This is a genomic window from Pseudoclavibacter chungangensis (assembly GCF_013410545.1).
GTDB lineage: Bacteria > Actinomycetota > Actinomycetes > Actinomycetales > Microbacteriaceae > Pseudoclavibacter > Pseudoclavibacter chungangensis.
Window position 1 is genome coordinate 915,460 of sequence record NZ_JACCFV010000001.1, and the last position, 114,188, is coordinate 1,029,647.

The 114,188-nt window shown below is 71.2% G+C and carries 106 protein-coding genes, 1 tRNA gene and 1 pseudogene (1 of these 108 running past the window's edge); 62 read left to right on the forward strand and 46 right to left on the reverse strand.

What is annotated here, in order from left to right; all coding sequences use genetic code 11:
- The 3 genes from HNR16_RS04065 to HNR16_RS04075 form a co-directional block, all read right to left on the reverse strand.
- A protein-coding gene (locus tag HNR16_RS04065) for a MetQ/NlpA family ABC transporter substrate-binding protein (RefSeq protein WP_158041597.1) crosses the window boundary here: on the reverse strand, positions 1-455 show its 5' portion. It extends 343 nt beyond the left edge of the window; only the first 455 of its 798 coding nucleotides appear in the window; the start codon lies at positions 453-455; its stop codon lies off the left edge, out of view.
- Between the two features lie 67 nt (positions 456-522).
- The gene (locus HNR16_RS04070) at positions 523-1,194 is read right to left on the reverse strand and encodes a methionine ABC transporter permease (RefSeq protein ID WP_225737949.1); all 672 of its coding nucleotides are present in this window, start codon (positions 1,192-1,194) and stop codon (positions 523-525) included.
- Positions 1,191-1,853, reverse strand: coding sequence for a methionine ABC transporter ATP-binding protein (locus HNR16_RS04075; RefSeq protein ID WP_225737948.1), 663 nt, complete (start codon positions 1,851-1,853; stop codon positions 1,191-1,193). Before HNR16_RS04075 ends, HNR16_RS04070 begins: the two co-directional genes overlap by 4 nt.
- A gap of 307 nt (positions 1,854-2,160) precedes the next feature.
- On the opposite strand from HNR16_RS04075, the gene HNR16_RS04080 reads away from it, so the two are divergent.
- A complete protein-coding gene (locus HNR16_RS04080) occupies positions 2,161-2,646 on the forward strand; it encodes an OsmC family protein (protein WP_158041595.1) in 486 nt (161 codons plus the stop codon).
- Between the two features lie 106 nt (positions 2,647-2,752).
- Here HNR16_RS04080 and HNR16_RS04085 read toward each other — a convergent pair whose 3' ends face one another.
- Complete coding sequence (locus tag HNR16_RS04085) at positions 2,753-4,171, reverse strand: MFS transporter (RefSeq protein WP_158041594.1); 1,419 nt, start codon at positions 4,169-4,171, stop codon at positions 2,753-2,755.
- A gap of 134 nt (positions 4,172-4,305) precedes the next feature.
- The gene (locus HNR16_RS04090; RefSeq protein ID WP_225737947.1) at positions 4,306-6,666 is read right to left on the reverse strand and encodes an FAD-dependent oxidoreductase; all 2,361 of its coding nucleotides are present in this window, start codon (positions 6,664-6,666) and stop codon (positions 4,306-4,308) included.
- A gap of 187 nt (positions 6,667-6,853) precedes the next feature.
- Between HNR16_RS04090 and HNR16_RS04095 the strand changes: the two genes are divergently transcribed.
- The 3 genes from HNR16_RS04095 (at position 6,854) to HNR16_RS04105 (ending at position 9,825) form a co-directional block, all read left to right on the forward strand.
- Positions 6,854-7,870 (forward strand): LacI family DNA-binding transcriptional regulator, encoded by a 1,017-nt coding sequence (locus HNR16_RS04095; protein ID WP_158041593.1) that lies wholly within the window; start codon positions 6,854-6,856, stop codon positions 7,868-7,870.
- A 177-nt stretch (positions 7,871-8,047) separates the two neighbouring features.
- The gene (locus HNR16_RS04100) at positions 8,048-8,944 is read left to right on the forward strand and encodes a DUF808 domain-containing protein (RefSeq protein ID WP_158041592.1); all 897 of its coding nucleotides are present in this window, start codon (positions 8,048-8,050) and stop codon (positions 8,942-8,944) included.
- Positions 8,945-9,090: 146 nt separating this feature from the next.
- Positions 9,091-9,825, forward strand: a complete 735-nt coding sequence (locus tag HNR16_RS04105) for a hypothetical protein (RefSeq protein WP_158041591.1) — start codon at positions 9,091-9,093, stop codon at positions 9,823-9,825.
- 7 nt (positions 9,826-9,832) lie between these two features.
- On the opposite strand, the gene HNR16_RS04110 is transcribed toward HNR16_RS04105, so the two are convergent.
- Entirely contained in the window at positions 9,833-11,008 is a 1,176-nt protein-coding gene (locus HNR16_RS04110; protein ID WP_158041590.1) for a glycoside hydrolase family 3 N-terminal domain-containing protein, read from the reverse strand.
- 63 nt (positions 11,009-11,071) lie between these two features.
- Between HNR16_RS04110 and HNR16_RS04115 the strand changes: the two genes are divergently transcribed.
- A complete protein-coding gene (locus tag HNR16_RS04115; protein WP_158041589.1) occupies positions 11,072-11,722 on the forward strand; it encodes an NUDIX hydrolase in 651 nt (216 codons plus the stop codon).
- 10 nt (positions 11,723-11,732) lie between these two features.
- On the opposite strand, the gene HNR16_RS04120 is transcribed toward HNR16_RS04115, so the two are convergent.
- The gene (locus HNR16_RS04120; RefSeq protein WP_158041588.1) at positions 11,733-12,638 is read right to left on the reverse strand and encodes a YitT family protein; all 906 of its coding nucleotides are present in this window, start codon (positions 12,636-12,638) and stop codon (positions 11,733-11,735) included.
- Positions 12,639-12,827: 189 nt separating this feature from the next.
- Here HNR16_RS04120 and HNR16_RS04125 point away from each other — a divergent pair, with 189 nt between their 5' ends.
- Positions 12,828-14,036, forward strand: coding sequence for an ATP-grasp domain-containing protein (locus tag HNR16_RS04125; RefSeq protein ID WP_158041587.1), 1,209 nt, complete (start codon positions 12,828-12,830; stop codon positions 14,034-14,036).
- A gap of 63 nt (positions 14,037-14,099) precedes the next feature.
- Positions 14,100-14,633, forward strand: a complete 534-nt coding sequence (locus HNR16_RS04130) for a GNAT family N-acetyltransferase (protein ID WP_158041586.1) — start codon at positions 14,100-14,102, stop codon at positions 14,631-14,633.
- A 131-nt stretch (positions 14,634-14,764) separates the two neighbouring features.
- Here the strand turns inward: HNR16_RS04130 and HNR16_RS04135 are convergent, their stop codons facing one another.
- From HNR16_RS04135 to HNR16_RS04160, 6 genes are all read right to left on the reverse strand, one after another.
- Positions 14,765-15,259, reverse strand: a complete 495-nt coding sequence (locus HNR16_RS04135; protein ID WP_158041585.1) for a hypothetical protein — start codon at positions 15,257-15,259, stop codon at positions 14,765-14,767.
- Between the two features lie 267 nt (positions 15,260-15,526).
- Positions 15,527-16,792, reverse strand: coding sequence for an alpha/beta fold hydrolase (locus HNR16_RS04140; RefSeq protein WP_158041584.1), 1,266 nt, complete (start codon positions 16,790-16,792; stop codon positions 15,527-15,529).
- A gap of 186 nt (positions 16,793-16,978) precedes the next feature.
- The gene (locus HNR16_RS04145; protein ID WP_158041583.1) at positions 16,979-17,290 is read right to left on the reverse strand and encodes a hypothetical protein; all 312 of its coding nucleotides are present in this window, start codon (positions 17,288-17,290) and stop codon (positions 16,979-16,981) included.
- Positions 17,290-18,117 carry an aldo/keto reductase gene (locus HNR16_RS04150; RefSeq protein ID WP_158041582.1) on the reverse strand — a complete coding sequence of 276 codons (828 nt, stop codon included), beginning with the start codon at positions 18,115-18,117 and terminating at the stop codon, positions 17,290-17,292. The genes HNR16_RS04145 and HNR16_RS04150 overlap by 1 nt, the downstream gene beginning before the upstream one ends.
- Positions 18,114-18,377 (reverse strand): hypothetical protein, encoded by a 264-nt coding sequence (locus HNR16_RS04155; RefSeq protein WP_158041581.1) that lies wholly within the window; start codon positions 18,375-18,377, stop codon positions 18,114-18,116. The genes HNR16_RS04150 and HNR16_RS04155 overlap by 4 nt, the downstream gene beginning before the upstream one ends.
- Positions 18,378-18,870: 493 nt before the next feature.
- Complete coding sequence (locus HNR16_RS04160; protein WP_192498255.1) at positions 18,871-19,848, reverse strand: substrate-binding domain-containing protein; 978 nt, start codon at positions 19,846-19,848, stop codon at positions 18,871-18,873.
- Between HNR16_RS04160 and HNR16_RS17785 the strand changes: the two genes are divergently transcribed.
- The 5 genes from HNR16_RS17785 (at position 19,829) to HNR16_RS04180 (ending at position 24,482) form a co-directional block, all read left to right on the forward strand.
- Positions 19,829-20,002 (forward strand): hypothetical protein, encoded by a 174-nt coding sequence (locus tag HNR16_RS17785; RefSeq protein WP_192498254.1) that lies wholly within the window; start codon positions 19,829-19,831, stop codon positions 20,000-20,002. The two genes, HNR16_RS04160 and HNR16_RS17785, sit on opposite strands and share 20 nt — an antisense overlap.
- A gap of 112 nt (positions 20,003-20,114) precedes the next feature.
- Positions 20,115-21,482 carry an MFS transporter gene (locus HNR16_RS04165; protein WP_158041579.1) on the forward strand — a complete coding sequence of 456 codons (1,368 nt, stop codon included), beginning with the start codon at positions 20,115-20,117 and terminating at the stop codon, positions 21,480-21,482.
- Positions 21,479-22,603 (forward strand): Gfo/Idh/MocA family protein, encoded by a 1,125-nt coding sequence (locus HNR16_RS04170; RefSeq protein WP_158041578.1) that lies wholly within the window; start codon positions 21,479-21,481, stop codon positions 22,601-22,603. Before HNR16_RS04165 ends, HNR16_RS04170 begins: the two co-directional genes overlap by 4 nt.
- Positions 22,600-23,451 (forward strand): sugar phosphate isomerase/epimerase family protein, encoded by an 852-nt coding sequence (locus HNR16_RS04175; RefSeq protein ID WP_158041577.1) that lies wholly within the window; start codon positions 22,600-22,602, stop codon positions 23,449-23,451. Before HNR16_RS04170 ends, HNR16_RS04175 begins: the two co-directional genes overlap by 4 nt.
- Entirely contained in the window at positions 23,448-24,482 is a 1,035-nt protein-coding gene (locus HNR16_RS04180; protein WP_158041576.1) for a DUF993 family protein, read from the forward strand. The genes HNR16_RS04175 and HNR16_RS04180 overlap by 4 nt, the downstream gene beginning before the upstream one ends.
- Here the strand turns inward: HNR16_RS04180 and HNR16_RS04185 are convergent.
- Positions 24,469-25,821 (reverse strand): ISL3 family transposase, encoded by a 1,353-nt coding sequence (locus HNR16_RS04185; RefSeq protein ID WP_179558092.1) that lies wholly within the window; start codon positions 25,819-25,821, stop codon positions 24,469-24,471. The two genes, HNR16_RS04180 and HNR16_RS04185, sit on opposite strands and share 14 nt — an antisense overlap.
- A gap of 135 nt (positions 25,822-25,956) precedes the next feature.
- Here HNR16_RS04185 and HNR16_RS04190 point away from each other — a divergent pair, with 135 nt between their 5' ends.
- Positions 25,957-26,103 (forward strand): DUF993 family protein, encoded by a 147-nt coding sequence (locus tag HNR16_RS04190; protein ID WP_179558093.1) that lies wholly within the window; start codon positions 25,957-25,959, stop codon positions 26,101-26,103.
- Here HNR16_RS04190 and HNR16_RS04195 read toward each other — a convergent pair.
- Entirely contained in the window at positions 26,073-26,633 is a 561-nt protein-coding gene (locus HNR16_RS04195) for a GNAT family N-acetyltransferase (protein WP_158042019.1), read from the reverse strand. The two genes, HNR16_RS04190 and HNR16_RS04195, sit on opposite strands and share 31 nt — an antisense overlap.
- A gap of 90 nt (positions 26,634-26,723) precedes the next feature.
- Here HNR16_RS04195 and HNR16_RS04200 point away from each other — a divergent pair, with 90 nt between their 5' ends.
- Together HNR16_RS04200 and HNR16_RS04205 are read left to right on the forward strand one after the other, a co-directional pair.
- A complete protein-coding gene (locus tag HNR16_RS04200) occupies positions 26,724-27,650 on the forward strand; it encodes an SDR family NAD(P)-dependent oxidoreductase (RefSeq protein WP_158042020.1) in 927 nt (308 codons plus the stop codon).
- 135 nt (positions 27,651-27,785) lie between these two features.
- Positions 27,786-28,688: a siderophore-interacting protein gene (locus HNR16_RS04205; RefSeq protein ID WP_158042021.1), complete on the forward strand. Its 903-nt coding sequence runs from the start codon at positions 27,786-27,788 to the stop codon at positions 28,686-28,688.
- 38 nt (positions 28,689-28,726) lie between these two features.
- Here the strand turns inward: HNR16_RS04205 and HNR16_RS04210 are convergent, their stop codons facing one another.
- Entirely contained in the window at positions 28,727-29,635 is a 909-nt protein-coding gene (locus tag HNR16_RS04210) for a patatin-like phospholipase family protein (protein ID WP_225737989.1), read from the reverse strand.
- Positions 29,636-29,644: 9 nt separating this feature from the next.
- The gene (locus tag HNR16_RS04215) at positions 29,645-30,022 is read right to left on the reverse strand and encodes an MGMT family protein (protein ID WP_158042022.1); all 378 of its coding nucleotides are present in this window, start codon (positions 30,020-30,022) and stop codon (positions 29,645-29,647) included.
- A gap of 155 nt (positions 30,023-30,177) precedes the next feature.
- Here HNR16_RS04215 and HNR16_RS04220 point away from each other — a divergent pair, with 155 nt between their 5' ends.
- A complete protein-coding gene (locus tag HNR16_RS04220; protein WP_158042023.1) occupies positions 30,178-31,659 on the forward strand; it encodes an MDR family MFS transporter in 1,482 nt (493 codons plus the stop codon).
- A 48-nt stretch (positions 31,660-31,707) separates the two neighbouring features.
- On the opposite strand, the gene HNR16_RS04225 is transcribed toward HNR16_RS04220, so the two are convergent.
- Together HNR16_RS04225 and HNR16_RS04230 are read right to left on the reverse strand one after the other, a co-directional pair.
- Positions 31,708-32,103 (reverse strand): ankyrin repeat domain-containing protein, encoded by a 396-nt coding sequence (locus HNR16_RS04225; protein ID WP_158042024.1) that lies wholly within the window; start codon positions 32,101-32,103, stop codon positions 31,708-31,710.
- The gene (locus HNR16_RS04230) at positions 32,084-32,524 is read right to left on the reverse strand and encodes an MmcQ/YjbR family DNA-binding protein (protein ID WP_158042025.1); all 441 of its coding nucleotides are present in this window, start codon (positions 32,522-32,524) and stop codon (positions 32,084-32,086) included. The genes HNR16_RS04225 and HNR16_RS04230 overlap by 20 nt, the downstream gene beginning before the upstream one ends.
- A 96-nt stretch (positions 32,525-32,620) precedes the next feature.
- Between HNR16_RS04230 and HNR16_RS04235 the strand changes: the two genes are divergently transcribed.
- The 5 genes from HNR16_RS04235 (at position 32,621) to HNR16_RS04255 (ending at position 38,732) form a co-directional block, all read left to right on the forward strand.
- A complete protein-coding gene (locus HNR16_RS04235; protein WP_158042026.1) occupies positions 32,621-34,105 on the forward strand; it encodes an MFS transporter in 1,485 nt (494 codons plus the stop codon).
- Positions 34,106-34,140: 35 nt separating this feature from the next.
- The gene (gene malQ / locus HNR16_RS04240) at positions 34,141-36,267 is read left to right on the forward strand and encodes a 4-alpha-glucanotransferase (protein WP_225737990.1); all 2,127 of its coding nucleotides are present in this window, start codon (positions 34,141-34,143) and stop codon (positions 36,265-36,267) included.
- A 180-nt stretch (positions 36,268-36,447) separates the two neighbouring features.
- Positions 36,448-37,113: a hypothetical protein gene (locus HNR16_RS04245; protein ID WP_158042027.1), complete on the forward strand. Its 666-nt coding sequence runs from the start codon at positions 36,448-36,450 to the stop codon at positions 37,111-37,113.
- On the forward strand, positions 37,098-37,658 hold the full coding sequence (locus HNR16_RS04250) for a hypothetical protein (RefSeq protein ID WP_158042028.1): 561 nt from the start codon (positions 37,098-37,100) through the stop codon (positions 37,656-37,658). Before HNR16_RS04245 ends, HNR16_RS04250 begins: the two co-directional genes overlap by 16 nt.
- A gap of 99 nt (positions 37,659-37,757) precedes the next feature.
- Entirely contained in the window at positions 37,758-38,732 is a 975-nt protein-coding gene (locus HNR16_RS04255; RefSeq protein ID WP_158042029.1) for a cation diffusion facilitator family transporter, read from the forward strand.
- Here HNR16_RS04255 and HNR16_RS04260 read toward each other — a convergent pair.
- Together HNR16_RS04260 and HNR16_RS04265 are read right to left on the reverse strand one after the other, a co-directional pair.
- Complete coding sequence (locus tag HNR16_RS04260; RefSeq protein ID WP_225737991.1) at positions 38,722-39,534, reverse strand: CPBP family intramembrane glutamic endopeptidase; 813 nt, start codon at positions 39,532-39,534, stop codon at positions 38,722-38,724. The genes HNR16_RS04255 and HNR16_RS04260 overlap by 11 nt on opposite strands.
- Entirely contained in the window at positions 39,531-39,959 is a 429-nt protein-coding gene (locus HNR16_RS04265; RefSeq protein ID WP_158042030.1) for a thiol-disulfide oxidoreductase DCC family protein, read from the reverse strand. The genes HNR16_RS04260 and HNR16_RS04265 overlap by 4 nt, the downstream gene beginning before the upstream one ends.
- A gap of 177 nt (positions 39,960-40,136) precedes the next feature.
- Between HNR16_RS04265 and HNR16_RS04270 the strand changes: the two genes are divergently transcribed.
- The 3 genes from HNR16_RS04270 (at position 40,137) to HNR16_RS04280 (ending at position 44,842) form a co-directional block, all read left to right on the forward strand.
- Positions 40,137-41,987 carry an ABC transporter family substrate-binding protein gene (locus HNR16_RS04270; protein WP_225737992.1) on the forward strand — a complete coding sequence of 617 codons (1,851 nt, stop codon included), beginning with the start codon at positions 40,137-40,139 and terminating at the stop codon, positions 41,985-41,987.
- 142 nt (positions 41,988-42,129) lie between these two features.
- On the forward strand, positions 42,130-43,662 hold the full coding sequence (locus tag HNR16_RS04275; protein WP_158042032.1) for an ABC transporter permease: 1,533 nt from the start codon (positions 42,130-42,132) through the stop codon (positions 43,660-43,662).
- Positions 43,663-43,672: 10 nt separating this feature from the next.
- Positions 43,673-44,842 carry an ABC transporter permease gene (locus HNR16_RS04280; protein ID WP_158042033.1) on the forward strand — a complete coding sequence of 390 codons (1,170 nt, stop codon included), beginning with the start codon at positions 43,673-43,675 and terminating at the stop codon, positions 44,840-44,842.
- Positions 44,843-44,850: 8 nt separating this feature from the next.
- On the opposite strand, the gene HNR16_RS04285 is transcribed toward HNR16_RS04280, so the two are convergent.
- Entirely contained in the window at positions 44,851-45,453 is a 603-nt protein-coding gene (locus tag HNR16_RS04285) for a PH domain-containing protein (RefSeq protein WP_158042034.1), read from the reverse strand.
- 68 nt (positions 45,454-45,521) lie between these two features.
- Here HNR16_RS04285 and HNR16_RS04290 point away from each other — a divergent pair, with 68 nt between their 5' ends.
- The 6 genes from HNR16_RS04290 (at position 45,522) to HNR16_RS04315 (ending at position 52,798) form a co-directional block, all read left to right on the forward strand.
- Positions 45,522-47,327, forward strand: a complete 1,806-nt coding sequence (locus tag HNR16_RS04290; RefSeq protein ID WP_158042035.1) for an ABC transporter ATP-binding protein — start codon at positions 45,522-45,524, stop codon at positions 47,325-47,327.
- Positions 47,328-47,426: 99 nt separating this feature from the next.
- Positions 47,427-49,343, forward strand: coding sequence for a translational GTPase TypA (gene typA, locus HNR16_RS04295; RefSeq protein ID WP_158042036.1), 1,917 nt, complete (start codon positions 47,427-47,429; stop codon positions 49,341-49,343).
- Positions 49,343-49,885 (forward strand): hypothetical protein, encoded by a 543-nt coding sequence (locus HNR16_RS04300; protein WP_158042037.1) that lies wholly within the window; start codon positions 49,343-49,345, stop codon positions 49,883-49,885. Before typA ends, HNR16_RS04300 begins: the two co-directional genes overlap by 1 nt.
- Positions 49,882-50,208 (forward strand): ferredoxin, encoded by a 327-nt coding sequence (gene fdxA / locus HNR16_RS04305; protein ID WP_158042038.1) that lies wholly within the window; start codon positions 49,882-49,884, stop codon positions 50,206-50,208. Before HNR16_RS04300 ends, fdxA begins: the two co-directional genes overlap by 4 nt.
- Positions 50,205-51,308, forward strand: coding sequence for a succinyldiaminopimelate transaminase (gene dapC / locus HNR16_RS04310; protein ID WP_158042039.1), 1,104 nt, complete (start codon positions 50,205-50,207; stop codon positions 51,306-51,308). Before fdxA ends, dapC begins: the two co-directional genes overlap by 4 nt.
- A gap of 167 nt (positions 51,309-51,475) precedes the next feature.
- Positions 51,476-52,798: a citrate synthase gene (locus HNR16_RS04315; protein ID WP_158042040.1), complete on the forward strand. Its 1,323-nt coding sequence runs from the start codon at positions 51,476-51,478 to the stop codon at positions 52,796-52,798.
- 110 nt (positions 52,799-52,908) lie between these two features.
- Here the strand turns inward: HNR16_RS04315 and HNR16_RS04320 are convergent, their stop codons facing one another.
- Entirely contained in the window at positions 52,909-53,529 is a 621-nt protein-coding gene (locus HNR16_RS04320) for an NAD(P)H-dependent oxidoreductase (RefSeq protein WP_158042041.1), read from the reverse strand.
- A 64-nt stretch (positions 53,530-53,593) separates the two neighbouring features.
- On the opposite strand from HNR16_RS04320, the gene HNR16_RS04325 reads away from it, so the two are divergent.
- On the forward strand, positions 53,594-54,163 hold the full coding sequence (locus HNR16_RS04325; protein ID WP_158042042.1) for a TetR/AcrR family transcriptional regulator: 570 nt from the start codon (positions 53,594-53,596) through the stop codon (positions 54,161-54,163).
- Between the two features lie 75 nt (positions 54,164-54,238).
- On the opposite strand, the gene dapD is transcribed toward HNR16_RS04325, so the two are convergent.
- Positions 54,239-55,225, reverse strand: coding sequence for a 2,3,4,5-tetrahydropyridine-2,6-dicarboxylate N-succinyltransferase (gene dapD, locus HNR16_RS04330; protein WP_158042043.1), 987 nt, complete (start codon positions 55,223-55,225; stop codon positions 54,239-54,241).
- 66 nt (positions 55,226-55,291) lie between these two features.
- On the opposite strand from dapD, the gene dapE reads away from it, so the two are divergent.
- On the forward strand, positions 55,292-56,449 hold the full coding sequence (gene dapE, locus HNR16_RS04335; RefSeq protein ID WP_158042044.1) for a succinyl-diaminopimelate desuccinylase: 1,158 nt from the start codon (positions 55,292-55,294) through the stop codon (positions 56,447-56,449).
- The gene (locus tag HNR16_RS04340) at positions 56,446-57,726 is read left to right on the forward strand and encodes a mannosyltransferase family protein (RefSeq protein WP_158042045.1); all 1,281 of its coding nucleotides are present in this window, start codon (positions 56,446-56,448) and stop codon (positions 57,724-57,726) included. Before dapE ends, HNR16_RS04340 begins: the two co-directional genes overlap by 4 nt.
- Positions 57,727-57,794: 68 nt before the next feature.
- Here the strand turns inward: HNR16_RS04340 and HNR16_RS04345 are convergent, their stop codons facing one another.
- A complete protein-coding gene (locus tag HNR16_RS04345; protein WP_158042232.1) occupies positions 57,795-58,391 on the reverse strand; it encodes a superoxide dismutase in 597 nt (198 codons plus the stop codon).
- A 226-nt stretch (positions 58,392-58,617) separates the two neighbouring features.
- Between HNR16_RS04345 and HNR16_RS04350 the strand changes: the two genes are divergently transcribed.
- On the forward strand, positions 58,618-58,788 hold the full coding sequence (locus HNR16_RS04350; RefSeq protein ID WP_158041344.1) for a DUF3117 domain-containing protein: 171 nt from the start codon (positions 58,618-58,620) through the stop codon (positions 58,786-58,788).
- Between the two features lie 101 nt (positions 58,789-58,889).
- Here the strand turns inward: HNR16_RS04350 and HNR16_RS04355 are convergent, their stop codons facing one another.
- Positions 58,890-59,519 (reverse strand): O-methyltransferase, encoded by a 630-nt coding sequence (locus HNR16_RS04355; protein WP_158041343.1) that lies wholly within the window; start codon positions 59,517-59,519, stop codon positions 58,890-58,892.
- Between the two features lie 59 nt (positions 59,520-59,578).
- On the opposite strand from HNR16_RS04355, the gene HNR16_RS18975 reads away from it, so the two are divergent.
- The 3 genes from HNR16_RS18975 to HNR16_RS04370 are packed head-to-tail and all read left to right on the forward strand — an operon-like array spanning position 59,579 to position 61,454.
- Positions 59,579-60,076, forward strand: coding sequence for a twin-arginine translocase TatA/TatE family subunit (locus tag HNR16_RS18975; protein WP_158041342.1), 498 nt, complete (start codon positions 59,579-59,581; stop codon positions 60,074-60,076).
- Positions 60,073-60,879, forward strand: a complete 807-nt coding sequence (locus tag HNR16_RS04365; RefSeq protein WP_158041341.1) for a thymidylate synthase — start codon at positions 60,073-60,075, stop codon at positions 60,877-60,879. The genes HNR16_RS18975 and HNR16_RS04365 overlap by 4 nt, the downstream gene beginning before the upstream one ends.
- Positions 60,879-61,454: a dihydrofolate reductase gene (locus HNR16_RS04370; RefSeq protein ID WP_158041340.1), complete on the forward strand. Its 576-nt coding sequence runs from the start codon at positions 60,879-60,881 to the stop codon at positions 61,452-61,454. The genes HNR16_RS04365 and HNR16_RS04370 overlap by 1 nt, the downstream gene beginning before the upstream one ends.
- A 20-nt stretch (positions 61,455-61,474) precedes the next feature.
- On the opposite strand, the gene HNR16_RS04375 is transcribed toward HNR16_RS04370, so the two are convergent.
- From HNR16_RS04375 to HNR16_RS04385, 3 genes are read right to left on the reverse strand one after another with little or no spacing between them, the layout of a single operon-like run.
- Positions 61,475-62,656 carry an Mrp/NBP35 family ATP-binding protein gene (locus HNR16_RS04375; RefSeq protein ID WP_225737919.1) on the reverse strand — a complete coding sequence of 394 codons (1,182 nt, stop codon included), beginning with the start codon at positions 62,654-62,656 and terminating at the stop codon, positions 61,475-61,477.
- The gene (locus HNR16_RS04380) at positions 62,649-63,284 is read right to left on the reverse strand and encodes a DUF1003 domain-containing protein (protein ID WP_377700738.1); all 636 of its coding nucleotides are present in this window, start codon (positions 63,282-63,284) and stop codon (positions 62,649-62,651) included. Before HNR16_RS04380 ends, HNR16_RS04375 begins: the two co-directional genes overlap by 8 nt.
- 34 nt (positions 63,285-63,318) lie before the next feature.
- Complete coding sequence (locus HNR16_RS04385; RefSeq protein ID WP_158041339.1) at positions 63,319-64,659, reverse strand: magnesium transporter MgtE N-terminal domain-containing protein; 1,341 nt, start codon at positions 64,657-64,659, stop codon at positions 63,319-63,321.
- Positions 64,660-64,751: 92 nt separating this feature from the next.
- On the opposite strand from HNR16_RS04385, the gene HNR16_RS04390 reads away from it, so the two are divergent.
- Entirely contained in the window at positions 64,752-65,429 is a 678-nt protein-coding gene (locus HNR16_RS04390) for a YflT domain-containing protein (protein WP_158041338.1), read from the forward strand.
- A gap of 15 nt (positions 65,430-65,444) precedes the next feature.
- Here the strand turns inward: HNR16_RS04390 and HNR16_RS04395 are convergent, their stop codons facing one another.
- Both HNR16_RS04395 and HNR16_RS18980 read right to left on the reverse strand, forming a co-directional pair.
- Positions 65,445-66,011 (reverse strand): LysR substrate-binding domain-containing protein, encoded by a 567-nt coding sequence (locus tag HNR16_RS04395; RefSeq protein ID WP_218868377.1) that lies wholly within the window; start codon positions 66,009-66,011, stop codon positions 65,445-65,447.
- A 107-nt stretch (positions 66,012-66,118) separates the two neighbouring features.
- Positions 66,119-66,331: pseudogene (locus HNR16_RS18980) on the reverse strand (helix-turn-helix domain-containing protein); the annotation flags it as partial.
- A gap of 298 nt (positions 66,332-66,629) precedes the next feature.
- On the opposite strand from HNR16_RS18980, the gene HNR16_RS18115 reads away from it, so the two are divergent.
- Positions 66,630-67,322 carry an EamA family transporter gene (locus HNR16_RS18115; RefSeq protein WP_225737917.1) on the forward strand — a complete coding sequence of 231 codons (693 nt, stop codon included), beginning with the start codon at positions 66,630-66,632 and terminating at the stop codon, positions 67,320-67,322.
- Positions 67,323-67,387: 65 nt separating this feature from the next.
- Here HNR16_RS18115 and HNR16_RS04405 read toward each other — a convergent pair whose 3' ends face one another.
- The 3 genes from HNR16_RS04405 to HNR16_RS04415 all read right to left on the reverse strand — a co-directional run bounded on the left by HNR16_RS04405 (position 67,388) and on the right by HNR16_RS04415 (position 70,668).
- A complete protein-coding gene (locus HNR16_RS04405) occupies positions 67,388-68,035 on the reverse strand; it encodes a TMEM175 family protein (protein WP_158041336.1) in 648 nt (215 codons plus the stop codon).
- Entirely contained in the window at positions 68,032-69,540 is a 1,509-nt protein-coding gene (locus tag HNR16_RS04410; RefSeq protein ID WP_158041334.1) for an aminopeptidase P family protein, read from the reverse strand. The genes HNR16_RS04405 and HNR16_RS04410 overlap by 4 nt, the downstream gene beginning before the upstream one ends.
- Positions 69,541-69,606: 66 nt before the next feature.
- Positions 69,607-70,668, reverse strand: a complete 1,062-nt coding sequence (locus HNR16_RS04415; RefSeq protein WP_158041332.1) for an endonuclease/exonuclease/phosphatase family protein — start codon at positions 70,666-70,668, stop codon at positions 69,607-69,609.
- A 132-nt stretch (positions 70,669-70,800) separates the two neighbouring features.
- Between HNR16_RS04415 and HNR16_RS04420 the strand changes: the two genes are divergently transcribed.
- Complete coding sequence (locus HNR16_RS04420) at positions 70,801-71,685, forward strand: PHP domain-containing protein (RefSeq protein WP_158041330.1); 885 nt, start codon at positions 70,801-70,803, stop codon at positions 71,683-71,685.
- Positions 71,686-71,838: 153 nt separating this feature from the next.
- On the opposite strand, the gene HNR16_RS04425 is transcribed toward HNR16_RS04420, so the two are convergent.
- Positions 71,839-73,359, reverse strand: a complete 1,521-nt coding sequence (locus HNR16_RS04425) for a DEAD/DEAH box helicase (protein WP_158041328.1) — start codon at positions 73,357-73,359, stop codon at positions 71,839-71,841.
- A gap of 171 nt (positions 73,360-73,530) precedes the next feature.
- Here HNR16_RS04425 and HNR16_RS04430 point away from each other — a divergent pair, with 171 nt between their 5' ends.
- The gene (locus tag HNR16_RS04430; protein ID WP_179558094.1) at positions 73,531-74,178 is read left to right on the forward strand and encodes a ferritin-like fold-containing protein; all 648 of its coding nucleotides are present in this window, start codon (positions 73,531-73,533) and stop codon (positions 74,176-74,178) included.
- 145 nt (positions 74,179-74,323) lie between these two features.
- Here the strand turns inward: HNR16_RS04430 and HNR16_RS04435 are convergent, their stop codons facing one another.
- A complete protein-coding gene (locus HNR16_RS04435) occupies positions 74,324-74,650 on the reverse strand; it encodes a hypothetical protein (protein ID WP_158041324.1) in 327 nt (108 codons plus the stop codon).
- A 5-nt stretch (positions 74,651-74,655) separates the two neighbouring features.
- Positions 74,656-74,880, reverse strand: a complete 225-nt coding sequence (locus HNR16_RS04440; protein ID WP_158041322.1) for a DUF3107 domain-containing protein — start codon at positions 74,878-74,880, stop codon at positions 74,656-74,658.
- 146 nt (positions 74,881-75,026) lie between these two features.
- Here HNR16_RS04440 and HNR16_RS04445 point away from each other — a divergent pair, with 146 nt between their 5' ends.
- Positions 75,027-78,362 (forward strand): ATP-dependent DNA helicase, encoded by a 3,336-nt coding sequence (locus HNR16_RS04445; protein ID WP_179558095.1) that lies wholly within the window; start codon positions 75,027-75,029, stop codon positions 78,360-78,362.
- Complete coding sequence (locus HNR16_RS04450; protein ID WP_158041318.1) at positions 78,359-81,688, forward strand: ATP-dependent DNA helicase; 3,330 nt, start codon at positions 78,359-78,361, stop codon at positions 81,686-81,688. Before HNR16_RS04445 ends, HNR16_RS04450 begins: the two co-directional genes overlap by 4 nt.
- Before the next feature lie 121 nt (positions 81,689-81,809).
- On the opposite strand, the gene HNR16_RS04455 is transcribed toward HNR16_RS04450, so the two are convergent.
- Complete coding sequence (locus HNR16_RS04455; protein WP_179558096.1) at positions 81,810-83,183, reverse strand: phosphotransferase; 1,374 nt, start codon at positions 83,181-83,183, stop codon at positions 81,810-81,812.
- A gap of 133 nt (positions 83,184-83,316) precedes the next feature.
- Between HNR16_RS04455 and nudC the strand changes: the two genes are divergently transcribed.
- Positions 83,317-84,300 carry an NAD(+) diphosphatase gene (gene nudC / locus HNR16_RS04460; protein WP_158041316.1) on the forward strand — a complete coding sequence of 328 codons (984 nt, stop codon included), beginning with the start codon at positions 83,317-83,319 and terminating at the stop codon, positions 84,298-84,300.
- Positions 84,278-86,038: an ATP-dependent helicase gene (locus tag HNR16_RS04465; RefSeq protein ID WP_158041315.1), complete on the forward strand. Its 1,761-nt coding sequence runs from the start codon at positions 84,278-84,280 to the stop codon at positions 86,036-86,038. The genes nudC and HNR16_RS04465 overlap by 23 nt, the downstream gene beginning before the upstream one ends.
- Positions 86,039-86,862: 824 nt before the next feature.
- On the opposite strand, the gene HNR16_RS04470 is transcribed toward HNR16_RS04465, so the two are convergent.
- Complete coding sequence (locus HNR16_RS04470; protein WP_158041313.1) at positions 86,863-88,290, reverse strand: zinc-dependent metalloprotease; 1,428 nt, start codon at positions 88,288-88,290, stop codon at positions 86,863-86,865.
- 147 nt (positions 88,291-88,437) lie between these two features.
- Here HNR16_RS04470 and HNR16_RS18740 point away from each other — a divergent pair, with 147 nt between their 5' ends.
- The 3 genes from HNR16_RS18740 (at position 88,438) to HNR16_RS04485 (ending at position 92,940) form a co-directional block, all read left to right on the forward strand.
- A complete protein-coding gene (locus tag HNR16_RS18740; protein WP_179558097.1) occupies positions 88,438-89,718 on the forward strand; it encodes a YlbL family protein in 1,281 nt (426 codons plus the stop codon).
- Positions 89,719-89,872: 154 nt separating this feature from the next.
- Positions 89,873-92,815, forward strand: a complete 2,943-nt coding sequence (locus HNR16_RS04480; protein WP_377700734.1) for a UPF0182 family membrane protein — start codon at positions 89,873-89,875, stop codon at positions 92,813-92,815.
- A 51-nt stretch (positions 92,816-92,866) separates the two neighbouring features.
- Positions 92,867-92,940 (forward strand) — tRNA-Met (locus HNR16_RS04485).
- A gap of 607 nt (positions 92,941-93,547) precedes the next feature.
- Here HNR16_RS04485 and HNR16_RS04490 read toward each other — a convergent pair.
- Both HNR16_RS04490 and HNR16_RS04495 read right to left on the reverse strand, forming a co-directional pair.
- Positions 93,548-94,300, reverse strand: coding sequence for a hypothetical protein (locus HNR16_RS04490; RefSeq protein WP_158041308.1), 753 nt, complete (start codon positions 94,298-94,300; stop codon positions 93,548-93,550).
- Positions 94,278-94,823 carry an Lrp/AsnC family transcriptional regulator gene (locus tag HNR16_RS04495; protein ID WP_158041306.1) on the reverse strand — a complete coding sequence of 182 codons (546 nt, stop codon included), beginning with the start codon at positions 94,821-94,823 and terminating at the stop codon, positions 94,278-94,280. Before HNR16_RS04495 ends, HNR16_RS04490 begins: the two co-directional genes overlap by 23 nt.
- Before the next feature lie 171 nt (positions 94,824-94,994).
- Between HNR16_RS04495 and hisC the strand changes: the two genes are divergently transcribed.
- The 6 genes from hisC to HNR16_RS04525 all read left to right on the forward strand — a co-directional run bounded on the left by hisC (position 94,995) and on the right by HNR16_RS04525 (position 100,756).
- Positions 94,995-96,062 (forward strand): histidinol-phosphate transaminase, encoded by a 1,068-nt coding sequence (gene hisC / locus HNR16_RS04500; RefSeq protein WP_158041304.1) that lies wholly within the window; start codon positions 94,995-94,997, stop codon positions 96,060-96,062.
- A gap of 71 nt (positions 96,063-96,133) precedes the next feature.
- On the forward strand, positions 96,134-97,123 hold the full coding sequence (locus HNR16_RS04505; RefSeq protein WP_158041302.1) for an ABC transporter substrate-binding protein: 990 nt from the start codon (positions 96,134-96,136) through the stop codon (positions 97,121-97,123).
- 34 nt (positions 97,124-97,157) lie between these two features.
- A complete protein-coding gene (locus tag HNR16_RS04510) occupies positions 97,158-98,090 on the forward strand; it encodes an ABC transporter permease (protein WP_158041300.1) in 933 nt (310 codons plus the stop codon).
- 14 nt (positions 98,091-98,104) lie between these two features.
- Positions 98,105-98,896: an ABC transporter ATP-binding protein gene (locus tag HNR16_RS04515; protein WP_158041299.1), complete on the forward strand. Its 792-nt coding sequence runs from the start codon at positions 98,105-98,107 to the stop codon at positions 98,894-98,896.
- 58 nt (positions 98,897-98,954) lie between these two features.
- On the forward strand, positions 98,955-99,380 hold the full coding sequence (locus tag HNR16_RS04520) for a hypothetical protein (protein ID WP_158041297.1): 426 nt from the start codon (positions 98,955-98,957) through the stop codon (positions 99,378-99,380).
- An 86-nt stretch (positions 99,381-99,466) separates the two neighbouring features.
- Positions 99,467-100,756 (forward strand): ATP-binding protein, encoded by a 1,290-nt coding sequence (locus HNR16_RS04525; protein ID WP_158041295.1) that lies wholly within the window; start codon positions 99,467-99,469, stop codon positions 100,754-100,756.
- Between the two features lie 166 nt (positions 100,757-100,922).
- Here the strand turns inward: HNR16_RS04525 and HNR16_RS04530 are convergent, their stop codons facing one another.
- Positions 100,923-101,306 (reverse strand): hypothetical protein, encoded by a 384-nt coding sequence (locus tag HNR16_RS04530; RefSeq protein WP_179558098.1) that lies wholly within the window; start codon positions 101,304-101,306, stop codon positions 100,923-100,925.
- A gap of 226 nt (positions 101,307-101,532) precedes the next feature.
- On the opposite strand from HNR16_RS04530, the gene HNR16_RS04535 reads away from it, so the two are divergent.
- On the forward strand, positions 101,533-103,611 hold the full coding sequence (locus tag HNR16_RS04535; RefSeq protein ID WP_158041293.1) for a S1C family serine protease: 2,079 nt from the start codon (positions 101,533-101,535) through the stop codon (positions 103,609-103,611).
- Between the two features lie 101 nt (positions 103,612-103,712).
- On the opposite strand, the gene HNR16_RS04540 is transcribed toward HNR16_RS04535, so the two are convergent.
- Positions 103,713-104,696 carry a hypothetical protein gene (locus tag HNR16_RS04540; RefSeq protein WP_158041291.1) on the reverse strand — a complete coding sequence of 328 codons (984 nt, stop codon included), beginning with the start codon at positions 104,694-104,696 and terminating at the stop codon, positions 103,713-103,715.
- A gap of 145 nt (positions 104,697-104,841) precedes the next feature.
- Here HNR16_RS04540 and HNR16_RS18745 point away from each other — a divergent pair, with 145 nt between their 5' ends.
- From HNR16_RS18745 to HNR16_RS04555, 3 genes are read left to right on the forward strand one after another with little or no spacing between them, the layout of a single operon-like run.
- Positions 104,842-106,869 (forward strand): ATP-binding cassette domain-containing protein, encoded by a 2,028-nt coding sequence (locus HNR16_RS18745; protein ID WP_218868379.1) that lies wholly within the window; start codon positions 104,842-104,844, stop codon positions 106,867-106,869.
- Entirely contained in the window at positions 106,845-108,419 is a 1,575-nt protein-coding gene (locus HNR16_RS04550) for a hypothetical protein (RefSeq protein WP_158041290.1), read from the forward strand. Before HNR16_RS18745 ends, HNR16_RS04550 begins: the two co-directional genes overlap by 25 nt.
- A 42-nt stretch (positions 108,420-108,461) precedes the next feature.
- Positions 108,462-108,761 (forward strand): DUF3039 domain-containing protein, encoded by a 300-nt coding sequence (locus tag HNR16_RS04555; protein WP_225737916.1) that lies wholly within the window; start codon positions 108,462-108,464, stop codon positions 108,759-108,761.
- A 22-nt stretch (positions 108,762-108,783) separates the two neighbouring features.
- Here HNR16_RS04555 and HNR16_RS04560 read toward each other — a convergent pair whose 3' ends face one another.
- Positions 108,784-110,103, reverse strand: a complete 1,320-nt coding sequence (locus HNR16_RS04560; protein WP_158041349.1) for a nicotinate phosphoribosyltransferase — start codon at positions 110,101-110,103, stop codon at positions 108,784-108,786.
- Between the two features lie 94 nt (positions 110,104-110,197).
- Here HNR16_RS04560 and murI point away from each other — a divergent pair, with 94 nt between their 5' ends.
- Genes murI through HNR16_RS04580 form a run of 4 tightly spaced genes read left to right on the forward strand, consistent with a single transcriptional unit; the run spans position 110,198 to position 113,259 of the window.
- On the forward strand, positions 110,198-111,055 hold the full coding sequence (gene murI, locus HNR16_RS04565; RefSeq protein ID WP_225737915.1) for a glutamate racemase: 858 nt from the start codon (positions 110,198-110,200) through the stop codon (positions 111,053-111,055).
- Complete coding sequence (gene rph / locus HNR16_RS04570) at positions 111,052-111,783, forward strand: ribonuclease PH (protein ID WP_158041288.1); 732 nt, start codon at positions 111,052-111,054, stop codon at positions 111,781-111,783. The genes murI and rph overlap by 4 nt, the downstream gene beginning before the upstream one ends.
- Positions 111,780-112,409 (forward strand): non-canonical purine NTP pyrophosphatase, encoded by a 630-nt coding sequence (locus tag HNR16_RS04575; protein ID WP_225737914.1) that lies wholly within the window; start codon positions 111,780-111,782, stop codon positions 112,407-112,409. The genes rph and HNR16_RS04575 overlap by 4 nt, the downstream gene beginning before the upstream one ends.
- A gap of 4 nt (positions 112,410-112,413) precedes the next feature.
- Entirely contained in the window at positions 112,414-113,259 is an 846-nt protein-coding gene (locus HNR16_RS04580) for a N5-glutamine methyltransferase family protein (RefSeq protein ID WP_158041286.1), read from the forward strand.
- A 21-nt stretch (positions 113,260-113,280) separates the two neighbouring features.
- On the opposite strand, the gene HNR16_RS04585 is transcribed toward HNR16_RS04580, so the two are convergent.
- Together HNR16_RS04585 and HNR16_RS04590 are read right to left on the reverse strand one after the other, a co-directional pair.
- Positions 113,281-113,754, reverse strand: a complete 474-nt coding sequence (locus HNR16_RS04585; RefSeq protein WP_158041284.1) for an OsmC family protein — start codon at positions 113,752-113,754, stop codon at positions 113,281-113,283.
- A 76-nt stretch (positions 113,755-113,830) separates the two neighbouring features.
- On the reverse strand, positions 113,831-114,043 hold the full coding sequence (locus tag HNR16_RS04590) for a helix-hairpin-helix domain-containing protein (RefSeq protein ID WP_158041282.1): 213 nt from the start codon (positions 114,041-114,043) through the stop codon (positions 113,831-113,833).
- Positions 114,044-114,188 lie beyond the last annotated feature (145 nt).

Genomic DNA, 114,188 nt, shown 5'->3' on the forward strand with positions numbered 1-114,188 from the left:
CCCGCCTCCTTCAGCATCTCGAGCGCGCGGCCCGTGTTCGGGCGGTCCTGCGGGAGGGTGACGGTGCCGTTCTGCGGCAGCTGATCGATCGACGTGAGGGTCTTCGAGTAGAACGACACCATCGTGAGGTACACGGGCTGCACCCCCACGAGCGAGGCGCCGTTCGCGGTGTTGAACTCCTCCATGAACGGCACGTGCTGGATGAAGTTCGCGTCGATCTCGCCGGCCTCGAGCATCACGTTCGGCTGCACGTAGTCGGCCACCTCGACGAGCTCGATCGTGTAGCCGTCGCCGATGGCCTCACCCGCGGCACGCACGATGTCGGTCATCGGGGTCGTCGCGGCGGCGACCTTGATCACGGTCGAATCGCCCGCACCGGCATCGGCGGAGCATCCGGCGAGGACGAGTGCGGCGGCCGCGACGGCGGCGATACGGGCGAGGACGCGGGGTTTCATGACGGTTCCTTCGTGGTGTCGATCGATGTGTGGCGTCGGAGTCGGCACGTGGCCGAGGCGTGGGTGGTCAACGTTTGTCGAGGGCGCGCGAGACGCGCCGGCCGCCGAACTGCAGCACGAGGACGATCGCGATGATGAGCGCGATCGTGATGTACATGAGCGCGAAGTCGTACTCCTGGTAGCCGTAGCGCATCGCGAAGTCGCCGACACCACCGCCGCCGACGACGCCGAGCACCGTCGAGTAGGAGATGAAGGTGATCGTGGCGCTCGTGAGCGCGTAGACGAGGCCGGACCGTGCCTCGACGAACAGGAACCTGAACACGAGCTGCGGTGTCGTCGCTCCCATCGAGGCGGCCGCCTGCGTGATGCCGCTCGGCACCTCCAGCAGGATCTGTTCGACGAGTCGCGCGTAGATCGCGACCGCGACGAAACACAGCGGGAACGAGGCGGCGACCGTCCCGAACGTCGTCCCGAACACGAGCCTCGTGACCGGGATGAGGAAGACGATGAACAGCAGGAACGGGAACGACCGGACGACCGTCACGTACCCGTCGGCGAGCACCCAAAGGCCGCGACGCTGAGCCGGCCCGCCGGGGCGGGACAGGTAGATGAGCGTGCCGAGCGGCAGTCCGAGCAGCACCGCGGCGAGGATCGCCGCGCCCACCATGAAGCCGGTCTCCCCGAGCGCCTTGACGATCTTGTCGCCGTCCCGGGTGAAGATCTCGATGATCTCGTTCACGAATCGAGCACCGCCCGTGCGTGCTCGAGGTAGCTCGTACTCTCGGCGCGATCGCTCGCACGAACCGTGAGGATCTCCTGCAGGCGTCCCCGCTCGAACACGGCCGCTCGTGCGCAGACCGTCTTCACGACATCGAGCTCGTGCGTGACGATGACGACGGTCGTCCCGAACTCGTCCCGCGCGTTCTGCAGCAACCGCAGGATGTCGGCGGTCGTGTTCGTGTCGAGCGCGCTCGTGGGCTCGTCGCAGAGGAGGACGTTGGGGCGTGTGGCGAGCGCGCGCGCGATCGCGATGCGCTGCTTCTCACCGCCCGAGAGCTGCGCGGGATAGTGCCCCGAGCGGTCGGCGAGCGACACGAACTCGAGCAGCGAGGTGACGAACTCGGGGTCCCGTCGGTGCTGGATGCGCAGCGGCAGTTCGATGTTCTGGCGCACAGTGCGGTTGCCGAGCAGATTGAAGCCCTGGAAGACCGTGCCGATGCGGTGACGCATGCGGTTCATGGCGCGGCGGTCGAGCGAGGCGAGGTCGACACCGTCGATGTGCACGGTGCCCTCGCTCGGGTGCTCGAGGCCGCCGAGCAGGCGCAGCAGCGTCGACTTGCCCGCACCGCTCTCGCCGAGGATGCCGAACATCTCGCGTTCGTCGATCGTGAGGGTCACGTCGTCGAGGGCCGTGACGACACCGCGATCCGCGTCATAGCGCTTCGAGACGTCCCGGAGCTCGACGACGGGTCGGGCCGGCGTCCGCGAGGCGTCGGTGACGGGCTGTGAGGCGGTGTCGTCGCGGTTCGGCTTGGCGAGGTCCTGCGGCCGGTCGCCTGGAGCGTCGTCGACGTGCGCGCGCGAGGTGCTGATGGTGATCGTCTCCGATGGTGGCCCGTGGGCCGAATGAACGCGCTCGATCTTGTTGAACGCGGTCTAAGTATAGAGTGAACGACGGACGCATGACGGCCGGGGGAGGGGACCCATGACCGACTCGACGGAAGCGCTGTACACCGCGACGGCCGTGAACCGAACCGGCGCGACGGGTGAGAGCGCCGTCGTCGACGGTCTGCGGGTCGCGGTGCGTTCGCCGCTCGCTCCACCGGACCCGGGTGGCACCGCATCCGTGCGCGTGGCCGCACGAGACGATCGAGCGTCGGAGGACGCGACCAATCCGGAGGAGCTGCTCGCACTCGCGTGGGCGACGTGCCTGGGCGCGAGCGCCCGGGTCGTCGCTGGCGACGACCGGGAGGTCGGCGTCCGCGTCGTCGTCGAACTGCATCGGGCGTCGCCCGGGCCCGGCTACGAATTCCGGCCGCGCGCGTTCATCGCCTTCGCCGACACGAGTGATGACGAGGCCGCCGCGCTCGCGGTCGCCGCGCACGAGCGCTGCCCCGTCTCGAAGCTCCTGTCCGGCCGGAGCGAGGCGATCGTCGTGGCCGAGCCGTACGGCGTGCACGAACGGGACTGAGCGCGCGTCGACCCGGGATGCTCGCCACCCCTCGTCGACCTCACGCGGCCCGAACGGGGTGTCCCCGACCTGATCAGGTCGGGGACACCCCGTTCGGGCGTTCGCGTCAGACGGCCGGTGCGGGCGCCTGGTCGGCCACGGCGTCGTCCGGCAGGTCCACCGCGTCGCGCTGCGGATCCCACTTGATGACGAACAGCGCAACGAGTGCGATCGCGGGGAACACGGCCACGAGGAACATGGTCGTCGACACCCCGAACGTCGCGAGCGCGATCGGGAAGGCCATGAGGCCGCAGATCGAGCCGACCCGGACGAGCGTCTCGGCCCAGCCCGAGCCGATGCCACGGATCTCGGTCGGGTAGGAGATCGGGGCGAGGGTCTTGCTGAGCGGACCGGGGCCGAAGTGGTGGCCGAACATCATGATCGCGACGAGCACGATGGGCAGCAGCGAGATCGACTTGTCGTTGTGCACGCCGAAGATGCCGAGCAGGACGAGTGCGACGAGCACGATCCCGTAACCGATCTTGCCGAGGCGGATGATGCCGAGCCGCGTCGTGAGCGCCGACTGGATCATGCCCGCGGCGAGTGCGCAGAGTTGGGCACACACGGTCGCGACGATCGTCGAGACGAGGTCCGCGCCGAACACGTAGCCCGCGATGAGCGGGATGTAGAACCCGACGGCGTAGTACTGCAGCGACTGCGTGAACGCCGTGATCGACACGAGCCACGTGCGCGGACGGAACCGGCGCGCGAACAGGGTCTTCACACCGGGGGCGTCCGTCGTGACGACGGGCTCCTCGGGCGCGTCGTCCGGCTCGATGCGGACCTTGACGTCGTACGCCTTCTCGAGCACGGCGACCGCCTTGTCGAGACGCTGATGACGGGCCGCCCACATGGGGCTCTCCTCCGAGTAGAAGAGCCGCAGGACGAGCGCGACGAGGGCGGCGACGGCACCGAAGCCGACGGTGAAGCGCCACAGGTGCTCGGTGAGGTGCTGGAGCGCGAACGGTAGGGCGATCGCGACACCCGTGATCGTGGCGAGCGACGAGACGGGCTGCCAGAGGTTGATCCACTTCGCCTTGGTCTCGGAACTCAGGAGCTCGGCCATGAAGCTGAACGCGACGGGGAAGTCGAGCCCTACCGCGACGCCGAGGATGAATCGGAAGGCGAGCAGGACCGCGAAGTTCTGCGCGAACGCGATGCCGAGCGGCGCGATCACGAGCAGCACGCCGCAGATGACGAACAGGCGATAGCGGCCCGTCCGGTCGGCGATGACGCCGCCGAGGAGTGAGCTCAGCAGGGCGCCGACCGCCATGGCGGAGGTGGCGAATCCCACTTGGGTCGGGGTGAGTTGCAACTCGGCGGTCATCGAGCTGAGCCCGATGCTGATGCTCGAGAAGTCGTAGGCGTCGGCGAACACCGACGTCATGGCGATCGCGAACAGGATCCCGATGCGTTTCGTCGTTCGGGGGTTCGCGTCGATGTACCGGATGATGTCGTTCTTGTTCCGGATGATCACTTCATCCATGTCATTCAGCCTCTCTGATGAATGCGTGCCGTGCACGTGACGGCGGTGGTGCGGAGGGGGATCGGGGGTGAGGAATCGGGGTGCGGAGGGGGCGGGGCGGTCGTCGGCACCGACGACCGCCCCGATCGGTGGGATCAGTGGGTGGACGTCCCCGCGGCGAGCTGCTCGGGGAACGCCGGTTCGGTGCACGGTGTTCCTTCGTAGCAGCGGATCTCGCTCACGGCGGCCGATGGGTCGCCGTTCGTCGCGAGCACCGTGAGGCGCAGTGCGCTCGTGCGGATCGCCTCCGGGAACGTGTGGACGACACGCGTCGTCGCGTTCCCGGACACCTCGGCCACCGGGCGCCAGACATCGTCCTCGCGGGCCTCGAGGACGTACTCGTTCGCGGTCTGGGGGTCGCGGTACCCGGGCGGGTAGGCGTGGTACTCGCGCAGCAGGTTGCCGGCGAACGTGATCTGCACCTGGCGGATCGACCGCTCCTCCGGCCACGACAGTTCGATCCACGGGGATCCCGTCGCGCCGGGTTCCGAGCGCCACACATTGGGCGATCGATGCGGCCGCGTGACGCCGCTCGTGATGTTCTCCGGGCCGTAGCACGCCTGGGCGGGCTCGACGCGGAAGCTCAGCGTCGTGCCGCCGCCGAAGCGGCGGTAGCGGCCCGGCATGGCCTCGTAGGCCGCGAGGTTGCCCGGCTGCACGGTGCCCGCGATCTGCCACGTGATGCCCGGCGTCGCGTCGAGCGAGACGCGCACGTATCCGCCGGCGGGCAGTCGCGAGCGGTCGATGCCGTCGAGGTCCCAGCTCACCCACGTGGGCTCGCTCGACGTGACCTCGAGTTCGGTCGTCGCGATCGGCTCGCCCGCCTCGGCGCGGTAGTCCCAGATGTCGTCGACGGCGTGGAGCGTCGCGCGCACGCGGCGCGGGGCGTCGTCGGCCGCGAGCAGCAGCTCGATGCGGCGCAGATCGCGGTCCGGTCCGAGGGCGATCCACTGCGCCGTGCGGTGCTCGAGCACGCCGCGGTTCGGGAACACGGGGTGGTCGGTCCACTGTCCGAGACCGCCGAGGCGGGCGTGGGACTCGGGGGAGGCCTCGTGCAGCAGTTCCGTCGAGCTCGCGCGGACGGTCGCGGCGGGCGCGAGATCGAGCGGGTCATCGGCCGGGGTGTTCGGCAGGAAGCAACCGTCGCGCAGCAGTGCCTGCTGGACGCGCTCGATCGGGACGTCCGCCGCGGCAGTGCCGGCCTCGACCGCGACGGCCGCGGCGGTGCCTGCCGCCTGGCCGAGGACCGCGCCCGTGCTCATGACGCGGATCGAGCCCATCGCTGCGTGCGTCGCGCTCACGTTCCGGCCCGCGAGCATGAGGTTCGGGACGTCGCGTGCGAGGAGGATGCGGAGGGGAAGACCGAACGGGCCGACGTTCGTCGAGGCGCCGTACTCGGAGGTCGGGTCGAGCTCGCGCGCGTTGAGCGGTTCGCTCGTGTCGGCGAGGAGGCCACCGAGCGTGTGGAGGTCGACGTACCAGCCGCCGAACGCGATCTCGTCGGGGAACACCTCGCGGTCGATGAGCTCGTTCTCGGTGAGCAGGTGTCGTCCTTCGACGCGGCGGCTCTCGCGCTTGCCGGGAACCTGGCCGATCCAGTCGAGTGCGAGGGTCGAGGCCTCCTCGCGCCAGCGCTCGTCGCGGTTCTTGAGGTAGTCCCAGATGCCGAGCACGTGGCGCGTGAGCTCGTGACGGATGCGCTCGTTGTCGTGGATCGTGTCGAACGGCGGGCCGATCTCGATCCACCAGTAGCCGCTGCGGAGGGTCTTCGGCACGCGGCCGCCCTCGTAGAAGAAGCGGTCGTCGTCGTAGTGCACGGCCCAGTCGGGGGCGTGGAATTCGACGGGACGTCCCGTGTCGACGGTCTTGAAGTGGAGGGACGAGCCCATGACGCCGTCGGTGGGCTCGTCGGGCGCGTGCGGCTCACCGAACTCCGCGCGGCTCTCGGTCCCGCTCCGCCACGCGTTGCCCGCGAGGTCGGCGACCGATCCGTCGCCCGTCGCGTCGATGAACGTCGCGGCACGGAGTGTCAGGAGCGTCTCGGCGTTCGCGACGCGAGCGGTGACGGAGGCAATGCTGCCGTCGGGACGCGTCTCGAGCCCCTCGACCGAGGTGTTGAGACGGAGGTCGAGGCCCGCCGTGCGCACGGCCATGTCGTAGAGCGTGAGGTCCCACACGCTGTTCGTCCACCCGTTCTCGGTGATGACCTCGTGGTTGGTCCGGCGCTCCTCGATGAGGGCCTCGGCGATGATGCCCGACTCCCTGGCGTAGGCGTGGAAGGCGGCGGCGCCGTGGGGGGTGACCCGGATCTCCGAGGACGAGTTGCCGCCGAGGACGGGGCGGTCCTGCACGAGGCAGGTCCGAGCGCCGTGTCTGGCGGCGGCGACGGCGGCGGAGAAGCCGGCGAGGCCACCTCCGACGACGACGACGTCGAACTCGAGTTCTTGATGCAGCACGAATCAGCTCCGATCTGAGGGGTGGTGCGCGCGATTCGGGAGCTCGGCATCGAGAGGGGGGACTCGACGGTGAGACCGGTTTAAAGCGCTTTAAGTTCGTTGTCGAGTACGCTAAAGCACGATCTCGGGTCTGTCAACGCACGGTTGTCGATCCGTTCCGTCGGATCCGGGAACGAAGGGGAGGGGCATGGCGCAGGAGGGAGCCGACCGGGGGCGCAGGCCAACGCTCGTCGACGTCGCACGACTCGCCGGCGTCTCGACCGCCCTCGCATCGCTCGCACTCCGCGGTGTCGCCGGGCCCAGCGAGCAGAGCCGCGAGCGAGTGCTCCGGGCGGCCGAGGAACTCCGCTACCGCAGCAACGCGGCGGCGAGCCTGCTCGCGCGGCGCCGCTCCGAGCTCGTCGGCGTCACGTGCTATCTCGACCGCGGGTTCGACGCCGACGTCGTCGAGCGGCTCTACGTCGAGGCCGCCGAGCGCGGACTCGACGTCCTCCTGAGCGCGGTCACACCCTCCCGCACGGCCCGACAGGCGATCCGCACCCTCGCCGACAACCGGTGCGAGGCCATCGTGTGCGTCGGCTCCGGTGTCGTCCCCGACGACCTCGCCGACCTCAGCGAGCGCGTACCGATCGTCATCGTCGGTGCCGCGACGACCGCACCGCACGTCGACGTCGTCCGGACGCCCGGTGACGCCGGCACCGCGCTCGCGGTCCGCCACCTCGTCGGGCTCGGGCACACCGACATCGCGCACATCGCGGGCGGGACCGGCATGAGCGCCGACGAACGACGCAGCGGGTACGAGACGGCGATGCGCGAGGCCGGCCTCGCCGATCGCATCCGCGTCGTGGAGGGCGGTCCCGGTGAGGCCGACGGCGTGCGGGCGGCCGAACGGCTGCTGGACGGCGCCCCGCCCACGGCCGTCATCGCGTACAACGACGCCGCGGCGGTGGGCGTCCTCGCCGCCGCCCGCGCCGCGGGGCTGCGCGTCCCGACCGATCTCTCCGTCGTCGGCTACGACGGGAGCCGGATCGCGGCGCTCAGCTACGTCGACCTCACGACGGTCGCCCAGGACATCCCCGGCCTCGCAGCCGAGGCCGTCCGGCTCGCGGATGCGCCACACGCCGACCCGGCGGAGGTGCCGCACGATGTCGTGCTCGCGCCGATCCTCATCGAGCGATCGTCGACGGGCCCCGCACCACGCTGAACGATCGCGCAGGTTCATCCCTCGGGCGGTGCCGCACCGTCGCCCGCGTCTCGTATCATCGCGTGGTCGGTGAAACTCGTCGTCGACGATGCACCCTGGGCGAGGGCCGGTCGGATCCGGCGGCGTCGCCTGCCGCGGCACGCGATGTGCCGCGTCCGATCTCCCGAAGGAGCCCCCGTGTCCGTTGGCCTGCTCGCCGTCGTGGACGACATCCTCACCGCCGCCCTCAAGGCGTCGGCGAAGTCGGCGGGTGTCGTGATCGACGACGCCGCGGTGACGCCCCAGTACGTCCAGGGCATCACGCCGGCCCGCGAACTGCCGGTCGTGTGGCGCATCGCACGCGGCAGCTTCTTCAACAAGTTCGTCATCATCATCCCCATCGCGCTGCTGCTCACGCAGTTCGCCCCCTGGGTGCTGCCGTGGCTCCTGATCGTCGGCGGCGGCTTCCTGTGCTTCGAGGGTGCGGAGAAGGTCACCGAGTGGTTCGGTGCCACGCACGGCCACGACGACGAGGGGCCGCGCGACGAGAAGAAGCTCGTCTCGGGCGCGATCCGCACCGACCTCATCCTCTCGACAGAGATCATGCTCATCTCGCTCTCGAACCTCGACCCGGAACTCTCGTTCTGGATGCGCGTCGGCGCGCTCGTCGTCATCGGCATCATGATGACCGTGCTCGTGTACGGCGCCGTCGCACTGCTCGTGAAGCTCGACGACATCGGACTCCACATGGCGACGAGCTCGCGCCGCAGCCGCCGTCACCTGGGCGTGCGGATCGTGCGTTCGATGCCCGCCGTGTTCCGCGTCATCAGCATCGTGGGCACCGTCGCCATGCTCTGGGTCGGTGGCCACCTCGTGATCGCGAACGTCGGAGAGGTCGGCTGGCACCTGCCGATCGACGCACTGCACGCCGTCGAGCACGCGCTCGAGCCGCTCGGCCCAGTCATCACCTGGATCGGCGACACGATCGTCTCGGCGATCGTCGGGCTCGTCGTCGGACTCGCGATCGTCGGCGTCGTCCTGCTCGTCCGTCGCATCATCGCGCGCGCGAAGGGGACGGCACCGGCCGAACACTGAGCGGCCCGTCCCGCCGGATCGTCGCTGCCCACGGAACTCGGGGCGGGGAGTGGTGCCCGATGCGGCCGGACTGTGCCCCTGCCACACTGGCGGCCGGCGGTCGGATCGATCGCGACCGGACCACGACCCGTCGATGGAGTTCATCGATGTCCCTTTCGTCCTCCAGTTTCGCCCGCGCCACCGGACTCCTCGTCGTCGCGCTCCTCGGCCTCGCCGGGTGCGCAGCGGGCGATGGGGCCGGTACGGACGCGCCGGACGCGCCGGCCGCGTCGACTCCGGTCGGCGGTGACGTCGAGCTGACGTCGGGGCAGATCGCGGATTTCCTCACCCAGATGGTCAGCGAAGGACCGTCGTCCGACGAGATGACCGTCGTCGAATCGTTCGACGGCCTCGAGGAGTTCGGCGTCGCGACGGGCGAGCCGCCGAGCGATCCGACGTGCGCCGATCTGTTCCGCGTCGTCCCCGTTCTCACGGCGGCGTCCCCGCAGTACGCCCTCGCCCACAGTCGCGCCCCGGAGGGGGAAATGATCGGCCGGGTCCTGTTCATCGGTTCTGACGCCTCGGAGGCGGACGCACAGGCGGTCGTCGACGGAATCCGTGACACGCTCTCGAACTGCTCCCCGCAGCGTCACCCGCTCTCGCTCCCCGGCCGGTACGTCGAGTTCGCCGACAAGACGCCCGACGGGATCGACGACTCGGCCGTGTGCTGGACGACCGCGTCGGCAGCCGATTGGGGAGGGACGCCGGACTATCAGTTGGCGGTCGTGGACGGGAACCAGGTGGCGTTCAGTACGCAGTTCACCTTCGCCGACGCTGAGGAGTTCACGCTCGGCGTCGACGGTGCACGGGCCTCCCTCGAACGTCTCCGCGGGGGTGCGTAGGCGTCCGTCAGGCGTCCGCCGCGAGCGCGAGGCGCTGTGCCATCACGATCGTCGCCGCGGCGTCGATCGTCTCGGGGGCGATGCGCCCGTCCGACACGGCGGCCTCGAGCCCGTCGATGAGTTCGCCGGGATCGACGGGCTGCTGCCCGTCGGCGACGTAGAGGAGCATCGTCATGCCCGCGTCGAGCGTGCGGATCGCGTTGTCGAGTCGGTTCGCGTAGGCGGGATCCCCGGAGTTCTCGAGCATGACCATGTCGTCCGAGATCATGATGCCGTCGAAGCCGAGATCGTCACGCAGGATCTCGTGCCATCGCGTCGACATCGTCGCCGGGACGTCGTCGACGGACGAGTAGACGAGATGGCCGAACATGACCATCGGCGCGCCCGCGTCGACGCCGGCCGCGAACGGCAGCGCGTCGGTCGTGCGCCACGTGTCGAGGGACATGTCGGTGTGCGGCACGCTCGAGTGCGAGTCGCCCGGCGCGGCGCCGTGGCCCGGGAAGTGCTTGAGCGTCGAGAGCACGGACGCCGCCGATTCGGCCTCGACGGCCGCCGTGACGTGTGCAGAGGACTCGTCGGGTGTCGTCCCGAGCGAACGGGAGAAGATGAACGACGCGGGGTCCGCGGTCACGTCCGCCACGATCCCGAAGTTCGTGTTCAGTCCGCAACGCACCACGAGGTCCGCGCGCGCGGCGAACGCGTTGCCGACTACCGTCCCGTCGAGTCCGTGCAACTGTTCGCCCGCCGGCCACGAGTCCCCGGGCAGGCGGTTCACGTCGCCCCCCTCCTGGTCGACGGCGAGGAGGAGGGGGAGCGACGGATCCTGCACGGCGCCCGCGAGGGCCGCGACCGCGTCGGGTGAGTCTCCGATGTTGTCGCCCATGAAGATGAGGCCACCGGGTCGGACCTCGTCGACGAACGCGCCGAGCGCCTGCGGGTCCGTCCCGGGCAGGTGGAACACGAGGAGGGAGGCGATGCGATCGCGCACACTCATCGCGGCGACCGCCTCACGGGCCACCTCGAGTGCATCCGGCGTGGGACGCGCTTCGGGTGACGCGATGCCACCGCTTGGTGGCGTCTGCGCGGTACACGCGGGGAGTGCGAGCAGGAACGCGCCGACGAGCACCGACGCGACGAGTCGTCGCCGGCGCCGACCGTGGGGATCTCGGGATGCCGCGAACACCGGACCGAGTGTAGCCGTCGTCCCGTCATCGTCCGGAAACTGCACTGATGGATAATCGCGTCCATGGGCGAGCAATCCGCGGTGTCGGTCGACGTGATCACGCTGCGCATCGGCGAACCCGACCCCGGGCGGATCCACGTCGGCGTCGCACCGCGCCGATGGGAGCCGTTCTTCGGACGGCTCGCACTCCCCGGAGTGCTCCTCCACGCAGGCGAGCGGCTCCAGGACGCGGCGCGGCGCGCGGTCGTGGGGAAGCTCGGTATCTCGGCGAGCGCCGTCGTGGGGACCGGCCAGCTGGCGGTGTTCGACGAACCGACCCGGGACCCGCGCGGCCCGACCATGTCGATCGCGATGTGGGCCGTCGTCGACACGGCCGACGCGGTCGCCACCGGCTTCGACGACGTGCTCTGGCGACCGTGCGGCGAGGCGGGCGACCTCGCCTTCGACCACGGCCGGATCCTCACGGACGGACTCGCGGTCGCCGGTGAACGCCTGCTGTGGCACGACGAACCGTTCACGCGGGCGCTCCTCGGCGCGGAGTTCCCGGCCAGCCGCGCCGTGGCCGCGGCGGAGGCGCTCACGGGCCGACGACCGGAACCGGGTGTGCTGAATCGGACGCTCCGCGCATTGCCGGGGTTGGAGCGGACGGACGACACGATGCGCGTCGGGACGAGGGGGCGCCCCGCCGTCCTGTGGCGCTGGCGCGAGGCCTGAGGTCGGACGCTCAGTGGGCTGAGGCCCGGTCCTCGTAGATCCCGCCGTGCAGCGACGTCACGTCGTTGAAGATGACGGTCGCGTCGGGATCGGTCTTCAGCACGAGCTCGGTGACCTCGGCCTCCTCGAGGCGCGCGACCGTGAACCACAGCTCCATCATCTCGTTCGAGAACCCCTCGCCCTCGGTGAAGACCGTGCGCTTGTCGGCGGAGATGCGGCGCTTGATGGTGGGGGCGATCGCGCTCGCGACCTCGAGCGGCAGGTTCGTCATGACGCGCGCGGTCTTCATCTCGGCGTTGCCGTCCACGACGCGCTTGATCATCGGTGAGACGGCGAGGAAGAAGAGCGCGGCTGACGCCATCGCCGACTCGGCGCCGATGACGGAGGCCGCGACCGTGAAGATGACGACGTTGATGCCGAGGATGATCTGGTCGACGCTGAACGCCGAGCGGTTCGAGATGAGCGAGGCGAGCGCCTCCGTGCCGTCGAGCGCACCACCGCTGCGCAGAGCGATACCGATTCCCACGCCGAGCAGCGCACCGCCGAAGAAGAGCGCGAGGAGGAAGTTCTCGGTCAGCGGGTGCATGTGGTGCAGGAGGATCGTCGCGACCGAGAGCGTCGCGATGCCGATCGCGGTGCGGATCGCGCTGCGGTGACCGACCTTCCACCACACGAGCAGGACGAACGGCAGGTTCAGGACGCCGATGAACACACCGATCGGGAGGTCGACGAACGAGCCGAGAATGATCGCGATGCCGGTGACGCCGCCGTCGAGGAATCCGTTCGGGATGAGGAACGCTTCGAGGCCGAACGCGACGAGCAGGCCACCGACGACGACGTTCGCGATCCGGAATCCCTCCGCGAAGAACGGGTGGGCCGCGTGGACGGTCAGGGCCTTCCGGACGGATCGCTGCATGGCCGCTCCTCTCGACGGGGACGCATGCGGTGCCCCGACACGCGAATCCTATTGGCCGGGCGTCCGCGGCACGATCGGTCGGGCTCCCCGGCACGCCCCTCCGGGTTCCGTGCGATGGCGGGCGACTACGATCGTCGAGTATCGGCGCGGGGCGGTCCGCGCGGAACGTCCGACACGGAAGGCGGCCACATGAGGGTCCTCGTCACGAGCTCGCGCAACCCGTTCGCGCTCGACATCGTCCGCAAGCTCGCGACGACCGGCAGCACGGTCGTCGCGTCCGACACGTTCGACGGTGCGGTCGGGAGCCACTCGAAGTACCTGCTCGCGCACGAGGTCACGGCGTCACCGACGTTCGACACCGATGCGTTCACCGCCGATGTCGTGCGCATCGTCGAGCACTACGAGCTCGACACGATCATCCCGACGTTCGAGGAGGCGTTCTACCTCTCGGCGCGCCGTGCCGATCTGCCGTCGCACGTGCGCCTCTACACGGGGGAGTTCACGCAGCTCGCGCACCTGCACGACAAGAACAGCTTCCAGCGCATCGCGAAGGCCGCCGACGTCCCGGTGCCCGAGACGATCATCGCGACCGACGACGCGTCGCTCCGGGCCGCGACCGAGCGGTACCCGCACTGGTTCGCGCGGGCCGCGTTCTCGCGCGGCGGCGTCGCGCTCCTGACGAACACGGGGCCGATCGCGGCGCAGAGCGACATCGCGGACGTGCACCCGACGAGGGAGCAGCCATGGCTCGTGCAGCCGTTCGTCTCGGGGCCCATGGTGTGCACCTACTCGACCGTCATCGACGGCCGCGTCACCTCGCACGCGACCTATCGCGCGATCGAGCAGTGGGAGAACAGCACGGCGGTGGGGTTCGAGTCGATCGACTCGACGGTCACGTTCGAGTACGTGCAGCGAATCGTCGGGCAGCTCGGGAACTACAGCGGACAACTCTCGTTCGACTTCGTCGACCACGACGGCGGCCTGCTCGGCATCGAGTGCAACCCGCGCACGACGAACGGTGTCACGCTCATGACCGCGGAGCACTTCGCGACGGCGGTCTCGACGCCCGGCTCGGGGCCGTTCGTCGTCGAGCCCGGCGTGCGGACGGAGATCTCGGCCGCCGTCCTCGCCGAGGCGTTCGCGCAGCCGCTGCGTCACATGCCGACCTCGGTGCGCGAACTGCTCACGGTGCCCGACCTCGGCAAGGGCTGGCACGACGGGGGAGCGATGCTGTGGGCGCCCGCGGCGCTCGTCCACGGTCTACGCCTCGGGCGTGGGCAGCACGAGAAGGCCCTCGCCGCGCTCGGCGAGGACATCGTGTGGGACGGCGGCCCGATCGAGGGAACGACGCCCGAGCAGCAGCGCATGCTCGCGGAGCTCCACGCCGAGGGCGAGTAGGGGCGTCGGGTGGCGTCGACGGGTTCCGGCGCACCGCGGACGTCGGATGCGGAGCCTGATCCCGTGATGGAACTCGTTGGTCCGGAGGACCGGGATCGTCTGCCCGCGCAGCTTGCCGTGCGGGACCTCTACGTCGCGGCCGCCGCGCAACCGCCACTGAACGAGCCGGAGGACGTCGGCGTCGCCTTCGCCGGGGTGTACGCTTCGGCCGTCGCGCGTGAACCGGTGTGCGCCGTGGCGGATCATGACGGTCCACGGCTCGCGGCGTTCGCGTGCGGATACCCGTGGCGCTGGGCGGAGCAGCGCTACCCGTGGTCCGACGAACTCGAGCGGCGTCTGGGGCAGCGGGCACACCTGCTCGAGGGCACGCACGCGCTGCTGCTCCTCGCACGCCACCCGTCACTTCAGGGCACCGGGCGGGGCCGGCGCGTCCTCGACGCGTGGCTCGAGCTCATCGGCGGCGGCCCGGCCTGGCTCCAGACCACGGATGTCGCCTCACCGGCCCGACGCCTCTACGAGGCGAGCGGCTTCGAAGCGATCGGGCACGGCCCGAACGCGCCGGACGGCAGGCCGGGCCTCGTCATGTTCCGCGCCTGACGAAGCGGGCCGATGCCACGGTGAGGGGCGCGACGGACTCGTCGTCGGAGCGATCGGGCGCCGTGTCGTCCGCCCGGACGAACCGGCCGGTGACGTGGACGTCGACGGTCGTCGCCGCTCGGGGAAGCGTCTCACATGAGGCCGTCCGCACAATTGCCCCCGGAGCGCTGATCCCAGATCAATGTGAACTCGGGCCCGTTCCCCACGTCGACCTCCCAGTGCGGGAACGTGATGTACTGGTCCATCGCGAGGCCCCACGACGCCTCCGCGCGTGCCGAACGGGGGTCGTCGTCCATCATCGACCAGGCATCGGCGGGGTGCGCCTTTGCCCATTCGTAGACGAGTTGCCCCGTGCCGGACCAGTCGCGGGCGTTCATGCTCGCCGCGATGTCGTCCGGTATCGGCACCTGCTTCGAGCCGCGGTAGTCGGAGGTGCAGGAGTACGTCCGTCCGTCGTCGCCGACGTAGTGCAGGGCGATCGTCACTTCCGCGCGGACGACGGACCACTGATCCAGTGCGGTCACCGCGGCGAGGACGGTGAGGGCGATCACGGTGACCGTGATCGTCCACCGGGCGCGTCGACACGAACGGGTGATGAATGCGGGCACCGGAGCGACATCGGCCACGAGCGGCTCCTTCCCCCGAGCGGGCGCGTGTGGCCCCAGCCCGGCACGCACGCACCCTCAATGCTGCCCGTTCCTGGCCGGACACACCAGGGTGTCCCCCTCGTGTGCCGGGTCGCCGTCACGGTCGCATGTCTCGACGGAGGTGGCACGTTCCGATTCGGGACGTGTGTGTCGGACGGCGCATGCCGCGCGGCCGGTTCGGGCTGAGCGTCGGACGGCACATCCTGCCCGGCCGGTGCGGGGCGTCCTCGGGCCCGAGTGCGGTCCCTACCCGTCGACGCGGGGCTCGGTCCGTCCGCGTGGCGCGCGTCGCAGTCGAGCGACGAGCCGGTCGATCCGCGCAGCGGCGTCAACGATCTCGGGGAGCCGCGCCGAGAGGCCGCGGCGCGGTAGCCGGTCGAGGACGGGCACCTCGTCGTGGAGCGCGCCCCGCTCGCCGTGACGCGTGCGATCCATGACGCGAAGGGCCGCGAGCGGATGCGATTCGAGGGTGCTGTGGCCACCCGCGATCTCGAGCAGGACCGCGTCGGGCAGCAGCCCGGCGACGCGTCGGGCGATGGAGGGCGGTGTGCGGAGATCGTCGTGTCCGGTCATGACGACGACGGGCCACACGAAGCGGGGGAGTTCGGCTTCGAGATCGAACGGTTCGCCGGCGAACTGCTCGTAGTCGGGCGCGAGCGCCGCGTAGGCCTGCGTCGGATCGAACGGCTCGCCGTCGGGGTCCGGCCCGTAGCGCATCTCGCGGAACGCGATCGTGCCGACGAGATCGAACTCGTAGATGCACGGGATCGGCGCGCCGGCGACCGCGCCGCGGCCGGCATACGCGTCGAGTACGCGCCATGCGAGGCCGCGCACGCCCCGGAGTCGGAGGGCCAGGACGTGGTCGAGCAGCCGGTGGCCACCGAGCTCGTAGGCGGCACGGGTGACGCACAGCAGGTCGATGGGGTCCTCACCGTCCGCGAGGAGCCGTCGGATCGCGGCCGCCGGTCGCGCGGTCCCCGGTGACGCTCCGCGAAGCAGCAGGTCTCGAACGAGCTCGCGCTCGACGAGGTGATCCCGCGTCGACAGGATCGGAGAATCGAGGATCATCGCGTGGACGCGCGTCGGGTGGCGGACGCCGAACCCCTGCGCGAGGTAGCTGCCGTACGAGGCGCCGTACACGATCGCCGACTCGACGTCCTCGCGGTCCAGGACGGCGGCGATGTCGTCGAGCACCGCCTCGATGCGCATCGCCGACGCGGGGAGATCCTCGGCCCTCGTGTCCGTCCGCGAGAGGCCGATACCCCGGTGCTCGATCATGATCAGGTCGAGTCCCAGACGGGTCGCACGTCGCCGCAGATCGCGGTAGGGGAGCGTGGAGGCGAGACCCGGACCGCCCGGCACGACGACGATCGGGTGGCGCGAACGCGGGCCCGTCCGGAGGTAGGCGAGATCGAACTCGGGCGCGCCCACGACCGCCGGGCGCCGGACGTGTCGGAGTCCGGACGAGCTTCGCGCGATGCCCCGCAGGACGGCGCCGATCACGGTCCTCATGCGCGCGCCGCCGGGCACGGGGCGATCACGGCCCGGCCCATCGCACCGTCGCCACCGCTCAGGGGGACGACTGCAGTCTCGACATCCACAGGAGCACCGTACGTCCGATCGACGGCACCCTCGCCGGGACGAGCCGAAGACGCGGCATCCGGCACCGTGCCCGTCCGTGCGACGACCGTCGCGCGCTCAGTGGCGGTGAGGCCGGGAGTGCATCGCCCGATCGCGTGCCTCGGCCACGCGCACCCAGAACAGCAGCAGGAACGCGATGGCGATGATGCCGAACGGGAGCGCCGTCGCGAGGTGGCCGCCGGCGAGCCACGTCATGACCCCCGCGACGACGAACACGACACCGAGCAGGAGCAGCACGGTGTTCGCGAGCGGCCCGGCCCCCGCCGGGCGTGCGTCCTCGGTGGGGGCGAGGGTGCTGCCCTCGCCCGGTTGCTCGCCCGTCACCGGGGCGAGTTCGCCGGTGTCCTGCGGCAGACCGGGCGTCGGCATCAGATCACCTCGAGCGGCTGCGCCCGGCGGGGCGGGGGGAACGCCCGATCGATCGCCGCGAGGTCGTCCGCATCGAGCCGGATGTCGAGCGCCGCGGCGTTCGCCTCGACGTGTGCGACGGACGATGCCTTCGGGATCGCGAGCACGTCGCCAGAGCGGATCGTCCACGCGAGCGCGATCTGCGCGACGGTCGCGTCGTGGCGCGCCGCGACGTCCGCGAGCGCCGCGTCGCCGAGCAGGCGCCCCTGCTCGATGGGCGAGTAGGCCATCGCCGGCACGCCGCGCGCTTTCAGGGCCGGGAACAGGTCGAACTCCGGGCCGCGCCGCGACGGGTTGTAGAGCACCTGATCGGTCTGGAGTGCTGCGTCGCGCGGAATCGCGTCGAGCTCGTCGACATCGAAGTTGCTCACGCCCCACGAGCGGACGAGGCCGCGTTCGACGAGCTCCTCGAACGCCTCGATCGTGTCCGAGAGCGGGTGCGAACCGGGCCAGTGCAGGAGGTACAGGTCGATCCGGTCCGTCGCGAGCGCGGCGAGGCTCCGCTCGCACGCCTCGATCGTGCCGCGCCGGGACGCGTTCGACGGGAGCACCTTGTCGACGAGGAACACCTCGTCGCGCCGTCCCGCGATCGCCTCGCCCACGAGTCGTTCCGAACGCCCGCCGCCGTACATCTCGGCCGTGTCGACGACGCGGAGCCCGAGGTCGAGGCCCGCCCGGAGCGTCGCGATCTCCTCGTCGCGGCGTCCGCGGTCGTCACCCATGTTCCAGGTCCCCTGACCGAGGACGGGCACGGAGCGGCCGTCGGGAAAGCTGAGCGTGATGGTCATCGGGGTCCTTCCGTCGGGGATTCGGTGCGCACCTCGTCCGCGTCGTCGGTCGTCCCGCGGCGGCCACCCGACACGAGGAAGACGAGGCCGAGCACCCAGAACGGGAGGGCCGTCGCGGGCGTGTCGTTCGTGAGCCACAGCATGCACGCGGTCGCGAGGAACACGAGACCGACGATGCCGAGCGGCGCGATGGCCCACCAGGGGCGCGTCGAGTCCGAGCCCGTGGGCTCGGCGTCCCCGCTCGCGCATCGCTCCGTCATGGCGGGCAGGGTATGCGGGCAGGCTCCGAGGACGCGCAACGGACGCTCACGGTGTGACCGGCCGCCGCCCCGTCCGATGTCGGTGCGGACACCGGTGCCGGTGCCGGTGCCGGCGCCACGGTCGCGACATGCGTGGACGATCGCGACCGGGTGCGTCGTCACGTGCGCGGCACGGGACGTCGGCGGCGGGCGCGCCCGGTGAGAGCGTGCGGCGTTCGCCGCGGGGGCGCGATCGAGTCGGCCCGGCGGTCCTCGCCGGCGCCTGGCTCGTGCACGACCTGGAGGAGCTCGTCACGGATGCCGATCTCGCTCCTTGCTGCAGCGTTCTCGCACTGGAAAAAGCCGGGTTGTTGCTACCGGGCCCCGGGCCCGGTAGCAACAACCCGGCTTTTTCCGTGATGCTCGCGCCCGCGGCGGCCGCCTGTCACGGGCTCGCGCGACTCGCCCTCGGTCGAGGTGTGCGCGGGGGCTGAGGCGGCTCCCGAACCGGTGGTCAGTCGGTGCGTTCCCGGGTCGTCCGACCGATGCGCAGCGTCGCGACGGGCGCGTCGGGCACCCGATCGGTGTCGTCGGCGACGTACTCGACGGCGAGGCGGCCGAGCTCGCCGAGGGGGAGCTCGACGGCCGTGAGGTCGAAGATGCGCCCGCCCGCGGTACCGCCGATGCTCGCGATCGCGACGTCGCCCGGCACGTCGACGCCGGCGTTCCAGAGCGCCGCGATCGCGCCCACCGCGGTCTCGTCGTTCGTGCAGAGGAACGCGTCGGGTGTCGTCGCACCGGCGAGGATCGTGGCCACGACGTCCCGTCCCGCCGTCTGGTTCATCCCGTCCAGGCCGACGACATGCGGCTTGAGGCCGCGCTCGTACATCGTCGAGCGATAGCCAGAGATCCGCTCGTCCGCGGCGGCGAGTCCCGGGATGCCGCCGACGAACACGATGTCGCGCGCGCCGGTCCCGATGAGGTGCGCCGTGAGGTGCGCTGACGTCGCGGTGTTGTCGACCACGATCTGTGCGCTCGTGAAGCCCCGCGGGGCGAGGCTCACGACGCGCGTCCCCTCGCGGATCGCGCGGTTCACCTCGCGCGCGAGGGCGGCCGTGCCGGGCGCTCCGTCGATGTCACTGCCGCAGAAGACGATGCCGGCGGCACCGTGCTGACGGAGTGCGCGGAACCGCGTGAGCTCCTGCTCGGGGTCGCGGTTGCCGTTCGCGCTGACCGTCACGAAGCCGGCCGCGGCCGACGCGATCTCGATGCCGCGCGTGAGTTCGCCGAAGTACGGGTCGAGGATGTCGCTCACGATGACGCCGATGAGGTCGCTCCGGCCCTGCTTGAGCGCCCGCGCCGTCGCGCTCGGACGGTAGCCGAGCTGCTCGGCGGCGGCCGTGACCGCGGCACGCACCTCGGGCGAGACGGGGTGACTCGCATCGGCGCCGTTGAGCACGCGTGAGGCGGTCGTGACCGAGACCCCGGCCACGTCGGCAACATCCCGCAGTCTCGCCATGCTCGGCCTCGAGCTGCTCCCCGTCGAGCTCCTCCACGGCTTCGCGAACGTGCCCGAACGACTCGGCCGCATCGCGGCGGGCGACCACGGTCGCGGCAAGACCGTCGTCGTCCCCGCGACGGCCTGAAACCGCCGGGTCCCCGACGCTCCGACGCCCCGACTCCTCCGACGACCCCGAAACCCCAGCGGGCGGATCGACACCGCCCCGATCGACGAACCCTCCAACGAAGGAGACCCCCATGTCCCGGGACACCAGCGCGAAGCGCGATCCCAAGAACTCTCCCGCTCGCGCGGCCGTCGCCAGCATGGTCGGCGGCGCGCTCGAGTACGACGACAACTACATCTACGCCCTCGCGGCGGCTCTCGTGTTCGGCCACGTCTTCTTCCCGCCCGAGGCGGGTGGCGCGGCGACGCTCGCCTCGCTCGCGACGTTCGCCGTCTCGTACGTCGCGCGTCCGCTCGGCGCGATCCTGCTCGGCCACATGGGCGACCGCATCGGGCGCAAGACGGTGCTCGTCGTCATCCTCGTGCTCATGGGCACGTGCACGTTCGTCGTCGGCCTCCTGCCCGGCTACGCCCAGATCGGGCTCTGGGCGCCCGTCCTGCTCGTGATCCTGCGCATCCTGCAGGGCATCTCGGTCGGCGGCGAGACGGCCGCGGCGACGGTCCTCACGATCGAGGTCGCGCCCGAGGGACGCCGCGCCTTCTTCACGAGCTGGGCGCCGAACGGCATCGTCGCCGGCTTCGTGCTCGCGACGCTCGTGTTCATCCCCATCTCGGCCATGCCGAGCGAGGACCTCTACGCGTGGGGCTGGCGAATCCCCTTCCTCCTGAGCGTGATCGTCACGATCGCCGGGTTCGTGATCCGCGCGAAGCTCGACGAACCCGAGGCGTTCGCCGAGGCGAAGGACGATGACGCGCTCGTCAAGGTCCCCGTCCTCGAGGTCTTCCGCTCGCACTGGGCCGCGATCATCCGCGTCGTGTTCTGCTCGCTCGCCTTCGCGATCGACACGGTCATCAAGGTCTACGCGCTCACGTTCGCGACGACGCAGTACGGCATCCCCGACAGCACGATGCTCGGCGTGCTCATCGTGAGCCACATCGGTGCGCTCGTGACACAACCGCTCATCGCGAAGATCGCCGACCGCGTCGGCCGCAAGCCCGTGTTCGTCATCGGCAACGTCGGTTGCGCGGCCATGATCTTCGCCTACTTCCTCGCGATCGAGTCGCAGAACATCCCGCTGCTGTACCTCGCGGGATTCGTCTCGGTGGCGTGCGCCTACGCCGCGATCAACGCGACCTTCCCGTCGTTCTTCGCCGAGATGTTCAACCTCAAGGTGCGCCAGACGGGCATGGCCCTCGGCCAGCAGATCGGCCTCATCGCCGCCGGATTCGCGCCGAGCGTCTACCTCGCGCTCTCGGCGAACGACCCCGCGAACTGGATGCCCGTCGCGATCATCTCCGCACTCATCGCCGTCGTCGCCGCGATCGCGGCACTCACGGCCCCCGAGACCGCGCGCACACCGCTCGACGAACTCGGCGCTCCCATCACCCGCAGCCACACGCTCGCCGCCCGCGAGCCCGCACGTACAGGAGCCACCTCATGACCGCACCCCGTCGCATCGGCATCGTCGGATGCGGCAACATCGCCGACAACCACGTCGCCGCCTACCGTTCCATCGACGGGGTCGAGGTCGTCGCCGTGTGCGACGTCGACGTCGAACGCGCCCGCGACTTCGCGGTCGAGCGGGGCATCGCACACGCGACGGGCTCCGTGACCGATCTCGTCGCGCTCGGCCTCGACGCGCTGAGCGTCTGCACGCCGCACCCGACCCACGAGGCGGTCGTCGTCGAGGCGGCCTCGGCCGGGGTCCACGTGCTGTGCGAGAAGCCCATTGCGACGAGCGCCGCGGCGGCGCGACGCATGATCGACGCCGCCGAGTCGAACGGCGTCACCCTCGCGGTCGTCTTCCAGCGCCGTTTCTGGCCCGGCTCGCGTCGCGTCCGCGCCGCGATCGAGGACGGGACCCTCGGCACACCCATGCTCGGCGACTGCCGCGTGCTGCTGCATCGCGGCCGCGACTACTACGACTCCGCGCCCTGGCGCGGCACGTGGGCCGCGGACGGCGGCGGCGTGCTCATGACGCAGGCGATCCACTACATCGACCTGCTGCAGTGGTTCCTCGGCGAGCCCGTCGAGGTCTACGGCAGCGCGGGCGCGTTCGTCCTGTCCGACGCGATCGAGGTCGAGGACACGGCCGCCGCGGTCATCACGTTCGCCTCGGGCGCCGTCGCCACGCTGTCCGCGACCGTCGCCGCGAGCCCCAACCTGGGAAGCGAGATCACGGTCACGGGGACGTCCGGCGCGACCGTCTCGATCGGCGAGTACCCCGAGGGCTCCGATGCCGACATCGAGCTCTGGGCCGTGCCGGGCGAGGAGCGGGCACACTCCGAGCTCGCGTCCGGCGGCTTCCGCCCCGACAAGTCGGTCGCCGAGGTCAACGCGTCCCTCGGCCACCTCCACCGCATGCAGATCGAGGACTTCGTCGCCGCGCTGCGCGAGGGCCGCGAACCCGCGGTCACGGGCGCGCAGGCCCTGCGCTCGCTGCAGATCGTCGAGGCCGTGTACGAGTCGGCCCGTACGGGGGCACCCGTGCCGATCGAGACCCGTGACCCCGTCACCGCCGTGCTCCCGCACCTCGGGACGGTCGTGGAGGCGAACGCATGAGCATCGAACTGAGCCTCAACCAGGCGACGGCGAGGCCCTACCCGCTCACGGACACCGCCGAGGCGGCGGCCGCCGCCGGGATCCGCCACATCGGGCTCTGGATCGAACCCGTCGAGGAGCTCGGGCTCGAGCGCACCGCCCGCCTCCTCGCCGACACGGGCCTGTCGGTCAGCTCGGTGTGCCGCGCCGGATTCGTCGCCGACAAGCGCGGCGCCGAACTCGTCCGGGCGCTCGACGACACCCGACGGGCACTCGACCTGTGCGCCGCCGTCGGGGCGCCGGCACTCACGTTCATCGCGGGTGCGACACCCGCGGACGACCGTGACGTGCGCGCCGCCGAGGGGCGCGTGCGCGATGCGCTCGAGCAGCTCGCCCCGCACGCCGCCGAGACGGGCGTGCGGCTCGCGCTCGAACCCATCCACCCGCTGTTCGTGACGAGCCGCAGCGCGGTCACGACCGTCCGCCAGGGGCTCCGCGTCATCGAGGGGCTGCCGAGCGAGGTCGCCGGACTCGTCGTCGACGCCTACGCCGTGTTCTGGGACCCCGAGCTGCACGAGTCACTCCACGAGGCGGGCGACCGGATCGCGGCCTATCAGGTCGACGACTTCGCGCTGCCACTCGCGCTGCCCGAGAACATGAACAGCAGGCTGCTGCCCGGCGAGGGCGAGATCGACCTGCCCGCGATCACCGCGAGCGTCCGGGGTGCAGGATTCCGCGGCCCCATCGAAGTGGAGATCTTCCAGGAAGCACTGTGGCGCGAGCCGCTCGAGACGATCGTGGCGCGAACCGTCGCGTCGTTCGAGCGCGCGATCGCGGCACCCGTCACGGAACGCGAGGGACACGCATGAGCACGCCGACCATCGAGCTGCCCGACGACGACGGCACGCTCCGCACCCTTCGACTGCGCGAACCGGCGGTCCTCGAGACCCCCTCGGCCCCGCCGCGCTCGCGTGCGGTCTACGCCGCCGGCCACGTCGTCGCCGACCCGCTCCGCGCGAGCGCCGCGGACCCGACGACGGTCGACTGGGACGCGACGCTCGCGGTGCGACACCGGCTCTGGGACCTCGGGCTCGGGATCGCCGAGAGCATGGACACGGCCCAGCGCGGCATGGGCATCGACCCCGCGACGGCGCTCGAGCTCGGCAGACGCACGGTCGCGGAGGCGCGCACGCGTGGTGCCGAGGTCGTCGTCGGCATCGTCACCGACGAACTCGACCCCGACGAGCGGGACCTCCGCGCCATCACCGACGCGTACCTGTCGCAGCTCGACGACATCGAGTCCGCGGGTGGCAGGGTCGTCATGATGGCGAGTCGGCAGCTCGCGCGCGCGGCGCGAGGGCCCGACGACTACGTCCGCGTCTACAGGGAGGTGCTGCGCGCGGCCCGTCGCCCGGTCGTGTTGCACTGGCTCGGCGACATGTTCGACCCGGCGCTGCACGGTTACTGGGGGAATGCGTCGATCGCCGAGGCCGTCCCGACCGTCCTGTCGATCATCGAGGAGCACGCGGCCGCCGTCGACGGCATCAAGATGTCGCTCCTCGACGAGGCCCACGAGGTCGCGTTCCGACGCCTGCTCCCGGACGGCGTGCGGCTCTACACGGGCGACGACTTCAACTACGTCGAGCTCATCGCGGGTGACGGCGAGCGGCACAGCGACGCGCTCCTCGGCGCGTTCTCCGCCGTGCCCCGATTCGCGTCGGCCGCGTTCGCGGCGCTCGACGCGGGCGACACGGATCGCTTCCGAGAGATCCTCGCGCCGACGCAACTGCTCAGCAGGCTCGTGTTCGAGGCGCCGACCCGGTTCTACAAGGTCGGCGTCGTGTGGCTCGCCTACCTCACGGGGTGGCAATCGGGCTCTGCGCATTCTAGGTGGGGGTGAGGGGGTCAAGTCCGCCGGCGATCAGGAGCATGCGGAGCCGGTAGTTGTCGTAGTTGGTGAAGCCGCGGGCGATCCGGCGGGCGAGTTCGATGAGCCCATTCACGGCCTCGGTGCCGCCGTTGGATGAGCGTCCTGTCGCCCAGTAGGCCAGGAACGCGGCTCGCCACTGGGTGAGGGTGCGGCCGAGGCGGGCGATTTCGGGGATCGGGCAGGACGGGAACGATTCGAGAACCTTCTCGGCGATCTTGTGCCCTTCGACCAGGTTGGGGTGCCGGTAGGCGTCGCGGAGCTGCTGGGCGGCGTGCCAGGCGACTTCAACTTCAACGTGCTCCTCCCTCGTCGCGAACGCCGCGTCGAGCCGGGACCGCTGCCTGTCGGTGAGGCGCTCCCGTCCGGCGCGGAGGATGTTGCGGATCCCGTAGAGCGGATCTCCCTTGCAGCCGCGATGGCCGAGGGTGTCTTGCTGGACGCGGCGACGGACGTCATCAACCGCGGCGGTGCCGAGCTTGACGACGTGGAACGCGTCCAGCACCGCGGTCGCGTCGTCGAGTTCGTCGTCGAGGGCCTTCTTGTAGCCGGCGAACGGGTCAAGAGCTGCGATCTTCACCCCGGCACGGAACTGTTCGTCCCGCTCCTTGATCCAGTCTGCGTACGCCTTCGAGGATCGACCTGGCACCAGGTCCAGCAGTCGCGCCCGCACGCGTCCCGTGGCGTCTCGGGTCAGGTCGACCATCCCGGTCAGCTCCTTCGGACCGCGCCCGCCGTCGGCGACGGGCTTCGTGGACACGTGATGCCACAGGTGCTCGTCCACGCCGAGCACTTCTACGCCATCGAACCGGCCAGGGTCCTGCTCGCGGCGCTGCAACTCGGCCTCCACGTGCGTCCAGACCGTGCGCCACGCGACGCGCAGCTGCCGAGCGACACCGCGCACTGACGCGTTCTCGCGGCGCATCTGCGCCACCGCCCACGCCACCGCGCGAGCCGTCAGCGCTTTGTTGGCCGCCGCGACGGTCGGGTTCTGCTCCGTGAATGAGCGCACCCCGCACCCGTCCTGGCGACACCGCCAGCGGCGCTTGCGCCACCGGACCCGAACCGGAGTCCCGCCCATCGGGGCGTCCGTCAGAACGAGCACCTTCCGTCCCGCCGACTCCGCGACCACTCCGCACTCAGGGCAGCCGACCGGACCCGGCGGCGACTCGGCATCGATCACGAGCACGCCATCGCCGCGACGCTCGACCCCGGCCACCCGGAGCCCGTCGAGTCCGACGAGCAGGTCGCAGCGATCACAGTAGACAGCAGAACATGGGCGCGCGGCGGCGCAGCGCGTAGCATCAGGCACGGGTCGAGGTCTCCGGACGAACAGGTTGCTTGGTCGCTACCGATCCTCCGGGCCTCGACCCACCTCACCCCGTCACGCCACGCCCGAGCGCCTCACCCCACCCAGAATGCGCAGAGCCGGCAATCGCACCCGCGCATGATCGCGGGGTTCGAGACGGGACGCAGCGTGCGCCACCTCGCGCGCGTGTTCGAGGAGGCCGACCGCATCGGCCTGTTCGAGGACCCGGAACTCGCGGCGGCACGGGCAACGGCCTACTTCCGTGGACAGGGCATCGGCTCCTGACCGTCCGTCACCCGTCCGGCCTCGCAGACACCGTCAGGCGTCGGCGAGGCCGGACGCGTGCCGGGGAGCGGCCGCACGAGCACGAGCGTGGGGCCGGGCCAGTCGAGTCCCGTGTGCTCCTCGAGCGGCGTGAAACCGACCGCGCGGTAGAACGCGCGGGTGCGGGCATACGCGTCGTCGGCGTGGGAGGGGCCCACGGTGTGCACGGTGAGGAACCGGCAATCGTCCTCGACCAGCCGGGCGACGACGCGGTCGACGAGGGCCCGACCGATGCCGCGACCGTGGTCGCCGGGGCACACCGCGAGCAGGTGGAGACCGGCGCTCTCGGGGAAGTGGCGGCGCACGAGCGCGACGCCGACCGTCCGGCCGTCACGTCGGGCGAGCACGCACTGCAGCGCCGGGTCGTCCGCATCGGCCACGTAGGTGTCGAGCGCGGCCGGATCCCCGAACCACGCCGGGAGCGATTCGAGGACATCGCGCACGCCCGACGCGTCGCGGACGTCGTCGAGCATCGCGGCGGGAACGGTCACGCCCCATGCTCGCACGCCGATCGGTGCGTGCGACGCCGCACCCGGTGCACACCCAGACGGCCCGCTCGCCGGAGGACTAGCCTCCTCGCCATGTCGACGCACGCACCGGTCCGAACCATCCCCGACCAGACAGGCCGGACGTGGCTCGTCACGGGCGCGACGAACGGCATCGGCCGCGAGGTGGCCCGTTCGGCCGCGGCGGCGGGCGCACGGATCATCGTGCCGGGCCGCGCACCCGAGCGGGTCTCCGCGCTCGCGGACGAGCTGCGCGCGCTCGGCGGCGACCCCGTGACGGGGGCCCTCGACCTGGCGGATCTCGCATCGGTGCGACGCTTCGCCGCGAGTGTCGACGAGCCCGTCGACGTGCTCGTCGACAACGCGGGGGCCGCGTCGCCGCGGCGACGCGAGACCGCGGACGGGTTCGAGCTCGTCCTCGGGACCAACTTCCTCGGCCCGTTCGCGCTCACCAATCTGCTCGCGGATCGCGTGCGGGAGCGCATCGTGATCGTCGGATCGGACGCGCACCGCGGGGCTCGCATCGACGGTGCCGATCCGCACTTCCGGCACCGTCGGTGGACGTTCCCCGCGGCGTACGGCCAATCGAAGCTCGCCGACATGCTCTGGGCGCGGGCACTTCAGTCGCGGCTCGACGCGCGCGCGTCGGGCGTTCGCGTCGAACTCGCGCACCCCGGCTGGGCGCTCACGAACATCCAGAACGTGACCGGTGCGGCAGCCCTCGATCGTGTCGTCACGGCTGTGACGGCGCTCGTCGCCCAATCCGCCCACGCGGGTGCATGGCCCGTGCTGCAGGCCGCCGTGAGCGACCTCCCGCCCCTCACGTACCTCGGCCCGGACGGTGCCGGGCACCTTCGTGGCCGACCCTCGTCGCAGGAGACGAGTGCGCTCGCGCGCGACGACGACGCGGCCGAGGCCGTGTGGGCACTCGGCGTGCGCGAGACCGGCACCGATCTGCGGCCACGTGCGTCAGAGCCGACGGATGGACGCGCCGCCGGGTAGGAAGTTAGGCTGACCTCACTCCGGCCGTCGGATTCGGCCGGTTCCGGCCCACGCGCGGCGAAGCCGTCCGAGCGGCCGCGCGCACGCCACGGTCCGCACACGACGGGACCACGCCACGACAGGAGCGACTCGAGCATGCCCGCAACCTTCCGGTTCTTCCACGTCCGCGTCGCGGCGATCCAGGACCTGACGCCCGGATTCCGCCGATTCACGTTCACCGGCGACGACCTCGACGCGTTCGCCGACCCGGGGTGGGACCAGCGCATCAAGCTCGTGCTGCCTGCGCGGGACGGCGGGTTCGACCATCTCCCCACCGGCGACGACTGGTACGCGCGCTGGCGCGAGCTCGACGACGCGAAGCGGCCGATCATCCGCACCTACACGACCCGCGCCGTGCGCCCCGAGCGCATGGAGGTCGACGTCGATGCCGTCGTGCACGAGGTGCACGGCCCCGCGGCGAGGTTCGTCGTCGAGGCGCGCGTCGGCGACGAGGTCGTGCTGCTCGGCCCGAATGCCGCGTCCGAGGAGGAGCCCGGTGGCGTCGACTTCGTCCCGCCGAACGTCACCGAACGGTACTTCCTCGCCGGTGACGAGACCGCGGCTCCCGCGATCGCCGTCATCCTCGAACAGCTCCCCGCCGAGGCGAGGGGCATCGCCGTCGTCGAGGTCCCGAGCGACGACGACACGGCGTACCTGCCGACGCACCCCGGCATCGAGGTCCGCGCCGTCGGCCGAGGCGGTGCGCCGCACGGCGAGCGCCTCGTCGAGGCCGCACGAACCGCGGTCGCCGAGCTCGCCCCGATCGGCGAGCCCCAGGAGGTCGAGGAGATCGACGTCGACGAGCAACTGCTGTGGGAGGTGCCCCGGCACGCGAAGGGCGGGGCCGCGCTCAAGCGCACGTCGCTCTACGCCTGGCTCGCGAGCGAGGCCGCGGCCGTCAAGACGCTCCGTCGTCACCTCGTGTCGGAGCGCGGCATCGACCGCCGCTCGGTCGCCTTCATGGGGTACTGGCGCCTCGGCAAGGCCGAGGGCCTCTGAGCCGACGGCTCGTCGCCCCGGCCCGCACGCTCCGGCCGTCAGAGGCCGAGGAACTCGCGGATCGCGGGCATCTCGCGCCGGGCCTGCGCGAGTCCGAGCTCGTGGCTACGCCGGAGCTTCGTGACGCTGCGCTCGCCGTTGTCGACCGGCATCGAGTCGGGCACGAAGAGGTAGGCCCGCCCCTCACGCTCCAGCCGGAACAGCTCCTCGCGCGTCTCGTTGTACCGGTGCGGACGCTTGCGCAGTGCGTCGACGACGGCGGGCCAACGCCGGAAGTGGCGACGGTAGAACCCGTCGAGCCGGCTCGGCCCCTTCCGATAGCCGCGCGGCCGCGTGAGCACGACGAGGAAGCGCTCGAAGCCGTCCGCGCGCGCGATGTCGAGGGGGATCCCGCCCGAACGCCCGAGCGCGCCGTCGACGTAGACCTCGCCGTCGATCGTGACGGGCGGCATGACGACGGGCATCGTGGACGAGGCGCGGACGCGCACCATGAGGTCGTGCATCTCGCGCACGTCGTCGCGCCCCCACCACACGTTGCGCCCGGTCGAGCACTGGAACGCGCCGACCCGGAATCGGGCCGGATTGGCGCGGAACGTCGCGAAGTCGAACGGCAGGGCCTGATCGGGCAGCCCCGTCTCCTCGTAGATGTAGCGCGCGTTGAACATGCCCTCGCCGCGCACGAACGTGCGCAGGTCGCCGAACCTCGGATCGGCGGCGAACTCGACGAACGAGCGCCTCGCCCGCGCAGGGTCCCGCGAGAGATAGTTGGCCGTATTGCTCGAACCCGCCGAGATCCCCGCGACGTAGTCGGCGTGCACACCGGCCTCGAGCAGCGCCACGACCATCGCCGAGGTGTAGCTCGCGCGCATGCCACCGCCCTCGAACACGAGCGCCGTGTCGAAGACGTTGCTCGTGAGCGGGCCTGGAGTCGTCGAAGCGTCCGTCACGCCCCGACCCTACGTCGTCCCGGCCGTGCGCTCGACGTCGTCGCCGGTCGTGAGGTCGTCGAGCGAGCCCCAGCCGCGCGGGAACGCGTCGACGCGACCCCGCGCGTCGACGTCGACACCCTCGTCCTCGAGCAGGCGCCGCTGGACGTCGCCCGACTCCCCGGGGGTGGGGTCGAGCAGGATGCGGAGCCGGGACGGGCCGTCGGCACCGAGCACGCGGTGCCACGGCACGTCGCCCGCGGCCCCGTGCAGGGCCGCGAGCGCGAACCCCACCTGGCGGGCGTTCCGTGGCGCCCCCGCGAGCTCCGCGACGGTGCCGTAGTTCGTGACGCGCCCGCGCGGGATCACCCGAACGATCCGGTAGTAGCGCTCCCAGCCATCGACCATGCGCTCATCGTGCCACGTGCGGACGTGGCGGGGCCCGGCCATCTGACACCGGCGGGACTTCCCCGATTCGCCCGACACATGTAGACTCGCGCGTCTGCCCGCACCCCGGGGCAGTCCGCACCGCGCCCACCGGCGCCTCACGAAAGCGCTCCGACGTGTCACGCACAACAACCGACGACCGCCTCGACGCCCGCTCGACCACCGTCATCGCGGTGCTCCTCGTCTCCGCCTTCGTCGTCATCCTCAACGAGACGGCGATGAACGTCGCGCTGCGCGACATCATGCTCGAACTGCACGTCGCCGAACACGTCGTGCAGTGGCTCACGACCGCGTTCATGCTCACGATGGCCGTCGTGATCCCGATCACCGGTTGGCTCATCCAGCGCGTCCCGACGCGCACCCTCTTCATCCTCGCGATGAGCCTGTTCTCGCTCGGGACGCTCGTCGCGGCGATCGCGCCGGTCTTCTCGATCCTGCTCGCGGGTCGCATCGTGCAGGCCTCCGGCACGGCCATCATGATGCCGCTGCTCATGACGACGATCATGACGCTCGTCCCGCCCGGTGCGCGCGGTCGCGTGATGGGCAACGTGTCGATCGTGATCTCCGTCGCGCCCGCGATCGGCCCCACGATCTCGGGCCTCATCCTGAGCTTCGCGCACTGGCGCTTCGTGTTCGTCTTCGTCCTGCCGATCGCCGTGCTCATGCTCGTCATCGGTGCGCTGCGGATCACGAACGTCGGCGAGAACGAGCGGACGAAGCTCGACGTCCCCTCCGTCCTGCTCTCCGCCGTGGGCTTCGGTGGCCTCGTCTACGGTCTCACGCTCATCGGCTCGGTGACGGTCGACGCCTGGGTGCCGCCGACGATCGTTGCCGGGGGCATCGCCGCGCTCGCCGTGTTCGCGCTCCGACAGCGCGTGCTCCAGCGGACCGACGAGGCGTTCCTCGATCTGCGCACGTTCCGGTACCCCGCGTTCACCGTCTCCATCGTGACGATGGTGCTCGCGATGATGGCACTGTTCGGGACGGTCATCGTCCTGCCGCTCCTGCTGCAGACCTCCTACGGCGTCGACCCGCTCACGGTCGGGCTCGTGCTGCTGCCCGGCGGCATCCTGATGGGTCTGCTCGGCCCGCTCGTCGGGCGTCTCTTCGACCGGTTCGGCCCCCGCGTCCTCATCGTCCCCGGATCGATCGTCGTCGCGGCGTCGTTTGTGCTCTTCGCGACGCTGCAGCTCACGTCACCGCTGTGGATCGTCGTCGTCGCGCACGTGCTCCTGAGCGTCGGGCTCGCGTTCATGTTCACGCCGCTGTTCACCGTCTCGCTCGGCGCACTCCCGAGCTCGCTCTACAGTCACGGCTCGGCGATCGTCGGCACCGTGCAGCAGCTCGCGGGTGCCGCGGGCACGGCCGTGTTCGTCATGCTGCTCGTCGCGTTCGGGCAGGGCGTCGGCGGCGAGGCGGGTACGAGCGCGACGCCCGAGGAGTTCCTCGCCGGGGCACGCGCCGCGTTCCTCGCGGCCGGCGGCGTGTGGCTGCTCGCGATCATCGCGGGCGCGTTCGTGCGTCAATCGTCCCCCGACGAGGTGCCGGACGACGCCTCGGCCGCGCCGACGGGGGAGCAGCCGATCACCACGCACTGATCGCCGCGACGACGGTCGATGCCGGGTGGGGCGCGCTCCCGCGCCCGCTCAGGCGTCGCCGTCGAGCAGCGGCAGGAGCGCCTCACCGCCGAACATGCGCGCCGTGGCACGCGCCGACGGCGTCCCCGCATCGGGATCCGCGCCCGCGGCCACGAGCGCCCGGACGGCGTCGGCGTCCTGCTTGAACACCGCGCACGTGAGCGGCCGCTGTCCGCGGTCGTTCTGCGCCTCGACGTCCGCGCCGCGTCCGATGAGGAGGGCGACCGTGTCGGCGTGCTCGTGATAGGCGGCGAGGATGAGCAGCGTGTCACCCTTCGCGTCGCGGAGGTCGACGGGCGCACCCGCGTCGAGATAGGCGGCGAGGTGTGCCGTTTCGCCGTCGCGGGCGAAGTCGAACAGGCGGTGGGCGAGTTCGACGGCGTCGTCAGCGGGATCGGTCGTCATGCGCACCAGTATGCCGGGCGCCAGCCGGCGCCCCGTCGAGCAGGCGCACGAGTCGGGCGGGCGCCGTGTTGCGGTACGAGGCCTCGATGAGCTCGGCGACGAGCTGCCAGTCGGGCTCACCCACGTCGAGCCGGAAACCGACCCAGCCCGACGGCCCGACGTAGGCGGGGACGTAGAAGCGCTCGTCCTCGAGCCACGCGAGTCGGTCGTCGGCGTCGGGCTTCGTGACGAGCGAACGCGCGGTGTCCGAGTCGTCCCGGACGCCCTTCCGGGAACCGCCGTAGAAAGCGAACGCCGTGCGTACGATGAAGTTCGGCCGACCGAACGACACGCGCTCGGAGGCTTCCGGATACGCGAGCGAGAACTGCCGCACGCGTTCGAGCAGTGGGTCGTCCGGGTCTGCGCGGAGCGGGTGCGGCATACGCGCACCGTAACATCGGGGCCTGCGGGACGACACGCGCGCAGTAGGGTACCGGCGAGCCCCGTCGAACGGACCGGGCACGGCAGCGGAGGCCCCATGACCGACTCCACCACCACGCCCGACGCGTCCGGCGCACCGCTCACGCGCACCGAACGGCTCGACCGTCTGCCGTTCACGCGGCGGCACGGGAAACTGCTCGTCGGTTCCGGCATCGGCTGGGCGCTCGATGCGATGGACGTCGGGCTCATCTCCTTCGTCATGGCGGCGCTCGCGGTCCAGTGGCAGCTCGATCACACGACGATCTCGTGGATCGGGTCGATCGGCTTCGTCGGCATGGCGATCGGCGCGACGCTCGGCGGCCTCGTGGCCGACAAGCTCGGGCGACGCCAGGTCTTCGCGATCACGCTCCTCGTCTACGGTGTCGCGACGGGCGCCTCGGCGCTCGTCGGCTCGGTCGCCGCGCTCATCGTGCTCCGATTCGTCGTCGGCCTCGGCCTCGGCGCCGAGCTCCCGGTCGCCTCGACCCTCGTGAGCGAGTACGCACCCCGACGCATCCGCGGCCGGGTCGTCGTCCTGCTCGAGGCGTTCTGGGCCGTGGGCTGGATCCTCGCCGCGTGCATCGGAGCGTTCATCATCCCGCTCTCGGACGACGGCTGGCGCTGGGCGCTGCTCGTGGGCATCGTCCCCGCCGTCTACGCGCTCGTCGTGCGATTCGGCCTCCCCGAATCGGTTCGCTTCCTCGAGTCGAAGGGACGCACCGCGGAGGCCGAGCGGGCCGTCCGCGAGTTCGAGGCCTCGGCCGGCATCACGGCCGGGGACGTCGAGCGCGACTCGGCCGCCCCGGCGACCGAGGTCCGGATCGAGGAGACAGAGACGGAGCCCACCGCCCCGGTCCCACGCGCGTCCATCTGGTCCCGACCGCTTCGCGGCCGCACGCTCGCCCTCTGGATCGTGTGGTTCTGCATCAACCTCAGCTACTACGGCGCGTTCGTCTGGATCCCGACGCTGCTCGTGGCGCGCGGATTCGACCTCGTGCGCGCGTTCGAGTTCACGCTCGTCATCACCCTCGCGCAGCTTCCCGGGTACCTCGTCGCGGCGTGGCTCATCGAACGCATCGGACGTCGGATCACGCTCGCCGTGTTCCTCGTCGGATCGGCCGGTGCCGCCGCGTTCTACGGGCTCGCGACGACCGAGCCGCTCATCATCGCCGCCGGCATGCTCCTCTCCTTCTTCAACCTGGGCGCCTGGGGTGCCCTGTACGCCATCGGACCCGAGCTGTACCCCACGAGCGTCCGGGGCACGGGCACGGGCGCCGCAGCGGGATTCGGCCGGATCGCGTCGATCATCGCGCCGCTCATCGTGCCGCCGCTCGTCGCGCTCGGCGGTGGTGCGGGCGCGGGCGGCGAGCTCGTCGTGTTCGGGCTGTTCGCGCTCGCCTTCCTCGTCGCGGCCGTCGCGGCGTTCACGCTGCCCGAGCGCATGGGGCGTGCGCTCGACGAGGTCGAGCCGAATGCGACCGACGGGCCGGCGGAGGTGCCGGCGCACACCGGTCCGATCGACACGAGCAGCGCGCGCGGGTGACCTCCGGCGTCGCGTCGGCCCCCTACACTGTCCGCGTGACGATCTCTCCCACCTCCGAGTCCCTCGCCGAACTCGCTCGCCGGAACGGCGTCGGCACCGAGTACTGGGACTGGACGGGCACGCACGTCGAGGTCCCGGCGAGCACGCTCGTCGCCGTCCTCGCGGCCCTCGACATCGACGCTTCCGACGACGAGGCCGTCGCACGTGCGCTCGTCGAGACCGACGAGCGTGCCTGGCGGCGCGTGCTCCCGCCGACGGTCGTCGCGCGAGCGGGTCGACCGCTCGCGGTCCCGGTGCACGTGCCGCACGGCAGCCCCGTCGACCTCGCGATCGTCCTCGAGGACGGCACGACGCGCGAACCGTCGCAGCTCGACCGCTGGATCGACCCGCGCGAGATCGACGGCGCGCTCGTCGGCCGCGCGACGTTCGAACTCCCCGGCGACCTGCCCACCGGCTGGCACCGGCTGCGCGCCGAGATCCCGGGCGTCGGCACGAGCGAGGCGGTGCTCGTCGTCACACCCGAGCGACTCACGACGGCGACGTGGCTCGACGAGCAGCCGGTCTGGGGCCTCGTCGCACAGGCCTATCAGGCGCGGTCGGCCGACTCGTGGGGCATCGGCGACGCCGCCGACATCGCGACGCTCGCCGAGTGGTCGGCGGCACGCGGCGCGGCGTTCGTGCTCGTGAATCCGCTGCACGCGCCCGCTCCCGTGCTGCCCGTCGAGCCGTCGCCCTATCTGCCGACGACGCGACGATTCGTCGACCCGTCCATGATCCGCGTCGACGAGGTCCCCGGGCGATCCGCGCTCGACGAGACCGCGATCGCGCGACTCGACGAGCTCGGTCGTGCGGCACGTGCACTCGATCTCGTCGACGACATCGACCGGACCGCCGTCTGGTCCGTGAAGCGCGAGGCGCTCGCGCTCCTGTTCGGTGCCGACCTCGTCGACCCCGAGCGCACGCGCGCGTTCGGTGCGTTCTGCGAGGCCGAGGGGGAGGCGCTCGTCGATTTCGCGACCTACTGCGCGCTCGCCGAGGAGCACGGGCGGGACTGGGGCGCGTGGCCGACGGGCCTGCACCACCCCGCGGCCGAGGCGGTCGCGCGCTACCGCGACGACAACGCCGACCGCGTCGACTTCTTCCGCTGGCTCCAGTGGATCGTCGCCGAGCAGCTCACGCGCGCGCAGCAGCGCGCACGCGACGCGGGCATGGGCATCGGCGTCGTCCACGACCTCGCCGTCGGCGTGCACCCGGTCGGCGCCGACGCGTGGGCCCTTCCGGACTCGCTCGCGCGCGGTGTCACGGTCGGCGCGCCGCCGGACCAGTTCAACCAGATGGGGCAGAACTGGTCGCAACCGCCGTGGCGGCCGGACCGCCTCGCCGAGCTCGGCTACGCGCCGTACCGCGACATGCTGCGCGCCGTGCTGCGGCATGCCGGCGGCGTCCGCATCGACCACATCCTCGGACTGTTCCGGCTCTGGTGGATCCCCGAGGCGAGCACGGCCGACACGGGGGCCTACGTCCGCTACGACGACGAGGCGCTCATCGGCATCCTCGCGCTCGAGGCCGAACGGGCGGGCGCGGTCGTCATCGGCGAGGACCTCGGCGTGGTCGAGGAGCGCACGCGTCACGTCATGGCCGAGCGCGGGATCGACGGCACGTCGATCCTCTGGTTCGAGTGGGACGCCGACGGCCGACCGCTCGCGCCCGAGGAGTACCGCCACGACTGCCTCGCGAGCGTCACGACGCACGATCTGCCGCCGACCGCCGGCTATCTCGCGCTCGAACACGTCGACATCCGCGAGCGGCTCGGGTTGCTCACCCGCGACCCGGCCGAGGAGCGGGCGCACGAGCGCGGCGTCATCGCGGCCGTCGAAGCCCGCCTGCGCGAGCGCGGCCTCCTCACGACGGCGGACCCGGGTGTGGAGGACGTCGTCGAGGCGATGCACCGCTACCTCGCGTCCTCGCGCGCACGACTCATGGGCGTCTCGCTCGCGGACCTCGCGGGGGACCGGCGGAGCGTCAACCAGCCCGGCACCTACCTCGAGTACCCGAACTGGCGTGTTCCGCTCTCCGGCCCCGACGGCGGGCTCCTGCTGCTCGAGGAACTGCTTCGCGCGCCGCTCGCCGAACGGATCGCGGCGGCGTCCGTCCGGCACTGACGTGCGCCGCCGCCGGCCACCACGGCGGGCCACGTGCCTCGACGCCCGACGGGTGCGGGAGCGCGCACGCCGCAGTGGTCCGCGCCGCTCCGACCCGCCGGGGAACGGGCCGGTGCACATCGACACGGGATCAACCGCGGGGCGGACGAGCGCCCGCACGAGGCGTGCGAGGATACCCGCATGAGCCCGCGCACGCACACGACGACGGCGAGGGCGGTCGTGGCGCTCGCCGCCGTGGTCCTGCTGTTGAGCGGTTGCACGCTCGTCTCGTCGCTCGCCCAGCCCGGCGGTCAGGCCGAGACGGGCGCGACGAGCCAGGACGGCGCGACGCCCGCAACCACGACGGAGCCGGACGAGGACCTCGGATCGACGCCCGAGCCGTCGAGCCCGGGGACGGAGACCGTCGACGTCCCCGTCTCGATCGGGACACCGGTGTCGATCCAGGGTGCGGACGGTGGTGAGGTCGGCCTGTTCACCGTGACCTCGGTCGTGCCGTACGCGATGTGCCCGAACCCGGATGCCGACGAGAGCAAGTACGGCATGATCGTGATCGTGAGCGTCGACATCATGGCCGCTCCGTCGCTCTCGGCCCAGACGGATCCGTACTACGGGCAGCACTTCGACCTGTCGAAGCTCGACGTGGTCGACCCGAAGACGGGGACCTCGACCAAGGGGGGCCCCGACTACGACTGCCTCACGACCGGTGATCGGCTCACGACAGTCCAGCCAGGGGGGACCGCGAGCGGGCGGCTCGCCTTCGACGTCGAGGACGAGTCGTTCGCGATCAGGTGGTTCTACGGTCATCAGAACTTCGTCGTCGCACCGTCGGAGTGGGGCTGGGACTGAGCGACGAGCACACCGTCCCCCGGGGCGGCGACGTGGCGCTCGCCGAGGTGCGAGCGGTTCTCGAGCGTGCGCGCGAACGCCTCCTGCGCGAGGACGTGCCGACCGAGGTGCTCGGACGGTACGAACCGCCCACGAAGCGTCTCGGCCTGTTCCCCGTCGCCGAGCGGATCGCTCCGATCGGTCGGGTCTGGCGGATCGGGGTGCTGCTCCTGACGCCCGAGGGCGCACTCCACGCGGTCGGGCACCAGACGCGGGCGAAGCGCCTCGAACGCGTCGGATACGTCGCGGAGTCGGCCCGCCGGCGCGACGAACTGCGCGACGCGGCCGCGCGGGGCGGCATCACGGCGGGGACGAGCGTGGACTTCGACACGCTCCCGCTCCCGCTCGACCGCCCGGACGTGTTCGGGACGGGACCGCTCACGCTGCGGGACGGCGCGGCCGTCGTGCGCTGGGCGCCGCACGCGCCCCTCGCCGACGCCGTCGCGATCGACGACTACGTGGACGAGCGCGTCGACCTGCTCGTCGATGCCGCACGGCGCCGCTGACGCGCACCGCGTCCTCGACACCGCACGGATGCCCGCGGCGCGGCATCGGTGCGGCACCGGGCCGGAGTACCCTGGTCGGGGTCGAACGGGGGAGCCGCCATGGCCGAGAAGCGCACGCCACCGCACGAGGGACGGACCACGGCGGACCCGAGCGGTTCGAATCTCGTCACCGTGATCCTCGCGTTCGCGGTGAACATCCTCATCGCCGTCGCCAAGTCGGTCGCCGCCGTCGTCACGGGCTCGGCCTCGATGGTCGCGGAAGCGGCACACTCCTGGGCAGACTCGGGCAACGAGGTGTTCCTGCTCGTCGCCGAGCGGCGGAGCGGGAAGCCGCGTGACGCGGCCCATCCGCTCGGTTACGGGCGCGAGGCGTACGTGTGGTCCATGTTCGCCGCGTTCGGCCTGTTCGCGGCGGGCGCCGTCGTGTCGATCTGGCACGGGGTGCAGCAACTCGGTGCCGGGGAGGAGGAGAGCGACTACACGATCGCGTTCATCGTGCTCGGGGTCGCATTCGTGCTCGAAGGGGTGTCGTTCCTCCAGGCGCTCCGACAGACGAGGCGCTCGGCGAAGCGTCTCGGCCTCCACCCGTTGCGATACATCGGTCGGACCTCGAACCCCACGCTGCGCGCGGTGTTCGCCGAGGACGGTGCGGCGCTCATCGGCATCCTGTTCGCCGCGGCCGGCATCGTGCTCCACGAGGTGACGGGCCTCGCGGTCTTCGACGCGACCGGTTCGATCGCGGTCGGGCTCCTGCTCGGCGTCATCGCGGTCTTCCTCATCGCTCGGAACCGCGACTTCCTCGTGGGGGAGGCGGCGTCGCCGCGCGCTCGCACGGCGGCACTCCACCACCTGCTCGATCACCCCGAGGTGGATCGGGTCACCTACCTCCACCTCGAGTTCGTCGGCCCGGACCGGCTGTTCCTCGTCGCGGCGGTCGATCTCGTCGGTGATGCGCCCGAGCGACGCGTCGCCGAGGAGCTGCGACGCATCGAGGACGAGCTCGCGAGCGACCCGACGATCGCGAGGGTCGTCCTCACGCTCTCGACGGCCGACGAGCCGTCCATCACGACGTGACGGACGCCCCGAACAGGTGCGGGAACGCGGCGACGGCCCACGCGTAACCGAGGAACGACACGAGGTCGAGCACGAAGTGCGCGACGACGAGGGGCGCCGTCCGGCCGTGCCGCTCGTACCACCACCCGAACACGAGGCCCATCACGACGTTGCCGAGTGCCATGCCCGCGCCCTGATAGAGATGGTACGAGCCACGCAGCACGGCGGCGGTCACGATGCGCCCCCACGGGCTCCAGCCCAGTTCCCGCAGTCTCGTCTGGAGGTAGCCGACGACGACGACCTCCTCGAGCAGCGCCGCCCGGAGCGCCGCGAGCACGAGCAGCACGACCGACCACCACGTGATGTCCTGCCCGTTCGCCGCGATCGCCGGGGTGATGCCGACGGCGCGCGTGAGGAGGTAGAGGCCGAGACCGGGAACGCCGATGCACGCCGCGAGCAGGAGACCGCCACCGATGTCGCGTCCGGGACGCGTCACATCGAGTCCGAGCCGGCGCCAGCCGCTGCGCGCGGGCTCCCAGAGGAGCCAGACGACGAGCGCGACGGGCACGAGGTCGGCCGCGATGCCGATGAGCTGGTAGAGCGAGTCGACGAGCGCGCGGTCGTCGCGCGCGGGGTTCAGCGTCGTCGTCTGGGCGGCGAGGGGCTCGGAGCGCGTCAGCCGGTCGGCGAGCTGGACGAGGGCGTACGCCGTCGAGGGGAGGATCGCGAGCGCGAGGACGATCCAGACCTCGGCGACGCGCCGTCGTCGGGACGGGCCGCGCAGGGGCGTGGGTGCGGGAACCGCGGGGAGGCGCGCGGTCACGCCGCGTGGGGGAGGGCGCAGCTCGTCGTACCGCCCGGCAGACGGTGCCGATTGCGTTTGACGATCTCGTACGCGACCCGGGTCGAGCCCGCGATGCCGGGAACCGTCGCGAGATTGCCGATGAAGCGCCACACGAACGCCGGCTGCCTGCGCAGCACCTCGAACACGGCGTCGGCGCCGCGGTACTGGCGCAGCACGCCGTTCTCCTCGCGCACCACCCACACGGCCTCGTCGACATCGAGCGGATCGAGGTACAGATCGTCGATCGCCGTCCGACGACCGTCACGGACCTCGGGCAGTGCCGGAAGCACCTCGCGTGCCCGCTCGACGCTCCAGCTGCAGAACCCGCAATCGCCGTCGTACACGAGCACCGGGCGGCGGTGACCGTTGCCCGCCGTGTCGTCCAGGTTCCATGAATCGGACATGCTCGAAGTGTACGCGGCGGATGGAACTTGTCGAAGTTACCCAGCGTTCATCAAGCATTCGTAACGATCGAGCCCGGTATCCGGTGCGGCCCGCGCGACTCACCTAACGTTGCCCCAACACGACGGCGGGCTCATGCGGCCTGCCGCCATCCACATGTCAAGGAGGATCCCTTGGAAGTGAAACGACTTCTCGCGGCCGGCGCCATCCTGGCGGCCGGTACGCTCGTCATGAGCGGCTGTGCCGCACCGGATCGGGGCGGCGACGGTGCCGGCGGTCCGGGCATCACGGTGTCCTGGAACGACCCGTTCTTCTCGTGGAACACGAACACGACGCCCGCGAACGCGGCGTCGAACGCGATCGTGGTCATGACCGCGAACAGCGGCTTCTTCACGTACGACAACGTTCCCGAGGCCGTTCCGAACGAGCAGTTCGGCACGGTCGAGAAGCTCTCGGACGACCCGCTCACGGTGAAGTACACCATCAACGAGGGCGTCACCTGGAGCGACGGCGCGCCGATGGACGCGGCCGACCTGTTGCTCGTGTGGGCGTCGCAGACGACACACCGCTCGGCGGGTGAGGTGCCGGAGCCCGAGGTCGACGACGACGGCAACGTCACGAACCAGGACGCGATCGACGCCGCCGCCGAGGCGGGCGTGTTCTGGAACACGAACCCCGGCCCCGGCCTGCAGCTCGACCTCGTCGAGAAGACGCCGACGATCGGCGACGACGGCCGCTCGATGACCATCGAGTACTCGAAGCCCTATGCGGACTGGCAGTCGCTCTTCAAGGGCGACAGCACCTCGATCGCCGCGCACGGCGTCGTGCAGCTCGCCTACCCCGGCGAGTACGACGACCCCAAGGCCGCGAAGGACGCGTTCGTGAAGGCGGTCAACGACAACGACACGGCGTTCCTCGGCCCGGTCGCGACCGCGTTCCGCACCGACTACGACTACAAGTCGATGCCCGAGAAGCCGCAGCAGTACCTCTCGAACGGCCCGTACGTGCTGAGCGACCTCGTCGAGGACCAGTACGCCGTGCTCACGCTGCGCGACGACTACACGTGGGGCCCCAAGCCCGCGTACAAGACGATCACGATCAAGGTCATCCCCGACGCGCAGGCGGCCGTGACGGCGCTGCAGAACGGTGAGATCCAGATCGCCTACGGTCAGCCGACGGTCGACATCATCCAGCAGCTCGAGGGGCTCGAGGGCAGCGGCATCGAGTGGGAGAGCGCGCTCGAGGGCACGTACGAGCACGTCGACCTGCAGGTGACGAACGGTGGCCCGTTCGACCCGGCCACGTACGGTGGCGACGAGGCGAAGGCGAAGGCCGTTCGCGAGGCGTTCCTCCTCTCGATCCCGCGCCAGGAGATCGTCGACAAGCTCATCACGCCGCTCGCGCCCGACGCGACGACGCGTGACTCGAACTTCTTCCTGCCCGGCGCGGACGGTTACGACGAGTCGGTCGCCGCGAGCGGCATCGACCGCTACACGGGTGACGTCGAGGCCGCGAAGGCGAAGCTCGCCGAGGCCGGCGTCGACTCGCCGTCCGTGCGCTTCCTCACGGCGAAGAACAACCCGCGTCGTCAGCAGGAGCTCGCGCTCATCCAGGCGAACGCCGAGGCGGCCGGCTTCACGTTCGTCGACGCATCGGCGGAGGACTGGTCGACCGTGCTCTCGACGCAGCCGAATGCGTACGACGCGGCGCTGTTCGGCTGGCAGTCCGAGGCCCTCGGCTTCGGCGAGACGAGCCCGAACTACATCACAGGCGGGACGAACAACTACTTCGGCTGGTCCGTGCCCGAGCTCGACGCCAAGCTGCAGCAGCTCGACACGACGACCGACCCGGCCGAGGTGCTCAAGGTCGGTGCCGAGGCCGAGAAGCTCTTGTACGACCAGTCGTGGACCGTGCCGATCTTCCAGTTCCCGGGCGTGCTCGCGTGGAGCAGCGAGGTGACGGGCGTGCAGCCCGGCTTCCTGTCGCCGAGCTACTTCTGGAGCGCCCCGAGCTGGGCACCGGCGAGCTAGCGGAAGCGGACCCTGCGGTGTCGCGTCGTCCCTGACGCGGCACCGCACGGTTCGCGCGCTCCGGTCGACCGACGGCACGTGCCGTCGGTCGACCGGAGCGCCGCACTCGTTCGCCCGCGTGACCTGACCGTCAGGAACCCACATGCTGCGATTCATCCTCAGACGCCTGTTCGTCTCGATCTTCATCCTCCTCGGCGCCCTCTTCCTCGTGTACTGCCTCGTCGCGATCTCGAAGGACCCGTTCGCCGACATCGTCCAATCCACCGCGCCGAACAAGCAGCAACTCATCGAGGCGCGGACGGAACTGCTCAACCTCGACGTGCCGCCGCCCGCCCGCTTCTTCATCTGGCTCGGCGGCATGCTCGGCTTCCTCGTCGGAAACGGCACGTGGGGCGTCAACGTGCTCGGTCAGGACGTGGGGGCACTGCTGCCCAACGTTGTCGGCCAGACGCTTCAGCTCGTGACCGGTGCGACGCTCATCGCGATCGTCGCCGGCATCGCGGTGGGCGTCGCGACCGCGCTCCGGCAGTACTCCGGTTTCGACTACGCCGTCACGTTCGTCTCGTTCCTGCTCTACTCGCTCCCCGTCTTCTTCGTGGCGGTGATCCTCAAGCTCTACCTCGCGATCGGGTTCAACGACTTCCTGCAGAACCCACAGATCCCCATCGGGGTCCTCCTGCTCGTCGGCATCATCATCGGCGTTGTCGTCATGTCGGTCACGGGCGGGCCACCGAAGCAGCGTCTCATCGCGTTCGCGGCGGGCGCCGTCGGCACGATCGTGCTCCTCCTGCTCATGCAGGCGCTCGACTGGTTCCGCGAGCCCTCGCTCGGCATCCCGCTCATGCTCGTCCTCGGCCTCACGACGGTGCTCGTCGTCGCCGTGCTCACGGTCGGGCTGCGCGAACGCCGGAACCTCGTCGTCACCGGTGCCGTCGCGCTCTCCGGCGCCGTGCTCTGGTTCCCGCTCCAGTTCGCGATGACGAACGAGATCGGCGTCTGGTTCATCGTCGCGCTCGTCCTCGCGTACACGGTGCTCGCGTGGCTCGCCGGGCAGTTCTTCGGCGGCGTGGATCGGCACCAGATCCGCACGAACGCGGCGATCGTCGGCTTCGTCGTCGCGGTCCTGCTCGTGATCGACCGCATCATGCAGGTGTGGCCCGCCTACATGGACGCGACCGGCGATCGTCCGATCGCGACCGTCGGTGCCGTGAACCCGCAGTTCGCCGGAACGGACAACATCTGGCTGCAGCTGCTCGACTCCGGTACGCACCTGCTCCTGCCGACGCTGTCGATCGCGTTCATCTCGATCGCGCAGTACTCGCGCTACTCGCGGGCGAGCCTGCTCGACGTCATGAACATGGACTACATCCGCACGGCCCGCGCGAAGGGGCTGCCCGAGCGGACGGTCGTCATGCGGCACGCGCTCCGCAACGCGCTCATCCCCGTCACGACGGTCGTCGCGGCCGACGTCGGCGCGATCATCTCGGGTGCGATCGTGACGGAGCAGATCTTCGCCTGGCGGGCGATGGGGTCGCTGTTCACGGCATCGCTCGAGACCGTCGACCTCAACCCGCTCATGGCGTACATGCTCATCACCGCCTCGCTGACGGTCCTGTTCAATCTCATCGCCGACATCCTCTACTCCGTGCTCGACCCACGGATCCGATTGAGCTGAGGCACGCGAAATGACCAATATCGAAGCACTCACCCAGCCCGGCGGCCCCGAACACAACGCCGAACTCACGATCGAACAACAGGAGGTCGAGGGCCTCAGTCAGGGACAGATCGTCCGGCGCCGGTTCGTCCGGCACACGGGCGCCATGGTGTCCCTCGCCGTCTTCGTGCTCATCGTCCTGCTCGTCTTCACCTCGGTCGGCATCGTCCTGCCGTACCCGAGCTTCGCGAACGGTGAGTTCGCGATCGCGACGATCCAGATCCACGGCTGGTGGCCGTACACGTGGAACGAGATCTCGCCCGTCGTGAACAACGGCAACCCGACGATGACGGGCCTGTTCTCGTGGGGACCGCACCCGTTCGGTCAGGACGAGGTCGGCCGCGACATCTTCGCGCGCGTCATGCGGGGCACGCAGCAGTCGCTCACCGTCATGGTGCTCTACGGCGGCATCGCCGCGGTGCTCGGCATCGTCGTCGGCGGCATCGCCGGGTTCTTCGGCGGCTGGGTCGACAACGTGCTCATGCGCGTGACCGATCTGTTCCTCGTCATCCCCGTGCTCGTGTTCGCTGCCGTCCTCGGCCAGTTCGCGAGCCAGAGCCCCTTCCTCGCCGCCTACGGCGCGGTCGCGCTCGGGTTGCTTCTCGGGTTCGTCGGCTGGATGTCGATGGCCCGGCTCGTGCGCGGTGAGTTCCTCGCCCTGCGTGAGCGCGAGTTCGTCGATGCGGCGCGCGTCGCGGGCGCCTCGAGCGGCCGGATCATCTTCCGGCACATCCTGCCCAACGCCCTCGGCGTCGTGATCGTCGCGACGACGCTCATCATGGCGACCGCGATCGTGCTCGAGGCGAGCCTCTCGTTCATCGGCTTCGGCATCCAGGCGCCCGACGTGTCGCTCGGCCAGATCGTGAACGAGTACCAGGGCGCGTTCGTGACGCGGCCGTGGCTGTTCTGGTTCCCCGGCGTGTTCGTCGTCGCGATCGCGCTGTGCATCAACTTCATCGGCGACGGCCTGCGCGACGCGTTCGACCCGCGTCAGACGCAGAAGCCGGGTGGCTCGATCTTCGTGCGCATGTGGCGCTCGCTGCGGGGCAAGCACCCGGAGCCCGTCGCCGAGGGTGTCGCGGGCACGACCGCGATCCGCACGAACGACGCCGACGGCGACGAGCCGAAGGGGCGGATCTGATGCGCGGCTCAGACGAGCGTCGTCGACCAGGCGGCTGCGCCGGCGACGAGCAGCGAGGCCACGAGCACCGTGATGTTCACGATGTTCCACGATCGCGTGATGGCGTCGTTCGACGGATCGTGCTCGGCGAGTCGGTGGGCGAGCGTCGTCATCGCGTCGCCCGAGGGCGTTCCCGGCGCGTCGCTCGCGGCGAGCGAGTCACCGCCCTCGTCCCGGCGCACGCGCGGATCGCGGCGCATGGCCTCCGAGGGCACGATGCGCTGCGTCGCGATGCGGTCCGGCGGGGGAGCGGCCCATGCGCTCACGACCCCCTCGTCGGTGACGAGCGCGAACCCGTGCGTCGTCCGCGCATCGGCGATGCGGCCGTAGGGGACGCGCGTCGTCCGCAGCGGACCCCGGACCTCGACCGCCTCGGCATCGAACGCGACGCTCGGCGCGAGCAGCGTCACGTAGCCGACACCCACGAGCAGCACGGGGATCGGCAGCACCGAGCCCGCCGCATCGAGGCTGCCCGACACGATGAGCGAAACCACGGCCACCACACAGGCGAGCGCGACGAGCACATAGACCACGGCCGACAGGCGCGGGCGGATCACGGTACGAGTCGTCATGGTCGAATCATCCCAGAGCACGCCCGCGCGTGCGCCCAGCGCACCACCGAGCAGCAGGAGGCCGCAGCATGAGCCGCACGACGTCTCGCAAGGGCGATGACACCCCCATCCTCGAGGTCTCCGACCTGAGCGTCGACTTCTGGGTCGGCGGCCAGTGGGTCACCGCCGTCGGCGGTCTCGACTACCGCGTCAACCCGGGCGAGGTGCTCGCGATCGTCGGTGAGTCGGGCTCGGGCAAGTCCGTGTCGTCGATGTCGATCCTCGGCCTGCTACCGAAGAACAGTCGAACGCGCGGTTCCGCGCTGCTCAACGGGACGGAGCTCATCGGCGCGCCGGCCTCGACGCTGCGGCGTGCCCGCGGCAACGACATCGCCGTCATCTTCCAGGAGCCCATGACGGCCCTGAACCCCGTGTTCACGGTCGGGGCCCAGATCGTCGAGGCACTTCGCGTGCACGACCACTCGCTCACGCCGCGCGTGGCGCGCGAGCGCGCGCTCGAACTCCTCGATCTCGTCGACCTGCCCGATCCGCTCAAGGCCTTCAACTCCTTCCCGCACCAGTTGTCGGGTGGACAGCGGCAGCGCGCCATGATCGCGCAATCGCTCTCGTGCGACCCGGACATGCTCATCGCGGACGAGCCGACGACCGCGCTCGATGTGACCGTGCAGGCCGAGATCCTGGACCTGCTCCGCAGCCTGCACCGGCGACTCAACTCGGCGATCGTCATCATCACGCACGACATGGGCGTGGTCGCGGACCTCGCGGACAACGTCATCGTCATGCGCAAGGGACGCGTCGTCGAGCGGGGCACCGTGCGGCAGATCTTCAACGATCCGCAGCACGAGTACACGCAGCTGTTGTTGAGCTCGGTCCCGAGGCTCGGCGCCGTCTCTGACGACATCGTCGCCGCCGCAGAGGAATCCGCGACGGCGACGCCCGACGAACAGGTCGCCGAGGAGCGCGAGGCGGCGGGCATCGCGTCGGTGGAAGCGGATCGCGAGGCGGCTGAGGCGGACGCCGCCGGTCGCGTCCCCGCCCTCCGCCTCGAGCACGTCGACCTCGAGTACCCCAAGCGCGGTCGCGTGCCGGCGTTCAAGGCCGTCTCCGATGCCTCGTTCTCGATCTATCCCGGCGAGATCGTCGGCATCGTGGGGGAGTCGGGCTCCGGGAAGACGACGATCGCGCGGGCGGCGGTGGGCCTGCTGCCGGTCGCGTCGGGGTCCATGACGCTCGCCGGGACGGAGCTGCGGGGCGCGAGCCGTCAGACGCTGCTCGGACTCCGTGGGGACATCGGCATCGTCTTCCAGGACCCCGGTTCGTCGCTGAATCCGCGATGGCCCGTCGGTCAGTCGATCGCCGAACCGCTCGTGCTCACGAAGCGCTTCTCGAAGGCCGAGATCTCGAGCCGCGTGGAGGAGCTCCTCGATCAGGTCGAATTGCCGCGCTCGTTCCGCAATCGCTACCCGAACGAGCTCTCCGGCGGACAGCGCCAACGCATCGGTATCGCGCGCGCGCTCGCGCTCGAACCGAAGCTGCTCGTCGCCGACGAGCCCACGAGCGCGCTCGACGTGTCCGTGCAGAAGCGCGTGCTGGAACTCCTCGTCGAGATCCAGCAGCGCCTCCAGTTCGCGGTCATGTTCGTGACGCACGACCTCGCGGTCGTCGACCTCCTGGCACACCGCACGGTCGTCATGGAGCACGGTCGCATCGTCGAGTACGGCGAGACGGATCAGATCCTCCGCGCACCCGCCGAGCCCTACACCCAGCGGCTCGTCATGGCCGTCCCGGTCCCCGACCCGGACGAACAGGAGCAGCGTCGCGCGACGCGGGCCGAGGTGCTGCGCGTCGCGTCCGCGGGCGACGGCAGCGACTGAGCGACGCGTGTCCGTCCCGTGTGCGACCCCGGTCGTGCACGGGACGGTCCTGTCCGGGCGTAAGATGAGTCGTATTTTTCCGCTGCCAGGAAGCCCCGTATGACCGAAACGTCGCTCGCCCACCGTTCAGATCTCCGAAACGTCGCCATCGTGGCGCACGTGGACCACGGCAAGACGACGCTCGTCGACGCCATGTTGCGTCAGACCAACTCGTTCGGCGATCACTCGCACTTCGACGGGGAGAGCCGGGTCATGGACTCGAACGACCTCGAGCGTGAGAAGGGCATCACGATCCTCGCGAAGAACACCGCGATCCGCTACGAGGGCGAGCACGCGAGCGAGGGGCCCGTGATCATCAACGTGATCGACACGCCCGGGCACGCGGACTTCGGTGGCGAGGTCGAGCGCGGCCTGTCCATGGTCGACGGCGTCGTGCTCCTCGTCGACGCGTCGGAGGGGCCGCTTCCCCAGACGCGCTTCGTGCTGCGCAAGGCGCTCGCCGCGAAGCTTCCCGTCATCCTCGCGGTCAACAAGACCGACCGTCCGGACGCGCGCATCGACGAGGTCGTGCAGGAATCGCAGGACCTGCTCCTCGGCCTCGCCTCAGACCTCGCCGACGAGGTCCCCGACCTCGACGTCGACGCCATCCTCGACCTCCCCGTGCTCTACGCCTCCGGGCGCGCCGGCGCCGCGAGCCGCAACCAGCCCGACAACGGCTCGCTGCCCGACAACGACACGCTCGAGCCGCTGTTCGAGGCGATCCTCGAGCACATCCCGGCGCCGGCGTACGACCCGGCAGCACCGCTGCAGGCACACGTGACGAACCTCGACGCGTCACCGTTCCTCGGCCGCCTCGCCCTCCTGCGCGTCTTCAACGGCACGCTCAAGAAGGGCCAGAACGTCGCCTGGGTGCGTTCGGACGGCGAGGTGCACAACGTGCGCATCACCGAACTGCTCGAGACGAAGGCCCTCGACCGCGTGCCGACCGAGTCGGCCGGGCCGGGCGACATCGTGGCCGTCGCCGGCATCCCCGACATTACGATCGGCGACACGATCGCCGACCCCGAGGACGTCCGCCCGCTGCCCGCGATCACGGTCGACGAGCCCGCGATCTCGATGACGATCGGCACGAACACCTCGCCGCTCATGGGCAAGGTCAAGGGGCACAAGCTCACGGCGCGCATGGTGAAGGACCGCCTCGACCGCGAGCTCATCGGTAACGTGTCCCTCCGGGTCGTCGACATCGGTCGCCCCGACGCGTGGGAGGTGCAGGGCCGTGGCGAGCTTGCGCTGTCCGTCCTCATCGAGAACATGCGCCGCGAGGGCTTCGAACTCACGGCGGGCAAGCCGCAGGTCGTCACGCGCGTCGTCGACGGGAAGACGCTGGAGCCCTTCGAGGAGCTCACGATCGACGCACCCGAGGAGCACCTCGGCGCGATCACGCAGCTCCTCGCCGCCCGCAAGGGACGCATGGAGGGCATGACGAACCACGGCACCGGTTGGGTGCGTATGGAGTTCATCGTCCCCTCGCGCGGACTCATCGGTTTCCGCAGCGAGTTCATGACCGTCACGCGCGGGACGGGCATCGCGAACGCGATCTCGCACGGCTACGAGCCGTGGGCGGGCCCCATCACGACGCGCATCTCCGGCTCGATCGTGGCCGACCGCGCGGGCGTCGTCACGCCGTTCGCGATGATGGCTCTGCAGGAGCGCATGACGTTCTTCGTCGACCCGACCGACGAGGTCTACGAGGGCATGGTCGTCGGCGAGAACACGCGCGCCGAGGACATGGACGTCAACATCACCAAGGAGAAGAAGCTCACCAACATGCGCTCGTCGACCGCCGACGAGCTCGAGCGACTGACCCCGCCGCGCCACCTCACCCTCGAGGAATCGCTCGAGTTCGCCCGCGAGGACGAGTGCGTCGAGGTGACGCCCGAGAAGGTCCGCATCCGCAAAGTCGAGCTGGACTCCACCGCACGCGGGCGGGCCGCGTCGCGCGCGAAGAAGGGGTGATGACGACGAAGCGGGAAGCGGGCGCGCCCGGTGTCGTCGAGCGGGTCACGACGGGCGTCCTGTACGTCCTGTTCGGGGCGCTGCTCGCGACGATCGGGACCTTCGCGCACCGCGCCCGCTTCGACGTCGCCGGACACGCCGTCTGGTTCGGCGTCGTCCTCGCGCTCCTGTGCACCGTCATGCTGACGGTCGGCGTCCGCATGTATCTCGCGGAACGCTGGTCGAGCTACGGGTTCGCGATCGGACTCGTCCTCGGCGTCGCCTGGTACAGCTTCCTCGGTGCCGGGCACAGCGTCCTCGTCGTCGCCGATGCCGTCGGCTACGCGTGGCTCATCGGCTCCATCCTCATCGCCGTCGTCGTGACGTTCTGGCCGCGCCTGCCGGCTCGCGGCGCGTCGGACGGTCCATCTGTGGCCGATGCGTCGGCCGTACACGGAGCGGCCGGTCAGGGCGGTCATCCGGCCTCCGCCGGAGGCGCGGCCGGGTACCCTGGGATCGTCCCCGAATCGCCGAACGGAGCCCCGAAGGAGTCAGCCTCGTGACCTACGTGATCGCGTTGCCGTGCGTCGACGTGAAGGATCGTGCCTGCGTCGACGAATGCCCGGTCGACTGCATCTACGAGGGTGAACGCATGCTGTACATCCACCCCGACGAATGCGTGGACTGCGGGGCGTGCGAACCCGTGTGCCCCGTCGAGGCGATCTACTACGAGGACGACCTCCCCGACCAGTGGGCCGACTACTACAAGGCCAACGTCGAGTTCTTCGACGAGGTGGGCTCGCCGGGCGGTGCGGCGAAGGTCGGCGTCATCGAGGCCGATCACCCGATCGTCGCCGCACTCCCGCCGCAGGGGGACGAGGCGTGAGCCTCGGACCGCTCCCGGAGTACCCCTGGGACGCCGTCGCGCCCTACCGCGAACGCGCCGCATCCCACCCCGGCGGACTGGTCGACCTGTCGATCGGCTCGCCGGTCGACCCCGTGCCCGAGATCGCCCGCCGCGCGCTCGCCGAGGCCGCGGACGCACACGCCTACCCGACGACCCAGGGGAGTCCGGCGTCGCGGCGCGCGGTCGCCGAGTGGTTCGCGCGACGCCGGGGCGTGCCGGGGCTCGACGTCGACGACGCCCTGCTCACCGTCGGCTCCAAGGAATTCGTCGCGACGACCGCGTTCTTCCTCGGCCTGGGGGCCGGGGACACGATCGTGCAACCGCCCGCCGCCTACCCGACCTACGCGATGGGGGCGGCGTTCGCCGGTGCGGCGATCGCCTCGGTCGACGATCCCGACGAGTGGCCCGAGACGACGCGCCTCGTGTGGTTGAACTCGCCCGGGAACCCCGACGGACGCGTGCTCGACCGGGCCGCCCTGCGTCGGGCGGTCGAGCGCGCCCGCGAACTCGGCGCGATCGTCGTGTCGGACGAGTGCTACGCCGAACTCGGCTGGGGGCGCTGGGCCGACGAGCCCGTCCCCTCGCTCCTCGATCCCGACGTCACCGGCGGTGACCTGACGGGCCTCATCGCGTGCTCGTCGCTCTCGAAGCGCTCCAATCTCGCCGGCTACCGGGCCGCCTACGCCGCGGGGGACCGAGCGCTCGTGCGGCGGCTCGTCACGGCACGCAAGCACGCGGGCCTCATCGTGCCGGCGCTCGTGCAGCACGTCGTCGCCGTCGTGCTCGCCGACGACGAGCACGCGGACGCGCAACGCGATCGCTACGCCGCGCGTCGCGCGCGCCTGTTGCCCGCGGCAGAACGTTTCGGCCTGCGCATCGAGGGCTCGGATGCCGGCCTCTACCTGTGGGGAACGCGCGACGAGGACGCCTGGGCGACCCTCGGCGCGCTGGCCGACCGCGGCGTGCTCGCGGGCCCGGGCCCGTTCTACGGCGAGGCCGGCGCGCGGTTCGTGCGCCTCTCGATCACCGCGAGTGACGAACGCATCGCCGAGGCCGCGCGACGACTCGCTGAGGACTGAGCGAGCCCGTCCGGCGCGGTCCGGAGCAGGATTTGCATCGGCTCGACAACGAAACGACGGTTCCGTTGTGCAGTCGACGAGGGCGCCCGGAGGGCCAGTAGGCTATAACGGCTGCCCGCGGCGACTCCGCCGTCGCAGCGACCGACCACGAGTTTCAAGGAGGATCTGTGAGCGACCAGCAACACCAGGAGCCGACGCAGCCCGAGACGGCGACGCTCGAGTACCCCGGCGGCACCGCGAGCTTCCCGATCCTGCGCGGGACCGCGGAACCGCACGCGATCGACGGGTCGACGTTCATGAAGCAGACCGGCTTCTCGTTGCTCGACAACGGATTCGTCAACACGGCCTCCACGAAGTCGTCGATCACCTACATCGACGGCAATGAGGGGATCCTCCGCTATCGCGGCTATCCGATCGCCGAACTCGCGGAGCGTTCGACGTTCCTCGAGGTCGCGTACCTGCTCATCTACGGCGAGCTGCCGACGACCGAGCAGTACGAGGACTTCACGAACCGTATCCGGCGCCACACGCTCCTGCACGAGGACCTCAAGCGCTTCTTCGACGCGCTGCCGTCGCACGCGCACCCGATGTCGGTGCTCTCGAGCGCCGTGAACGCGCTCTCGACCTACTACGAGAGCTCCCTCGACGTGCACAACCCCGACATGGTCGAGGAGAACACGATCCGCCTGCTCGCGAAGATCCCCGTGATCGCCGCGTACGCGCACAAGAAGAGCATCGGCCAGGCGTTCCTGTACCCCGACAACTCGCTCGGCTTCGTCGACAACTTCCTCAAGCTGAACTTCGGTAACCTCGCCGAGCCGTACGTCGTCGACCCGGTGCTCTCGAAGGCGCTCGAGCGCCTGCTCATCCTGCACGCCGACCACGAGCAGAACGCGTCGACCTCGACCGTGCGTCTCGTCGGGTCGACCGAGGCGAACATCTACGCGTCGATCTCCGCGGGTATCTCGGCGCTCTACGGGCCGCTGCACGGTGGCGCGAACGAGGCCGTCCTGAAGATGCTCGGTGAGATCCGGGACTCCGGTGAAGGGGTCGACCGCTTCGTCGAGCGCGTCAAGAACAAGGAGGACGGTGTCCGGCTCATGGGCTTCGGACACCGCGTCTACAAGAGCTACGACCCGCGTGCGAAGCTCGTCAAGGAGTCGGCTGACGAGGTCCTCGCGGCGCTCGGCGTCTCGGATCCGCTGCTCGACATCGCGATGGAGCTCGAGCAGCACGCGCTCAGCGACGACTACTTCAAGGAGCGTCGCCTCTACCCGAACGTCGACTTCTACACGGGCATCATCTACAAGGCGATGGGCTTCCCGACGCGCATGTTCACGGTGCTGTTCGCGATCGGCCGCCTGCCCGGCTGGCTCGCGCACTGGCGCGAGGCGAACGACGACCCGAAGACGCGCATCGGTCGGCCGCAGCAGCTCTACACGGGCCCCGCGGAGCGGCACCTGCCCGAGGGGCACGTGACGCACGACTGACGGTGCCGGTCGCGGTCGCGACCGCTCGGCCCCGACGAGGGTGGTCCCCGCGTGATCGCGGGGGCCACCCTCGTTCGTCGTCCCGTCGCGCTCGGCCGGGGCGGGCCAGTTCAGGCGACGTGCGCGACGGGGCGCCAGGAGGGGACGGGTGTCGCCGTCCCGGCATCTACCCGGGCATCGCGCGCGCCGAGCGATCGTGCGCGCTCGAGCCACCGGCGCCGGCGCTCGTCGTCGGTGCCCTTGACGCCGAGGAAGCGGTTGACCGCAACGGGGCGGATGCCGCAGAACCCCAGGATGTTGCGCTTCAGGACGGCCGCGGCGGGCGTTCCGGGAACGATCGCGCCGTACCAGGGCGTGTCGGCGAGCAGCAGGACGCGCCCGCGACGGCCCCGGAGGAGCCCCTCGGGGAGTCCGCTCTGCCGGTAGCGGTACTCGTGTCCCGGGAGCAGGACCCGATCGAAGAACCCCTTCAGGAGTGCCGGGGTCGATGCCCACCACATGGGGGTGGCGACGACGATCCGCGTGGCGGCGTGGAGCGCGACCTTCGCGTCGATGAGGTCCGGTTCGAGCGGCGTCCGGGCGCGATAGCCGTATCGCAGGATCGGGTCGAACTCGAGATCGCGCAGTGCGAGGACGCGAGCGTCCCCGTGGCCCTCGGCGTATGCGCGGGCCATCGAGGCGGTGAGTGAGGCGGGATTCGGGTGGCCGTCGATGACGAGAGCGGCGCTCATGATGATCCTATCTTGACACTGTCCAGTAGATTGACACTGTCAAGTTAGGAGACGATACGGGGACATGTCAACCGCCCGGGGTGCCTACCATCACGGTGATCTCGCCGTGGCGCTCGAGCGTGCTGCGATGGAGTTGCTCGCGCAGCGGCCCGCCGCGGAGATCAGCCTCCGCGAGGTCGCACGGGCGGCCGACGCCAGCCACAACGCGCCCTACCACCACTTCGCCGACCGGCGCGGCCTGCTGAAGGTGTTGGCCGAGCGGAGCATGGCGGCACTGCTGGACGATGTGCGCGCGGCCGCCGCCGAGGCGTCGTCACCCGTCGACGTGGTGCGGCGGGGCGGGACGGCCTACATCGTCTTCGCGGTCGAACGCTCGAACGCGTTCGCCGTGATCTACGACCCCACGGTGTGCGTGCCCGGCGCACCGACCGAGACGATGGGGCCGCTCATCGCGTCACTCGAGACGCTGCTCGGCGAGGCGTCGGGCCGGATCGGCGTCGATCCGACCGCGGTGTGGGGCCTCGTGCACGGGCTCGGAACACTCGCGGCGGCGGGCCACTTCGGTCTCGAGGACGCCGTCACCGCGTTCGAGTCCGCGCTCGCGCGCCTGACGTCGCCCGGCTCCGCGACGTAGCCACATCCAGCCGGGTTGTTGCTACCGGGCCGCGGGCCCGGTAGCAACAACCCGGCTGGATCGAGGCGCGTGACGTCAGTCGTGCAGCGCGGCGTTCAGCTCGACGCCCGCACCCGCGCGGCGCAGCGCCTCGACCGCACCCGACACCGAGTTGCGCCGGAACAGCAGATTCGGCACGCCCGAGAGCTCGACGGCCTTCACCGCGCGGGGCTCACCGAGCTCGCCGTCCGCGTTCCCGGCACCCGACAGGAGCACCTTCGTGCCCGCCGTGACGTAGAGGCCGGCCTCCACGAGCGAGTCGTCACCGAGCGAGATCCCGATGCCCGAGTTCGCGCCGAGCAGCGCACGCTCACCGATCGAGATGCGCTGCGTGCCGCCACCCGAGAGCGTCCCCATGATCGACGCGCCACCGCCGATGTCGGAACCGTCGCCCACGACGACACCCTGCGAGACCCGACCCTCCACCATCGAGGCACCGAGCGTGCCCGCGTTGAAGTTCACGAAACCCTCGTGCATGACGACGGTGCCCGGCGCGAGGTGCGCACCGAGACGGACCCGCCCCGCGTCCGCGATCCGGACGCGCTGGGGCGTCACGTAGTCGAGCAGACGAGGGAACTTGTCGATCGCGTAGACCTGGATGCCGTCGCGACGCAGGTGCGGACGCAGGCGCGCCACCGCGTCGGCGTCCATGGGGCCGACGTTGGTCCACGCATTGTTCGGAAGGTGGGCGAACACGCCGTCGAGCGAGATCGTGTTCGGCCGGACGAGCAGATGGCTCAACAGGTGCAGTCGGAGGTACGCGTCCTCGACCGAGGCGACGGGCTCCTGCAGCGCCGACTCGACGACGACGGGGACGATACGCACCTCGCGCCGGGTGTCCTCGTGCTGGAGATCCGAGAGCTCGGCGGGAGCGATGTGCGGGTCGCGGCCGTCGGGCAGACGGCCGAGGGCGGGGGCGGGGAACCAGGCGTCGAGCACGGAACCGTCGACCGTGATCGTGGCGAGACCGTCGCCCCAGGCGTGGGTCGGGGCGGACTCGGGCTCGGGCTGCTGCGTCGTCATGCCCCCAGGGTACTGACCGGAGCGTTCCGAGAGGACCCGGGAGCGCCCCCGCGTACACTCGTCACCATGTCCGCCGACGTCACCCCGCCCGCCGACCGACAGCAGCACCCCGCCGGACTCGATCCCTCGGTCTCGGCCGTCGAGCTCACCCGAGCGCTGTGCGACATCCCCTCCGTCTCCGGCAGCGAGTCGGTGCTCGCCGATGCCGTCGAGGCCGCGCTCGACGAGGCCCCGCACCTTCGCGTCACCCGCTTCGGGAACACGGTCGTCGCGCGCACCGAGCTGGGCCGCGCCCAGCGGGTCGCGATCGCCGGGCACCTCGACACGGTGCCGATCAACGACAACCTCCCGACGCGTCTCGTCGAGGTCTCGCCGGACGAGGCGGCGGCGGACGTCGAGGGAACCGAGCCCGGCGCCTACCTTTGGGGGAGGGGCACGGTCGACATGAAGGCCGGCGTCGCGGTCCAGTTGAAGCTCGCGATCGAACTGACCGAACCGGTCGTCGACGTGACCTGGCTCTGGTACGACAACGAGGAGGTCTCGGCCGAGCTGAACGGCCTCGGGCACCTCGCGGACGCACGGCCCGAACTCCTGCGGGCCGACTTCGCGATCCTCGGTGAACCGACCCGCGGTCTCGTCGAGGGGGGCTGCAACGGCTCCATGCGGATCGACGTCCGGACGCACGGGCGTCGAGCGCACTCCGCCAGGGCGTGGACGGGGAGCAACGCGATCCACGCGGCCGCACCGATCCTGGCGCGGCTCGCGGCCTACGAACCGGCCACCGTGCACGTCGACGGGCTCGACTACCGCGAGGGCCTCAATGCCGTGCGCATCTCGGGCGGCGTCGCGGGCAACGTGATCCCCGACGAGTGCGTCGTGCACGTCAACTACCGGTTCGCGCCGAGCACGTCCGTCGAGGACGCGGAGGCGTGGTTGCGGACGTTCTTCGACGGCTTCGAGGTCGAGGTCGTCGATCGCTCCCCGGGTGCCCGGCCGGGCCTCGACGCGCCGGTCGCCGCCGCGTTCGTCGCGGCGGTCGACGCGGAGCCCCGACCCAAGTACGGGTGGACCGACGTCGCGCGCTTCTCCGCACTCGGTGTCCCGGCCGTCAACTACGGCCCGGGTGACCCGCAGAAGGCGCACGCGGACGACGAGCGCGTCCCGCTCGCCCAGATCGACCGCGTCGAGCAGGGCCTTCGCCGGTATCTCACGGGCCTGTCGTGAGCGGGCGCGACGAGGCGACGGCGCCCTCCCCGTCGGTGGGGATCGGGGTGGACCGCACCCCGTTCACCGTCTCGCACGACACACGGCAGACCTACGCGGGCTACTACTGGTCGAAACTGCCGCTCTGGTTGCAGATCGTCGTCGTCTACGTCGCCTCGCGGCTCCTCGCGACCACGATCATGCTCGCGTTCGCCGCGAACCAGGACGACACCTGGCAGACGAGTGCGCGCCCCGGCCTCGTGGAGTTCTCGAACCTCTGGGACGCGCAGTGGTACGAGCGCATCGCGACCGGCGGCTATCCGTCCGAGCTCCCGAGGAACGACGAGGGGCGGGTGACCGAGAACGCGTGGGCGTTCATGCCCGTGTATCCGATGCTCGTGCGGATCGGGATGCTCCTGACGGGTCTCCCGTTCGGTGTGGTCGCGATGACGCTCTCGCTCGTGTTCGGGCTCGTCTCGGCGTTCCTCTTCCACCGCCTCATGACGACGGTGCTCGATCGCTCGACGGCGATGTTCGCGACGGTGCTCTATTGCATCGCACCGCTCAGCCCGATGCTGCAGGTCGGCTACGCCGAGAGCCTGCAGATGTGCTTCGTCTCGGCGCTGCTCATCTGCCTCGTCGAACGACGATGGGCGCTCATGGCGCCGCTCGTCGTCCTGGCGTCCTTCACGAGGCCGTCGGGACTCGCGTGGGCCCTCACGCTCGGTCTGTACTTCCTCTACCGCTGGTGGCGGCTGCGGCGCGACGGACTCGAGTTCCCCCGTCGGGACGTCGTCGCGCTCCTCGGGCTCGGGGCGCTCTCGGTGCTCGCCGGGTTCGGGTGGCTCCTGGTCGCCTGGCTCGTGACGGGTGACTTCCACGCGTACCTCGACACCGAGCTCGCGTGGCGCGCCCACTACACGGGCCCGGGCGAACTCGTGCCGTTCACCGCGTGGTACCACGCGGGCGAGTTCTGGATCGGCGGCGTCGCCGGCATCGTCACCGTGACCGTCGTCCTGCTCGCGATGGCCGTCCTGCTCGCGCTGCCCATCATGCGCCGGCTCGGCATCGAGATCCGGCTCTGGCTCGTGAGCTACGTGCTCTACCTCGTCGCGGTGTTCTTCCCGCAGTCGTCCGTGTTCCGGCTCTTCATGCCGATCTTCCCCGTCCTCGGGGTGCTCGCGCTCCCGCGCTCGCCCCTCGTGCGGGTCCTGCTCGTCGCCGGCTCGATCGTGGGGCAGCTCGTGTGGATCACGTGGTGCTGGTACGTCATCGGGCACGACTGGACGCCGCCGTGATACGCACCGCCGCGTGAACGCCGTGGGCCCGCACCGGTTGGTGCGGGCCCGTGGTGTGTGTGGGTGTGTTAGTTGGTTGCGGTGGTGTAGCGCTCGGCGACGTCGTTCCAGTTGACGATGTTCCAGAAGGCCTTGACGTAGTCGGCGCGGACGTTCTGGTAGTCGAGGTAGTAGGCGTGTTCCCAGACGTCGAGCAGGAGCAGGGGGGTGACGCCGAAGGGGATGTTGCCCTGCTGGTCGAACAGTTGGAAGGTGGTGAGGTTGCCGGCGGTGTCGTCGTAGCCGAGGACGGCCCAGCCGGAGCCCTGGACGCCGAGGGCGACGGAGGTGAAGAGGTTCTGGAAGTTCTCGATGCTGCCGAAGCGGTTCTCGAGGGCGTCCTTGAGGGCGCCGTGGGGTTCGCCGCCCTCGGGGGAGAGGTTCTTCCAGAAGATGGAGTGGTTGTTGTGGCCGCCGAGGTTGAAGGCGAGGTCTTTTTCGAGCTTGTTGATGTTGGCGAGGTCGCCGGTGGAGGCGGCTTCGGCGATCTGCTCGATGGCGGTGTTGGCGCCCTTGACGTAGGCGGCGTGGTGCTTGTCGTGGTGGAGCTCCATGATGCGGCCCGAGATGTGGGGCTCCAGTGCGGCGTAGTCGTAGGGAAGATCGGGAAGCGTGAATTCAGCCACGGTTGGTCCTTTCGGTGAGACGTCCCGGCGAGGGTCTGCCCGCCGAGGTTGGCCCGTCGGAGCCTGCGTTCGCGAGCGTACACCCCGGTTCCTGACGGATCCGGAGGGCATGTCATCGGATGACGTGGCCGTGCGTGAGCCGGATTCGACACCACCTGAACACCTCGGGCGGCATTCGCGTGCGCCGCACCGCTAAAATGGTCGGACAACACAGATGGAGGCAGTAATGGCCGCGATGAAGCCGCGTACCGGTGACGGACCCATGGAAGCAGTCCGCGAGGGCCGGTTGATCATTGTCCGCGTCCCGCTCGAGGGCGGTGGACGCTTGGTCTTCTCGGCGAACGACGACGAGGCGAGGGAGCTTCGCGACGCCCTCTCGTCCTCGGTGGGCGAGTAGCGCGACCGGTCGAGAACGGGGCGCCGGCCCGGGTCCGGGCGGCGCCCCGTTCGTGCGCCCCGACGCGCGCTCCGCGCGGACGAGCCCCATCGATCGTGCGGTCAGGCGCGTTTGGTGATCTGGAGCAGGCCGCCGTCGCCGGGCAGGACGGAGAGCGCCAGGTCCGGCTGCAGCTCGAACTCGCGCAGGAGCGCGCGGATGCCGCTCGTGATGGGATCACGACGCGCGGGGTCGGAGACCCGGCCGCCGTTGAGCGCATTGAGCACGACGATGGTCCCGCCCGGACGAACGAGCCGGAGGGCGTGCTGCAGGTGCGCCGCGACGTGGGCGAGGTCGTCGCCCAGCACGACGAGGTCGTACCCGGCCTCGGTCATGCGCGGCAGCAGGTCGGCCGGTCGGCCGGGGATCATGCGGAGCGTCGCGGGCCGGGCGCCCTGCGACAGCAGGGAGCGTTTCGCGAGCGCGAGATGCTCCGGCTCGTCGTCGATGGCCGTGAGCGTCGCGGTCGGCGCGCCGCGGCGGAGCCACAGCGACGTGACGCCGACGCCCGTGCCGACCTCGATGATGGTGCGTGCCCCCGAGGCGGCGGCGAGGAACGCGAGATGGGCGCCGGTCGCGGCCGAGACGGGGCGAAGTCCGAGCTCGAGTGCGTGCTGGCGGGCGTCGCGCTGGATGTCCGATTCGTCGATCCGTTCCTCGATGAAGCGCGCATTGCGATCGAGTTCGGACATTCCATCAGCGTAGCGTCGGGTGGCACTCGTTCTCGGGCGACGGCGTCTATCCTGGTGTGGTGTTCGGCCTGACCTTCGAGAAGCTCCTCGTCATCGGGGTCATCGTCGCGTTCGTCGTCGGGCCCGAGCGCCTTCCGCTCGCCGCGGAGAAGCTCCGCGACGCCGTCCGCTGGGTGCGTGACTTCGCGGGCGGGGCGAAGGAACGGCTCCGTGAGGAGATGGGCGAGGAGTTCGACGACGTCGATTGGCGCAAGCTCGATCCGCGCCAGTACGATCCGCGGCGCATCATCCGCGACGCGCTGCTCGAGGACGATCCCGTTCCGTCGCGTCCCAAGCGGGCCGAGCCCGGCAAGCCGACCGTCACGACGGCGGATGCGGGTACTGCGACCGCGGGTGCTCCCGCTGCGGGGGCCGCGGGAGCTGCGGCCGCGGGAGCCGCGATACCGACGGCCGGGGCGGCGGCGACATCGCGCCCCGATTGGGCGGTCTCCACCGCCACGACCACGACCACTTCACCCGCCCCACGGGCGGCCCCGTTCGATTCGGAGGCCACGTGACCGAGACGATCCCCACCCCTTACGAGGACCTGCTACGGCGCGTACTCGCCGAGGGCGTCCACAAGTCCGACCGCACGGGGACCGGCACGACGAGCGTGTTCGCGGCGCAGTTGCGATTCGACCTCGCGGCGGGGTTCCCGCTCGTCACGACGAAGCGCGTTCACGTGCGCTCGATCGTGCAGGAGCTGCTGTGGTTCCTCCGCGGCGAGTCGAACGTCCGGTGGTTGCAGGAGCGCGGCGTGAGCATCTGGGACGAGTGGGCCGACGAGAACGGCGAACTGGGCCCCGTGTACGGGGTGCAGTGGCGCTCGTGGCCACGTGCCGACGGCTCGACGGTCGACCAGATCCAGCAGGTCGTCGACGAGATCCGAGTGAATCCCGACTCCCGCCGCCTCATCGTCTCGGCGTGGAACGTCGCGGCGCTGCCGGACATGGCGCTCCCGCCGTGCCACCTGCTCTTCCAGTTCTACGTCGCCGACGGCCGCCTCTCGTGCCAGCTCTACCAGCGCAGCGCCGACCTGTTCCTCGGTGTGCCGTTCAACATCGCGAGCTACGCACTCCTGACCCACATGGTCGCCGCGCAGACCGGGCTCGAGGTCGGCGAGTTCGTCTGGACCGGCGGGGACTGTCACATCTACGACAATCACGTCGAGCAGGTGCGGACGCAGCTCGAGCGCGCGCCCTTCGCCCCGCCGACGCTCCGGCTCGCGCCGCGCGATTCGATCTTCGACTACACCTACGACGACGTCGAGATTCTCGACTACGCCCACCACCCCGCCATCTCGGCACCGGTCGCCGTCTGATGGCGGCGAACGACGTCCCCGTCGGACTCATCTGGGCCGAGGCGACCGATCCCGACGGCCGGAAGGTGATCGGCGCCGACGGCGGCCTCCCGTGGCACGTGCCCGAGGATCTCGCCCACTTCAAGCGGACGACCTCGGGACACCCCGTCCTCATGGGCCGGCGGACGTGGGACTCGCTGCCGCTCCGTTTCCGTCCGCTCTCGGGGCGCACCTCGATCGTCGTCACGAGGGACCCCGCGTTCGAGGCGATCGGCGAGGGCTCCGGTGAGGTGCTCGTGCGGACGTCGGTCGATTCGGCGCTCGCGACCGCGCGTGCACATGCACTCGAGGACGCAGCGACGCCGGGCTCGGCCGATCCGATCGTCTGGGTCGCGGGCGGCGGGCAGCTCTACGCCGCGACGCTCGAGGAGGCGACCGTCGCGAGCGTGACGGAACTCGCCCTCGGTGTCGCCGGCGATACGCCCGCGCCGGTCCTCGGCGACGAGTGGCGGGAGGTGTCGCTCACGCCGTGGCGCGAATCGAGTGCGGGCATCCACTTCCGCATCAGGGAGCTGCGTCGCGAGCTGCCCGCCTGAGCCGGACGCCGCGGTGCGGGTCAGCGCACCCGGATGCCGAGGGGACGACCGACGAGCGGGTCGGGGCGCGTCGCGAGGCGTTCCGCCGCCTGCTGCAGGGCGCGTGACGCCGGGTCGTCGGGCGCGCTCAGCACCGAGGGCGTTCCGCGGTCACCGGCCTCGCGGAGCGACTCGCTCAGGGGCACCTCGGCGAGCAGGGGTACCGGTTCGGGAACGTCCGCCGAGAGACGTCCGGCGACACGGGCACCCCCGCCGGAACCGAAGAGCGCGAACGACTCGCCGTTCGCGCCGATCGCGGGGGACATCGTCTCGATGACACCCACGACGCGCTGGCCCGTGCGCCGCGCGACGAGGCCCGAACGCACCGCGACATCGGCCGCGGCGGGCTGCGGCGTCGTCACGACGACGACCTCCGCGCCGGGGAGCAGTTGGCCGAGCGAGATCGCGACATCGCCCGTGCCGGGTGGGAGATCGACGAGCAGCACGTCGAGGTCCCCGAAGTGGACGTCGCGCAGGAACTGCTCGAGCGTGCGGTGCAGCATGGGCCCCCGCCACGCGACGACCCCGTCGTCGCTGTCGTCGAGGAACATGCCGATCGAGATCACCTTCACCCCGTGCGCGATGGGCGGCAGGATGAGGTCGCCGACGCGGGTCGGGACGAGCGCACCGGAATCGCTCGACGCGTGTTCGCCGACGAGGCCCATGAGGGCCGGCACGGAATAGCCGTGCACGTCGGCGTCGACGATGCCGACCGACAGTCCGCGGGCCGCGAGGGCGACCGCGAGGTTGACCGTGACGGTCGACTTCCCCACACCGCCCTTGCCGCTCGTGACCGCGATCACGCGCGTGAGCGAGTCGCGCCCGAACGGGTGTGTGCGTGCGCCGCCTGGACCGCGAACGCGCTCCTGGAACTCGCGGCGCTGCTCCGGCGTCATGACCCCGACCACGAGCTCGTACGGCCGCTGCCCGAGAACGCTCTCGATCGCGTCACGCGTGTCGCGCTCGATGCGCGTCGCCGCCGGGCACCCCGTGATCGTCAGTCGCAGCTCGAGCCGGACGGCGGATTCGTCGTCGGTGGGGACGTCGAGGACGTCGACCATGCCGAGTTCGGTCACGGGGCGTCGGATCTCCGGATCCACCACCCCCGCGAGTGCCTCCTGCAGCCGCTCGCGGAGCCCCTCGGGACTCGGTGCGTCAGTCACCCGCCGCGTCCCGCTCCTGCGCGCGCGCACGTCGGCGCTGCTCGCGCAGTTCCTCGGCCCGGTTCTCGTCCACGTCGCCCGCGCGACCGCGGCGCGTGGTCGACCTGCCGGCCTGGTCCTCGCCGTCCTCGTCGTCGAGCTCCTCGATGTCCTCGAGCAGCGAGCGGAGCTCGGTGCGGATGAAGTCCTTCGACGCCATGTCGGCCACGACCATGCGCAGCGCGACGATCTCGCGCGCGAGGTACTCGAGGTCCGCCGTGTTGCGCTCGGCACGCTGCCGGTCCTGTTCGATCTGCACGCGGTCGCGGTCGTCCTGTCGGTTCTGCGCGAGCAGCAGCATGGGCGCGGCGTACGAGGCCTGCAGCGAGAGCATGAGCGTGAGTGCGATGAAGCCGAGGGCCGCGGAGTCGAAGCGGAGCTGCTCGGGCGCGACGGAGTTCCAGACGATCCAGGCGGCCACGAAGACCGTGAGACCCACGAGGAACGCGGGCGTGCCCATGCCGCGCGCGAACGCCTCCATCGCGCGGCCGAACGTGTCGCGGCTCTCCCGGTCGCGCTCCCGCTCCCGGTCGCGCTCCCGTTCGCCGTCGCGGGAGCGTCCCCGGAAGCGCCAGCGCCGCCGCGACACCGAGCGGGGCGTGGCGAGCTCGTCGTCGCGATCCTCAGCGGCCACGAGTCCACCTCATCGGCGTGCGGGTCGGTGGGGTCGCGACGGCCTTCTTCTGTTCGAGGCGCTGGGTGACGCGGCTCGGCACGACCTCGCCCTCCGAGTCGGTCGATCGCCAGTCGTCGGGGAGGATGTGGTCGAGCACGTCGTCGATCGTGATGACGCCGACGAGGCGGTGCTCGGCGTCGATGACGGGCAGGGCGATGAGGTCGTAGCTCGCGAGCACGCGCGCCACCTCGACGTCGCGCGTCGTCGTCGTGACGGCCTCGAGCTCCGTGTCGAGGATCGTGGAGAGCCGCTCGTGCGGCGGGTAGCGCAGGAGTCGCTGGAAGTGGATGAGCCCGAGATAGCGTCCCGTCGGCGGCTCGTAGGGGGAGAGAGTCACGAACACGCTCGTCGCGAGCGCGGCCGACACCTCCTTGCGACGGATGAGCACGAGCGCCTCGGCGACGGTCGCGTCACCACCCAGGATGATCGGGTCGGTCGTCATGAGACCACCCGCCGTGTCCGGGGCGAACTCGAGCAGCATGCGGACGTCGTCCGCCTCCTCGGGCTCCATGCGCGTGAGCAGCGCCTCGCCCTTCTCGGAGCCGAACTTCGCGACGAGGTCGGCGGCGTCGTCGGGGCGCATGTGGTCGAGGATGTCGGCCGCGTGCTCGAGGTCGAGGTGCTCGATGATGCGCACCTGGTCGTCCTCGTGCATCTCCTCCAGCACGTCGGCGAGGCGGTCGTCGTTGAGTTCCGTCACGACCTCGAACATGCGTTCCTCGGGGAGTTCGAGGAGCGTCGACGCGAGGTCGGAGGGCTTGAGCTCGGACGTCGAGGCGATGAAGCGCGTCGCCGAGTTCGCGTCCTCCTCCAGATCGGACTGCTCGACGATCTCGTTCCACTCGACGTAGCGCGTCGGGGCCTTGCCGAACAGGCTGCGCCCGACGCGCGGCAGCCGCACGAACAGCTGCCCGACCTCCCAGACGCCCGCATCGTCCTGCTCGATCGCGACGTCCTCGATGGTGCCCGTGCCGCTGCCGTCGCGGAACGTGACCTGTCGGTCGAGGAGGTCGGCGAGGACACGAACCTCGCCGCCGCGCTGCTGGAAGGTGCGCTGATCGATCTCACCGGACACGATGATCTGTCCGTGCCCGATCGAGTCGAGCTGCGCGATTGGGATGAACACGGCGCGCTTGGACTGCAGCTCGACGTAGAGTCCGTTCACGACCGGGGGTTTCGTGGCGCGGTACAGCACGATGACGTCGCGCAGTCGACCGATGCGATCCCCGTCGGGATCGAAGACGGGACAGTTGGCCAGGCGAGCCACGAAGACCTTGGAGACGCTCACGTGCACATGCTAGTCGGCCCGCCGGTCCGTCCCGGGTGCGACGCTCGCCCGGGGCACAGGCCCACGAGCGGGCTGCGTGGAAGAATGGACCCATGTGGTCCAACCAGGCTCCCTCGGCCGCCGGCGGTTCGCCCGCCGTCCCTCGCGGCGAGGTGGTGGCCTCCGTCGAACGGTACGAGGAGGCGCGCGCCGTCGTCGACCGGCTCGTCCAGGCGGAGTTCTCCGCCGGGCAGGTCTCCATCGTCGGGAGCGGTCTGCGGACCGTCGAACGCGTCACGGGCCGCATGAACGTCGGGCGCGCGGCACTGGCCGGCCTCCTCTCGGGGCTCATGCTCGGTGTCTTCGTCGGCCTGTTCGTGCTCATCCTCACCCCCGACGCACAGCTCCCGACGCTCGTTTCGGTCGTCCTCATGGCGATCGGTTTCAGCGTGCTGTGGAACGTGCTCGGCTACTCGCTCAATCGGCGCCGCCGCGAGTTCACTTCGACCATGCAGGTCGCCGCCACGCACTACGACGTGATCGTCGCGCCCGAGGCCGCCGCCTCGGCTCGCGAGACGCTGCGCGCGGCGGGCATCGCCACCGCGGCGAGGCCGTCGCACGTCGAGGGGCCGGGCCCCTCGGCGGTCGCGCAGGACGACCCGGCGAACGGCGTGCGGAACGATCCGGCGGACCCCGCGCAGGCACCGGCCGCGCCGCCGGCGGACGCACCGAAACCCCGGACCTACGGTGAGGCGCAGGACGAGTTGCGGCGTAACGCCCGCGGGGAGTGATCCCGCGCGCGGATCTCAGCGGTAGCGGTCCGCGACCCGCTCGACGAGTCGGGCGAGCATCGGCGGCGGGTCGTCCCGCCACCAGACGAGGCGCACCGTGATCGGTGGCCCGTCCGCGAGCGGCCGGTAGAGCACGTCGGGTCGCGGATTGTGGACCGCGGTCGCCTCGGAACTCGTGCCGACCGCGCTGCCGACCGCGATCGTGTCGAGCCACTCCTCGGCGTCGCCGGTCTCGACCGTGCGCGCCGGTCGACTGTTCTCGGGCCACAGTTCGGGAACCGTCGTGCCCGCGATGGGGTCGACGAGGACGGGCCGTGTCGAGACCTCGGCCATCCGCAGTGAGCGTCGGGTTCGCCACTGCGGGTCGTCGGCGGCGAACGCGACGACGCGACGTTCGAGACCGACGACGACCGAGCGGAACCGGTCGTCGTCGAGCGGGCGGCGCACGACCGCCACGTCGCAGCGGCCCTCCGCGAGGCCGGCAGTGGGTGAGTTCCAGCGCACGAACCGGAGTTCGACCTCGGGTTCGGCTGCGGCCCACTCCCGCTGGAGCGGGGTCGTGTCGGACCGAGGGCGGCCCATGCGTAGCCCGCGCGCCGGGTGTCCGTGGCGCCTCGGATCGCATCCGCGAAGCGAGCGGCGTCCGACAGGATGCGTCGTGCATGGGGGAGCGCTCGCTGGCCCAGTGCCGTCGGTTCGCAGCCGTGCCGCCCCCGTCGCATCAGGCGTCCGCCGGCTCGCGCCTCGAGTCGTGCGATGCGTCGGGAGACCGCTGCCTGCGAGAGACCGAGCGCGCTCGCCGCATCGGTGAACGAACCCGTGTCGGTCGCGGCGACGAGGGCGAGCAGATCGCCGAGGTCGAGTTCCATGTCCGAAGCGTATGGCATGCGTGTCGTGTGCATTTCCGGAATGGCGTGACAGGGCTCGGGATGACGACATGACCACCTCGCCGCACCCGGGATCCGATGCCGCGTCCACCGGTTCGATCACGGTTTCGGCCACCGACGGACGACGTCTCGGGACGGGTGTCGCCGCACTCGTCGGCTCCGCGATCGGCAACCAGACGGGTGCCGCGCTCGGCGCACTCGCGTTTCCCGCCATCGGCGCGGTCGGCGTCGTGGCGATCCGACAACTCGTCGCCGCCGCGGCGCTCGTCGCGGTCGCCCGGCCCCGATTCCGGGACCTCGATCGCACGGCGTGGTGGCTCGTCGTCGCACTCGCACTGACGTTCGGCACGATGAACCTGACGCCGTACACGGCGATCGATCGCCTCGGCTGGGCCTCGCGGTCACCCTCGAGTTCCTCGGCCCGCTCGCCGTCGCGATCGCGTCCTCGCGACGCGTCCTCGACGTCGTCGGGGCGGCCGCGGCGGGGACCGGCGTGGTCGTGCTCGCGCAGCCGGGCCCGACGACCGACGTCCTCGGCATCGCCATCGGGCTGTGCTCCGCCGCGGCGTGGGCGTCCTACATCCTCCTCAACCGCTCACTCGGCAAGCGGCTGACCGGCCTCCGCGCCGCCTCCGCCGCGGCGAGCTGCTCCGCCGTCGCGTGGCTCCTCCCCGCGCTCGCCTGGTTCTGGTTCCATCCGCCGACACTCGCCGCCGTCGTGCTGGCCCTCGCGTGCGGCCTGCTGTCGTCGGCGCTGCCGTTCGCGATCGACCTGTTCGCGCTGCGTCGTGTGCCGGCGGAAGTGTTCGGTACGCTCATGAGCATCAATCCGGCGTTCGCGGCGCTGGCGGGCTGGCTCGTGCTCGGGCAGGTGCTCGGGCCGGCGGAGATGCTCGGACTCGCCCTCGTCGTCACCGCGGGCGTCCTCGTGACGACCGCGCCGCGCGGGCGCCGAACCGCCGGGCGGGCCGCCCCGCCCGCGCCGCAGGCACCCGACAGCAGGTGATCCCCGCGGTCGACACCCGACGAACCGGGGCGATGCGGGCGAAGCACCAGAGCGCCCGAGCGCCGTCAGGCGCGGGCACCCCCGCGGAGCGCGCGCATGATGCGCCGCAGGAGCGGTTCGAGCGCGAGGACGAGGAGCCACCACGCCCCGACCCCGGGGAACGCGACGACGAGGACGAGGACGATCATGAACAGGAACGCGCCGAGCCAGCGTTCACTCCACGGCCCCGACGCCCGTGGCGCGAGTCCGGCGCGTTCGAGCAGCATCGACTGGATGCGCACGAGAATGCTCGCGAGCGCCATGCTCCCGACGTAGAGGCCGAGCCCGAGGCGGTCGTTCGAGCCCTCGGCGACGCTGAGCACGGTGGTCACGGGGATCGCGACGATCGTCGCGAGCCAGAGCACCTCCATCTGGAACACGCGCTTGGTGTACCCGTGCGCTGCGATGAACACGACGTGGTGCGCACGCCACAGCAGGGCCACGACGAGGAACGAGAGGCCGGCCGCGACGAGCGCACCCGCGTCCTCGGTCAGGAACTCGATCGCGCTCGGTGCATCCATGGCATGGTCGACGATCGGCAACGCGATGAGGGTGATCGCGATCGCGACCACGGCGTCGCTGAACGCGGCGAGTCGATCGAGGGAGACCTCCCGGACCCGCTCCGCCTCGGTGTCGTCGTCGCGGTGCTCGGAGGCGTCCCCGCCCGTCGTCATCCGCGGGCCTGCGGGGCGTCCGACCCGCCCTGCCGGACCGCGCGCATCCACGACTCGACCTCGTCCGCGGTGCGCGGGATTCCCGCGGAGAGGTTCTCCACACCGCTCGCGGTCACGAGCACGTCGTCCTCGATGCGCACGCCGATTCCGCGCAGTTCGGCGGGAACCGTGAGATCGTCCGGCTGGAAGTAGAGGCCCGGCTCGATCGTGAACACCATGCCCTCTTCGAGCACGCCGTCAAGATAGAGGTCGCGTCGCGCGGCGGCACAATCGTGCACGTCGAGCCCGAGGTGGTGACTCGTGCCGTGCACCATGTACCGCCGGTGGTGCTGGCCCTCCGGCGCGAGCGCCTCGTCCGCACTCACGCCGAGCAGCCCCCATTCCGCGGTGCGCCGCGCGATGACCGTCATCGCCGTCTCGTGGATCGTCCGGAACGTGACCCCGGGCCGCACGATCGCGAACGCCGCGTCAGCGGCCTCGCGGACCGTCTCGTACACGAGCCGTTGCTGCGCCGTGAACGTCCCCGAGACGGGCAACGTCCGTGTGATGTCCGCCGTGTACAGCGAGTCGAGCTCGACACCGGCGTCCACGAGCAGCAGATCGCCGTTGCGAACCGGCCCGTCGTTGCGGGTCCAGTGGAGGATGCACGCGTGCGCGCCGGATGCGGCGATCGTCTCGTAGCCGACCTCGTTGCCCTCCAGGCGGGCACGACCGTGGAAGGCCCCCTCGACGACGCGCTCGCCGCGCGGGTGCGCGCTCGCGGTACCGAGCTCGCGGATGATGTCCTCGAAACCGCGGGCCGTCGCGGCGACGGCGGCGCGCATCTCGTCGATCTCGAACGCGTCCTTCACGAGGCGCAGCTCGCTCACGTCGCGCGCGAGACGCGCGTCACGTGAACCGTCGTCGTCGGTGGGGGCCACGAGCCGCGCCGCATCGACGCGCGAGGTGAGTCCCGGGTCGGCCTCGCGGACGAGGGCGACGGGTGCGGCGCCGGGTGCGACGCCGAACTCGTCGAGGTGTCGCGTCTCGACGCCGAGGTCGGCCGCGACGTGCTCGAGGGACGGTCGCGGACCGATCCAGAACTCGCCGATCTCGGGGTTCGCGTAGAACTCGTCGCTGTCGCGCCCGGCCCGCTCACGGAAGTACACGATCGCCTCGTGCCCGTCGCGCGTGGGCTCGAGGACGAGGACGGCGCCGGGCTCCGCATCGGCGCCCCATCCCGTGAGGTGCGCGAAGGCACTGTGTGCGCGGAACGGGTAGTCCGTGTCGTTCGAACGCTGCTTGAGCACGCCCGCGGGAACGATCACGCGAACACCCGGGTACTGCGCCGAGACCCGGTCCCGACGCGCCCGCGCCCATGCCGCCGCGGAGCGCTCCGCAGGCAGGACCTCGGTGTGCGGGGCCCAGCCCTGCGAAATGCGCTCCCGGAACGCCGGATTCGACGGGGTCGTGGAGCGGTTCTCCGTCGACTCCTGCTGCGTGGTCGCATCCGCGGAATTCGTCATACCGACATCCTCCCACCGCCGGACCCTCGTGCGCTCAGGTGACGCGACGCCGTGAGCGCCCCCGACTCACACCCGCGACAGCTGGGCGAACACCGGACGGTGGTCGCTCCCCGCGCGATCGTGGTCCGTGATGACCTCGAAGCCCGTCACGGCCCAGTCCCGCGTCGCCATGACGTGATCGATCTGCGTTCCGATGACCGGGGGAACGCCCGCGGTCCAGGTGCCGACCGACCCGTTCCCGGTCGCGAGGGCGGCGTCGGCGCATTCGCCGAGCACCGGGGTGAAGTCGGCGTCGCCCTCGGCACCGAGACCCGTCAGGTGGTCGACGGTCGCATTGAAGTCGCCCGCGACGATCGTGGAGCCCGTGCACGTGCCGGCCAGCCACTCGAGATCGCTTCGCCAATCGTCCATGTTCGCGGGCGTCGGCGAGACCGGGTGGGCCGCGATGATCGTCGGTCCGTCACCGATCGGACGCGCGATGACGGTCGGCAGCGTCGACGTGTCGCCCTCGTCCGTCACGACGACGTAGTCGCCGAGCTCCGGCGAGATGAGGAGGGTCGTCGCGGTCGCCTTGTACTCCTCGTCGATCGTGCGCGTGTGCACCCACATCGGCCGCCCGGCCTCGGCCATGAGCGTCGCGATCTCGACGCCCATACCCTCGGTCGTCTCGGGGAGGACGACCACGTCGGCATCGAGGGAGAGCGCGAGGTTCGCGATCGTCGGCGAACCGGGCTCGTCGCCGCGCGTGTTCCACGACAGCACGCGGATGTCCTCGTCGGCGTGCTCGGCGGGGATGTTCGGGGCGCCGAGCCCCCTCGACGCCACGAGCGTGCCCGTCGAGACGATGAGCACGGCGAGCACGACGGCGGTCCCCGCGAGGACCCGGCGAGCGCCCCGCGATCCGGCCATGACGAGGAGCACGACGAGGAGCAGCGCGACCGAACCGATGATGACGGGAACCCGGAAGGAGACGGCCTGCGCGACGAACAGGGCCCGCTCGAGTCCGATGAGCTGCGGCCAGCCGACGACGAGTGCCGCGGCGGCCGTCACGACGGCGAGGAGCGCGCCGACCGTTCGCTGTGTTCCGACGCGGTCGGAGCGACGCTTGGACTGTGCGGACTTCGACATGACCGTGAAAGGCTACCGGCACCGCACGGCGGGTTCCTGGCGGGGGCCCGAGGCGCGTCGCGTGGGCGAGCCCTCCACCGCGGCGCCCGGCCGGGACGTCCTCGCACGACGGCGTCCGAATAGGATGCGGACATGCCTGCCGATCGTCCCTTCGACCCCGCGCTGCCCATCGACCTCCACACGCACTCCTGGGCGTCGGACGGGACGGAGTCGCCCGCGGAGGTCGTCCGCCAGGCCGCCCGTGCGGGCCTCGGGACGCTCGCGCTCACCGATCACGACACGGCAGCCGGCTGGGGGGAGGCGGCGGCCGAGGCCCGCACGCTCGGGCTCGCCTTCGTCCCCGGCATCGAGTTCTCTTCGCAGCTCGCGTACGCGAGCGTGCACGTGCTCGGCTATCTCGTCGATCCCGATGAGCCGGCGCTGCGGGCCGAGACGGACGCGGTGCGTACGTCTCGCGTGACCAGGGCGGAGCGTATGGTCGAGCGCATCGGCGCGGACTACGACCTCACGTGGCGCGACGTGCTCGACGCGACGGACGAGGGAGCGACGGTCGGGCGCCCCCACATCGCCGACGCCCTCGTGCGCAAAGGGATCGTGGCGGATCGCGACGAGGCGTTCCGTACCGTGCTGCACTGGCGCGGCGGGTACTACCAGCCGCACCACGCGCCCGATCCGGAGCGCGTCGTGCGGCTCATCCGCGGGGCCGGCGGCGTGCCCGTCCTCGCCCATCCGGCGACACGCGGCCGGGCCGTGATGGCGGGGGAGCGGATCGCGGCGCTCGTGGACGCGGGGCTGCTGGGGCTCGAGATCGGACACCGCGAGAACGACGAGCAGGGGCGCGCGACCCTGCGCCACTACGCCAGGCGATACGACCTCATCGTGACGGGCTCGAGCGACTACCACGGCAGCGGCAAGCCGAACCGGCTGGGGGAGCACACGACGAGCCCCGAGATGCTCGACCGCATCATCGCGGCGGGCACGGGCAGCGACGTGGTCCCGGCGACGAGCACGTCCTGACCCTTCCGCGACCCGACCGCGACCTGTCCGCGACCCGATCCGCTCGTCGCGCTCGACGGTGCCGCGCACGCGAAAAAAGCCGGGTTGTTGCTACCGGGCCCCGGGCCCGGTAGGAACAACCCGGCTTTTTTCGTGCGCTGTCGCGTGTGGTGGTCAGTCCTGCGGGGCGCTGCTCGCGGCGGGCGCCTGGCTTCCCTCGCCGCCCGCGGGACGGCGGCGGCGACGCCGCCGCCGGGGCGGACGGTTCGCCGCGTCGCCCGCGGCCTCGGTCGGTGCATCGCCCGACGTGGATGCCCCCTCGGCGGTCGGTGCCTCGGCGGCCTCGTGCGTCGCGTCGTCGGCCCCGCCGCGTCGCGTCCGCGAGCGCCGGCCCGAACCCTCGCCGCGCGCCGACGAACCGCCGCGCTCCGAACGCTCGCCACGACCGGTTCGCTCGCCACGCCCACCGCGGTCACGGCCCGCCGCATTGCGCGACGCGCTCTCGCGGCCCGCACCGGGCAGGCGGCCCTTCGTGCCCTCGGGGATGTCGAGATCGGTGTAGAGGTGCGGTGACGACGAGTACGTCTCGACCGGCTCGTCCTGACCGAGCTCGAGCGCTCGCGAGATGAGGCCCCACTTCGTCATGTCGTCCCAGTCGACGAACGTGACGGCGATGCCCGTGTGACCCGCGCGGCCCGTGCGGCCGACACGGTGCAGGTAGGCCTTCTCGTCCTCGGGGATCGTGTGGTTGATGACGTGCGTCACGTCGTCGACGTCGATGCCGCGCGCGGCGACGTCCGTCGCGATGAGGACGTCCTTCTTGCCGGCCTTGAACGCGGCCATCGCGCGCTCGCGCTGCTCCTGGTTGAGGTCGCCGTGCACCGCGGCCGCCTTGAAGCCGCGGTCGCCGAGCTCCTCGACGAGCTTCGCCGCGGCACGCTTCGTGCGCGTGAAGATGACGGTCTTGCCGCGGCCCTCCGCCTGCAGGATGCGCGAGATGACCTCGTCCTTGTCGAGCGCGTGCGCCCGGTAGATGACGTGGCGGATGTTCGCCTGCGTGATGCCCTCGTCGGGGTCCTGCGCGCGGATGTGGATGGGGCGCGTCATGAACCGACGCCCGAGGGTGATGATCTGGTCCGGCATGGTGGCCGAGAAGAGCATCGTGTGCCGCGTCGCGGGCGTCTGGGCGAACAGTCGCTCGATGTCGGGCAGGAAGCCGAGGTCGAGCATCTTGTCGGCCTCGTCGAGCACCATTTCGCGCACGTTCGCGAGGGAGAGGACGCGCTGCTGGGCGAGGTCGAGGAGGCGGCCGGGCGTGCCGACGACGACCTGTGCGCCGTCCTTCAGCTGCTCGATCTGCCCCTCGTACGCCTTGCCGCCGTAGATCGGGACGACCTTCGTGGGACGGTTGCGGGCGGCGAGTTCGAGGTCCTCGAAGACCTGGACGGCGAGTTCACGCGTCGGCACGACGACGAGCGCCTGCACGCCGGGCGCCGGATCGGGGCCGAGCCGCTGCAGGAGCGGCAGCCCGAAGCCGAAGGTCTTGCCCGTGCCGGTCTTCGCCTGGCCGATGATGTCCTGGCCGCTCGTCGCGAGCGGGATGGTCTGCTCCTGGATCGGGAAGGGCTCGATGATGCCCTGTTCCGCGAGAGCCTGGACGAGGTCGGCGTCGACGCCGAGTTCGGTGAAAGTCAAGTGGTGTACGCCCGTCGATGTGGTGGGTCACGCCCGGTCCGTTTCGAGGGCGCGTGGATGCATCCGTTGTGCATCCGTCGCTCCAGTGTACTCACGAGCCGTTCGTGACCCTTCCTCGCCTCGCTCGAACGTGACATCGGCCCGACGCTTTCGCGTGCGTAGGATGATCTGGTGACCGACGCCTCGCCTCTTGCCGATCGCCTGCCCGCTGCGGCCGGCGTCGCCGCCCGCATCGCCTACCTGCAGCTCCTGCAGTTCCAGGAGCTCTCGGCGCTCGTGACCGAGGCTCCCGCGCTTGCCGACAAGCAGGCGCTCGGTCGTTCGGCGGGGCTCGCGCTCGAGCGGCACGAACTCGCGTGTGCGTACCTCGAGTCCGCGGGGCTCGACCCGAGCGCGCAGATGAAGCGCATCGCCGCGGAGGTCGACGCGTTCGCGACGCGCGTCGTGGGGCGCGACTGGAACGAGCGCATCCTGACGGTGTTCCTGACGAGCGGCATCCTGCACGACTTCTACGAGGCCGTCCTGCCGCTCCTCGACGAGGCGGACCGCACCGCGCTCGCACCCACGATCGACGACGAGGAGAGCCAGCAGGCGCTGCACGAGATCCTCGTCACCGCGATCGAGGCGAACCACGGCTCGGGCGATCGTCTCGCGATGTGGGGGCGGCGGCTCGTCGGGGACGCGCTGCTCGCGTGCCGTCGGGTGGTCGGGCTCGCCGACGTGCACGACGAGGCGGCGGACGACGCGCTCGACGTGATCGTCTCCGAGCTCACCGCGGAGCACTCCCGCCGGATGAACGCGCTGGGCCTCGCGGCCTGAGCACACACGCGTTCGCCGGTCGGCGGGACGCACGTGACGGCGTGGCCCGAACGACGGTTCGGCCCGAACGACGATGTGGCCCGACGACGAACGAAACGGCCGACCGTCGTGGGACGGTCGTCCGCGTCGGATGCGGGTCGGCTGGTCAGACGGCCGCGCGACCGAGGTGGCTCAGGCGGTCGAGGAGCTCGTCGTCGTCCCGCTTCCGGTTCGTGCCGATCGACAGCGCGAGCAGGAACGTCACGAGGACGGTCACACCCAGGGTGATCCACCAGATCCAACCGGCGTCGTATGCGAGCCACTCCATGCCGGGCGAGACCGAGAGCCACGTGAGCCCCTCCCACACGAGGAGGGCCGTGATGCCGCCGACGGCGGGCACGAGGACCGCGCCGGAACGCTCCCGGTGCCGTCCCGTGTAGCGGGCCGCGAGGCCGATGACGATGCCGAACAGTCCGGCGAACATGAGCTCCATGCGCGCTAGCCGATGAAGCCGATGCGGCGCGGCTCTTCCGGGCTGATCTCAACGTAGAGCAGGCTCGCGGTCTGCACGAGGTAGACCCGTTCCTTGTCGTCGACGAAGCGGAGCGTCGTCGCGCCCGAGGCGAGGGCGTCCTGGACGCGCTTCTCGACCTCGCTGGAGGCCTCCTTGGTCTCGATGCTGAGCTCGCGGGGCGAGTGCTGGATGCCGATGCGGAGTTCCACGGACAACCCTTCCGTCGTGTGCGGTCGTGCGTGGTCAAGCGTAGCCGTCCGCCGGGGTCGACGCCGACCTCCCGGACACGCCCGCGGCGAACAGGCCGTGCCGGGGCTCCGCGGCGATGTCCCAGGCGGCGACTAGCGTGGACGGCGTGCACGACGACACGCGAGCCCCCGACCACGGCGGGAGCGGGGGAACGATCCCGCTCGACCCGTCGCAGCGCGCCGTTCTCGACGCGCCCGCCGACGAATCGCTCGCGGTCGTCGGGGCGCCCGGGAGCGGCAAGAGCACGACGCTCGTGGAGCTCGTGGCACACCGCATCGCCGAGGGCATGTCGCCCGACGCCGTCCTCGCCCTCGTCCCCGGGCGGCGTGCCGCCACCGTCATGCGTGACCGGCTGGCGTCCCGCGTCGGGGTCGCGACGGCGGGAGCGCTCGCCCGCACGCCGCAGTCGTTCGCCTTCGAGGTCGTGCGAGCCGATCGCGCCCGATCGGGCGACGAGCCCCCGACTCTCGTGACGGGCGCCGATCAGGACGCCGTCCTGCGCGACATCATCGCGGGCGACACGGAGCGCGGTGCCGGCGACTGGGACGACACGATCACGGCCGACGTCCGCGCGCTTCGCGGGTTCCGCTCGGAGCTGCGCGACCTGATGGCGACGATGAGCGAGTTCGATGTCACGCCCGAGGAGCTCGCCGCGCTCTCGTCGCACCGCCCGGCGTGGCGGGGAGCGGCCCGCGTCGTGGCCGAGGTCGTCGAGGCGCTCTCGTGGCAGCGCGAGTCGGCGCTCGATGCTCCGGGTCTTCTGCTCGAGGCCGCCAGCGTGCTCTACGACTCACCTCGCGGCAGCGGGCCGTTCGGTTCGCTCCGGCTCGTCGTGGTCGACGACGCACAGGAGCTCACCGAGGCCGCACGCCGCCTGCTCGTCGCGCTCGAGGCGAGCGGTGTGACGGTCGTGACGTTCGGGGACCCCGATATCGCGACGAGCGTGTTCCGCGGTGGCGTGGCCGAGCTCGCGAGCGATTGGCGCGGCGGCACGGCGCCGCCGCCCGCGCGCGCCTTGCTCACGTGCGTCCACCGCTCGGGCACCGCGATCCGCGAGGCCGTCACGGCGATCGTCGGTCGGGTCGGGGTGCGCGGCGAGGGCCGGCACAGGGCGGCCGCGGCGGATGCATCGGGGCCTCACGGCTCCGTCGAACGACTGCGGGTGTCGAGCCGCGTCGAGGAGGCGACCGCCATCGCCCGCTACCTACGGGAACGACACCTCGTCGACGGCATTGCCTGGCGCGACATGGTCGTCATCGCGCGCACCGGTGCGGCCGTACCGCGGCTCGAACGTCTGCTCGCACGGGACGACGTCCCGACCTCGTCGCCACGGCCGGCACCCGCGGGGGAGGATCCCGGCGTGCAGGCCCTCGTCCAGATCGCGGCGCTCGCCGACGAACGCGTCGCACTCGACGCGGCGGTGATCGAGTCCGTGCTCCGCTCGCCGCTCTTCGGCGTCGACGCGCTCCGGCTCCGTCAACTGCGCCGTGCGCTCCGGTTCGAGGAGCTCGACGCCGGTGGCTCACGAACCGGCGACGAGCTCCTCGTCGAGGCGGTCGCCGCGGTCGGGGGCCTCGTCACGGTCGATCCCGATGCGCCGTCCGCGGCCCGATCGATGGCCCGACTCGCGGCCGACCGTCGCCTCGGCGCCCACCCCGCGGTCCGCGCCGCGACGCGATTGGGGCGAGCGCTCCGCGAGGCGACGCGGCGCATCCACGCGGGCGCTGCAGCCGACGAAGTGCTCTACGAGGTCTGGGCCGCTGCGGACGTCGCCGAGCTGTGGCGCGAGCGCGCGCTCGGTGACGGCGAGCACGCGCGCTGGGCGGGCGCGCAGCTCGATGCCGTCGTCACGCTCTTCGACGTCGCGAAGCGATTCGTCGAGCGGGCACCGGACGCACCCGTGGGCGTGTTCCTCGACGAGTGGACCGCCCGCGACGTGGTCGCCGACACGCTCGCGAGCCGAGGGCAGGAGGACGCCGTGACGATCGCGACCCCGTCAGCGACCGTCGGATCGCAGTTCCGCGTGGCGGTGATCGCGGGCGTCGAGGACGGCGTCTGGCCGAACCTCCGCATCCGCGATTCCCTGCTCGGGGCCGGGCACCTCGCCGACCTCGTCACGGGGCGGGATGCGGAACGTTCGATCGTCGATCGGCGCCGGGAGGTGCTCGACGACGAGACGCGCATGTTCGCCCAGGCGCTCTCGCGCGCATCCGAGCGTGTCCTCGTGACGGCGGTCGAGGGGGACGAGGCCCAACCCTCCACCCTCTTCCGCGGTCTGCACGCGACGGAGCTCGAGTCGAGTGCGCTCGGGCGCCCGTTCACGCTGCGCGGGCTCACCGCGGAGCTGCGTCGCACGGGGGTCCGCGAGCCCGAGCGGCGCGACGAGGCGGCGGCCCTGCTCGCGGAGCTCGCCGAGAACGGTGTCGACGGTGCTGCACCCACCGAGTGGTTCGGCCTGCGCGAGCGCACGTCGCCCGGGCTCGTGCTGCCGGACGCCGATGGGGCCGAACCGGTGATCGGTGTCGCACCGTCGGGGATCGAATCCTTCGAACGGTGCGGCGTGGAGTGGTTCGTCCAGCACCACGGGGGGCGGACGACCTCGACGCAGATGGCGCTCGGAACGATCGCCCACGCGGCCGGTGAGTTCGAGTTCCAGACGCGTGACGACCGGCTCGCGTACGCGCGTGAGCGACTCGACGAGCTCCCGACCGAGGCCCCGTGGCACCGGGTGCAGCTCGAACGCCAGGTCGAGCGATTCGTCGGCGCGCTGTGCGACTACCTCGACGCGCGCCGCGCGGACGGCGCCGAACTCGTCGGCGTCGAACGCCGCTTCGAGGTCGATCTGCCCGTCGTCGCGGGCGATCTCGCCTGCACCGTCCGGCTCACCGGTTCGATCGACCGGCTGGAGCACACGGCGGACGACGGCACGGTCATCATCGATTTCAAGACGGGCCGCACGATGCGCTCGAAGGACGAGATCGCGACCGACGCACAGCTCGCCTCGTACCAGTTCGCCTACCGGAACGACGCGATCGGACCGGCGCGCGAGCACGATGCGGCCTCGTGTCCCGCGCCACCCGCCGACCCCGGCGGTGCCGTGACCGGTGGGCCACCGATCGAACGCGCCTCGCTCGTGTACCTCGCCGTGTCGGCCGCGGCGGGGTCGTGGTCGACACGGGACCAGGAGCCCATGGGGGCCGAGGACGAGCGCGCGTTCCGGGAACGCGTGGCGGCGACCGCACTCGGCATGATCGGGGCCTCCGACGTGACGCCCGCACGGCGCGTCCCGGGTGACCCGTCCGACGAGGTGCGCGACGGCGATGCGGGCCCGACGCCCCTGGACCGCGCGACGTATCTCGCCGATCCGGAGGAGCACTGCCTCACGGGCTTCGGCGGCCGCCCAGCGTGCCGCATCCACATCGTGCCGGAGGTCACCGAATGAGCGAGCGACGCGAGATCACACACGAACTCCTCGCGGAGGCCCTCAGATCATCGGCCGATTCGCCCCTGATCGTCCCTACCGACGAGCAGCGGGCGGTGATCGAGGCCCCGTTCGGGCCGAGTCTCGTGGTCGCGGGCGCCGGGAGCGGCAAGACGCAGACGATGGTGCAGCGCATCGTCTGGCTCATCGCTCGCCACGGCGTCGATCCTGCGTCGATCCTGGGGCTGACCTTCACCCGCAAGGCCGCTGCCGAGTTGCGCGATCGCGTGGATCGCGCGGTGGGCCGACTGCGCGAGGCGGGCCTCGTCGGCGGCACCGATGTCGACCTCCCCGAGGTCGCGACCTACAACGCCTTCGCGAACCGGCTGTTCACGGAGAACGCGCTCGTGGTGGGACAGGAGCCGGACGCGCTGCTCCTCGACGACGCCGGTGCGTTCACGCTCATGCGCGGCATCGTGCTCCGCAGCGACGACGATCGGCTGGCGGCGCTCGATTCGAGCGTGTCGACGATCGTCCGTGGGGCGCTCGATCTCGCACGCGGCATGCGGGAGAACGGCGTCGCACCCGACGACCTCGACGGTGTCGCGGACGCGTTCGACGGATTCCTCGAGCTGCCCGGTCGGGTGGTCAAGGGGCGACCCACGCCGTACCGGGACGTCATCGACGCCCAGGACCGCATGAGCGCGCTTCGCCCGTTCGCCCGGCTCGCCGCGTCCTACGAGGCCGAGAAGCGACGCCGAGGGGTGATCGAGTTCGCCGATCAGGTCGCGGCGGCGGCCGCGGTCGTGGAACGGGCACCCGCCGTCGCCGAGGAGGTGCGTCGACGGGCGGCGCACGTGATCCTCGACGAGTACCAGGACACGTCCGTCGGGCAGACCGGGCTGTTGTCGAGCCTGTTCCGCGGTCACAGCATCATGGCCGTGGGCGATCCGAAACAGTCGATCTACGGCTGGCGGGGCGCGAGCGCGGGGAACATGCGACGGTTCCCGAGCGACTTCGGCGCGCCGGACGGGCCCGTCCCGCCGCGACTGACGCTGTCGGTCAGCTGGCGCAACGACGTCGCCGTACTCGACGCCGCGAACACGATCGCGGCGGGCATCGAGCGACCTGGTGGTGACGGTCCCGTCGACGAGCCGCTCCCGGAGCTCCGGCCCCGCTCGGGCGCCGGGCCGGGCGAGGTGCGGGCGACGTTCACGCAATCGCTCGACGAGGAGGCCGAGGCGATCGCGGGGTGGTTCGCGGACGCGTTCGCCGGGCGGGCCTCGGACGACCGTCCGAGCGGCGCGATCCTGTTCCGGGTGCGGCGGCTCATGCCGCTGTTCGCCGATGCGCTCGCGGCGCGTGGCGTGCCGTGCCGCATCGTGGGGCTCGGCGGGCTCATGTGGCTGCCGGAGATCGTCGACCTCACGTCACTGCTGCGGGTCGCGTCCGATCCGACGGCCGGCTCGGAGCTGATCCGGCTTCTCGTCGGATCGAGGTTCGCCCTGGGGCCGGCCGACGTCGCGGCCCTGCACACCCTCGCCCGCCGCCTGGCGGCGCTCGATTGGCGCATGCGGCGCTACTCGGCGAGCGTGCGGACGGCGGCGCGTGCATCGGTCGCGTCGGACGACGACGAGGCGCTCGGTGACGCACTCGAGTACGTGGCCGCCGCGAGCGACGACGACCCGCTCCTCTCGGGGATCTCGGCCACGGCGCGGACGCGGCTCGTCGAGGCGGCGGTGCTCGTCGACGACGTCCGTTCACGCATCGGGGCGCCGCTCGTCGAACTCGTCGAATTCGCCATCGCACGCTCACGCCTCGACCTGGAGGCGGCCGCGAACCCGTCACGCTCGCGCGGTCGCACCGACCTCGACGCGTTCGTCGACGCGGTCGTCGGCTTCCAGGCGGCCCAGCCGAACGCCGGGCTCGGCGCACTGCTCGACTGGCTCGACCTCGTCGCGGACGACGACGCCCTCGCGAGGTCGACCGACGAACCCGAGCCGGGCACGGTACAGCTCATGACCGTGCACGGCGCGAAGGGACTCGAGTGGGACCTCGTCGCCGTGCCGCGGTGTGTCGCGGGGGAGTTCCCCGCCTCGTCGCGTGAGGGAACCGGCTGGGTCCGGAAGGGCGTGCTGCCGTATCCGCTGCGCGCGGACGCGGCCGACCTGCCACGCTTCGCGCTCGACGGGTACTCGACGCAGAAGGAGGTCGTCGAGGACCTCAAGCGACTGAAGGACGAGGTCGCCGAGCGGCAGGCCGGTGAGGAGCGACGCCTCGCCTATGTCGCCATCACCCGCGCGCGCAGCAGATTGCTCCTGACGGGAAGCTATTGGGTGCCGTCGCGGAAGCGTCCCGGCGCCCCGTCGCCCTATCTCGACGAGCTGCGTGACCGTGGCCTCGTCGGTGCCGCGCCCGAGCGTGTGGCCGACGAGCCGCCGAGTGCCGACGGTGTCGAGCGGGTGCAGTGGCCCCGAGAACCCTTCCGCGACGGCGGCGCCGCGGTGCGGGCGCTCGCGGACGCCGTCGAACGGCATCGGCCCGCGGTCGCGACCAGGGCCGCGCACTCGGCCGAGGACGCGCGAACGGCCGCCGGTGGTGCCGTGTCGAGCTGGCGGGCCGAGCTGGACCTGTTGCTCGCCGAGCGGGCGTCCGCGCGCGACCCGTCGGGGGTCGACCTGCCGCACCGCATCGCGGCGAGCCACTTCAAGGATCTCGTGACGGACCCGGAGCGCACCGCGGACGAGCGTCGGCGGCCCATGCCGCAGCGGCCGTACCGGCAGACGAGGCTCGGAACGATGTTCCACACGTGGGTGGAACACCACTTCGGCGGCGGTGGCGGTGGCGAGCTGCTCGACGGCGGGCTGCTCGACGTCGATCCCGACGACCGCGCGCTGCTCGGCCTCGACGCGGGAACGGCCGCCGACACGGCGGCGCTCGCGAAGCTCCGTGCGGCGTTCGAGCGCACAGCGTGGGCATCGCGCAAGCCGGTCGAGGTGGAGCGAAGCATCGAGGTGCCGCTCGGCGGACACACGCTCGTGTGCAAGCTCGACGCCGTGTTCGAGCGGGCGGACGGCGTGTTCGAGGTCGTGGACTGGAAGACGGGGCGCGCACCCGATGGCGAGGACGCCGCGTGGGAACGACAGCTCCAACTCGCGCTCTACACGCTCGCGTACTCGCGCTACCGGGGGGTCGACGCCCGCCGGATCTCCGCCGTGCTCGTGTACGTCGCCGAGTCCGGCGAGGTCCGGGAGTTCCGGTTCGATCGGGTCTCCGACGAGGCCGAACTGCGCGAACTGCTGGCGCGGGCGTCCGAACGGGTGAGCGCCCACGTGCGCCAGGGTTGATCGGCGCCGGGAGCCGCGAGCGCGGCGCGTCTGGCCGGCAGGGCCTGCGGGACGTGCCCACGCGGTCCGCGACGCTCCGAATCGGTCCGACTCGGCGTGCGTCGGACCCCGCCGGGGTGGATCAGTCCGCGTCGCGGTCGCCGGCGGCGCCGCGCGTCGCGGGCCCTTCCGCGTGATCATCCGCTCCGTCGCCCGAGGCCGCCCGGCGGGCCGGATCACGGCGACGCAGCCCGTTGGCCGCGCCCGGTACCTCGACGAGGCCCGTCCCGGGCCAGGGGGCGACGGGTGACGCGTCGTTCGCGTCGGCGCCCGACGCCGCACCCGTCACGTCGTCGTCGACGCCGATGATGGGACCGGTGACGGACCGCGCGTCGTCGCGCAGGAAGTCGTTCGGGGGCGTGTCGTCGTCCAGGTCGTCGCGCGCCGCGTGATCGAGGTCGATCCCGTCGTCGTCGGGGTGTGCGCCCGGATCGCGGTGATCGATCGACGGCCGGACGCCGGGCTCGGCGACGGGCCCCTGACCGAGCAGCTCCTGGACGCCCTCGAGGTCGAGCACCGGGAGCGTCTCGTGGACGACGGGCCCCGCCTGCGCCTGATTGACGCGATCGACGAGTGCATCGAGCATGCTCTCGGCGTCCGCGACGACCGCGTCGTCACCGCCGTCGACGCCGTAGAGCAGCCACCTGGCGATCTCGAGTTCCGAGTACAGGGCCGCGCGTCGGCGGATCTGCCGGTCGACGCTCGCGCTGCGGGCGTCCGTGTACTCGTCGAGCACGCTCCGCAGGACGCGGGGGTCGAGGGACTGCGCCCAGTGCAGGTCGCGGGCCGGATCGCCGACCCGCAGGTCACCCCAGCCGAGGACGCCCACGATGCCGAGGCCGTTCGTGATCATCGATCCCAGCCCGAGCGAGCCGTGCACGACGGTGGGCTGGAACTGCCAGAGGGAGGCGTCGTCGACCGCGTCGGTCCACCGTCGCTCGATGGCGACGGGCACGCGGCCCGTCCTCGTCGCGCGGGTCACGAGCGCATCGACGGCCTCACGGATCTCGACGGCGTCGAGTGAGGGGAGCCCAGCGTCCTCCACGAAGCTCCGCGGCAGATCGTGCACCGACGCGACCGTCCGGCCGATCTCGGACACGAGGAGCGTGCCGGGCTCGAGCGGGAGTCGATCGGCCTTCTCGCCCGGGACGAACTCCGTCACGACCGCTTCCTCGCCCGCGCGGCCGACGCCCACGACGACGGGGATCGCGAACGGGAGCAGGCTGCGCACCCCCGCGGTGACGGCCTCGAGCGCACGCACGTCGGCACGCTGCTCCTGCGCCGCGGCGGGGCTCGTCGGGCGACGAACGATGAGCAGACGACCGGTCGAGTCCTTCAGCAGGGCGGAATCGAAGTCGCCGTGGACACCGTACGAGTACTCGGTCCCCTCGACGAGGTCGAGGTCGCCGACCGCCGCTGTCGCGAGGGCCGCGAGTTCCAGGTACCGCTCTGCCATGCGTCACAGGGTACGAGGCGAGCGGGCCGAGTGGGCGGCGCCACGCCCCACTGCGGGCACTCGCCCAGGAGGAGACGCACCGGACGGCCAGGCGACGTCGCGTGCGCCGGGGCGACCGTATGATTGCGTGGTCATGTCCGACTTCATGTCCCGCCTCCCGCTCGCACGCCACCACACCGACCGCGATTCGGAGCACCGCGCCGATCCCGGCCTCCTCGACTCGCTGCGCGGCGACCCCGGTACCCGCGTCCTCCTGCTGCGCGCGGGCGATGCGCTCCTCCGGCGCGGTGCCGACGGGAACCCGGAGCTGGACCTCCGCACCGTCGACTCGCTCGCGGACATCGAGGCCGTCGTGGACGCCTTCGAGGACCGCGACGGGGGACGGCTCGTGTACCTCGGCCGGACGACGCGCGAGCGCAGCGGCGGCACGGGCGAGCCGAGCGGGACGCGTGTCGTGTCGATCGACCTCGACGAGGGGGCCGCGCACCGGGTGGAGCCCGATCCGGGGCGGTGGGCGAGCCTGCGCGAGGTGGCGAACGTGCTCGACGAGGTCGATTGCGGTCTCTACACCGAGGCGCTCGCGATGGCGAACTGGCACCGGGTGAACGGATTCTCGCCGCGCAGCGGCCACCGCTCGCGGGCGCAGCTCGCCGGCTGGGTGCGCGGTGGCACCGAGGAGGGGGACCTCGTGTTCCCGCGCACCGATGCCGCCGTCATCGCGGCGGTCGTGGACGCCGACGATCGCATCCTGCTCGGCGCGAACGCACAGTGGACCCCCAAGCGGTTCTCGCTGCTGGCCGGATTCGTCGAGCCGGGGGAGTCGTTCGAGTCGGCCGTCGCGCGCGAGGTCTGGGAGGAGTCCCGGGCGCGCATCGTCGAGCCCCGCTACCTCGGCTCGCAGCCGTGGCCGTTCCCCGCCTCGATCATGGTGGGCTTCACGTGCCGACTTCACCCGGACCAGGACCCCGAGAGCGTGCGTCCGGACGACGACGAGATCATCGACCTCCGCTGGTTCACGCGGGAGGAGATCGTCGACTACCTCGGCACGCTGCCGGGTACCGTCTCGATCGCCCGCGCGATCCTCGAGGACTGGTATGGCGGACCGATCCCCGGATGACGAGCCCGACGAACCCGTCGGGCTCCTCGCGGCCCTCAACGACGCACAGCGCCACGCGGCCCTCGCGCTCGTGGGGCCCGTCTGCATCCTCGCCGGTGCGGGGACGGGGAAGACACGCGCCATCACGCACCGCATCGCGTTCGGCATCCGGCAGGGCGTCTACGATCCGGGGCGCGTCCTCGCGCTGACGTTCACGAATCGCGCGGCGGGCGAACTGCGTGCCCGACTCACGGCGCTCGGTGCCCCCGGCGTGCAGGCGCGGACGTTCCACGCGGCCGCCCTGAGCCAGCTCGGCTACTTCTGGCCGCACACGATCGGTGGCGAGGCGCCGCAGATCGTGAAGGCGAAGGGGAAGCTCATCGCCGAGGCGGCGCAGCGCGTCGGCGTCGGGCTCGATCCGGCCGGCGTGCGTGATCTCGCGACCGAGATCGAGTGGCGCAAGGTCCAGGAGCGGTCGATCGAGGAGTACGGCGTCGCGGCGCGGTCGTCCCGGGTCCTCCCACAGCGGGTCGACGCCGACCAGGCCGTCGCGATCCTGCGCGCCTACGAGGACGTGAAGGACGAACGCCGCGTCATGGACTTCGAGGACGTGCTCCTCGCGACGGCCGGGATGCTCGAGATGGAGCCGTGGGTCACGCAGCGGGTGCGCGAACAGTACCGGTTCTTCGTCGTCGACGAGTACCAGGACGTCTCACCGTTGCAGCACCGACTCCTCCGACTCTGGCTCGGGGAGCGGCGGGAGCTGTGCGTCGTCGGCGACCCCGCCCAGACGATCTACTCCTTCACGGGCGCCTCGAGCGACTACCTGACGGGCTTCGAGCGGGAGTACCCGGACGCCCGTGTCGTGCGCCTCGAGGGCAACTACCGTTCGTCGTCGGCGATCATCGGCGTCGCGAACGCGGTCGCGCGGCACGTGCCGCACTCGCTGCAGCTCGAGGTCGTCGAGGGCACGCCCGCGCGCGAGCCGGTGCCGGAGCTCACGGCCTACGCCGACGACGCGGAGGAGGCGGCGGGCGTCGTCCGCCGCATCGAGGACGACGTGCGAAGCGGCATCCCCGTCGAGCGGATCGCCGTGCTCTACCGGATCGGCGTGCAGGCGGCGCCGCTCGAACGGGCCCTGCAGGACGCGGGCGTGCCGTACCGCGTGGTCGGCCAACGCAGGTTCTTCGATCTCATCGAGGTGCGCATGGCCGTGTCCGCACTCCGCGCGGCCGCCATGCAGGACGAGGGAGATCCGCTGTTCCAATCGGTCAGCCGGGTCGTCCGTGACCTCGGCTGGACGCAGTCCCCGCCGCCCGGCGCGGGGGCCGAGCGTGACCGGTGGAACGCGCTGGACGCGATCGTGCGCCTCGCCGACGGGGCGCTCGAGGGGACGACCCTCTCGACGTTCGCGGCCGAACTCGCTGCTCGTGCACGGCTGCAGCACGAACCGGAACTGCGCGCCGTCACGCTCTCGTCGATCCACGCGGCGAAGGGCCTTGAATGGGACTCCGTATCGGTCGTCGGCGTGAGTGACGGGCTGCTCCCCATCTCCTACGCGCGCGGCATGGCCGAGGTGGACGAGGAGCGTCGGCTGCTCTACGTCGCCGTCACCCGGGCGCGTCGCCGGCTCCGGCTCAGCTGGGCCCGACGCGGCGGGTTCCGCGACGAGGATCGACGGGAATCGCGATTCGCGGCAGAGCTCGGCACCCGCATTCGTCGTGGAATCGGCGCGGACGCCGACGTGAGGACCCCGTGACCGCGTCGATCCTCGCCGCCGCATCGCCCTCGGGGACCTCGTCGGCGACGAGATAGGGGAGGGCCAGGCGCACGAGCGTGTCGGCCGTCTGTCGGAGGATCGCGGGATCGTCGAGGGGGGAGCGGCGGTGCACGAGCTGCGTCGCGACGGTGGGCCACGTGCCGTCCCGGTCGCGCCTGTACAGGTCGTCGCAGCGGATGCAGGGCGTCCGCCCGGGAACGACGAGCGGCCCCGCGATCGCGATCCGGTCCTCGAGCGTGACCGCGAGGTGTGGGCGATCGTCCGCCAGGAGCGGCAGGTAGGTCGACGGCGCGACGACGTAGTGCGCGGCGACGACGAGCAGGTCCCGTGAACCGGCGGTGAGCGGCTCGCGCGTGGGAGCGGCACCGTGCTCCGCGAACGCTGCGAGGAGCGGCACCGTGATCGGCGTGGTCCCTCGGAGCGTGAAGCCCGCCGGGTCCACGACCGCCTCGGCCGGTGCACGCCGTCGCTCCGCACCCGGGGCCGGTTCGAGCGTCGGGGCGACGAGTGCCGCGACCTCGGCCGCCCGCGTCGCCGACGTGCCGTGGCGCACGGCCGTCGCGACGGCGCGTTCGACGGTGTCACCCCGGACGAGCGCCGTGAGAAGGCGGTCGATGCCGTCGTCGACGTCGTCGACGACGATGCGGGGACGGGCGGTGCCGAGCTGGATCGCGTCGGGCGATCGCCACACGAGCGGGAACCGGGGCGAGATACGTACCTTCATGCCCCGATCGTGCGCTCGTGTGCCGAACGCCGCGGAGGTTGTCCACAGGCGACCGCGCACGCCGCGGCGGCGGACGCGGTCAGACCGGTGGGCCCTGCGGGTTCTCGGACGAGGCGTCGTCGTCGCCGTCGGCTCCTCGCTCGTCGACGGAGCCGCCGTCGGGTGCATCGCCGAACGAGTCCAGGTCGTCGAGGAGCGAGGCGAGCGCCGCATCGAGATCGTCGCCGGCGACCTCACCCATGCCGAGTCGCTGCACGAGGAAGTCGGGGTGGTCGATGTCGTCGCTCGTCGGGACCGCGTCGAAGTGGTCCCACAGCGAGTCGCGGACCTCGGCGCCGTGCGCGTCCTGCACGGCGCGCCACATCGCCGCCGCCTCGCGGAGACGCCGCGGGCGCAGCTCGAGGCCGACGAGCGATCCGAACGCGCGTTCGGCGGGGCCGCCCGTGGCACGGCGGCGCCGCACCGTCTCAGCGACGGCCTCCGCACGGGGCAGCCGCGACGTCGCCTCCTGCGTGACGACGTCGACCCACCCCTCGATGAGCGCGAGCATCGTCTCGAGCCGGTCGAGAGCCGCCTGCTGCTGGGGTGTGCGCGGCGGGATGAAGGCGCCCGACTGGAGCGCGTCCCGGATCGCCTCCGGTTGCTGCGGGTCGAGATCGCGCGCGAGCTCCTCGATGCGGGACACGTCGATCGTGATGCCCCGCGCGAACTCCGTCACCGACGAGATGAGGTGCAGGCGCAGCCACTTCGCGTGTGCGAACAGGCGGGCGTGCGCGAGCTCGCGCACGGCCAGGTAGAGCTCCACCTCGTCGATCGCCAGATCGAGGCCGTCGCCGAATCCTTCGACGTTCTGGGGCACGAGTGCAGCCCGCCCCTGGGCGAGCACGGGCACGCCGATGTCGCCACCCGAGACGACCTCGCCCGCGAGCTGCCCGATGACCTGACCGAGCTGCATCGCGAACATCGAGCCGCCGACGTTGCGCAGGATCGCGTCGCCCTGGCTCACGACGTCCGCGAGCTCGGGTGGCGTCTGTTCGGCGAGCACGCGGACGAGCGCGTCCGAGATGCTCGTCGCGACCGGTTCGCTCAACTGCTGCCACAGGTCCATCGACGCGCCGATCCACTCGAGCCTCGTGAACGCCGCGGGGGTGCTCGTGAGTTCGCCGAGCGTGGTCGCTTCCCCGAGCCACAGCTCCGCGAGCCGGAAATTGCGATCGACGCGGGCCCGCTCGTCCTCGGTGAGTTCGCGGTTCGCGGCGCCCGCGACCTGCCGCGCCTGCCGCCGCGCGACCTCCCAGTCGAGGCCCGCGTCGGGATTGTTGAGCGCCGCCTGCATCTGTGCCATGAGGGCGCGGATCGCGGCCGGGTCGTCGGGGAGCCCCGCGACTCCGGCGAGACGCTCGGGATCGATCGCACCGCCCGAACGCAGCATGTCGTTCAGGAGCCGACGAAGTTCCTCGCCCGGGTCGTTCTCCGGGCCGTCGCCGGTGTTCGCATCGTCTGGCATGTCGGTCCTTCCAGGAGTTCGTTCTACGCTAGCCCGAGACGAATGCGTGAACCGGTGAACGGCCGGGGAGTAGCGCGCCTCGATTGCTCCCGCAGCGAACACGCGTTCCGTGGGGAGCACGCGGACCCCGACAGGAGCACCCCGAACGTGACGACGCCCACCGGCTCGACGCCCGACGCCGAGCCCGCCCGGCCGCGACCTCCCCTGACCTCGTCCGCGCTGCCGGGCGGCCACGAGCCGTGGCCCGTGTCGACGGTCGGCCCCGACGCGACCGCCGGCGCCGTGGGATCGGGCGGGTCCGTCACCGGACACACCCGGCGGCGCGGCGCGGCGCGGCCCTCATCGGGTGCGATCGTGCTCGGCATCGGCGTCGTCCTGCTGCTCGTCCTCGGCCTCACGCCGTCGCCGTACGCGATCCGTCAGCCCGGCCCCGTCTTCAACGCGATCGGCGAGGTGACGCTCGCCGAGGGCGCGGCGCCGACCGACGTCATCACGATCACGGGCGCGCAGGTGTACCCCACCGGTTCAGGCCGTCTCGACGTCATGACGGTCAACATCGCAGGCAACCCCACGCAGCAGCCGTCGTGGTTCGAGGCGTTCCTCGCCTTCCTCGACCCGAGCCGCGACGTCCTGCCCGTCGAGCTGTACTACCCGTCGGGCGAGACCGTGGACCAGCGCGACCAGCAGAACCGGGCCCTCATGCAGTCGTCACAGGACGAGGCGATCGCGAGCGCGTTGCGGGAACAGGGCTACGAGGTCCCCGTGCAGGTCGTGCTCACGGGCGTCTCCGAGGACGGCCCGAGCGCCGGCCTCCTGCAGGCGGGCGACATCGTCCGACGCGTCGGCGACCAGGACATCACGAGCGCCGACGTCCTCCGTGACAGCATCGCCGACCACGACGGGACGACGCCGGTGAGCGTCACCGTCGAGCGTGACGGCACGCCGGTGACCGTCGACGTCGTGCCGACGGAGGCCGAGGTCGAGGGACAACTGCGCCCGGTGTTCGGCATCACCGTCGGCTCGACCTACGATTTCCCCGTCCAGGTCCACATCGAACTCGGCGATGTCGGCGGTCCGAGCGCGGGGCTCATCTTCACCCTCGCGATCATCGACGAGCTGACGCCGGGCGATCTCACCGGCGGACACCACATCGCAGGCACCGGCACGATGACCGCGGACGGCGTCGTCGGACCCATCGGCGGCGTACGACAGAAGCTCTTCGCGGCCCAGGCGGCCGGCGCCGAGGCGTTCCTCGTCCCCGTCGACAACTGCGCCGAGGCACTCGACGGCGGCGTCCCCGGCGACCTGCCGCTCTACGCCGTCAGCGATCTCGACGACGGGCTCGCGGCCGTCGAGGCGATCGCCTCCGGGGCGGGCCAGGGCAACCTCCCGAGCTGCGCGTCCGTCGCGACGACGCCCGTCCCCTGACCCGCCCCCGGCCGTCGGGCCCCGGTCGCCCGGGCGTCGCGATCGGGACGTCGCCGCGCCGTGCGGAGTCGCACGGGTGCCCGTGCGCCCGCACGGAACCGGACCGCCCGGTAAACTGGCCCGACCGACCGTTCGACGACGCGACAGGGACCTCGTGACCGCTACCGCATCTGATCCGATCCGACCCGGGAACGGCACGCCTCGGCGCCCCCGTCCCCTCGTCCTCACCCTCCTCGTGGTGGCGGCGCTGATCCTCCTGTTCTTCTGGTTCTCGGGGTTCTACGCCGACATCCTCTGGTTCGAGCAACTGGGGTACCTCGGCGTGCTGCTGACCCAGTGGGGAGCGACCGCGTCGATGTTCGCGATCGGGTTCGTCGCGATGGCCGTCCCGCTGTACGTGAACCTGCAGATCGTCTACCGTGCGCGGCCCGTCTACGCGAAGCTCAACGCGCAGCTCGACCGCTACCAGGAGATCATCGAGCCGCTCCGCAAGGGCGCCATGATCGCCGTCCCGGCGGTGCTCGGCCTGTTCGCCGGTGCGATCGTCGCGACGACGTGGCCCACCGTGCTGCAGTGGCTCAACGCCACCCCCTTCGGTGTCGCCGACCCGCGGTTCGGGTTCGACATCTCCTTCTACGTCTTCCACCTCCCGTTCTGGCGCGGTGTCGTCGCGTTCGTGAGCGCCGTCGTGCTCCTCGCGCTCCTCCTCGCCGTCGCCACGAGCTACCTCTACGGCGGCATCCGCATCACTGGTCGCGAGGTCGTCATCTCGAAGAGCGCCCGCGTCCACATCGCGGTGCTCGCGAGCGTCTACCTGCTCGTGCAGGCCGTCTCCATCTGGCTCGACCGCTACGCGCTCGTGACGAGCTCCTCGGGGCGCTGGACGGGTGCCATGTACACCGACACGCACGCGCGCATCCCTGGTCTCGCGATCCTCGCCGGCGCGGCCGCGATCGTGGCCGTGCTCTTCGTCGTCGCCGCCGCGATCGGTCGCTGGCGTCTGCCGCTCATGGGGACAGGTCTGCTCGTCGTCCTCGGCCTCGTCGTCGGTATCGCCTACCCGGCGGGCATCCAGCAGTTCCAGGTGCTGCCCTCGGAGAACACGCTCGAGCAGCCGTACATCGAGAACAACATCACCGCGACGAGATCCGCGTACGGGCTCGATTCGGTCGAGGACGTCGAGTACCAGGCGACGACGGTCGCCGAGGCGGGCCAGTTGCGGCAGGACGCCGTCACGACCGCGAACATCCGCATCATGGATCCGCAGCTGTTGCAGCCGACCTTCGCGCAGCTCGAACAGGAGCGCCCCTACTACTCGTTCCCCGATCAGCTCGACGTGGACCGCTTCGACATCGACGGCGAGGTGCAGGACGCGATCACGACGGTGCGTGAGCTGAACACCGCGGGGCTCGAACCCGCGAACCAGACTTGGGTCAACGAGACGCTCGTCTACACGCACGGGTACGCGCTCGTCGCCGCGTCCGGCACCCAGCGCGAGTCGGACGGACAGCCGGTGTTCCTCGAGGGCGGCGTGCCGACCTCGGGCGAGCTCGGCGACTTCGCGCCGCAGATCTACTTCGGCGAGAACTCGCCGCAGTACTCGATCGTCGGTCAGCCCGAGGGCGCCGAGCCCGCGGAGCTCGACTACATCTCCGGCGCCGGCCCCGTCTACACGACGTTCGCCGGTTCCGGTGGCCCGAACCTCGGCAACTTCTTCAACCGGCTCGTGTACTCGATCCGGTTCCAGTCGGAGCAGATCCTGCTGTCGGGCTCGATCAACGCCGAATCGCAGATCCTCTATGACCGTGACCCGGCGCTGCGCGTGCAGAAGGCGGCCCCGTACCTCACGATCGACTCCGATCCGTTCCCGACGGTCGTCGACGGTCGGGTCGTGTGGATGATCGACGCGTACACGACGACCGATGCCTACCCGTACTCGGCGCAGCAGTCGCTCTCGCAGCTCATCGCCGATTCGCCGCAGTCGGCGGTCCCGAGGCCCGGCGACACGATCAACTACATGCGCAACTCGGTGAAGGCGACCGTCGACGCGTACACGGGCGCCGTGACGCTCTACGCGTGGGACACGGACGACCCGATCCTGCAGACGTGGAACAAGGTGTTCCCGAACACGCTCAAGTCGACGAGCGAGATGTCGGGCGATCTCCTGAGCCACGTGCGGTACCCGACGGACATGTTCAAGGTGCAGCGGGCGACGCTCGCGACCTACCACGTCACGAACGCCGGCCAGTTCTACAACCAGCAGAACGCGTGGCAGCTCCCGGCCGATCCGACGAACGGGTCGGCGATCCAACCGCCCTACTACCTGACGATGCAGATGCCGGGACAGGATCCCGCGTTCTCCATCTACTCGACCTACATCCCACGCTCGAACAATGCCGAGACGACACGGAACGTGCTCACCGGGTACCTCGCGGCGAATGCGAACGCGGGGTCGACCGATGGGGTGGTCGACGAGAACTACGGACGATTGACGCTCCTCCGAACATCGGAGGAGAACATCAACGGTCCGGGCCAGGTGCAGAACATCTTCAACTCGAACACGACCGTCGCGAACGAGCTGAACATCCTCGAACGAGGCGGGTCGACCGTCCTGCGAGGGAACCTGCTGACGGTTCCCGTCGGTGGCGGGTTCCTGTACGTGCAACCGGTGTACGTGAAGTCGACGGGGGAGACGAGCTACCCGCTCATCCGGTACGTCCTCGTGGCGTTCGGTGACAAGATCGCGTTCGAGAGCACCCTCGACGAGTCGCTCGACGCGCTGTTCGGTGGGAACGCCGGGGCGGACGCGGGGGACAGCGACACGGGGCCGACTCCCGACGGTGACGGTGCGCCGCCCGTCGAGCAGACGGCGCAGGAGAAGCTCTCGCAGGCGCTCGACGACGCCCAGAAGGCGCTCGACGATCGCACAGCGGCGTACGCGAACAACGATCTCGTGGCGGCAGCGGAGGCCGACAAGCGGCTGCAGGACGCCCTCGCGCGTGCGCGGGCGGCGGAGTCCGAGATCGGCACCGGCGGCGGAACGGGGACCGGGGCGGACACGTCGACCTCGACGCCGGCACCCACGCCGACACCGTAGACACGCCGATTGGACCTTCGGACAGGAGTCGTGTAATGTCTTCTCTTGTGCCGCAGGGTGGAGCAGTTCGGTAGCTCGCCGGGCTCATAACCCGGAGGTCGTAGGTTCAAATCCTGCCCCTGCAACGAAGGTCGCGAGAGCGGCACACGAGGGCCCGGAACCAATTGGTTCCGGGCCTTCGGCGTTGCGGGCTTCCGGCGTTGCGGGCCTTCGGCTGCGCAGGGGAGTACCCGCGTCATCGACGCGAGACGCTGCCGACCGAAGGCTCCGGCCGCGTTCGCGCTCTTCGACGCCCCACGGACCGGCATGGTTGCGTGTCCAGGCACAGCGAAAGCCGACCGGGACCCGTTGCACCAGGTGACGTCGGCGTCGTGAGCATGCTCGCGTGCAGTGCAGTGCAGTGCAGTGCAGTGCGGTGCAGTGCGGACGCGTCGCGGCGCGGTGCGGTGCGGATGCGTCGCGGGGCGGTCGCCGCTCGGCCTGATCCCACGCGAGCCGAATCCAGCCGGGTTGTTGCTACCGGGCCCGGGGCCCGGTAGCAACAACCCGGCTTTTTCGCGCTCCTGGTGGCGCGGGCGTGGGTTCGGGTGAGCGGCGCGTCCGGGGGCGGGGCGCGTCGTGGCCGGGTATGGCGCGGTGGCCTTGGGGCTGGGTGGGGCGGTCAGTCCAGGCGGCGCGTCGTGGGGTGGGGTGGTCAGTCCAGGCGGCGCGTCGTGGGGTGGGGTGGGGTGGTCAGTCCAGGCGGCGCGTCGTCCGCGCGAACTTCTCGCTCGCCACCGGGTCGCTCTCCGCCTCCGGCGTCAGGCCCCGGTTCAGGTGCGCGACCAGGAGGAACGCGAGCGGGCCCAGGACGAGGCCGATGACGGCCAGCGCACCCCAGCACGTCGCGAACACGAGCACCTCCGGCGCAGGCGACACCGTCCCCGTCCGCACGGCGAGGGACAGGATGACGTTCGCCGCGATCGTCGGAGCTGCCGGAATGAACGGCAACCCAGCGAGCGCGAGACCGCCGAGCGCGACGACGCCGCCCCGGTGGTGGGTCCGCGTCAATCGACGCGCCACGAGCACGGCGACGACGAGCGACGCGATACCCACGAGCAGGAACACCGTCGTCGACGGGAACCACGGCCCGCCACCCCCGAACGTCGACAGCGCGGCCGAGACGCCGAGCGTCGTGAAGTCGGCACCCGCCGACGCGAAGGGGCCCGCCGCGACACCCGCGACGAGCGCGCGGCGACGCCCCTCCGGACGCAGTGCCAGCCGTTGCGGCCCGGCCAGCCGGTGCAAGCGCTGCGCCTCCCTGAACTCGGCGGTGGCGTCGGCCTCGCGGCGCGCCGCCCGTTCGGGGCCCGGGTGCGTGCTGGACCCGGGGGCCGCCCCGGACGCGTCCGGCTGCTCCGCGGCGTCCGCCCGTGCCGCCTCGGCGTGGTCCGCGGCATCGGCCCGCGCGTCCTCGTGGTCGTCAGGTCCTCGCGTGTCGTCCATCGCCCCCATTGTGGCCCCCGCGGTCACGGGACGCCTGCGCGCCGATCGATTCGTCGTCACGCGTCGCCGCGTCGAGCAGCGGCAGTGTGCGGCCGTGGAAGTGCGAGCGCAGCACGATCTCGCTCGATGTGCGCTGCACCGCCGGGATCGTCGTGATGTGGTCGAGCACGCGCTGCAGATCCTCGTTCGACCGCGCGACGAGCCGGAGGGCGAGATCGAAGTCACCGGCCACGGTGTAGAGGTCGAGGACCTCGGGGATCTCCCGCAGCCGCGCGAGCACGACCTCGTGCCCCACGCGCTGATCGATCTGTGCGCGACAGATCGCGGACACGGGGTATCCGAGCGACGCCGGATCGAGCCGTGACTCCCGTCCCTGCACGACACCGGCGGCGGAGAGTCGCTCGAGACGCGCCTGCACGGTCTGACGCGCCACGCCGAGCTCCTTCGCGGCCGCCGCGACGGACGAGCGGGGATGCGTCGAGAAGAACGCGACGATCCGGAAGTCGAGTCGGTCGATGCTCATGCTGCACACTCTTCCAGCTGATGAGCGACGATATGTTGTGTGTTCCGTCCGAATGTGTGCCATTCAGTTCAGAAGCGTGCAGGAATCGGGTGACGAATTGACACATCGTCGGTGGCTTCCTACGCTGGCGGACGAGACGGCGCGACGCTGCGCCGTGAAAGGATTGCCGCGATGGTGCAGCAACGTGACGCGCTCGGCGCGATCCCCGCCTACCGGCAGGGCGCGATTCCCGATCGCCCCGACCTCGTGAAGCTCACGTCGAACGAGAACCCCTACGAGCCGCTGCCCTCGGTGCGCGAGGCCGTCGCGGCCGAGCTGCACACGCTGCACCTGTACCCGAGCATGTCCGCGACGGAACTCGTCGAGGCCCTCGCGCGGCGCCACGGTGTCACCCCGGACGAGATCGCGCTCGGCGCAGGCTCGGTCGAGGTCGCCGCCCAGCTCGTCTCCGCCGCGGCAGGTGACGGGGACGAGGTCCTGTTCGCGTGGCGGAGCTTCGAGGCGTACCCGATCCTCACCCGGATCGCGGGGGCGACACCCGTCATGGTTCCGCTCACGCACGACGAGCGTCACGACCTCGACGCGATGGCCGATGCGATCACCGAGCGGACCAGGCTCGTGCTGCTGTGCAATCCGAACAATCCCACCGGCACGACCCTCGGGGCGGACGAGGTCCGCGCGTTCCTCGATCGCGTGCCCGAGGACGTCCTCGTCGTCCTCGACGAGGCGTACGTCGAGTTCAACCGGCGCCCCGACTCGGCGATCGGCATCGAGCTGTTCCGTGAACGCGCGAACGTCGCGGTCCTGCACACGTTCTCCAAGGCCTACGGCCTCGCGGGTCTGCGCATCGGCTACGCGATCGCGCGCGCCGATGTCGCCGACAACCTCCGACGCGTGGCCCTGCCGTTCGGGGTGACCGGGCTCGCGCAGCGTGCTGCCCTCGCGTCGCTCGCGGCGGAGCGCGAGTTGCTCGACCGCGTCGATGCGGTCGTGGCGGAGCGTGCACGTGTGCTCGATGCACTCGTCCGGCAGGGGTGGGCGCCGTCCGAGACCGAGGCGAACTTCGTGTGGCTGCGCACGGGGGCGCGCACCGAGGAGGTGTCCGACGCGCTCGCCGCGGCCGGCATCCTCGTGCGTGCGTTCCCGGGCGAGGGGATCCGCATCACGATCGGGTCACCACTCGCCAACGATCGGCTCATCGAGGCCGCTTCGACGCTCGCTCCCGTCGCGACGCCCTAGCGTTGACATCAGGCCCTGCCGCACCGGACCGGTCGCGCGGGGCATCACCACCCATGAAGGAGTTCCACCCCATGCGCAAGCACACCATCCTCGGCGCCCTCGGCATCGTCGCCGCGAGCGCCCTCGCCCTCACCGGCTGCTCCGGCGGCGGTGACACGACCGACGGCGCGGGCGGCGAGGGCTCGTACTCGATCGGCATCTCGCAGCTCGTGCAGCACCCGGCGCTCGACGCGGCGGCCGCCGGATTCCAGCGTGCGTTCACGGAGGCGGGCATCGACGCCACCTTCGACGTGCAGAACGCGAACGGCGAGCAGGCGACGGCGACGACGATCGCGCAGAAGTTCGCCTCCGACGGCACCGACCTCGTGCTCGCGATCGCGACGCCCGCGGCCCAGGCCGCCCAGGCCGCCATCACCGACAAGCCCGTGCTGTTCACGGCCGTGACCGATCCGGTCGAGGCCGGCCTCGTCGCGTCGAGCGACGCCCCCGGCGGCAACGTCACCGGTACGACCGACATGAACCCGGTCGGCGACCAGATCGACCTGCTGAAGGAGATCGTGCCGAACGCCAAGACGATCGGCATCGTGTACGCCTCCGGCGAGGTGAACTCGCAGGTGCAGGTCGCGCTCGCGAAGGAGAAGGCGTCCGAGCTCGGCATCGAGGTCCGCGAGGCGAGCGTCGCGACGGGCGCCGACCTGCAGACCGCACTCGACTCGCTCACGGGCGTCGACGCGATCTACCTGCCCACCGACAACCTCGTGACGGCGGGCATGGGCTCGGTCGTCGACTTCGCGAACTCGAACAAGGTGCCGCTCATCGGTGGCGAGGTCAACCAGGTCGAGAACGGTGCGATCGCGACGCTCGGCCTCGACTACGAGGCGCTCGGCTACCAGACGGGTCAGATGGCGATCAAGATCCTGACCGAGGGCGCCGACCCCGCGACCATGCCCGTCGAGGCGCAGACCGAGTTCCCGCTCACCGTCAACCCCGGTGCGGCCGAGAAGCAGGGCGTCACGATCCCCGAGGCCGTGCTCAGCCGCGCCGAGACGACGATCGAGTAGTCCGGGCAGCCACACACACAACGAAAGCAAGACGATGATCGGTGCATTCGAACTCGGCATGCTGTACGCCGTCATGGCGCTCGGCGTCTACCTCACCTTCCGGGTCCTCAACTTCCCCGACCTCACGGTCGACGGGAGCTTCACGACGGGAGGCGCGGTCGCGGCATCGCTCATCGCAATGGACACCCCGCCCGTCCTCGCGACCCTCGCGGGCGTGGGGGCGGGTGCGGTGGCCGGCTTCGTCACCGGGCTGCTCTACACGAAGGGTCGGATCGACGGTCTGCTCGCCGGGATCCTGACGATGATCGCCCTCTGGTCGATCAACCTGCGCATCATGGGCGTGCCGAACAAGCCCGTCGCGAAGGCCGACGGCCTGTTCGGCCCGCTCGTGGACCTCGGCATGGGCAAGGGGCCGTGGATCATCCTCATCTTCTTCGTGGGCGTGCTGATCCTGAAGGCGGCGATCGACTGGTTCCTGTCGACCGACCTCGGCCTCGCGATCCAGGCGACGGGCAACAACGAGCAGATGATCCGCTCGTTCGGCGTGAACACGCACAACACGACGATCCTGACGCTCATGATCTCGAACGGCCTCGTCGCCGGGGCGGGTGCGCTCGTGGCCCAGTACCAGGGCTACGCGGACATCTCGATGGGTGTCGGCCTCATCCTCATCGGTCTCGCCTCGGTCATCATCGGCCAGGCGATCTTCGGCAACCGCACCGTCCTGCTCGCGACGTTCGGCGTCATCGTGGGCGCGGTCCTGTACCGGCTCGTGATCTTCGCCGCACTCTCGGTGGGCCTCAACCCGAACGACATGCGCCTGCTGTCGGCGATCATGGTCGTCATCGCGCTCCTGTTGCCGCGGCTCGGCGTCTTCTCGAAGCGCCTCCCGAAGGGACGGCTCACGAAACCGCCCATTCCGTCGCCCGAGGGTGAAGCACGGGCGACGACGGCGGCGGCGAAGTAGGGGGAGCGGACGACATGCTCGAGATCACCGACATCCGCAAGACGTTCTTCCCCGGCACCGTCAACGAGCGCATCGCGCTCGACAGCGTCTCGCTCACCCTCCACGACGGCGACTTCGTGACCGTCATCGGTTCGAACGGCGCAGGCAAGTCGACGCTCCTCAACGCCGTCTCCGGCAAGCTCGCCGTCGATTCCGGCGACATCCGCATCGACGAGCGCTCCGTGCGCCGTATGAAGGACTACGCGCGGGCTCGGTACATCGGCCGCGTGTTCCAGGACCCGATGGCCGGGACCGCTCCCGAGCTCACGATCGAGCAGAACCTCGCGCTCGCGCTCACGCGCGGAACGACACGCGGCCTCGGGATCGGCGTGTCCAAGCGGCGACGTGTGCTCTTCCGTGAGGAGCTCGTGAAACTCGAGCTCGGACTCGAGGATCGTCTCAAGGCACGCGTCGGTCTGCTCTCGGGCGGCCAGCGGCAGGCGCTCTCGCTGCTCATGGCGAGCTTCACCCAGCCCGACATCCTGTTGCTCGACGAGCACACGGCGGCGCTCGACCCGCAGCGCGCGCAGCACGTGACCGAACTCACGAAGTCGATCGTGGGGGAGTTCGGGCTCACGACGCTCATGGTCACGCACAACATGGCGCAGGCGTTGCAGCTCGGCAATCGGCTCATCATGATGCACGAGGGACGCATCATCCTCGAACTCGACGAGGCACAGAAGCGGGACGCGTCGGTCGAGGACCTGCTCGAGGAGTTCCGCAAGATCAAGGGTGCCGTCGTGGACGACCGCACCATGCTTGGCTGACCGGGCGACGGCGCGGCGACGGCACCACGATGTCCGACCGTTTCGTTAGCCTGCGACCATGAACACCCCGACCGAGCTCGGCCCCGTCGAGCAGCCACCCCGCCCTCGGGCCTCCGGGACGCTGCGGGGCTGGGTCGGTCCCGTCCTGCGGCCCCGCTGGGTCGAGGCGCTCGCGTGGGGCTTCGGGGTGGGTGTCGCGCTCGGCGTGCCGGCGATCGTGCCGATCCTCGTGGGTGGGCTCACCGTCATGTTCGCCGTCGACGCGCTGTGGGCTCCGCCGGGCGGCGAAGGGTGGATCGACAACTGGGGGCTCGTGATCCCGATCGGTGCCGCGGTGGGTGGCGCGGTCCTGCTCGGCGCCGTCATCGCGCTGCGTGCACTCGTCGTCCTGCGCCGGCTCCACTGGTCGACGCTCACGTTCGGTTGCTACGTCGGGTCGATCCTCCCCGCCATCGTGTTGCTCGCGATCGTGCCGCCGTGGTGACCATCGGACGACTCGGCCGGTGGTGCGCCGGGGGGACACGACGCCGCTAGGGTTGAGTCGACCCGACACCGCCCGGAGGACGATCAATGACGAACTGGCGCATCCGCGACTTCCAACCCGGCGATCTCGATGCCCTCCTGCGGCTCTGGGACCAGCACCGTGCGACGTCGACCGAGCCCGTGTACGCGCTCGGCGAAGTGCTCGCGTCCACGCGAAAGGACACGGCTGTCGTCGCCGTCAAGGGGGATGATGTGGTCGGGGTCGCCGTGGCGCGGGCCGCGCACGATCAGGGCTGGATCGTCTTCCTCGGGACGGACGTCGACCACCGGCGCGACGGCATCGGCGGTGCCCTGCTGCAGGCGATCGAGCAGCGCATGGCACCGCAGGGACTGCAGCGGCTCTCGATCCTCGTGCCCGACGAGCAGACGCAGGTGGGGGCCCTGTCGAAGGCCGGGTTCGCCGACAAGCGCCACCTCCGCTTCTTCGAACGCGAGATCCCCGTCAAGCAGCGCGAGATCCTGCTCCTTCGCGAGCTCGGTGGCCGCGTGCTGCCGCCCGACCGCTGGGAATCCATCGGTGGCATGCAGCACGAGAAGGACATCCTGGAGCGGCGCCTCGTGCTCCCGCTCTCGGACCCGCAACTCGCCGAGCACTACGGCGTCGTGCCGCCGCGTGCGATCGTGTTGTTCGGCCCTCCCGGAACGGGCAAGACGACCTTCGCGAAGGGTATCGCCTCGCGCCTCGGGTGGCCGTTCGTCGAGGTGTTCCCCTCGCGACTGGCGGCGTCCTCGAAGGGACTCGCGGGCGAACTGCGCGAGACTTTCGAGCAGGTCGACGGGCTCGATCACGTGGTCGTGTTCATCGACGAGGTCGAGGAGATCGCCTCGCACCGTGGCGGTGAACCGCCGTCGCCGACGCAGGGCGTCACCAACGAGCTCCTGAAGATCATCCCCGCGTTCCGCGAACGGCCGGGACGACTGCTCATCTGCGCCACGAACTTCATCCGGGCGCTCGATCAGGCGTTCCTGCGGCACGGTCGCTTCGACTACGTCATCCCGATCGGGCTGCCGGACGACGCCGCGCGCCGCGCAATCTGGCAGCGCTACGTGCCGGAGGCGGTCGCCGACGTCGTCGATGTCGATGCGCTCGTCTCGCGGACGGCGGGGTACTCGCCGGCCGACATCGAGTTCGCGGCGCGGAAGGCGTCGCAGGTCGCGCTCGAGCGGGCGGTCGCGGCTCGCGACAGCGACACCGACGTGCCGGCAGGGCCGAACACCGACGACTTCCTGGCCGCGATCGACGCGACACGCACGACGGTTTCCGCCGAGGTGTCGCGGGAGTTCGACGAGGACATCGTCTCGATCGCGCGCGTCTGACCCCCGGCGGTCGCGGGTGCCCCGGGCTGGTCCCTGCCGAGCACGAGCGGGCGATCCCGGGGCATTGGCGCGTCTCGCGTGGCGTGACGCGACCCGGGTGGACGCGTCCCCGTGGCCGGCCGTGCCGTTCGCGGCGGCGCGGTGACGGCCTCGGCCGACGCGTCGCTCAGACGGTCGTGGCGGGCGCCCGGTCGTCGGAATCGCCCTCGTCCGCGTCGTCGTCCGCCTCGGCATCGTCGTCCGCCTCGTCGACGACCTCGACATCGGGGTCTTCGTCCGTGAGGTCGAGCTGTTCGTCGTCGAGCTCGAGTTCGTCGACCCAGTCGTCGAGCAGGTCCTCGGCGTCGTCGGCGTCCTCCGCCTCCTGCACCTCGACCGTGCCGGACCCCCACACGCGGTTCGAGACCCGAACGGCGTCCGCGTCCTCGACGGCGTCGTGCGCATTCGCCTCGAACTCGCTCGCGATCGTCGCGGCGGCCTGTTCGTTCTCGGCCTCGATGACGAGTGCGGAAACGACCTCGTACTGCAGCAGGACGGCGTAGGTGGGCATGGTGCTCCTTCACGAATCACGCCGTGCGGCGTGCAGCTCCGAAGCTATCGCGGCGGCGGCGGCGAAACAACACGTCCCGGCCGAGCGGTTCCTGCCGTTCGCCGGGCGTTCAGGTCACGATCCCATTTCGCCGTCGCGAGCGGCGTGGGGGCGGGGCCTGCGCATGACCTAGCATGAAGCGAACGCCAGACGTGATCGAGGCGTCCCAACCCCCCAGGATCGACGAATGACTGCTGACGTGTCGCCGCCCGATCGCGACGACGCGAGCGGGGGACGGGCCGAGGTGTCCGGTGCCGGGTCGCACGTCATGGCGCGACTCGCGCGGGCGCTGGCCGACTCGCGTGACGGTGTGGTGGGCGAGCGCGCGGGCGCCGCCGTCGTCGCCGCCCGGCTCGCCGCAGCCAGGCGGACGGCGGCCGCACGGGCCGCGGGAGCGCGTGTGGACGCGTCGTCCGGCGAGGTCGATACCCGGCCGGCTTCCGCGGCGGGGGACGTCCACGCGGACGGTGTCGGGAACGCCACCGTCGCCGGGGACGACATCGGCGCCACGGGGGAGTCGAACGGAACCGACGACGGCGCCGACACGGGAACGTCCGCGAGGGGTGACGGGCCGGCCGCCGTGCAGGTGATCGAGGGCGGCGACGAGCGGGCCACGACCGACGCGTCGGCGGCGCTCGGCGACGACGGACGCGATGAGGACCAGGCCGCCGGTGGCGGGCCCACCGAGGAGCGGACCGACCCCGAGGGGCCGGGTCTCGAGGTCGACGGCGCCGACACGGACGTCACGGACGAGGACCAGCGGGACGTCCCCGAGGATCCGGCGTCGAGCGAGTCGGCGTCGGCACGGTCCGCATCGTCCGACGACGCCGCGCCCGCGCCCGCGCCCGCACCCGACCCCGAGATCGCGGGCGGTGTGACGGCCGGGGACGGTGCATGGCGACGGCCCTCGACGTCCGCCGGGGGGACGGGTCGGCACGTCGACCGCACGTCGACGGCCGCCGTCGCCCGGGAGCCCGATGGGCGCGCGCGTTCGACGGTGCCCGTCGTCGCGGCGACCGACCGCAGCGGCGGTGCGCCGACGCGCGACGGCGCGCGCACGGAGGGAGCTCAACGGCGGGATCACCCCGCGAACCAGGTGCGAGCGCGCCGCGAGGTCCGCCTCTCACCGCTCGCGTTCGTCGTTCTCGCGCTCGTCGTCGCGCTGCTCGGCGGGGTCGTCGGCGGGGTCGTCACCGCGGCCGCGACCGGGGCGTTCGGGCCGTCGTCGGCCTCGCCCTCCCAGCAGCCCTGGGAGTCCGGCACCCTCGACGACGACTCCGCGGAGATCGCGGCCGCCGTCGCGGCCGCGTCGCCGAGCGTCGTGTCGCTGCGCGTCGTCACGCCCGGCCGCAGCGAGGTCGGCTCCGGCATCGTCCTCGGCGAGCAGGGACGCGTGCTGACGAACGCGCACGTCGTGACGCTCGACGGGACCGTCGACGACGCGACGATCACGGCCACGACGGCCGACGGCCGCGTGTTCCACGCGTGGACCGTCGGCATCGACGTCCTCGCCGACCTGGCCGTCGTCCAGCTCGACGGTGCGGCGGGACTCGTTCCGGCCACGTTCGCCGATTCGGCGACGCTCGCCGTCGGTCAGCGTGTCGTCGCGCTCGGCTCGCCCCTGGGCCTCGTCGGGACGGCGACGAGCGGCATCGTCTCGACCGTCCACCGCAGCATCGACGTCGCGTCGGCCGCCGTTCCGCCCTCGAGCGACGCGAACGCCGACGACCAGGCCGCGGCGGAGCGCGTGCACCTCGCCGTGTTCCAGACCGATGCGGACATCAACCCGGGCAACTCGGGCGGCCCGGTCGTCGACGCCGCGGGACGTGTCGTGGGCGTGAGCGTGGCGATCGCGACGACCACGCGGGATCCCGACAGCGGACCGGCGGCGGAGGGATCGATCGGTCTCGGCTTCGCGATCCCCGCGAACATCGCCGTCCGCATCGCGGAGCAGTTGACCCAGGGGCAGCTGCCCTCCCACGGCGCACTCGGTGCGACGCTCCGGAGTGCGGATCGCCTCTCGACCCTCGACCCGTGGATCACGGGTGCCTACCTCGAGGCAGTCGCCGATCAGGGCGCCGCCCAGCGCGGCGGGCTCCGCGCCGGCGACGTGGTCACGGGTGTCGACGGCGTCCCGGTCGCGACGGCCGGCGATCTGTTGGCGCTCGTGCGTTCGCACGCCGGCGGCGACGAGGTCGAGGTCGCATACGTCCGAGATGGCGAGACGAGGCGGACCACGGTGACGCTCGACTCGTCCGCGGACTGAACACGACCGAGGCACGGACCGGACGGAGGGCGCGCGTCCGCCGTCGGCGGCACGCCGTAGCGACCGCTGCGTGCCCGGGCGGTCGGTCGGTGCCCGGTCGGTCAGTGGTCGTCCGCGTCGGTCGTCGACGGGTCGGGGCGCGTGCCCCGTCCACGGCGCGACGATCCCGAGCCGCGCTCGAGCGCACGTCGTGAGCGTCCGCGAGGGAGGAAGAAGAAGCGACCGCCACGCAGCGTCTCGTCCGTCTCCGGTACGCCACGGACGGCGACATCGGGATGGAGGTCCATCGGGAACGAACTCGGGGCGGGCCCGAACGCCTCCCGCGACGCGCGGACGACCTGACGCCCCAGGATGCGGTTGCCCGCCCCACCGATGAGTGCGCCGATCCCGAAGGGAACGAGCCGGCCGACGGTCGACGCGGTACTCGTCGCCGCGAACCGGCGCAGGAACACGCGCTGAATGCGCTGCGAGAGTTCGCCGACGAAGACGCTCGGCAGGCTCCTCGTCACGATCTCACCCCAGAACTGCTGGCGTCCGACGCCTTTGCCACCCGCCTGTGCCGCGAACTGCTTGACGAGATTCTTCGCCGCCTCACCGAGGATGAGCGATTGCACGAGCGTCCGTGCCCGAACGGGGTCCGAGACGGGGAGGCCGTGGATCTCGGAGATCGCCTGGCCGTACAGGGCGGAGACCTCGAGGAAGCCGATCGTCTCGACACCGGACACGGTGAGCGCCGCAGCCGTCCCGATGCCGGGAACGACGGCCGCGGCGCCGGCGCCGCCGCCCGTCGCCATGACGGTGTTGAGGTACTGCGTCTCGAGACGGGCGATGAGCTCGGCCGGTGTGTCCTGTGGGTGACGTCGACGCAGCGCACGGATCCGGGCGAGGACGAGGGGACGCTGGATGGCGAGCACCCGGTCGAGCGCACGCTCGAACACCGTCGGATCGACCTGGACCTCCGAGTCGATGCGAGGTGGGAGCGGCGCGGGGGCGTCGGACGGATCGCCCTCCGGCGACGTCGTGGGGACGACGACGATCTCGTGGTGGCCCGACGTGGGGTCGCTGTGTCGTGACGTTCGTGACATGGTGCTCCTCGCCCGCCGACGTGACCGTCGCACGCGGCGGCGATCTCAGCATAGGGAAGGCCGATTCCGTGATCCTGCGTGCTCGGTCCACGTCTCTCGGGACTCGCCGGGCGCGAGGGGGTCGCGCGGTTGATAATCTGTCGAGATGCCGTTCGCTTCAAGTGCCGCCGACGACGAATCCGACGACCGTCCCTCGACCCCTTCCCGCGACGGCGCGGGCGAACCCCTCGTCGATGCTCCCGGGCACCGGTTCTCGCTGACCGGTCCGGCGCGGCCGGTGCCGGTGTTCGTCGAGCCGATCCTCGTGGAATGGGTCGAGGAGGTCGTCGACGACGCGCCCGACGATGTGCCCGACGCCGATGTGTCGCCCGAGGTCGGCGAGGCGACGTCGGACCTCCCGGACGACGCGCCGATCGCCGTCGAGGGCGCGGACCGCGCCGTGACCGACGAGGCCGACGAGGCGGTGGAGCCCGACGAGCAGGCTGCGTCCGACGTGGCGGATGTCGAGCCCGGGGCGGACGAGGATGCCGCGTCCGATGCCGATCCGGGGCGGGACGTCGCCCCGGACGAGGCGACGCCGCACGCGACCCTCGCGGACGAGGACGCGATCGACGGCGAGCCGACGGTCGCGATCGATATCGTCGCGCCGGCCGAGACGGACGATGCCGAGGGGGAGGCGCGAGGCGTTGCCGCGCGCGCCGAGGACGTGCCCGATGCGCTCGAGGAGGCGGACGACGTCGAAGCAGGCGACCGCGCGGACGACGAGGACGAGGTGATCGTCGAATCCACGTCCGCGGAGCACGCGTCCGGTGACGACGAGACCGAGGACGAGGCCGATGTCGCGAACGGTGCCGACGTCGCGAACGGTGCCGACGACATCGTGACGGACGACGAGATCGACGACACCGACGTGGACAGCGTTCCGGACAGCGACGCCTCGGGCGAGGTGGTCGAGGTCGACGGCGTGTTCGTGGGTGGTCCGGGCGGCTCAGAGTCCTCGGACGACGCGGAATCGTCGGACGACGCGGAATCATCGGACGACGCGGAAGCGGGCTCCGAGGTCGCGCGTTCCGACGAGGAACCCACCGTCGCCGCGTGGACGCTCGACGAGCCCGCCACCGAATCCGCCCCCGGCACCGGTGCGGAGGCACTCGACCCCTCGGCATCGGACGAGCACGCCGATGCGTCGAGCACGAGCGACGATGCGCGGTCCGCTGACGGGGCGCCGATCGGCGAGGCCGAGCCCCCCGCAGTCGACCCGGTCACGGAGGACGAGACCGCGACCGAGGCGACGGGCCCGTCCGAGGCGCCCGCGGCCCGCAACTCGCTGCGCATCGGCGCCGCGACCGCGGCGGGCCTGAGCACGATGACCCCCGTCGCGCGCGTCACCTCCGCTCCGCACCGCGAACTCGGCGGAACCGTGCTGCGTCTGCACGATCTGACGAAGCGCTACGGCAGCGAGGTGGCCGTGCAGAGCGTCTCGCTCGATGTCCGCCGCGGCTCGTTCTACGGCATCGTCGGCCCGAATGGTGCCGGCAAGACGACGACGCTCTCGATGGCGACGGGGCTCCTCAAGCCCACCTCGGGAACCGTCGAGGTGCTCGGCATCGACGTGTGGGAGAACGCGGCGGAAGCGCGCTCACGAATCGGTATCCTGCCCGACCGGCTGCGCCTGTTCGACCAGCTCACGGGCGGCCAGCTCCTCTACTACACCGGCGTCCTCCGGGGCCTCGACGACGAGACCGCGCGTGCACGGACGGCCTCGCTCATCCAGGCCTTCGAGTTCGGTGCCGCCGCGAACCGGCTCGTCGTCGACTACTCGGCGGGTATGACGAAGAAGATCGCGCTCGCCTCCGCGCTCATCCACTCACCCGAGCTGCTCGTCCTCGACGAGCCGTTCGAGTCGATCGACCCCGTCTCGGCGGTCCAACTCACCGATATCCTCTTCGACTACGTGAGCCGTGGCGGCACCGTGATCCTCTCGAGCCACAGCATGGACCTCGTCCAGCGTGTCTGCGATCATGTCGCCGTCATCGTCGACGGGGAGATCCTCGCCGACGGCACCGTCGACGCGGTCCGTGGCGACATCACTCTCGAAGAGCGGTTCCGCGACATCGTGCGCGGTCCCCAACGCACGGAAGGACTGGATTGGCTGGGCATCTCCTTCAACTGAAGGTCAACTCCGTCCGCGGCACCTTCCGGCGCGACTCGCCGTATCGTTCCGGCGCGATCGCCACGGCGATCGCGACGGTCGTCGTCACCGCGGCGGCGCTCGCGGTCATCGTCGCGAGTTGGTCGCTGTCTCCCGAACTCGTTCGCGGCCTCGCCGTCACGAGCGGGATCCTCGCGTCCGTGGCGGCCTTCGTCGCCGCCGCGGTCTCACCGGGGGGCGACGACCTCGACCCCAGGGCGCTGGTCGCCGTGGGACGTTCACCGCTCCGCGCGGCGTGGGAGTCGTTGACGACGAGCGCGATCGGCATCCCTGCAGCCGGCACCGCGATCGTGCTGCTCGCCTCGCTCAGCCTGTGGCGGGCGGACGCGCTCGCGCTCGCGATCGGTGCGGCGTCGATGCTCGTCGGGTTCTGCACGCTCGTGACGCTCGCGCGCCTGGGATCGCTGCTCGGGTTCCTCATGGACCAGCGTCGCGTCGCCGGCGACGTCGTCGCGGCGGCGGTGTTCCTCGCGATCCTGCTGCTCTCGCCCGTGCTGTTCGTCGCCGTCACGGCCCCGTGGGCGGCGACGGGCACCGAGCCGTTGCAGCGGGCGGCCGAGGTGCTCGCCTGGACGCCGATCGGTGCCGCGTGGGGTGCCCCGTCGACCGCACTCTCGGGCGATCTCGTGAGTGCACTCGGGCAGTTCGGTGTCGCGCTCGCGACGCTCGCGGTCGCCGCGCTCCTGTGGCTCGGACTCGGAACGCGGCTCGCGCGCAGGACGCTCGTGGACACGTCGGGTCGCGAGGTGCTCGACCTGGGGTTCATCAATCGGTTCGGCGGTTCGCCGGCGCGTGTCGTCGCGGCGCGCACGATCACGTACTGGCTGCGCGACCGGCGCTATCAGGTCGTCAACGTCTCGATCGTGCTGCTCCCGCTGCTCGCGCTCGTGCCGCTCGCCGTCGTGGGCGTCGACGCCCGCTACCTCGCGCTGCTGCCGGTCCCGCTGCTCGCGTTCTTCCTCGGTTGGACGCTCCACAACGATCTCGCGTTCGACTCCACGGCGGTGTGGCTGCACATCACCTCCGGCATGGACGGGCGCAGCGATCGCATCGGTCGCGCGCTCCCGACGCTTGTCGTCGGTGGCGTGATCGTCGTGCTCGGCTCGGCGATCAGCGGTCTCATCGTCGGCGACTGGCTGTGGGTCGTGTCCGAGTTCGGCATCGCCGCCGGGCTCCTCCTCGCGACGACCGGCTTCTCGAGCGTCATGAGCGTGCTCTACCCGTACGCGGTGGCGCGGCCCGGTGACTCGCCGTACAGCCAGCCCGTCAGGTCGTGGGGGCGTGGCGTGCTCATGCACCCCGTGGCGGGGCTCCTGGCGATCCTCGCCGTCGCACCGAGCATCGCGTGCGGTGTGATCGGCATCCTGGGCGGCGACTGGTGGTGGCACGTCGCCGCGCTCGTCCTCGGACTCGTCGCCGGTGCGATCGTGCTGTCGTGGGGGATCGCACGCGGTGGTCGTCTCTTCGACGACCGTTCGAGCGAACTCATGACGTTCGCCATGAGCTCATGACCCGCTGAGGGTCGGCGACCTGTCGGCGCCTAGGATGTCGGCATGAGGTGGAACATGCGCCAGGATGAGCCCGCAGCGCCCGGTGGACCGGACGACGGCGGCGGGACGGCCGTGCTCGACCGTGAACTCGAACAGCTGCTCGAGGACGAGCGCCTGGACGATCCCGGTGATCATGACAAGTTCGCGCACTACGTGCGCAAGGAGAAGATCCTCGAGTCGGCGATCTCGGGGAAGCCCGTCCGTGCGCTGTGCGGCAAGAAGTGGTTGCCGAACAGCAACCCCGACCGCTTCCCCGTCTGCCCCGCCTGCAAGGCGATCTACGAGAAGATGCGGGCCGAGTAGGCGCTACCCGGCCCGGTTCACCTCACTCGCCGTCGACGAAGATCGTCGGGATCGCCGGGTCGCCGCTGCGGAGCCGCAGGGCACCGAGCGGGAGTTCGCGGAGCGCGTCGGCCCGGTGTTCGCGCGCAGCCGCGACGCCCTGGGCGCCGAGCCACCGCTCGTCCACGACCCCGTCGACGACGAGGTCGACGAACAGGGGACGGTCGTCCGCGTCACCCGCGACCCGGTCGTCGATCGCGATGAGTTCGGCGGTCGCGATGCCCTGGGCATTGCGGCGGCGGACCGGTGTCTTGCGACCCCCGACGGACGCCTTGCCGACCGAGGTCTTGGCTACGGGCACCCACTCGCCGTCGTCGCCGCGCCGTGCGACGAGCTTGTACACCATGCCCGCGGCGACGTTGCCGGAGCCCGTCACGACCGAGGTGCCGACGCCGAACGCGTCCACGGGCACGGCCGAGAGCCCGGCGATCGCGAATTCGTCGAGGTCGTTCGTGACCGTGATGCGGGTGTTCGGATTGCCCAGTTCGTCGAGCTGGCGGCGCACCTCGGCCACGAGGGTCGGCAGGTCGCCGGAGTCGAGGCGCACGCCACCGAGTTCGGGGCCCGCGACCTCGACCGCGTTGCGGATGCCCTGCTGCACGTCGTAGGTGTCGACGAGCAGGGTCGTGTCGACACCGAGGGCCGCCACCTGCGCGCGGAACGCGTCGCGCTCCGAGTCGTGCAGGAGCGTGAACGAGTGCGCCGCCGTGCCCATCGTCGGGACCCCCCACGTGCGTCCCGCTTCGAGGTTGCTCGTCGCGGTGAAACCCGCGATGTAGGCCGCCCGTGCCGCGGCGACCGCCGAGCGCTCGCCCGTGCGGCGGCTCCCCATCTCGGCGATCGGACGCCCGTCGGCGACCGAGACCATGCGCGAGGCCGCGGTCGCGACGGCGGAGTCGTAGTTGTAGATGCTGAGCAGGAGCGTCTCGAGCACGACACCCTCGGCGAACGAGGCGCGCACTTCGAGCAGCGGCGAGTTCGGGAAGTACAGCTCGCCCTCGCGGTAGCCGCGGATCGTGCCGGAGAAGCGGTAGTCGGCGAGCCAGTCGAGCGTCGGTGCACTCACGACCTCTCGCTCGCGCAGGAACTCGAGCTCCGCGTCGCCGAAGCGGAAGTCCCGCAGCTCCTCGAGTGCACGCCCGACGCCCGCCACGACGCCGTATCGTCGGCCACCGGGCAGGCGGCGTCCGAACAGTTCGAAGACGCACTCGCGGTGCGCGGTTCCCGATTGCAGGGCCGCGTCGATCATCGTGAGTTCGTACTGGTCGGTGAGCAGGGCAGTGGATGCCTCTCGCGGGGTGATCACCCGCTCAGACTACCGACGTGGTCGCGGTCCCGCCCGCCGCAGAACGGTGAACTCGGGCCGCCGCGGAGCCCGGAGAGTAGGATCTCCTCTCGTGACTGTGGCCCCCCTGACGAGCGAAGCACCGATCGGCATCTTCGACTCCGGGGTCGGTGGGCTCACGGTGGCGCGCGAGATCAGGGCGCAGCTGCCCTCGGAATCGCTCGTCTACATCGGCGACACCCTGCACTCGCCGTACGGCCCCAAGTCGCTCGCGGACGTGCGCCGGTACTCGCTCGAGATCATGGACGAGCTCGTCCGCGAGGGCGTCAAGATGCTCGTGATCGCGTGCAACACGGCATCGGCGGCGGTCCTGCGCGACGCCCGCGAACGCTACGACGTGCCCGTCGTCGAGGTCATCGCCCCCGCGGTCCGGGCGGCCGTGAAGGCCACGCACAACGGCCGGATCGGCGTGATCGGCACCGAGGCGACGATCTCGTCGCGCGCCTATCAGGACATGTTCGAGGCCGCCCCGCACCTCCGCATCACGGCCCGGGCGTGCCCGGCGTTCGTCGAGGCCGTCGAGCGCGGCGACACGACCTCGCCCGAACTCATCCGCGTCGCCGAGGGGTACCTCGAACCGCTGCGCGCGGCGGACGTCGACACGGTCGTGCTCGGCTGCACCCACTACCCGTTCCTGAAGGGCGTCATCGGGTACGTCATGGGGCACGGCACGTCGCTCGTCTCGAGCGACGTCGAGACGGCCCGGGACGTCTACCGGGTGCTCGCGTCGGAGGGACTCTTCAACCGCGGGAGCGCGCCGGCCACCTACTCGTACCGCCAGACGGGCCCCGACACCGACGCGTTCGTCCAGCTCGCGACGCGGTTCCTCGGCCCGGACGTCGCCGAGGTCGGGCACCTCGCGACGGGCGTCATCACTCTGCCCCCGAACCGCATCCAGGAGGACGCATGACCACGACCCGCCAGGACGGCCGCGCCGTCGACGAACTCCGCCCGGTCACGATCGAGCGGGGGTGGAGCGAGCAGGCCGAGGGGTCGGCGCTCATCTCGTTCGGGCGCACGCGCGTGCTGTGCACGGCATCGTTCACGCCCGGCGTGCCCCGCTGGCTCACGGGGAAGGGCACGGGCTGGGTGACGGCCGAGTACGCCATGCTCCCGCGGGCCACGAACGAGCGGTCCGCCCGGGAGTCGGTGAAGGGCAAGCTCGGCGGTCGGACGCACGAGATCTCTCGCCTCATCGGCCGGTCCTTGCGCGCGGTCGTCGACACGAAGGCGCTCGGCGAGAACACGATCGTGCTCGACTGCGACGTGCTCCAGGCCGATGGTGGCACGCGAACCGCGGCCATCACCGGCGCGTACGTCGCGCTCGTCGACGCGATCGAGTGGGCGCGCGCCGAGGGGCACGTGCGGAAGAACGCCACCGTGCTGTCGGGTTCGGTCGCCGCGATCTCGGTCGGCATCGTGAAGGGGGAACCTCTTCTCGATCTGCCGTACGTCGAGGACGTCGCCGCCGAGACCGACATGAACGTCGTCGCGACGGGTGACGGACGGTTCGTCGAGGTCCAGGGCACGGCCGAGGGTGCACCGTTCGATCGTGCGGAGCTCGATCGTCTGCTCGACCTCGCGCTCGTCGGAACGGCACGGCTGACCGAACTGCAGCGAGCGGCGCTCGCGTCGTGAGCGCACCGATCCGGGTGGTGCTCGCATCGCACAACGCCCACAAGCTCGTCGAGCTGCAGCGCATCCTCGGCGATGCGCTCGACGGCATCGAGCTCGTCTCCTACGACGGGCCCGAGCCAGTCGAGAACGGCCTCGGGTTCGAGGAGAACGCGCTCATCAAGGCGCGCGCCGCGGCCGAGTTCACGGGACTCCCGTCGATCGCGGACGACTCCGGCATCTGCGTGGACGTGCTCGGTGGCTCACCCGGCATCTTCTCCGCGCGCTGGTCGGGGCCCGCGAAGGATGCGGGGGAGAACCTTCGGCTCCTGCTCTGGCAGCTCACCGATGTGGACGATCCGCACCGGACGGCGCACTTCACGGCCGCGGCGGCGCTCGTCGTCCCGGCCGGGGCGGCGTCCGGCGGTCGCGAGATCGCCGAGGCCGTCCTCGGCGAGTGGCCGGGACGCATCCTCACGGCACCCGCGGGCGAGCACGGCTTCGGCTACGACCCGATCTTCGCGCCCGAGGGGGCGGACGGCCGGAGTGCCGCCGAGCTGAGCGACGCCGAGAAGGACGCCGAGAGCCATCGCCGCCGGGCCTTCGACGCGCTCGTCCCTCGCCTGCGGTCCGCGCTCGGTCTCGGTTGACCACGTGACGCGTGCCCCTCGCACGGGCGCCCCGTCGGGCTCGGAGGGTGCGGACGACGCCACGTCCGCGCCGGACGGCGGCGCGCACGCGGACCTCACCCGGCGGCTGCGGGCGGCCGGGTGCGTGTTCGCGGAGGACGAGGCGCACATCCTGCTCGCCGAGACCACCGACGCCGATGAGCTCGAACGACGGACCGTGCGGCGGGTCGCGGGCGAGCCGCTCGAGACGATCGTCGGCTTCGTAGCGTTCGGTGGCCTCCGGCTCGCCGTCGAACCAGGCGTGTTCGTGCCGCGTCAGCGAACGCTCTTCCTCGCCCGCCGGGCGGCGAGGGCCGCGTCGACCGTTGCGGGCGCGCGTGTCGCCGAGCCGTTCTCGGGCGTCGCGCCCGTCGCCGCGTACGTTCGGGCGACGGTCCCCGGTGCACGACTCGCGGCGAGCGACATCGATCCGTTGCCACTGCGCTGTGCACGCCGGAACCTCGGCGCGGACGCCGTCGTCGTCCGTGGCGACGGGCTGGCGGGATTCGGTACCGACGCCACGTTCGACGTGATCGCCGCCGTCGTGCCGTACGTGCCGGACGGGGAGATCAGGACCATGCCTCGCGAGGCGACGGCGCACGAGTCCGGCCGCGCGCTCGCGGGTGGGATCGACGGCCTCGTGCACGTGCGGGAGCTCATCGCGTCGTCGGGCGCGCGACTCGCCGAGCGCGGGGTGCTGTTGCTCGAGGTGCACCGGTCGCAGGTGGCCGCCGCCCGGGTCTGTGCGCGTGCGCACGGGCTCGGTCTGCATGCGCGCACGGCTCCCGACGGACAGACGGCGGTGATCGTCGTCCGGCACGCCCTCGCGTGAGGTCACGCGAGGGGAGCTGCGTCAGGCGGCCGGGGGAGCGGGGACCGTGCGGACGGGGAAGTTCACGCTGCGCGCGATGAAGCACACGGCGTGCGCGTCGGCATGCAGCGCATCGGCGAGATCGCGCTGCGACTCGTCGGCGAGAAGTACACGTGGTCGGAGCACGGCCTCGACGAACTCGCCCGAGTGATCGGCGTTGAGGCGCAGCGTGCCCTCGGCATCGTCGGCGTAGCCCGTCACCACGACATCGTTCCGCACGGCGACGTGGAGGTAGGACAGCATGTGGCACTGGGCGAGCGCGGCGAGCAGGAGCTGCTCGGGATTCCAGCGGTCGCGCTCGCCGTGGAACGTCGGGTCCGCGGTGCCGGGCAGATCCGGAAGACCGTCCGCCCGGACGACGTGAGTCCGGTCGTAGTCGCGGTAGCCCGTCGTCCCGACACCGCGCGCACCGATCCACTCGAGCCGGACGGCGTAGTGGTGAGCGGATCCGAGCATGGCGCCTCCGTCCTCCGTCACCCGTTCGTCGGGCGCGGTCAGCGGAGTCTATCCGCGGGTTCGATGACGCGGGGTGTCACCCGGGCAGTTCGTCACCGCGCTCCTCGAGCGCCGTCTCGAGGATGCGGACGGCCTTCGGGCCGACGCCGTGCAGTGCGAGCAGGGCCGACCGCCCGAGGGCGGCCACACCGTCGAGTGTCGTGACGCCGATGGCGAGCAGCGCACTGTTCGCGGGCCGACCGATGGGCGGCAGGTCGCCGATCTGCGGTGGGGTGTCGCGGGTGCTCATGACCTGAGCCTACGGTTCGCCCGGGTGGTTCGGCGCCGACGCACACCGGGACGTTCGGGTCGCCCGCGCTCGAATCGGGGCATTCCGAGGTGCCTGCGCGAGACTGTCCGCGGGCCGGATCGGCCGATTCGTGAACAGGGGAGGA

Excerpts from the sequence above, each read along its gene's own strand:
- typA (WP_158042036.1), top strand. The coding sequence starts at position 47,427 with ATGACCGAAACGTCGCTCGCCCACCGTTCAGATCTCCGAAACGTCGCC.
- HNR16_RS04265 (WP_158042030.1), bottom strand. The coding sequence starts at position 39,959 with ATGTCCGATTCATGGAACCTGGACGACACGGCGGGCAACGGTCACCGC.
- dapE (WP_158042044.1), top strand. The coding sequence starts at position 55,292 with ATGTCCGCCGACGTCACCCCGCCCGCCGACCGACAGCAGCACCCCGCC.
- HNR16_RS04200 (WP_158042020.1), top strand. The coding sequence starts at position 26,724 with ATGTCGACGCACGCACCGGTCCGAACCATCCCCGACCAGACAGGCCGG.
- HNR16_RS04080 (WP_158041595.1), top strand. The coding sequence starts at position 2,161 with ATGACCGACTCGACGGAAGCGCTGTACACCGCGACGGCCGTGAACCGA.
- nudC (WP_158041316.1), top strand. The coding sequence starts at position 83,317 with ATGTCCGACTTCATGTCCCGCCTCCCGCTCGCACGCCACCACACCGAC.
- HNR16_RS04535 (WP_158041293.1), top strand. The coding sequence starts at position 101,533 with ATGACTGCTGACGTGTCGCCGCCCGATCGCGACGACGCGAGCGGGGGA.
- HNR16_RS04505 (WP_158041302.1), top strand. The coding sequence starts at position 96,134 with ATGCGCAAGCACACCATCCTCGGCGCCCTCGGCATCGTCGCCGCGAGC.
- HNR16_RS04145 (WP_158041583.1), bottom strand. The coding sequence starts at position 17,290 with ATGCCGACGCCCGGTCTGCCGCAGGACACCGGCGAACTCGCCCCGGTG.
- HNR16_RS04355 (WP_158041343.1), bottom strand. The coding sequence starts at position 59,519 with ATGTCCGAACTCGATCGCAATGCGCGCTTCATCGAGGAACGGATCGAC.
- HNR16_RS04290 (WP_158042035.1), top strand. The coding sequence starts at position 45,522 with ATGAGCCGCACGACGTCTCGCAAGGGCGATGACACCCCCATCCTCGAG.
- HNR16_RS04275 (WP_158042032.1), top strand. The coding sequence starts at position 42,130 with ATGCTGCGATTCATCCTCAGACGCCTGTTCGTCTCGATCTTCATCCTC.
- HNR16_RS04520 (WP_158041297.1), top strand. The coding sequence starts at position 98,955 with ATGAACACCCCGACCGAGCTCGGCCCCGTCGAGCAGCCACCCCGCCCT.
- HNR16_RS04180 (WP_158041576.1), top strand. The coding sequence starts at position 23,448 with ATGAGCACGCCGACCATCGAGCTGCCCGACGACGACGGCACGCTCCGC.
- HNR16_RS04245 (WP_158042027.1), top strand. The coding sequence starts at position 36,448 with ATGAGCCCGCGCACGCACACGACGACGGCGAGGGCGGTCGTGGCGCTC.
- HNR16_RS04190 (WP_179558093.1), top strand. The coding sequence starts at position 25,957 with ATGATCGCGGGGTTCGAGACGGGACGCAGCGTGCGCCACCTCGCGCGC.
- HNR16_RS04115 (WP_158041589.1), top strand. The coding sequence starts at position 11,072 with ATGGGCGAGCAATCCGCGGTGTCGGTCGACGTGATCACGCTGCGCATC.
- HNR16_RS04175 (WP_158041577.1), top strand. The coding sequence starts at position 22,600 with ATGAGCATCGAACTGAGCCTCAACCAGGCGACGGCGAGGCCCTACCCG.
- HNR16_RS04455 (WP_179558096.1), bottom strand. The coding sequence starts at position 83,183 with ATGGCAGAGCGGTACCTGGAACTCGCGGCCCTCGCGACAGCGGCGGTC.
- HNR16_RS04465 (WP_158041315.1), top strand. The coding sequence starts at position 84,278 with ATGGCGGACCGATCCCCGGATGACGAGCCCGACGAACCCGTCGGGCTC.
- HNR16_RS04415 (WP_158041332.1), bottom strand. The coding sequence starts at position 70,668 with ATGTCGAAGTCCGCACAGTCCAAGCGTCGCTCCGACCGCGTCGGAACA.
- HNR16_RS04370 (WP_158041340.1), top strand. The coding sequence starts at position 60,879 with ATGGCGGCGAACGACGTCCCCGTCGGACTCATCTGGGCCGAGGCGACC.
- HNR16_RS04495 (WP_158041306.1), bottom strand. The coding sequence starts at position 94,823 with ATGAGCATCGACCGACTCGACTTCCGGATCGTCGCGTTCTTCTCGACG.
- HNR16_RS04435 (WP_158041324.1), bottom strand. The coding sequence starts at position 74,650 with ATGGAGCTCATGTTCGCCGGACTGTTCGGCATCGTCATCGGCCTCGCG.
- HNR16_RS04590 (WP_158041282.1), bottom strand. The coding sequence starts at position 114,043 with ATGAGCACCCGCGACACCCCACCGCAGATCGGCGACCTGCCGCCCATC.
- rph (WP_158041288.1), top strand. The coding sequence starts at position 111,052 with ATGACCACGACCCGCCAGGACGGCCGCGCCGTCGACGAACTCCGCCCG.
- HNR16_RS04555 (WP_225737916.1), top strand. The coding sequence starts at position 108,462 with ATGAGGTGGAACATGCGCCAGGATGAGCCCGCAGCGCCCGGTGGACCG.
- HNR16_RS04395 (WP_218868377.1), bottom strand. The coding sequence starts at position 66,011 with ATGGGCCGCCCTCGGTCCGACACGACCCCGCTCCAGCGGGAGTGGGCC.
- HNR16_RS04450 (WP_158041318.1), top strand. The coding sequence starts at position 78,359 with ATGAGCGAGCGACGCGAGATCACACACGAACTCCTCGCGGAGGCCCTC.
- HNR16_RS04390 (WP_158041338.1), top strand. The coding sequence starts at position 64,752 with ATGTGGTCCAACCAGGCTCCCTCGGCCGCCGGCGGTTCGCCCGCCGTC.
- HNR16_RS04490 (WP_158041308.1), bottom strand. The coding sequence starts at position 94,300 with ATGGACGACACGCGAGGACCTGACGACCACGAGGACGCGCGGGCCGAT.
- hisC (WP_158041304.1), top strand. The coding sequence starts at position 94,995 with ATGGTGCAGCAACGTGACGCGCTCGGCGCGATCCCCGCCTACCGGCAG.
- HNR16_RS04350 (WP_158041344.1), top strand. The coding sequence starts at position 58,618 with ATGGCCGCGATGAAGCCGCGTACCGGTGACGGACCCATGGAAGCAGTC.
- HNR16_RS04405 (WP_158041336.1), bottom strand. The coding sequence starts at position 68,035 with ATGACGACGGGCGGGGACGCCTCCGAGCACCGCGACGACGACACCGAG.
- HNR16_RS04125 (WP_158041587.1), top strand. The coding sequence starts at position 12,828 with ATGAGGGTCCTCGTCACGAGCTCGCGCAACCCGTTCGCGCTCGACATC.
- HNR16_RS04085 (WP_158041594.1), bottom strand. The coding sequence starts at position 4,171 with ATGGATGAAGTGATCATCCGGAACAAGAACGACATCATCCGGTACATC.
- HNR16_RS04140 (WP_158041584.1), bottom strand. The coding sequence starts at position 16,792 with ATGAGGACCGTGATCGGCGCCGTCCTGCGGGGCATCGCGCGAAGCTCG.
- HNR16_RS04510 (WP_158041300.1), top strand. The coding sequence starts at position 97,158 with ATGATCGGTGCATTCGAACTCGGCATGCTGTACGCCGTCATGGCGCTC.
- HNR16_RS04235 (WP_158042026.1), top strand. The coding sequence starts at position 32,621 with ATGACCGACTCCACCACCACGCCCGACGCGTCCGGCGCACCGCTCACG.
- HNR16_RS04225 (WP_158042024.1), bottom strand. The coding sequence starts at position 32,103 with ATGACGACCGATCCCGCTGACGACGCCGTCGAACTCGCCCACCGCCTG.
- HNR16_RS04325 (WP_158042042.1), top strand. The coding sequence starts at position 53,594 with ATGTCAACCGCCCGGGGTGCCTACCATCACGGTGATCTCGCCGTGGCG.
- HNR16_RS04280 (WP_158042033.1), top strand. The coding sequence starts at position 43,673 with ATGACCAATATCGAAGCACTCACCCAGCCCGGCGGCCCCGAACACAAC.
- HNR16_RS18745 (WP_218868379.1), top strand. The coding sequence starts at position 104,842 with ATGCCGTTCGCTTCAAGTGCCGCCGACGACGAATCCGACGACCGTCCC.
- HNR16_RS04420 (WP_158041330.1), top strand. The coding sequence starts at position 70,801 with ATGCCTGCCGATCGTCCCTTCGACCCCGCGCTGCCCATCGACCTCCAC.
- HNR16_RS04120 (WP_158041588.1), bottom strand. The coding sequence starts at position 12,638 with ATGCAGCGATCCGTCCGGAAGGCCCTGACCGTCCACGCGGCCCACCCG.
- HNR16_RS04410 (WP_158041334.1), bottom strand. The coding sequence starts at position 69,540 with ATGACGAATTCCGCGGATGCGACCACGCAGCAGGAGTCGACGGAGAAC.
- HNR16_RS04165 (WP_158041579.1), top strand. The coding sequence starts at position 20,115 with ATGTCCCGGGACACCAGCGCGAAGCGCGATCCCAAGAACTCTCCCGCT.
- HNR16_RS04150 (WP_158041582.1), bottom strand. The coding sequence starts at position 18,117 with ATGACCATCACGCTCAGCTTTCCCGACGGCCGCTCCGTGCCCGTCCTC.
- HNR16_RS04230 (WP_158042025.1), bottom strand. The coding sequence starts at position 32,524 with ATGCCGCACCCGCTCCGCGCAGACCCGGACGACCCACTGCTCGAACGC.
- HNR16_RS04300 (WP_158042037.1), top strand. The coding sequence starts at position 49,343 with ATGACGACGAAGCGGGAAGCGGGCGCGCCCGGTGTCGTCGAGCGGGTC.
- HNR16_RS04540 (WP_158041291.1), bottom strand. The coding sequence starts at position 104,696 with ATGTCACGAACGTCACGACACAGCGACCCCACGTCGGGCCACCACGAG.
- HNR16_RS04170 (WP_158041578.1), top strand. The coding sequence starts at position 21,479 with ATGACCGCACCCCGTCGCATCGGCATCGTCGGATGCGGCAACATCGCC.
- HNR16_RS04095 (WP_158041593.1), top strand. The coding sequence starts at position 6,854 with ATGGCGCAGGAGGGAGCCGACCGGGGGCGCAGGCCAACGCTCGTCGAC.
- HNR16_RS04205 (WP_158042021.1), top strand. The coding sequence starts at position 27,786 with ATGCCCGCAACCTTCCGGTTCTTCCACGTCCGCGTCGCGGCGATCCAG.
- HNR16_RS04255 (WP_158042029.1), top strand. The coding sequence starts at position 37,758 with ATGGCCGAGAAGCGCACGCCACCGCACGAGGGACGGACCACGGCGGAC.
- HNR16_RS04585 (WP_158041284.1), bottom strand. The coding sequence starts at position 113,754 with ATGCTCGGATCCGCTCACCACTACGCCGTCCGGCTCGAGTGGATCGGT.
- HNR16_RS04320 (WP_158042041.1), bottom strand. The coding sequence starts at position 53,529 with ATGAGCGCCGCTCTCGTCATCGACGGCCACCCGAATCCCGCCTCACTC.
- HNR16_RS04470 (WP_158041313.1), bottom strand. The coding sequence starts at position 88,290 with ATGCCAGACGATGCGAACACCGGCGACGGCCCGGAGAACGACCCGGGC.
- HNR16_RS04285 (WP_158042034.1), bottom strand. The coding sequence starts at position 45,453 with ATGACGACTCGTACCGTGATCCGCCCGCGCCTGTCGGCCGTGGTCTAT.
- HNR16_RS04515 (WP_158041299.1), top strand. The coding sequence starts at position 98,105 with ATGCTCGAGATCACCGACATCCGCAAGACGTTCTTCCCCGGCACCGTC.
- HNR16_RS04105 (WP_158041591.1), top strand. The coding sequence starts at position 9,091 with ATGTCCCTTTCGTCCTCCAGTTTCGCCCGCGCCACCGGACTCCTCGTC.
- HNR16_RS04155 (WP_158041581.1), bottom strand. The coding sequence starts at position 18,377 with ATGACGGAGCGATGCGCGAGCGGGGACGCCGAGCCCACGGGCTCGGAC.
- HNR16_RS04215 (WP_158042022.1), bottom strand. The coding sequence starts at position 30,022 with ATGGTCGATGGCTGGGAGCGCTACTACCGGATCGTTCGGGTGATCCCG.
- dapD (WP_158042043.1), bottom strand. The coding sequence starts at position 55,225 with ATGACGACGCAGCAGCCCGAGCCCGAGTCCGCCCCGACCCACGCCTGG.
- HNR16_RS04530 (WP_179558098.1), bottom strand. The coding sequence starts at position 101,306 with ATGCCCACCTACGCCGTCCTGCTGCAGTACGAGGTCGTTTCCGCACTC.
- HNR16_RS04525 (WP_158041295.1), top strand. The coding sequence starts at position 99,467 with ATGACGAACTGGCGCATCCGCGACTTCCAACCCGGCGATCTCGATGCC.